The following is a 114,612-nucleotide window of genomic DNA, read 5'->3' as shown; positions in this document are numbered from 1 at the left end:
TCCATAAAGCCGGGGACGAGCAGCACGTCCAGCACCGCGTTGGCGGCAGCACAGGCCAGCGGGTTGCCGCCAAAGGTGGTACCGTGCGTGCCTGCGGTCATGGCTTTGGCCACAGTCTCGGTCGCCAGAATGGCCCCGATGGGAAAACCCCCGCCAAGCCCCTTGGCCGTGCTCATGACATCGGGCGTAATGCCGGCCCATTGGTGGGCAAACAGGCGGCCTGTACGGCCAACACCACTTTGCACCTCATCAAGGGCAAGCAGTACGCCTGTCTGGTCGCACAGGGCGCGCAGGGCACGCAGATATTCCACGCTGGCGCGCTTGATGCCGCTTTCCCCCTGAATGGGCTCCAGCATAACCGCTGCGGTGCGCGGGGTAATGGCGGCCTTTACGGCTTCAAGGTCATTAAAGGGTACATGCACAAAGTCAGTGACCGGCGTGCCAAACCCTTCCAGATATTTCGGGTTGCCGGTGGCGGAGAGCATGGCCAGTGTCCGGCCATGGAATGCACCATCCATGCAGATGATCTGGGTCCGCTCGGGGTGGCCTGCCAGCATCTGGGCGCGGCGGGCCATCTTGACCATGCCTTCGTTGGCTTCCGCGCCGGAATTGCAGAAGAACACGCTATCGGCAAACGTGTTGGCCACAAGCCGTTCGGCCAGTTTTTCCGCCTGCGGAATGCGGAACAGGTTGGACACATGCATGACCCGCCCGGCCTGCTGGCTTATGGTTTCTACCAGATGCGGGTGGGCGTGACCAATGGAGCAGGTGGCAATGCCCGCCGCAAAGTCCAGGAATCGTCGCCCGTCCGATGCGTACAGCCAGGAGCCTTCGCCCCGCTCAAAGGCGAGGTCGGCACGCTTATAGGTCGGCATCAGGGGAGGAATCATGGAATCTGGTCTTTACGTTGGTGGTTATCAAACCTGAATGAGGGAATCTGGAACAGCGCAAAACAAAAAACGCCCGCTACCGTACAAGGGTGGAGCGGGCGGCCCGTTGCGCATGGCACCATAATGCCGTGTTCATGTTGCGGGTGTCAAACTTCTGTATTGAATACTTTGCATGTCAAATATGCAGCATGGCAATTTAAGCGCGAGCGCGTAGTGGCGCAAAGGTGCGACATGGGCATACTATCTTCCGTAATGGACAAGACCGTGCCTCCTTCCTTTACCTGCCCACCTCCGCAGCGTTCTACTCTGCGGGAGGCCGCTTTGGCGCATCTGGCCCGGTTTGGCACGACCCGGCAGGGGCTGGAGCAGGTTCTGCTGCGCCGCGTTGCCCGCTGGGCACAAAAAGCCCAGAGGGCAGGGGATTGTGCGGAGAGCGTGGCAGAGCACGCCGCCGGGCTGCACCCCGTTGTGAGTGCAGTGGTGGAGGATATGGTGCGCCTTGGCGCGGTGGATGATGCGGTGTTTGCCCGCTCACGCGTGCGCAGGCTTGTGCGCTCGGGGCGTTCGGCGCGTGCGGTGCAGGCGCATCTGGCTGCAAAAGGTGTGGCACCACAGGTGCGTGATGAAGCACTGGATATGGCTGTAGGTACCCTGAGTGCAGCCGAGCAGGAGCTCTGTGCCGCACTGGTGCTGGCGCGCAAGCGCAGGCTTGGCCCCTTTGCCACTGAACCCGCCACGGAAGATGAGGACGACGCCACAGGCATGGCCCGGCGGAACAGGGCGCTGGGTGTGCTCGCCCGGGCAGGTTTTGCGCGCGATGTGGCCCAGCGTGTGCTGGAAATGCAGCACGAGGAAGCGGAGGAGTGGATGGACCGCCTGAGGGCCGAGTCGTGAGGGCAGGTTGGTCATGCCTTGCCCTGCTGCCGCTATTGGCGGCCTGTGCGGGGGGCGGTAACTGGCATGGGTCCGTGCAGTGTGCGCCCTATGCGCGGGAACATTCGGACATCAACCTGCGTGGAGATGCCGCAACCTGGTGGTGGCAGGCGCGGGGGCAGTACGCACGGGCCTCCCGCCCCAGAGCGGGGGATGTGCTTGTGTTCCGCTCCACGCACAGGCTGCCTTCGGGCCATGTTTCGGTGGTCAGGGAGGTGCGGAGCAACCGTCTGGTGCTGGTGGATCACGCAAACTGGGAGCCGGGTGAGGTCACACGCCACGCCCCGGTACAGGACGTATCCCCCCGTAATGACTGGACGCGCGTGCGCGTGTGGTGGTCCCCCACACATGCCTATGGCAAGACGGTTTACCCAACCTACGGATTTATAGAACCGTATGCCCCCGGAAATAGCTGAACAGGGCGATTGCGCGGGGTTAAAAAGGAAAAACTTGCATCACGGCGTGTTCGCCCTCATGTACAAGGCCGATTACGGCAAGCAGACTGGCCGCACATGCGCGCCATCAGGTTAAGGAAGAGTGGAATGGGCAGCTTGAGCATCTGGCACTGGCTTATTGTTCTGGTGGTCGTGCTGGTGTTGTTTGGTGGTGGCGGCAAGATCAGCACCATCATGGGGGATATGGCCAAGGGCATAAAATCCTTCAAGAAACACATGGCTGATGACGAACCGATGGATGACGCCCCACCCCGTGCGGGCTCCGGCCATATTGCGCCTCCCCCTGCCGCTGCTGCCGAGCGCACCGCCGCCCCAGCAGACAAGACCACCCAGCACTAACCAACGCCGAGGAAGGCCAGCAGTATCATGACGGATAACGCCACCACGGATTTTGTCCGCGGCGCGCAGGATATTGTGCATGCGGGGCAGCGGCTGGATGCGCGCGGCTGGGTGCCCGCTACGGCAGGCAACATCAGTTGCAGGCTGCCCGACGGGCGCATCGCCATTACACGCTCTGGTTGCCACAAGGGTTTTTTAACCCAGAATGACGTAATTACCGTGGATCTGGCGGGCCAGCCCCACCAGCCGGATAACAAACCGAGTGCGGAAACACTTCTGCACTGCCAGGTTTACCGCCTGCTGCCCGACGTGGGGGCCGTGCTGCACGGTCATTCCGTTGCGTCCACCGTTCTGTCCATGATCGAGCCTTCCCCAGCCCTTGTTGTGGAAGGGTACGAGGTTCAGAAAGTGTTTGAGGGGCAGAACACGCATGACGCGGCAGTGCGCATACCGTTTTTTGCCAATGATCAGGATATTGCCCGTCTGGCGCGTGAGGTAGAACCGTTTTTTGCCGACATGCCCGCAGGCTACATTATCCGTGGCCATGGTGTGTACGTGTGGGGCAAGACCATGGCCGCAGCCCTTGCCCGGCTGGAAGGGCTGGAGTTCCTGCTTGCCTGTGTTCTGGAAAGAAGGAAGCTGGGGATATGAGCAGCCTGAGTGTGTTTGAGGACACCCGCCCCGGCGTGCCCCTGTTGCAGACCCACGATGCAGCAGAAATTGCAGCAGCCCTTGCTCCGTTTGGCATCCGCTTTGAACGGTGGGATGCCGTGCAGCCCCCGGCAAAGGATGCGGATGAAGCCACCGTGCTGGCCACCTACCGCCCCTGGCTGGACCGGCTGATGGGCGAAACCGGGGCAGGCTCGGCCGACGTGCTGCGCGTAAACGCCCAGACCCCCAACAAGGAAGCCCTGCGCAGCAAGTTCCTGTCCGAACATACGCATAGTGAGGACGAGGTACGGTTTTTTGTGCATGGGGGTGGTCACTTCATCATGCACATCAAGGACCGGGTGTATGACGTGGAATGCACGCAGGGAGACCTGATTTCCGTGCCGGAAGGGTATAAGCACTGGTTTGATGCAGGCCCGCAGCCCGATATGGTGACCCTGCGCATCTTTACCCATAAGGAAGGCTGGGTGGCCCAGTACACGGGGGCGGATATTGCCCGCCAGTTTCCCTCCTTTTCCAGCTAGCAAGAGTTCAGGATCATGATTCAGAATACGGGCTTGACCACGCCGCGCGTGGTGCTGCTGGATATTGAAGGCACCACCCTGCCGGTGGCTTTTGTGCACAAAGTTCTCTTCCCCTACGCGCGCAAACACCTGCCTGCGCTGCTTGCCCAGCACGATAACCCCGTGGTGGCGCAGGCACTGGCCCAGACGGCGGAACTGGCACCCGGTGTGCCAGCCGCAGAACAGCTTGAACGCTGGATGGATACGGACGCCAAGGTAGCCCCCCTTAAAAGCCTGCAGGGGCTATGCTGGGAACAGGGCTACCGCGAGGGCGAACTGGTGGCCGACCTCTACCCCGATGTTGTGCCGACCTTAAAGGCATGGAAAGCGGCAGGGCTGACGCTGGCCGTGTATTCCTCCGGCTCTCAGGCCGCGCAGAAGCTGATTTACGGCTACACGGAGCAGGGGGACGTAACGCCCCTGTTCAGTGCGTTCTTTGACCTGGAAATGGGGGGCAAAAGGGAAAGTGCCAGCTACAGCGCCATTGTGCGCAAGGCTGGCTGGGTTCCGGCGGATGTGCTGTTCCTGTCCGATGTGGTGGCCGAGCTGGAAGCCGCCGAGCAGGCCGGGTTGCAGGTCTGCCAGATTGCCCGCCCCGAGGATAAAACGGTACCCGGTGTCCGTCACCGTGTTGCGGCCTCCCTGCAGCAGGCCGCCAGCCTGTTTGGTCTGCCACAAGGAGCGTAATGGGTCGATGACAATCAGCCTGCACACCAACTGGCGGAACATTCCCGCAGAAGCCTATGGCTGCGCTGCGGCACTGGGCAATTTTGATGGTGTGCATCTTGGGCATGCCCATCTGCTCCGGTCCGTTTTTGCTGCCCGGCCGGACCTGCCGCCTGCCGTTGTCACCTTTGAGCCGCATCCGCGCGAACTCTTCCGGCCGCAGGACCCGCCATTCCGCCTGACCCTGAGCACCGAGCGGCTGGCCGCGCTGCGTGCACTGGGCGTGCGGCACGTGTTCCAGATCGGGTTTGACAAGACCTTTTCCGAACTGAGTGCTGAGCAGTTTGTGCAAGATGTGCTGCATAACGCCCTGCGCCTGCACCATGTTGGCTGCGGCCCGGACTTTGCCTTCGGGCACCGCCGGGGGGGCAATGTGGCGTTTCTGGCGGAACGGACCCATCAGCTCGGTATGGGCTTTACTGCTGTGCAGGCGCTGGCTGATCAGGGCGGGCCTCTGTCCTCCTCCCGTATCCGCCGTCTGTTGCAGGATGGCTATCCGGAGGAAGCAGCCAGAGAGCTTGGGCGGCTGTGGTGTATTCGCGGTGTTGTCCAGCACGGGGACAAGCGCGGCAGGTTGCTGGGCTTCCCCACCGCCAACATTCCGCTTGGCCGCCACCTTGAACCTGCGCGGGGTGTGTATGCGGTCACAATCCGCCTGCCAGATGGCAGGACGCACCATGGCGTGGCCAACATCGGCCGCCGCCCGACCATAAATGACGGGCAGGAAAGCAGGCTGGAAGCCCATCTGTTTGACTTTGAAGGCGACCTGTACGGGCAGGAACTCTCGGTTTCGCTCCATGCCCTGCTGCGTGAGGAAAAACGCTTTGACGGGCTGGATGCCCTTAAAAACCAGATTGCGCAGGATGCCGCGCAGGCCCGGCTGGTGCTGGACGTGCAACCCACCCCAAGTTAGGCCCACTGGCATGGTCGGGGGCCATGTTGGGCGTGCAGCCCGGTTTGGCGCTTGACCCTGCGCTTTTCCTTTTTGATAAGACAGTAACGCCCAAGGTGGCGTGGGGGCCAAAAGCCCGCACGGCATGAACCCGAACCGAAGTGACCTCAGCCTCCCATGACCTCATCGAGCAGCGAACCCGACAAGACAACCCTGGCCGACCAGTATCGCAATACGGTGTTTCTGCCACGGACCTCTTTTCCCATGCGTGGCAACCTGCCCCAGCAGGAGCCCAAATGGCTTGAAAAATGGCGCGAAAGCGGGCTGGATGAACGGCTGAAGCAGCAGGCGGAAGGCCGCCCGGTCTTTACCCTGCATGATGGTCCGCCCTACGCCAACGGGCACCTGCACATTGGTCATGCGCTCAACAAGATCAACAAGGATGTTATCAACCGCGCCCACCGCATGGCGGGTTACGCGGTGCGTTACGTGCCGGGCTGGGACTGCCACGGCCTGCCGATCGAGTGGAAGGTTGAGGAAGGGTACCGCAAGGCCAAGCGGGACAAGGATTCCGTGCCTGTGCTGGAGTTCCGTGCCGAATGCCGCAACTATGCAGGCAACTGGCTGAATATCCAGATGGAGGAGTTCCAGCGTCTGGGTGTGCAGGCCGAATGGCGCAACCGTTACGCCACCATGGATTTTTCCTCCGAGGCGGCCATTGTGGAGGAAATCGGGCGTTTTCTGCTGAACGGCAAGCTGTACCGTGGCCTGCGCCCGGTCATGTGGAGCCCGGTGGAAAAAACTGCGCTGGCTGAAGCCGAAATCGAATATCACGACCACACGTCCACCACCATTCTGGTCGCGTTCCCCGTGGTCAAGGACCCAACACCCACCCATGCGCTGGCTGACGTGTCCGTGGTTATCTGGACCACAACGCCGTGGACCATTCCGGGCAACCGCGCTCTGGCTTACGGGCCGGAGATTACATACGTGGTCCTGCGTGTGGACGAAACGGGCGAGGGTGCTCTGCTTGAGCCCGGTGCCCGCGTGCTGGTGGCCGAAGCTCTTGTAGAGTCCTTCTGCACCGAAGCGCATGTGACAGCGCACCACATTCTTTACACCCTGCCCGGCAGTGCGCTGGCGGGTGCGGTATGCGCCCATCCGCTGCGTGGTGCAGGGTATGATTTTGACGTGCCCATGCTGGCCGGTGAGTTTGTAACCACCGATGCCGGGACCGGCCTTGTCCATCAGGCCCCCGCACATGGTGAGGACGACTTCATGCTCTGCCGCGCCAATGGCGTGGATGTGCCTGAAACCGTGCAGGATGATGGCACATACGCACCATGGGTCCCCGGTTTTGCCGGTGTGCATGTGTTCAAGGCGGCAGATGTGGTCTGCTCCACGCTGGCAAGTGTGATGGAGCGGGCCAACGCGGCGGGCACGCCCCCCGCAGGGCTGGTCGGGCGCGGGCAGATCGTACATTCCTACCCCCATTCGTGGCGTTCACGCGCACCCATTATTTATCGGGCTACGCCGCAATGGTTCATCCGCATGGACGGGGAAAACGCGCTGCGTGAAAACGCACTCAAAGCGCTGGAAAACGTAACCTTTGTGCCTGCACAGGCCCGCAACCGCCTGACCTCCATGATCCGTACCCGCCCGGATTGGTGCATCAGCCGCCAGCGCGCATGGGGCGTGCCCATTGCCGTGTTCGTGGAAAAACGCACAGGCGAGGTGCTGCGCGACCCAGCCGTTATGCAGCGCGTGGTGGATGCCTTCCGCTCCGATGGGGCAGATGCCTGGTACACCTCCGAGCCTGCCCGTTTTCTGGGTGAAGGCCGCAACCCCGATGATTACGAACAGGTGTTCGACATCGTGGATGTCTGGTTTGAAAGTGGCTCGACCCACGCCTTTGTGCTGGGGCGTCCGGGGCTGAGCTTTCCCGCAGACCTGTATCTGGAAGGGTCGGACCAGCATCGTGGCTGGTTCCAGTCCTCCCTGCTCGAAAGTGTGGGCACGCGCGGTGTCTCGCCCTACAAGGCGCTGGTGACCAACGGTTTTGTTCTGGACGAGCAGGGCCGCAAGATGTCCAAGTCCCTCGGCAACGTGATTGCCCCGCAGGACGTGAACGACAGCATGGGCGCTGACGTGCTGCGCCTGTGGGTCATGAACTCCGACACCAATGACGACCTGCGCATTGGCAAGGAAATCCTTAAGCAGCAGGGCGAGCTGTACCGCCGCCTGCGCAACACGCTGCGCTGGCTGCTGGGTGGGCTGGACGGGTTTACGGATGCAGAAGTGCTGCCCTATGCCGAACTGCCAGAGCTGGAACGCTGGGTTCTGCATCGCCTGAGCGAACTGGGCGGGCTGGTGGCCCGTGCGGTGGAAACGCATGAATGGGTTGGTGTTTACCCCGCCCTGCATGGTTTTTGCACAACGGACCTGTCGGCCTTCTACTTCGATATCCGCAAGGACGCGCTGTACTGCGATGCACCGTCCTCCTCCACGCGCCGTGCGGTGCGTACGGTGCTGGATGTGCTGCACCGCTGCCTGAGCACGTGGCTGGCCCCCGTGCTGGTCTTTACGGCGGAAGAAGCATGGGCCGCCCGCTTTGGTGATCAGGCCAGTGTGCACGAGCAGGCCTTTCCCGACCTGCCGGTAGAATGGACCGACACGGCACTGGAGGAACGCTGGGCGCGTATTCGCTCCGTGCGCCGGATTATTACAACCGAGATCGAAGGGGCACGCCGTGCGGGCACCATTGGTTCTTCGTTGCAGGCACAGGTTGAACTGACTTTTTCGGAAGAAGAAGCCAGCATTTTTGCCGGTGTTAACTGGAGCGAGCTGGCCATTGTCTCCCACGTGGAAGTGTTGATCGACCCCACATCTTCCTCCGTTTATGTGGAGGGGGATGAAGGGGGAACCCTGCATGGTGCGCCTGTGGTCCGGGTCGCGGAGGGCGAAAAATGCGCCCGCTGCTGGAAGGTCCTGCCAGAAACCGGGTCGAATCCGGCGTATCCTGGTGTGTGCCCACGCTGTGCGGATGTTGTGGCCCAGAGCGGCTTTGTCAGCACATCCGCGCAGGAGGGTGCATGAAAAAGCCGTTCATGCTTCGGCCCGCAGGAATTGGCCTGCTTGTGCTGATGCTGGTTCTTTCTGCGGACCAGCTGAGCAAGTTCTGGATTTTATATGGGCTGGACCTGCCAGCCCGTGGTTCTGTCAGGGTATTGCCGTTCCTTAACTTTACCATGGTCTGGAACCACGCCGTAACATTTGGCATGTTTGGCGGGCTGGGTGGGGCCGGGCGGATTGTGTTTTCCGTTGTGGCGATGGTAGTAGCGTGTTGTCTGCTGGTGTGGATGGCCAGAACCCCCAGCAAGATGACAGCAGCCTGTGTGGGTGCGGTAACCGGGGGCGCCATAGGCAACGTGATTGACCGTGTGCGTTACGGGGCCGTGGTGGATTTTTTGCATGCCCATGCATTCGGTTGGTCTTGGTATGTGTTCAATGTGGCTGACTCCGCTATAGTGTGCGCAGTATGCGTATTGCTGTTGCAGAATTTTCTGTCTGACGGACAGCAGACATCTTAGGCATTAGGCAGCCCGCGCCAGAGCGCGCGGTTTTCAGGATGAGTGGAAGGCAGATGATAGTGCGCCGTGTTTCGACCCTGATTTCTCCGGTGCTGCTGGTAGGCGGCTGCATGATGCTGAGCGGCTGCTCCGGGCATGAGGCCGCTCAGGCCTTTGGTCTGGAACGCAGCATGCCAGATGAATATACGGTGACAACCCGCTCACCGCTGTCCATGCCCCCTTCGGAGGAGCTGGTTAAGCCCAGCAAAGGGGATGAACGCACACAGGATGAGAGCGAACGCCTTCAGGCGCTCGAAACCCTCTCCCCCGACGTGGCTCTGCGCGGCACCAACGGGGACACCAGCGAAGGCCAGACCATTCTGGTCAACGAAGCCTCTGCCGCCGCAGACGAACCCGATCAGGGCGAGCTGGGTGCCGCAGGCACAGGCTTTGTGGAACAGCTGATGTTCTGGAAAGGTGGCAAGGCTGGAGGTGTGGTGAATGCGGATGAAGAAAACCGCAGGCTCAAAACCAACGCAGCCCTTGGCCTGCCCCCCACCAAGGGCGTTACGCCCACCCAGCACCCCAAAAAGAAGTAAGGCACGGGTCTGACCATGTCAGACCAGCCAGAACAGGCTGCCATGCTGGGGACTATGCCTGATCGCCCGCATGTGCGGCGGTTGCCCGAAGTTATTGTCAACCGCATTGCTGCGGGCGAAGTTATTGAACGCCCCGCGGCTGCCGTAAAAGAACTGATAGAAAATGCCATAGACGCCGGAGCCCGGCGGCTGGACATCTCGCTCGATGGGGGCGGGGTGGAGCGCATGATTGTGACGGATGACGGGGTTGGCATGTCCCCCGATGATCTGTCTCTTGCAGTCGAGCGGCACTGTACCTCCAAACTGGGGGACGAAACGCTGGTACACATCAACACCCTTGGTTTTCGGGGGGAGGCACTGCCGTCCATCGGGGCTGCGGCGCGGTTGAGCATTACCTCCCGCCCAAGGGGGGAAAGTGGCGCGTGGCGTATTCGGGTCGAGGGGGGTAAAACCTACCCGCCAGAACCTGTTGCCGGGGCTTTTGGCACCAGCGTTGTGGTTGAAGACCTGTTTTTTGCCACGCCCGCACGCCGCAAATTCCTGAAAAGTGCCCGCGTGGAAGGCCGCCATGTGGAAAGCGTGGTGCGCCGTCTGGCTCTGGCCGTGCCCCAGACCGCCTTCCGCTTTGTGCTTGATGGGCGTGAAGTGCTGGACCTGCCCGCTCAGGATATGGCCGCCCGTGCAGCCGCCCTGCTGGATGCCAGCGAGGCCGATGGTTTTTTGACCATAGACGGCGCGCGTGAGGGCATGACCCTGAGCGGCTTTATCTGCCCGCCATCGGTGCATCGGTCCACGGCCAACGGGCAGTTCATGCTGGTTAATGGTCGGCCTGTGGTGGACCCGGTGCTTAAAACCGCCGTGCGCGTGGCTTACCGCCGGGTGATAGAGCCCGGTCGCCACCCGGTTGTGGCTCTTATGCTCACTGTTCCGCCTGAACAGGTGGATGTAAACGTACACCCCGCCAAAACCGAACTGCGCTTTGCGGATGAAGCCGCCGTGCGCTCACTGGTTATTGGCACGCTCCAGCGCGCGCTGGAGCACGGGGCAGGGGTTGCGGGTGTGCGCCCGGTTCTGTCCGCGGCACCACGGGCAAGCCGGATATGGTATCCGCCAGAGCAGGGGCAGGCGGCCGTGCAGCCTGCTCCCGCTTACCCCGCCGCAGCGCAGGGCTCTGGCATGGCCGAGCCACGCCTGATGTTTGGGGATGCTCCATCGGCCCGCACCCTGCCCACGGCCTTTGCGACAAACCAGACCGAACCATGGCCACAGGCCGCACAGGCTGGTCCTTCGGCAGAAATAGCGGGTGGGGCGGGTGGACTCGCTCCGCTGGATCACCCCTTGGGGGCTGCTGTCGCGCAGGTGCTGGATACGTATATTCTGGCTGTTGCGGCGGATGGCTCTCTGGTGCTGGTTGACCAGCATGCCGCCCATGAACGGCTGACGCATGAGCGCCTGCGCGAGCAGTATCTGAGCGGGCATGTGCAGGCCCAGCGCCTGCTTGTGCCAGATGTGGTGGAACTGCCCCGCGTACAGCAGGATCTGCTGCTGGCCCGCCAGCCCATGCTGGAAAGACTCGGGGTGGAAATAGAAGAGTTTGGTGGTGGCTCCATTCTGGTGCGTGCATTGCCAGCCATGCTGGGCAAAAGTGATGCTGTCAGCCTGCTGCGTGATCTGGCCGATGAACTGGAAGCCGATGACACAGGTGCCCCTGATGAAATGGCATCCCTTGATGGCAAGCTGGATGCGGTCATTGCGCGCATGGCCTGCCACGGCAGTATCCGGGCAGGCAGGCGGCTTGCACCGGAGGAAATGAACGCCCTGCTACGGCAGATGGAAGCCACACCCCGCGCAGGAACGTGCTCGCACGGGCGGCCAACATGGCTCAAGCTCAGCCGCAATGATCTCGAAAAATTGTTTGGTCGCCGTTAGCCATCCCCTGTTCGGGAATGGCTGATCGGCGGAACGTGAACAGCCCCACGCTGGCCTCATGCGCTAAAAAGGCGCAGTCTTAAAAAAGTGTCATTAAACCCGGATGGTGTTAAGCCGTGCAGCCAATCCTGCTTTCGCTGATAACCTATCTTCCCCTTGCAGGCGCGGTTGCGGCCTTTCTTTGCCCCGGTCAGGGACCGGAGCGGGACCGCACGGCGCGCTGGCTGGGGTTGTGGACTACGCTCCTCACGTTTGGGCTGAGCGTGCTGATGTGGGTCGGTTTTGACCCCAGCCAGCCCGGCCTGCAATTTGAAACCCGGCTACGCTGGCTGAGCGACTATGGTATTTCCTACCATACCGGGGTGGATGGGATCAGTCTGGTCTTTATCCTGCTCACCGCTTTTCTCACGCCACTGGCGCTTGGGGCAGGCTGGCGGAGCGTGCAAACGCAGGGGCGGGACTTTGTTGCCGCCATGCTGCTGTTGGAAACAGCCCTGTTTGGCCTGTTCTCCGCGCAGGATCTGGTGCTGTTTTATGTTTTTTACGAAGCAACGCTTATTCCCGGCTGCCTGATGATTGGCATTTGGGGCGGGGCCAAGCGGGTCTGGGCATCGCTTCAGTTCTTCCTGTTTACCTTTGGCGGTTCGCTGTTCATGCTGGTCGGGCTGATCACCATGTGGCTGCACGCCGGGACTACGGATATTCCGGCCCTTATGCATGCTGGTTTTTCGCACTCCCTTCAGGGTTGGCTGCTGCTGGCTTTTCTGCTGGCTTTTGGCGTCAAACTCCCTCTGTTTCCGCTCCATGCCTGGCTGCCTGATGCCTATACGGAAGCCCCTACACCGGCATCGGCCATGCTCTCTGGCGTGCTGTCCAAAACAGGGGCTTACGGGCTGCTACGCTTTGGCGTGCTGATGTTCCCCGATGCCGTGCGCCAGTTTGCACCCTATGTGCTTGCCCTTGGTGTGGTGGCCATTCTGTACGCAGCGTTTGTGGCCTTCGCCCAGACGGACATGAAGCGGCTTATCGCCTATTCCTCGTTCTCCCATATGGGCATGATCGCGGTTGGCCTGTTTACCCTGACGGCAGAGGGGATAGATGGCGCCATCTTCCAGATGCTCTCGCACGGTGTGGTTATTGCAGCCCTGTTCTTTTGCGTGGCAGCAGTGGCATGGCGGGCGGAAACGCAGGAGATTGACGCTCTGGGTGGTGTTGCCCGGCAAATGCCTGTGCTGGCCCTGCTGGCCATGCTGTTTACCATGGCCAATGTGGGCCTGCCCGGCACCGGGGCCTTTGTGGGCGAATTGCTGGTGCTTATGGGGGCTGTTCACGTTTCCATCTGGGTGGCGCTGCTGGCTGGTGGCACCATGATCATGGGGGCGGTTTACATGCTCTCGCTGTATCGTCGGGTTCTGTTTGGTAGCGTGCGTGGCACGGTTGGCTTGTTGCGTGACCTAACGGTGGGGGAACTCGCCGTGCTGGTGCCGCTGGCGGTGGTCACGTTGTGGATGGGGGTCCACCCGGGCACATTCACCCGGATTTTTGATCCGATGATCATGCAGGCCGTGCACGCAAACGCAGTTAACGTTGCGTCCTCCACTCTCCATGACCCGGTTTTGCATCTGGCCAGTCGGTAACGGCAGGCCACAGGACGGATTATTCCGGCAGGGTTGGGCCGTCTGGCACTGTGGTATTGCTCCCCTGGGGCATCAGCACAGTGCCGAGGGACGCCAGAACCACACAGAAAATACCGCACAAACGTAGCAGGGATGGAATCTCATGCAGCAATATGGCTCCGGCCAGCGCTGCGGAAACAGGTTCCAGGCTACACAGCACCCCAAACTCGCGGGCCGAGAGCTTTTGCATTGCACTCATTTCCAGAGTGTAGGGCAGGGCGGAGGAGCAAAGGGCAACCACAACGCTCAGCCCCAGCAAAAGCGGTGCATGCACCCCCACCCATAATGCGGGAACGGTGCAGGGCACAAAAACCGCAGCCCCCCCACATAGCATACCAAGCGAGCACGCCTGACCAGAGGGCAGTTTGCCAGCAATGTTGCGGGCAAAAATAATATAAAGCGCCCAGCACACAGCAGCGAGCAGGGCAAACAGAATACCAATAAGGTCTGGCCGAACGGCTGATTCGGGGCGAAGCAGCAAAACAAGCCCCAGCACGGTCAGGCTGGTCCACACCACATCGCTCCAGCGGCGGGTATGGATGAAGGACAGCACAAGGGGGCCGGTAAACTCCAGCGCTACAGTTGTGCCCAAAGGCAGGCGGCCAAGGGAAAGGTAGAAAAAATAGTTCATGGCTGCGAGTGACAGCCCATAAGGCAGCACCAGCAGAAGCACCCTGCGTGACAGGTTATGCCAGCTGCGGAAGAACAGCATCAGCATAATGGCGGCAAAAAAAGTGCGCAGCCCCACCATGCCCGCCGCCCCAAAAGTGGGGAACAGCATTTTGGCATAGGAGGAGCCAAATTGCAGGAAGAGCATGCCCCCTACAACCTGCAGCAGGGCAGACAGGCGCTCCTTAACGGAAAAAATGGGCCTACTCATGGGCTGTCCGCTCAGATGTCCAGCAACTCATCAACCGAGCGGGCATGTTCCTGAATAAAAGCAAAGCGGAGTTCGGGTTTGCGGCCCATCAGGCTTTCCACCCGCTCACGCGTGGAAAGCCGGTCTTCCGGTGGGGCCACCACGCGGAGCAGGGTGCGGCTGCGTGGGTCCATTGTGGTTTCCTTCAGGTCCGCCGGAGGCATTTCCCCCAGCCCTTTAAAGCGGGAGACATCAATCTTGCCCCGCTTTTTGGTCAGGATCGCCATTTTGCGTTCCCGGTCCGCATCATCCATGGCGTACACGCTGTGTGCGCCCTGTGTAAGCCGGTAGAGCGGGGGCTGCGCCAGATACAGGTGCCCGTTGCGGATAAGCTCGGGGAGTTCGCGGTAGAAGAACGTCATGAGCAGGGAGGCAATATGGGCGCCATCCACGTCTGCATCGGTCATGATAATGACGCGGCCATAGCGTAGCTTGGTCAGGTCAAAGCGCTCACCCGACCCGCAACCTAGTGCTTCTATCAGATCCCGTAGTTCCTGATTGGCGCGCAGTTTTTCGGTTGTCGCGCTTGCCACGTTCAGGATTTTGCCGCGCAGGGGGAGCACGGCCTGTGTTTCACGGTTGCGGGCCTGCTTGGCGGACCCGCCTGCCGAATCCCCTTCCACCAGAAAAATTTCGGTGTCGGGTGCGTGTTCCTTGGTGCAGTCGGTCAGCTTGCCGGGCAGCCGCAGGCGGCGGGTCGCACTTTTGCGCGGCGTATCTTTGAGTTCACGGCGGCGCAGGCGCTCTTCTGCGCGGTCAATGGCAAAGCTGAGCAGCGAATCCGCCTGCGGGGGGTTCTGGGCCAGCCAGTGGTCAAACCGGTCGCGCAGGGCGGTTTCCAGCAGTTTGCTGGCTTCGGCCGTGGTCAGCTTTTCCTTGGTCTGGCCCTGGAACTGAGGGTCCCGAATAAAGGCGGACAGGCGGGCGGCAATCATGCCCAGTATGTCTTCGGCTGTAATGCTGGCCGCTTTTTTAATGGAACGCTGGTCCCCCCATGCGCGCAGCCCCTTGAGCAGCGCGTTGCGGAACCCGGTCTCATGCGTGCCACCTTGTGGAGTCGGGATGGTGTTGCAGTAGGAGATCAGGGATGCCGGACCACTTTCCAGAAAGGCAACGGCCCATTCTACCTTGCCATTATCTGTTCCATCCGCCTGCGGGGGCAGGGGTGCTTCCCCCGACCAGAAAGGGGTGAGCAGGGGGGCATCGGGGCCAAGCTCATCAGCCAGACTGTCGGCCAGACCACCGGGGAAGTGCAGAACAGCTTCTGCCGGGGTTTCATCCCCCGTCTTGAGCAAAGAGGGGTCGCACGACCAGCGGATGGTGACGCCACGGAACAGGAATGCCTTGGAACGGCAGAGCTTGTACAGGCGGGAGGGCACAAAAACATGCGTGCCAAAAATTTCCGGGTCCGGCTGGAAGGTAATCTGGGTGCCGCGCCGGTTGGGGGCTGCCCCCGCTTTTTGCAATGCGCTTACGGGTTTGCCCTGTTCGTAGGATTGCTGCCACAAGGTGCGGTCACGCGCGATTTCTACATCCATGCGGGCGGAAAGGGCATTGACCACGGACGAGCCAACACCATGCAACCCGCCAGAGGTGGCATATGCCTTGCCCGAGAACTTACCCCCCGCGTGCAGCGTGGTCAGAATCACTTCCAGCGCCGAGCGGTCGGGAAAGCGGGGGTGTGGGTCAACGGGAATACCCCGGCCATTATCCCGCACGGACAGCCAGTTATTGGGGGCCAGATGCACGTCAATGGTGTTGGCGTGGCCTGCCACGGCCTCATCCATCGAGTTATCAAGAATTTCTGCGGCCAGATGGTGCAGGGCACCTTCGTCTGTTCCGCCAATATACATGCCGGGCCTGCGGCGTACGGGTTCCAGCCCCTCAAGCACCTCAATGGCGCTGGCGTCATACGCCTGATTGTCCGGCGCTTTGGGGCGGGCGGAGGCGCTGGCGGATTTGCGGGGCGGTGTGGGGGCGGAAAACAGATCGCTCATGCGGGAAGTCTGTCCCGCTTTGGCGTTGATTCGTCAAGCACCAGAGGCAGCCCGGGGACCAAAACCCCGGTATGCCACCTGTGGTTGACAAACATTATGCGGCTTTGTGGGTAGCCCGGCGGCGCACAGGGGCGCGTGTGGTGGTGGGCGCTGCGCATGTTTCAAACGACGCAGGCTGCGTAACATCCTTGGCGTCGGAATAATTGGAGAGGTCTTCTCCGGTGTCCAGGGCATTCACTTCATCAAACATGGCCATGCGCTGCTGGCAGAAGATGGTGCCTGACTGCAACCCGCGCTCGGACTGCACGTTGGCCAGCTGGGTAATATAATCGTCATGCTCGCGCTGTGCGGTGCGGCCGTAGGTGGAGCGGAAGTAGCCGTTAAGCTTGTCTTCCTCGTTCAGCAGAACGGTGCGGAACTTGGCAACAAACGCGTTGTAGCGGTCCTGCGCGCTGCACGAGAGGGCGGTTACCATCAGCTCGCTTTTGAGGCCCTGCACGTTAAAGGCTTCATGTGCTGGGGAATGGCCGCACGGACTGGCGGCAAAAGTAACGGAACCATGCAGAACGCCCGCGGCAAGAACACCCGCGGCAAAAAGACGGGAAAGGAACATACGGTAGGACCTCCGACAGATGCTGCACAACGCAATAGCCTATTCAGGCAGGAAAGAAACGGCCTAATTTGTCATACCGTCATTTCCCGCCATGGGGGCACATGGCAGGATTATGCATACATGGCCGTGTGCTGCCCTGCTGCGTTAGTGCTGTGTTGTGGCAAAACAATGTTTTTACTGCACCTGCCTGTAAACAGAGAGGCAGGGGTGCCAAAAGGTGCGGGTCGTGCCTCTTCCTTCCTGCGGCGGGATGATTTAAAGGCAAGAACGACTCATGCGGCGTTATGGCCTGTTGTGCTGGTGAGCCCAGCAGGCAAAGGCTTATCCCTTTAACCAGAATGGAACGCACTGGGTTTATGGTTGATTTAACAAGAATGAAGCGGAGCTGTGGAGTGCGCTTACGAGGAATTGCCGGGCTGACGCTAACTGCTGGCATGCTTGCCGGCTGCGCGACAACCGTGGGCCCTGTCCATGTCGGATCTCCCAATCCGTTTGGGTATCTCAAAAAATCTGCCGTGTGCAGCACGACCCCCATCAAGAAAGAGGCCGACGGCCAGCTTTCCACCACTATGACGGTCCGCTCCGATGACGGGCTGTGTGAGGTGCTGGTCTCCCAGCCTGATGGCAAGCCCTACCTGTCCTTTGGGGCTTCTCCTGCTCCCGAGCATGGCAAGGCGTTCCTGTACACGCTGGATAACGACACACACGTAACCTACACGCCCACACAGGGTTACGCGGGGCAGGACCGGTTTACGGTTATCCTTATCCCCGGTCCGGGCCAGCAGCGTACCCGCCTGACGGTTACCGCACAGGTTGATGCAACGGGTGTGTATATCCCCCACCCTGCAGTGACCGCGCCTGTGCCTGCTGCTGCGGAAAAGAAGGTGGTGACAAAGCGGGCTGCGCGCCCAGCCAAAGCAGCTACCAAGAACTGAGCAGATCCTCCGGATCAGCAAAAAAGCGGTGTCGCGTAAGCAGCACCGCTTTTTTTATGCCCGGACCAACCTTGTCGCCAAAGGTCAGATGGAAAAGGTAATGGGCTCGCTTTGCGGGCGTTTGAGACCGGCATCCTCGGCCTGACGCACCAGTTCATCCAGCGTGGTCTGGCGCATCTGTTCTGTCAGCTTGGTGTCAAACCCGCTCCAACAGGGTTCAATAACCTTGTGGAAGAGAGGGCCTTGCGGGCCATCGCTGCCTTCGGGGTCATCGTTCAGAACTGCTTCAATAATATTGATCAGGGTTACATCCCGCCGGGGACGGCCCAGCCGGTAGCCCCCACGCGGGCCGCGGATGCTCTCCAGTAGCCCTGAGCGTGAGAGTGCCTGAAGCAGCGGTTCAATCCCCCGGCGGGCCAGGCCGGAGCGCTCGGCAATATCGGCAGCACTTACCGCATTGGAGCGGCCTGCGTGGAAAGCAACGTCCAGCATGATGAGAACAGCGGTCATTGCTCTGTCACGACGAAGAATCATCGCAAGGTCCTTCCTGCTTGGCTTACGGTCTGGCGTATGATGTGCCAGCTTTGCTGTGTTGAGTGCTTATAGCAGGGGAATGGCTGTTTATCTACGTTGTAAATTCGTATTATAAGACAGTTGAACATTTAAACAGTTCAGGTAGGGACCAAATGCCATCAACAACGCACGATAACGAGGGTTACGGCTTTGCAGCGCCTCGTGGGAGAGTTTACGACTCGGTTTTGAATGTGGTGGGTGGAACCCCTCTGGTTGCCGTGCCGCGCATCATGCAGGAAGACAAGCTGACAAGCCGTGTCCTGCTCAAGCTGGAATTTTTTAATCCGCTCGGCTCGGTCAAGGATAGAATCGGCACAGCCATGGTGCTTGATGCCGAGCGCAGGGGTAAAATTACACCCGGCCGCACCCTGCTGGTGGAGCCCACATCGGGCAATACGGGCATCTCCCTGGCGTTTGTGGCCGCTGCACGGGGTTACAGGCTGATCGTGACCATGCCGGAAGGTGCTTCTATCGAGCGGCGGCGCATGGTGCGGCTGATGGATGCCCAGGTGGAACTGACCCCCGCCCGCCTTGGTATGGCAGGAGCCATTGCCCGCGCGAACGAAATTCTGGCCGAAACGCCCGACGCGTGGATGCCCGACCAGTTTGACAACCCCGCAAACCCCGCCGTGCATGCCGCCACCACAGCAGAGGAAATCTGGGAAGATACGGCAGGTAAGGTCGATATTGTTGTTGCCGGTGTTGGTACGGGTGGAACCGCAACCGGGATTGCGGAATCGCTCAAGCCCCGGCGCAAGGGCATACAGGTTTTTGGTGTGGAACCGGCGGAAAGTGCCATCCTGAACGGGGATGAACCCGGCCCCCACGGTATTCAGGGCATTGGCCCGGGTTTTTGCCCGGCAACACTGCACCTTAAATCGCTTGATGGGGTGCTGACTGTCTCTGAGCGTGAGGCCATTGCGGCTGCCAGACGCTGCGCGCGGATTGATGGTATTCCCGTTGGTATTTCCTCCGGTGCTGCGCTGCACGCGGCTTTGCAACTGGCCCATAAAAAGGAAAACGCAGGCAAGACCATTGTTGCCATAGCCCCCTCTTTTGCCGAGCGTTACCTCTCCACCTCCCTGTTCTCGGGGCTGTAAGCTCTTTCCGGCTTTGGCTATGTTGTTCTGGGTATAAAAAAAGCCCGCCTCATATTGGGGCGGGCTTTTTTAAGGCAGGGGAAAAACCTGTCTGTTAGCGGAAGATAATTTCCACCCGGCGATTCTGGGCTTCCTTGGTATTGGGGGCCGTCTGCACCAGTGGGTGCGTGTCCCCATAACCATGAATATCAATGGTGGAGCCTGCAATGCCATCCCGCATAAGCTCGGCCTTAACAACCGTTGCGCGGCGGATGGAGAGCTTCATGTTGTATTCTTCGCCCGCCTTCTGGCCCGGATGGGCAGAGGAGTTATCCGTATAGCCCGACACGGTAATACGGGTTAGGGCAACATGGGTAGCGGCCTGCGCGGCTTCGTTCACAATGGAACGTGCCCTGTCGGTCAGGTCGGCTTTGTCCCAGTCAAAGAAGATCAGATAGCTGCGTGCGGCCTGCGGAGCCGGGGCCGGGGTGTTGGCCACTGGCGGGGGAGGCGGGGGTGCGGGATTAAACTCGTACCGCAGGCCCAGCATCATGGAATGGTTGAAGTCCGTTGCCGTCTTGTGGGTGCCGTTAAAGGTGGTGCTTCCGCCAATAACTGCTTGTGTACCCCCAATATCCCCCGTGGAGGTCACGCCATGGGACTGCGGGCCAAACATGGTCCAGAACCGGTATTCCGCCGTGGCAGACAGGCCGACAACCCAGGGAACGGGGAAGGATAGGCCAAAAATGCCCTGATAGGTGGCGTTGCCGTAAGTGCCACCCATACGCTGCATGGTGGTGCCGCCCGAAGCATTATGCCCCACGAGCGATGCCGTGGTGGAGGTCCAGCCATAACCAACGCCAGCCCCGAAATAGGGGAACAGCCACGGTTTGCCTATATCAAGGTCAAACAGGGCATTAACCATAACGCCATAGGTCTGGCGGCGGCCATCCCCTTTTGTGGTCACGTTGCTGTTCACAAGGCGGTTATAGTCCATGCTGCGGTAGTTGCCTTCGACCTCAACACGAAAACCGTTGCCAAGCCCCCAGCCCACAGAGCCGATTCCAACCGCGCCAGCTTTCCAGCGGTCGCGACCGTCGGGGAAGTTGGGTGTGCTTCTAACGCGCTGATCCTGATTGAGGGTCCCGCCCCCTTCACCGGCAATATACAGGCCTTGAACAGGCTGCGCATGCGCTGAAACGGCGGACAGCAGGAGGCCAGCCGCAAGCGGCGCAGAAAGCAGCGTTTGCGCAAGCAGTATACGGCGCGGCTTCATGGTCTTCTCCCTGCTGTGGCAAAGGTTGTGCGATACATCACGTATGGCGTTGGATGGTACGAGGGCACACATGCCTGCCTTCTTTGCTGTAAAGTTGTGTATGACGCAACAGGCAGAAGCCAGAGTTTTCCCAAACTTGTGGATTTTATGCGTCATAAATACCGCAGGCGTGTGGGTTAAGCCACAATACCTACCTTTCTTGTCAGATCAGTATTGCTTCAAACGGAGGGCTGAAGTCCACGGTTTCAACCTCCAGCACCCACAGGTCCGGGTCGTATTTGAGCTGCCGGTCAACATAGGCCTGAATTTGTTCGGCGTTTACGGGTGTTGTGCCTGTGCCACGCATCCACGCGGCCTCTCCCTCGGGTGTGCGGGTCTGGGTGAGTACCACACCGTCTCCGTTACGGCCGAGTAATATTACCAGAATACCACCAGCATCCGGGTCGCCCCTGCGGAGCAGCATGGCCGAGCGGCCATCCAGCCCGGCCTGACGGATGAGTGCGCGGGCTACAAGGTCCGTGCGCAGGCGGGGGGGAGGGGTCATGTCATCCTTCATGGTGCAGCGGACATCTGGGGTACGGCGGCCACATCATCAGGAATGGCGGTAATGGCGGTTTTGTACCATGCGGGGTGGTTAATAAGGTCACGCGCAACGCTGATGTCGCGGTCATTGCCCAGTGCGGCAGGGCATGCCTTGCGAATAGCCAGAATACTGGGAACACTCAACGGGTAACGCGCCGCGCGGGAAGCCGTTATGGCCGCCTGATTGGCCAGTTTGCCACTGGCCAGCGTGTGGAGCGCGTGGTTTGTATCCGCCTCCCCCAGACTGGTGCAGATCTGGGGCATAACGCCCAGCCCCTGCAACGGCCAGTGCAGGGGGGCGATGACCCGGCTCCACGTGACAAACAGTTCGCCTTCATCGGGGAGCTGCGCCACGGTCTGCACCAGCCCCTTACCCAGAGTGGCGCTACCGATCACCACGGCGCGCCGGTGGTCAGCCAGCGCTGCGGCCAGAATTTCCGCAGCACTGGCGGTGCGTCCGTCCACCAGAACGGCAATGGGCAGGCCGTTGGTCATGTCCCCACCCTGCACGGCCCAGATATGGTTGGATTGTGGGTCCCGCCCACTGGTTACGGCGGCCACACCGTGGTCAAGCAGCAAGGCTGCGGCGGTTACGGCCTGTTGCAGCACACCGCCCCGGTTGCCGCGCAGGTCAATAATCAGGCCGCGCAGGTTCTTGTCCTGTGTGGCCTGGTCCAGATACTGACTCATCTCCTCCGCCGTATCGGAGGAAAAAGCGGTTACACGGAGCACCACAATAGGGCCGCTGGCAAAAGCAAACACGGTTTCTGGCGGCACTTTGGAGCGGCGCAGCGTAACCGTATGTGCGCGCCGCCGCCCGGGGGAGAGCAGGCGCAGCACAAGGGCACTGTCTTCTGGTCCACGAATCCAGTCCGTAACGGTGGCAATGGACTGCCCGGCGGTTAGCTGGCCGTTAACAGCTATGATCCGGTCCCCCGTATCAATCTCGGAGGTCCATGCCGGGCCGTTTGCGTTAATGGCGGACACAACAATATGCCGCCCGCTCTGGGCCAGAGTAATGCCTGCATCGGCCTCCCCACCGGTGCGGGCCTCACGGTCCGTACTGGCGGAAGATGGCCCTATGTAGCGGGAGTATGGGTCCAGATGGTTGAACAGTTCATCAAAAAAAGCCTGCAACAGATCATCCCGCTCGGCTGAACGCACAGCGGCGGAATGGGTACGGGCGGCTTCCAGAAAATCAGTGGCCAGTCTGGCCCAGTCATCCACGCTGTCCGCCGGTGGTGCCGGGCGGGAGAGCAGGGGTTGCGGGCCTGCAAGGAGCTGGATGTTTGTCCCGCGGGAATCGAAAGTGAGCGTAGGGTCCAGCGCTGTCAGGCAGCCCAGCCCCCACAGGGTAAAATCCCGGCTGCTATGGGGCTCAAGTGTACGGGGGCCTAAAAACTCCAGTGCCGTGGCAATGACCGAATGCACAAGCTGCATGTCCACCACAGGGGGGGGCGGGGGCGCGGGTACATCGGGCTGGGCTGGTGGAGCAGGTGCCGGGCTGGTGGGTGCAGGTCCGGCGGGGGCCTCAGCTGCCGGGGCAGCGCTGGGGGCTGGGGCCGCGGGCTGGGGCGTTGCTGGCGGTGGGCTGGGCACAGGCCCGCCGCTGCTGCTTTGGGCATGCAGGGTGGCGGGCTGGCACAGGAGCAGAATGGCCAGCACAACGCCAGGCACAAGCAACTGGTGCTGCACTATGGCCCGGACATAACCGCGGAAGGGAAGTTCAGCGCGCATGGGTATGGGACGCCAGTACGGACACGCCTCGCGCCGGGCAGGTTGCCAGCAGAACTGCCACAGGCAGTGCCCCGTTCTGGATAAGGGGCGTGTAGCGGGCGGCAATGCCACCGTACGGCGAGTCGTCATTCATCCTTGCGCAATCCGGAAAAGCAGACCACGGCAGCAAAGACGGAGTTCCTGTTTTCGTCAATCGCACGCAAAGGCCATGCCGTGTTGTTGTGGTGGCATGGATGTTCACGTTTTGCCCTATGTCGGGAACCAGAAAGGCCGCCGCCAGCCGATTTTGGCAGTCCTGAACGCTTTTTCCGGCCCGGCGCTCGGTAAAATTAAGGTGCGACACCAATGCATGATCCTGCTCCCATGGTGGCGCGCAGGCCACAGATGGAGTGCCCTCCTGCCGGGGATTTTGCTCCATGCACCAAGCACTTATGGCTCTGTGTACCAGCAGGTCGGCATAGCGGCGGATGGGGCTGGTAAAATGGGTGTATAATGGCAGGCCCAGCCCGTTATGGCGGCCAGCTACGGCACTGTAGCGTGCTGCCGGGCGTGGCTGTGTGGCCGTAGGGGCGGGATGCACCCGAAACGGAACCGCAAGCCGGTTTGTATGCGCAATCCGGGCGGCGAGCGTGTTTGCCGCGATCATGAAGCTGGCAACCAGATCATGGGTTGCAAGGCGCTCGCGCGGTAAAAAGGCAGCAGGCTGCCCGTCGGGGTGGAAGGTAACGACCCAGGCATCTTCATCCAAACGCATGGCATTGCGTTTGGTTGCATCGTTATTGAGCGCACTACTCGCGGCCATAAGGGTTTGCAGCAATGTTGCCGGCAGGGTGTGTATGGGGTGGGCCGGGGGCAGGGTTTTGCCGTCCAGCGCGCTTTGTGCATCGTGGTAGCTCAGCTGGGCTGCGCTGCGCATGATCCCGCGCCTGATTGTTCCATCCTGCATATGGCCGTCATGGGTGATGAGAATATCGGCAAACAGGCAGAGCCGGTCCTGCCCAGGCAGGAGCGAACACGCATTGGCCGACAGGTCCAGCGGCAGCATGGGTATGGTCTGGTCGGGCAGGTAAATGGAGGTGCCCCGTAAGCGGGCCTCCTCATCCAGCGCCGAACCGGCTGGCACGTAGTGGCTGACATCGGCAATGGCGATGACAAGATGAAAACCCGTGTCTGTCGGCTCTGCCCATATGGCATCGTCATAATCCTGTGCGGTTTCATCATCCAGCGTAATCAGCGGGAGAGCGCGCAGGTCGTGCCGGTCGGCGGGGGCGGGCTGGTTGTGCAGGGCTGTGGCCTGTGCGGCTCCGCGCGCGGCCTCCTGCTCCGCTGCTGCGGAAAAACGGGTGGGAATGGCGTGTGTCAGCAGGCTGAGCGCGCTGGCCATGCCTGCGGTATCTGCCCGGCCGTAAGGGGTGGGGGTATCCGCCGCCAGTGTGCCATCTGGCATGGAGCGCAAGGTCGCCAGAACAACTTCCCCCGGTTCGGGCAGGGCATGCTGTTCTGGTGTGGCCAGCGCGAACGTGCCTGCAATCTGCGGGTTACAGGCCCATAACCGTTCCACTGGCGCGCCATCCTCCCCAAGTGCGCGGGAAAAGGCGAGGCTCTCCCCCGTTCGGGCCAGTACACGTTCGGCGCGGGCCTCCCTGCGGCGGGCACCGCAGGCGGGGCGCAAGCGGGCCAGAACCAGATCACCGGGTAAGGGGAGGTGCAGGTCGGGGGCGCGGGTGTTGAGAACAACAGGCGTTGCCGCGGGGTCATCGGCCAGTATGCCGCAGGGGGTACCGTCGGGGCGGATATGGGTTATGCGCGCCCGTGCGGTTTCTGGCAGCCCGATGGAGGCTTTTAGGCGTCCTGCGGGCAGGTCAAGCAGGCTGCCACCCAGCGCCATGGTGTGCAGTATGGCCTTCAGGCGTGCCTTGTCGCGGATCGGGCGGTCAAACGCGCGCAAAATGTCGCTCAGCCCAACGGGGGTAACCCCGCCAAGCAGGAAGGCCCGAAGTGCTGCGCTGGAAGGAAGGGCAGCAACTTCAGACCTGCCAGACATGGGTTATTCAGCCTTTTTTTTGCGCGTTGTCGTGGTGGCCTTGCGGGCCTTGGGTTTGGCCGGTGCGGCTTCGCCTTCTGGTGTGGCGGCGGCTTTGGCCTTTGTGGTTTTGGTCGTACTCTTGGTGGCCGTTTTGGTGCCAGTTTTAGCCGGCGTTTTTGTGGTGGCCTTTGCAGTTGTGGTTTTTGCGGCCGCTTTTTTCTTGGCTGGGGCTTTTTTGGCTCCGGCCTTGGCCTTGAGCGGCTTGCCCTTGTCTGCCAGCAGGGCCACGGCTTCGTCCAGAGTGACCTCGTCCATATCCGTGCCGCGTGGCAGGGTGGCAACCACCTGCCCGTGCTGGGCATATGGCCCAAACCGGCCCTTGCGCACCATAACCGGTTCGCCATCCTTGGGGTGGTTGCCCAGATTGCGGATGGAAGCCAGCTTTTTGGCCAGCGCATCAACTGCCCGGTTCAGCCCCACGGTCAGGACATCATCATCCTTGTCGAGCGAGCCATAAACCGCACCCATTTTGACGTATGGCCCAAACCGGCCCAGACCGGCTTCTATCGGCTCGCCCGTTTCAGGGTGCAGGCCCACAAGGCGGGGGAGGGAGAGCAGGCCAACAGCCTGATCCAGCGTTATGCTGGCGCCATCCATTCCTTTGGGCAGGGATGCGCGGCGGGGCTTGGCTTTTTTGTCCGCCGGGTCGGGTTCGCCCTGCTGCACATACAGGCCCCACGGGCCTTGCCGCACTGTAATATCCTCGCCGGTTTGCGGGTGCTGGCCCAGCAGGCGCATACCGTCCTTGAGCGTGCTGCTGCCATCGCCATCTTCAGCGCTCTCGGCTGTCAGCCGGCGGGTAAACTGGCATTCGGGGTAGTTGGAGCAGCCAATAAACGCCCCATAACGCCCCAGCTTAAGGCCAAGCCGCCCCGTACCACATGCAGCGCAATGCCTCGGGTCCGAGCCATCTGCACGGGGGGGGAAGAAGAAAGGGCCAAGGTCCTTGTCCAGTGCGTTCAGCACATCGGTAATGGTCAGTTCCTTGGTGTCGCCCACAGCTTTGGAAAAGTCATGCCAGAAGGAGGCCAGAACTTCCTTCCACTGGGCTTGACCGTCCGAAATATCATCCAGCAGTTCTTCCAGACTGGCCGTAAAGCCCGTGTCCACATACCGCTCGAAAAAGGAAACAAGGAACGCAGTTACCAGCCGCCCACGGGCTTCGGGCACAAAGCGCCGGTTTTCCAGCTGAACGTAACTGCGGTCCTGGAGCACGGTCAGGATGGATGCATAGGTAGAGGGCCGACCAATGCCCAGCTCTTCCATTTTCTTGACCAGAGATGCCTCGGAATAGCGCGGGGGCGGCTGGGTAAAGTGCTGCTCTGCCTCTACGTCCTCACGCTTGAGGGGGTCTTTCTCATGCATGGGCGGGAGCATGCGGGACTCATCATCCGCCGCAGCTTTTTCGGTATCATCACGGCCTTCGCGGTAGAGTTTGAGAAAACCGTCAAAGGTAATGATCGAGCCATTGGCGCGCAGTACGGTCTGGGCGGAGGGGCCGGCAATATCTACCGCTACCTGATCCAGCGTTGCCGATTCCATCTGGCTGGCTACGGCGCGCTTCCACACCAGTTCGTACAGGCGGCGCTGATCGTTGTTGAGGTAGCGCGCCATGGATTCGGGGGTGCGGGAAATATCCGTGGGGCGAATGGCCTCATGCGCTTCCTGCGCATTCTTGGCCTTGGATGTGTAATGGCGTGGCTGGGCGGGCACGTAGTCTGCGCCAATCTTGCTGCCAATATGCCCGCGAATGGCGTGGATGGCTTCCTGCGCCATGGTTACGCCGTCGGTTCGCATATAGGTGATCAGGCCGACGGTTTCCCCCCCCAGTTCCATGCCTTCATAGAGCTGCTGGGCGGTGCGCATGGTGGTCTGGGCACTCATGCCCAGCTTGCGCGATGCCTCCTGCTGCAAGGTGGAGGTGGTAAAGGGGGGCTGCGGGTTGCGCCGGACCTTGCGCCGCTCAATGGAGCGGACACTCAGTTCCTCAGCTTCCACCGCGCGTTTGGCGGCTTCGGCCTGCTCGGCATTGCCAAGGTCAAACTGGTCGAGCTTTTTGCCGTTCAGGTGTGTCAGGCGCGCGGTAAAGGGTGCGTTGCCCGGCGTGAGCAGGGACGCGGTTACACTCCAGTATTCCCGCGGCTTAAACACCTCGATCTCGGCCTCACGCTCGCAGATCAGGCGCAGGGCAACGGATTGTACCCGGCCAGCACTGCGCGAGCCGGGCAGCTTGCGCCACAGAACGGGGGAGAGGGTAAAGCCTACCAGATAATCCAGCGCGCGGCGGGCCAGATAAGCCTCGATCAGTGGCAGATCAAGCTCGCGGGGGTGAGCCATGGCGTGCTTGATGGCGCTTTTGGTAATTTCGTTAAACGTGACACGCTGCACGTCCACGCCTTTGAGCGCGTTGCGCTCCTCCAGCATGGCGCGCACATGCCAAGAAATGGCTTCCCCTTCCCGGTCCGGGTCAGTGGCGAGGTAGAGGTGCTTGGCACCCTTGAGCGCCTTGATAATGGCAGCAACCTGCTTTGTGCCGCGTTCATCGGCCTGCCACTTCATGGCAAAGCCGTCATCGGGCAGGACGGACCCATCTTTGGGGGGGAGGTCGCGCACATGTCCAAACGATGCAAGCACCGTGTAGCCATCGCCCAGATATTTGTTGATCGTTTTAGCCTTGGCTGGGCTCTCGACCACAACAACGTCAGTCATACTCTCTCCGACCTGCCCGGAAGCAGCACTTACCTACTCGTTTCTGCCTGCCCGTTAGTTAGCCCAACGCGACCATCCTGATAGGTGGTCACCTGACCTGACAGCTCAAGCTGGGTGAGCGCGGCCAGAACGACAGAAGCCGAGAACTGGCAGCGCCTTATAAGATCGTCAACAGCTATGGGTGTAAAGGACAGAAGATCAAGCAGCTGTCTGGCAGGGGTGGGCGCTGCATGCTGCTGTGCTGGCAAGGTCGGTGCTGTATGCGCAAGGCTTTGTTTTTGTGGTGAATTTTTAAAATCCTTCCCCTCCGTGCCTGTGGTGGCGGAGGGGGGAAGAGATGCAAACAGGTCAAGCGTGGATTTTGTGCGGCTCAGGGCCAAAGGCGGGTTTTGGGGTGGAGTTACGGCAATATGGGGCAGAATATCGGACACACGCTCAACCAGAATGGCCCCCTTGCGCAGCAGATCATTGCTGCCCCTGCACCTTGGGTCCAGCGGGGAGCCGGGCACGGCAAAGACCTCTCGCCCGTAATCGGCGGCCATGCGTGCCGTAATCAGCGTGCCAGAATGGGGGGCTGCCTCCACCACCACACAGCCAAGGGCCAGCCCTGCAATAAGCCTGTTCCGGCGCGGAAAATGGCGGCCTTGCGGGGCGGTGCCAAGGGGCGCCTCGGTCACAACTGCGCCCATTTGGGCAATGCGTGCCTGCAAATCGGTGTTCTGGGGCGGGTAAGGGCAGTCCAGCCCACCTGCTATGGCGGCAACGGTCAGGCCCTGTTTGTAAAGCGCGCCATGATGGGCGGCACTGTCTATCCCCCGTGCCAGACCGGAAATAACGCTCAGGCCGGAGTCGGCTATTTCCGTGGCCAGGCTTTCGGCCAGCCGTAACCCCTGGGCCGAGGCATTGCGTGCTCCGACAATGCCAACGCCCGGCTGGCTCAGGCAGGCGGGGTCGCCCAGAATGCTCAGTACGGGTGGGGCATCGGGAATATGCCGCAAAAGGGGTGGGTAGTGCGGGTCCAGCAGGGTCAGGAACTGCCCGCCGAGGGCCAGCGTGTTCTCAATTTCGCGCTCAATGCTGTCCCGCGGGGGAATGCTGGGGCGTGTGCGCCCTCTGGCGGGCAGACCCGGCAGGGCATCCAATGCCGTCTCTGGCGTGCCATACTGCGCGACCAGCCGCTGCCATGTGCGCGGACCAACTTGCTCGGTCCGCGCAAGGCGCAGGGCTGCATACAGGCTGCTCATGCGAAAGGGTGGAGCAACCGGCACAAAGGCCGGTCAGTCCTTTTTCTGACCAATGCGGGACTCGGTCCCCCGCAGGATACGGACAATGTTTTCATGATGGCGGGCAATGACCAGCAGGCTGATCAGCAGCGTTGCCATGGGTTTTGGGCTAGCCTGAAAGGAAAACCCATACAGGGCCAGAATAACAACGGGCATGACCACAAAGGCAGCCAACGCCCCGGCGGAGGAAATGCGGGAGAGCTTGGCAACCCCCAGCCACACGGCACACCCGACCAGCCCGGTAATGGGGGAGAGGGCAAGCAGTGCCCCCAGCCCCGTGGCCACGCCCTTGCCCCCCCGAAAGCCCAGAAAAACGGGGAAACAGTGCCCCACCACCGCCGCAAGGGCCGCAAGAGATGCGGTATGGTCGGAATAATCGGGTGAGGTCATGACCCATGCGATCAGAACCGCCAGAAACCCCTTGCCTGCATCCAGCCCCAGCGTTGCGGCGGCAAGGTCCTTGCGGCCGGTGCGCAGCACGTTGGTCGCGCCAATATTGCCCGAGCCGATGCTGCGTAAATCCCCCGCACCGCCAAGGTTGGTCAGGATCAGCCCGAACGGAACACTCCCCAGCGCGTAACCCATGAACGCCATGGCCGCCATAAGCCACAGCACGTAGGAGGGAAGCTGCCCGCTCATGCCGCGTCTGCCTCATAAACGCGCTGGCCAGCCTTCCATGTGCCCAGTACGCGGCCTTCCAGCGGGCGGCGGTCAAATGGAGTGTTCTGCGCACGACCGGGGAGCTTGCCTGCTGTTACCAGCCAGCTCTGCTCTGGGGCAAACAGGCACAGGTCGGCCATGGCCCCTACGGCCAGTGTTCCGGCTTCCACGCCCAGCAGGCTGGCGGGGCGGTAGGTCAGCAGGCCAAGGGCCTGTGGCAGACCCAGCGTGCCATCATGCACACGCGCAAGGGTTACGCCCAGCAGCGTCACCATGCCCGTGCCTCCGGTTGCGGCCTGCGCAAAGGGCAGGCGCTTGTCATCCGCATCCCGCGGGTGGTGGTCGGAGGCAATGGCGTCAATCGTGCCATCGGCCAGCCCGGCACATACGGCCAGCCGGTCTTCCTCGCTCCGCAGGGGGGGGGAGAACTTGGCGTAGGTTCTGAAATCGCCAATCGCGTTTTCGTTCAGGTCAAAATAGGGGGGGGCTGTATCGCATGTCACGTTCAGCCCGCGCACCTTGGCCTGACGGATCAGGTCCAGCCCTTCTCCCGTGGAGACATGGCCAAAATGCAGGCGTCCCCCGGTCAGTTCCGCCAGACGGATGTCCCGCGCGATCATGATCGATTCGGCCGCTGTGGGAATGCCCGCAAGCCCAAGGCGGGTGGCCAGTGCGCCAGATGTGGCACACCCTGACCCGGCAAGGGATGGGTCTTCGGGGTGCTGCACCACCATGGCGTTAAACCCGCTGGCATAGGCCAGAGCAAGCCGCATAAGGCGGGAAGGGTCTATGGCGCGGTTACCATCGGTAAAGGCCACGGCTCCGGCTTCGTGCAGCAGGCCGATTTCGGCCAGTTCCTTGCCTTCGCACCCTTTGGTCAGGGCCCCATAGGGCAGAATGGTTACAGCCCCGGTTTCCTCCCCCCGGGCGCGGAGCATCCGGACCAGAGCAGGGTTATCTATGGCGGGTTTGCAGGTGGGGAGTACTGCAATGGTGGTAATCCCCCCGGCAGAGGCAGCACGGGTGGCGGAGGCTATGGTCTCACGGTATTCGTAACCGGGTTCACCAATTTCCACGCGCATGTCCACAAGACCGGGGCAGAGCACGGCACCTTGCCCATCCACATGGGCGGCACCTTCCGGCCTGCCTTCTGCACCGGGTTTGTCTATGCCGGCTATCTGCCCGTCGCGCACAAGCAGGCGACCGGGCTGGTCCAGCCCGGAGGCCGGGTCGATCAGGCGGACATTTTCAAAAACAACGGTGGTCATGGCGTTTGCCTGCTGCGTGTAAGGCGGTCCAGAACGGCCATGCGTACGGCCACACCCATTTCCACCTGTTCCTGAATAACGCTCTGGTCGGAATCGGCAACGGAGCTGTCAATTTCCACGCCCCGGTTCATGGGGCCGGGGTGCATGACCAGTGCGTTTTTGTGCGCCAGATCCAGCCGCCTGCGGTCCAGACCAAAAAAGCGGAAGTATTCGCGCGCGCTGGGAATAAGCCCGGAGGACATGCGCTCGCGCTGCAGGCGCAGCATCATCACCACATCCACATCGCGCAGGCCGTCTTCCATGCTGTGGTGGATGTCCACCCCAAGCTGTCCAAGGTTGCCCGGTACCAGTGTGGGCGGGCCTACAAGGCGCACGGAACTGCCCATTGTGGTGAGCAGATGAATATTGGAGCGCGCCACGCGGGAATGGGCGACATCCCCACAGATGGCGACTTTAAGCCCCCCCAGAGTGCCATGGTGGCGGCGGATGGTCAGCGCATCCAGCAAAGCCTGCGTGGGGTGCTCGTGCATGCCATCGCCCGCATTCACGACCGAGGCTTCCACCTTGCGGGCCAGCAGGGCGGGCGCACCGGACTGGGAGTGGCGGACCACCAGCAGGTCCGTGCGCATGGCATTAAGGGTGGCTGCGGTGTCCAGCAGGGTTTCCCCCTTGTTCACCGAGGACTGGGCGACGGACATGTTGATCACGTCCGCCCCCAGCCGCTTGCCTGCCAGTTCGAAGGAGGTACGCGTGCGCGTACTGTCTTCAAAAAACAGGTTGATCAAGGTGCGCCCGCGCAGCACATCGCGCGGGACCTTGCGGGAGCGGTTGAGCAGGGCATAGCTCTCGGCCAGATCCAGCAGCGGCTCGATCTGGTCTGGCGTCATGCCCTCCAGCCCGAGCAGATGCCGGGTGTGGCGGCCGGGAAAGCTAGCCATGCAGAACGGCTCCTATTCTGGCCAGTGTTTCATCCCGGCCGAGTGCCTGCAACGTGGCATCAATCCCGGGGGAGGAGTTGGAGCCGGTTACGGCCGCGCGCAGTGGCTGGGCAACCTGACCAAGCTTGTGGCCACCACGCTCGGCAAAGGCGCGCAGGGCGGCATCTATGTTTTCGGGGCTGAAGGGTTCCACCACGGCCAGATCCCGCGCCAGTTCACCCAGCAGGGCGCGGCCTTCGGGGGTGAGCAGCTTTTCGGCCTTGGCGTTCATGGGCAGGGGCACATGGCGGCCAAGGAAGGCGGCGTTCTCGGTCAGTTCAACCAGTGTGCGTGCGCGTTCCTTAAGGCCGGGCATAAGGGACAGCACACGGGCACGGGTGGTTTCGTCCACATTAACGCCTTCAACTTTTTTCAGGCGTTCCATAACGTCATCCGTCAGGCGCACGTCATCCGCCTGCCGCAGCCATACGGCGTTGATGTGGTCGAGCTTGGCGTAATCCATGCGCGAGGGCGCACGGCCCACACCATCAATGTCGAACAGCTTGATCTGTTCTTCGCGCGAGAGGATTTCCGCATCCCCATGCCCCCAGCCCAGACGGAGCAGGTAGTTGCAAAGGGCTTCGGGCAGGTAGCCCATGTCGCGGAATTCCACCACGGACTGCGCGCCATGGCGTTTGGAAAGCTTGGCGCCATCGGGGCCATGAATAAGCGGCAGGTGGCCAAAGCGCGGCAGGTCCCAGCCCATGGCGCGGTAGATCATGGCTTGGCGGAAGGTGTTGGTCAGGTGGTCATCACCACGGATCACGTGGGTAATGGCCATGTCGTGGTCATCCACCACCACGGCGTGCTGGTAGGTGGGGGTGCCATCGGAACGCAGGATGATCATGTCATCCAGTTCCACATTGGCCACGCGGACTTCGCCCTGCACCAGATCATCAATAACCGCATCCCCTTCACGCGGGGCCTTGATGCGGATGGCGTAGGGGGCACCTGCGGGCGCGTCTGCCGGGTCGCGGTCGCGCCACAGGCCGTTATAGCGCGGGGGCAGGCCATTTTTTGTGGCGTCTTCGCGCATCTGCCTGAGTTCTTCTGGCGTGCAGTAGCACTTGTAGGCCAGACCTTTTTCAAGCAGTTCCAGTGCAACCTCGCGGTGGCGTGCCTCCCGCGAGGACTGGAAGACGGGTTCCTCATCCGGCGTAATGCCCATCCAGTCCAGACCCGCAAAAATAACATCTACGGCCTGTTGGGTGGAGCGTTCGCGGTCGGTATCTTCAATACGCAGGAGGAATTGACCGCCATGGTGACGGGCAAAGAGGAAGTTGAACAGGGCTGCGCGGGCGTTGCCAATATGCAGCAGGCCTGTCGGACTCGGAGCAAAGCGTGTGCGGATGGTCGTCATGGGGCGCTTCTTTATCACGCGCAGGCGCAGGGAGCCATATGCTGAACCCGATGTCTGTCATGGTGTTGCTGGATGCGGAGTTCAGGCGGTTGGTGCTGTGGGTTCCGGTCCTGCTGGCGCTGGGGGCGCTCGCCTATTTTTTATGGCCGTATGAGCCGGGGCTGCTCGGTGGTGTGGGCGTTCCCGCAGGGGTAGTGGGCCTGTGCCTTGGGGCCTGTTTTTACTGGCGGCAGAGTCTTGTGGCGCGGCTGGCTGGTGGGGCTGGCATGGCGTTGGCCGTGGGGTTTGGTGCAGCATGGTGCGCGGCACACCGCCAACCGCCCATGCCTGAACTGCCCCGCCGGGGTACCGAAATTTCCGGCATTGTGCGCGATGTTGCCTTTTTTCCCGCGTCCACAGGGCAGGGGGAGCCGGTACGGCGCGTGACCCTTGCGCAGGTGGTTCTGCATGATTTTGTAGATGATGGCATGGCCCCCCTGCGCCGCACTCTGGCTATACGGCTGGTGCAACACGATTCGGCCCTGCTCGCGCCGGGGGATGGCGTGCGGGTGCGGACTATGCTGCAGCCCCCGCCTTTTCCCGCCCTGCCCGGTGGGCGGGACAGGCAGTTCGAGGCATGGTTTTCCGGGCAGGCAGGAAGTGGTTATGCACTGGAGCCCGTGCAGGTGGAGCCGGGGGTACAGGGCAGGGTATCGGGCTTCTGGCAGGGGGTGGCTACCGTGCGCGGTCGGGTTAACGCGCGTGTGCGGGCTGTTCTGCCCGGCCCTTCCGGGGCTGTTGTTGCCACTTTGCTGGATGGCAGGGCAGAGGCCGTTCCGCAGGATGTGCGGGAAGATTTTGCCGCCTCCGGGCTTGCGCATCTGCTGGCGGTAGCGGGCTTGCACCTTGGCCTTGTTATGGGGGCGGCCATGCTGGTTTGCCGCATGGCGCTGGCCGCGTGGGAATATGCCGCCCTGCGGTGGCCCTGCAAGGCGCTTTCCGCTTTTGTGGCATGGGGTGTGGGCGGGGGGTATGTACTGCTTACAGGCGCGCACCTGCCCGCCGTGCGGAGCTGGCTTATGGCCAGTGTTGTGGTGCTGGGGCTTATGGTGGGGCGCAGGGCCGTGTCCATGCGGGGGCTGGCGCTGGCGGCAACCCTTATGCTGCTGGTGGCACCGCAGGTTGTGCTGGATGTGGCTTTTCAAATGTCCATGGCCGCGGTTATGGCGCTTGTGGCGGGGTATGAGCTCCTGCAACCCCGCCTGACCCGCCGCCTGTCCGGGCTTACGGGAGCCAGACACGGGCTGGCCCGGCATGGTGTTATGCTGGTGCTGACCAGCCTTTTGGCTGGCACGGCCACCTTGCCGGTGGTGATGGCCCATTTTGGGGTGGTGCAGCCGTTTTTTGTGCTGGCCAACCTGCTGGCCGTGCCGCTTATGGGCGTTTGGATTATGCCGCTGGGGCTGGCGGCGCTGGTGGCCATGCCCCTGCATGCAGAGGCCCCTTTTTTATACCTGATGGATGCCGGTGTGCGTGTTGTGCTGTGGCTGGCGCGGAGTGTGGCAGCTTGGCCGGGTGCGCGCATGGAGGTGCCCGCCATGCCCGGCTGGGGGCTTGCCGGTGTGCTTCTGGGCCTGTGCTGGCTGTGTTTGTGGCGGGGGCGGCTGCGGTGGTGGGGCATGCCTGTTGTACTGTGTGCCACCCTGAGCCCATGGCTAGTGAGCCGGCCAGACCTCCTGATCAGCCCGGATGGGCAGTTAATGGGGGTGCGCGACCACGCGGCCATACTGGTTATGGGCCATGCGCGGGATGAGCGGGCCATAAAGGCTGCCTGGGCGCAGGCACTGGCCATGCCTGTAACCGGTTTTTCCACCACGGCAGAGCAGGCGGCCGAAACACCCGATGGCAGCCTGATCTGCGGGGAGGGCGATGCCGGGGGCACCTGCACCCTGCTCCGCAATAAGCACGAAGTGGTGCTGCGTGTGCATGATCCCTCGGACGGGCGCAGCCTGCTCCCCCCAGACCTGTGCGCGCAGGCTGATCTGGTGGTGAGCGTGGCCCCCTTAAGGGAATCATGCCCCGATGTTGCAGTCCGGCTGGATCGTTTTTCTGCCTGGCGCGTGGGAGCACAGGCGGTTTTTCTGGCTTCGGGCGTGCGGGTGGTCAGTGACCGGCAAACACGGGGGGAGCGGCTGTGGGTGCTTAAGCCCGGCGGCCACGGTATGCCCACCCTGCCTCTGGCTCAGGCGGAATAAGGTGTGTGCTGGCGTGGCACCCACGCCTGTTTATGGGGCGTTAGTCAGCTTTCCGTGCTGTCAAACGCTTCCATCACCCGGCTGGAATAGACAAGGGCGGCCCCTGCGTTCAGCGCCACGGCCACGCCAAGGGCTTCGGCTATTTCCTCCTTGCTGGCGCCTACCTTGCGGGCGGCAGCGGAGTGTACGGCAATACAGCCATCACACCGTGTGGTTACGGCTACGGCCAGCGCAATCAGCTCGCGCGTTTTGGCGTCCAGATGCTTCAGTTCAGGCAGAGGTGTTTCCAGCGTTTGCAACCCTTTGAGTGTGTTTGGGGTTAGCTGTGCCAGTGCCTTGACGTTTTTTTGCATATTGGCGCGATAAGCATTCCAGTCGGTCATGACATGGACTCCGATATGGGTATGTTGGACCTTCCAACAGCACCAGAGCCCTTCGGCCTTGTCACGACACGGTTAGGAGAGGTGTTGATACTTGCGGAAAGAGCCTTCAAGCCGTTATCGGGCAGACTTATGACAGACATGAACACGAGCGGGGCCTCCGCTGCGACCGCACAGGGGCCTCTGGCAGTTTACCGGCAGCGCATTGCGACCGGGGACATCAAGAGCGATCCGGATCAGGCCCGTGTGGTCGAACGTCTGGACCAGTTGTGGCGCGAACTTGCCACCATGCCCGCGCGCGCGCCGCAGGCGGCCAGCCCCGCCAGCAAAGGCAGGGGCTTTCTGGCAGGACTTGCCAAAAAGCTGATGAGCCAGCCCGCACAGCCCACGCAGGACCGCCCGCGCGGGCTTTATATTGTGGGGCGGGTCGGCCGGGGCAAAACCATGGTCATGGATCTGTTTTTTGGCTGTGCGCCTGTCCGGCTCAAGGAGCGCATCCATTTTCTGCGCTTCATGCAGGACGTGCACCAGAAGCTGCATGCCCTCAAGGCCGCCAACCCCGGTATGGCCGACCCCATTCCCCCGCTGGCCAAAGCCATTGCAGCCCGTGTGCAGCTTTTGTGCTTTGACGAGTTTCAGGTGAACGACATTGCCGATGCCATGATTCTGGGCCGCCTGTTTGAGGCCCTGTTTGCCGATGGCGTGGTGATTGTGGCCACCTCCAACACCGAGCCTTCCCAGCTGTTCCAGAACAGACCGGGGGCGGATGCCTTTAAGCCGTTCATTGCCATTATCCGGCGTGAGCTGGATACGATCGAGCTGGATTCGCCACGGGATTACCGGCGCGGGCGCGAGCAGGACCGGCAGACATGGCTGGTCCCGGCCGATGCGCAGGCCCACGCCACGCTGGACCGTATTTTTGCCCATCAGGCCGGTGGTGCCAGCCCCCAGCCGGTCACGCTGGAGTTTATTGGCCGCAGTTTTGAGGTGGAGCAGGCGGCAGGGCCGGTGTGCCGGTTCGATTTCAACTCTTTGTGTGGAAAACCGCTGGGGCCGAACGATTATCTGGCACTGGCAAGGCGTTTTCCCGTTGTCGTGATCGACAACATTCCCTGCATGGGACAGGACGAGGCCAACCTGGCGCGGCGCTTCATTACCCTCATAGATGCCTTGTACGACAACGGAAACCTGCTGTTTGCCTCGGCTGCGGCCGCACCTGACAAACTGTTTACCGAGGGCGAGGGATCGGACGCATTTGCCCGTACAGCCTCCCGTCTGGCGGAAATGGGCAGTGAAAGCTGGCTTGAGCATGGTGCACAGGCAGCACAGGCGGCGCATAGCCTCGCTAGAGCGTGACAGGCGGTGCCCTTGTTCCGCTCCCATGGCCGGTCTAGCTCTTGAGACAGAAAGAGCCGGGGGCTGTGTGCTTCTGGCAAGGGATATCAAGGGCACTCTGCCGTATGGGTGGGGTGAAGGAAAAGATGGTCCGGCTTACGTTGGAGTGTGACACAACATCTGGTCTGCGGCGCGTGATCACCCCGCGACAGGGAGGAATGTGAGATGGCGGTATCGGATATGCTGGCAACCGCTCTGAACGGTGCCAATATCGCGTACCTTGCGGATTTGTATGCCCAGTGGGCAAAGGATCCAAAAAGTGTAGATCCCTCCTTCGATATTCTCTTCAGCTCGCTGGGGGATGACGAGGCAGCCGTGCTGCATGATGCGCTTGGCGCATCCTGGGCACCGCGCCCGTCCATTATTACGGGGGAAGAGCCGCCACCGCCTGCCAAGGGTGGCCCGGCTGGCGGTCTGGCCGCGCAGGATAGTCTGGCTATTGCCCGGCTGGTCCGCGCCTACCGCGAATTTGGTCATCTGGAAGCAACGCTTGACCCGCTCGGGCTCAAGGTTCCCACCCAGCGTGAGGAACTGAACCCCCAGACCTACGGCTTTGGCCCCAAGGATCTGGAGCGTGAGGTTTTTATTGGCTCCCTGCTGGAGCCTCTGCTCAAGGGGCGCAACACAGCCAAGGTCAAGGACGTTATTGCGGCCCTGCGCACGGTATACTGTGGCAATATTGGTGCGGAATACCTGTATGCCCGGAATACCGAACAGCGCGAATGGTTCCGCAACCGGCTGGAAAGCGATAACTGGCAGCAGAATGTCAGCGTGGCCGAACGCAAGAGCATTCTTAAAAATCTGGCTGAAGCAGAAGGGTTCGAAGCCTTCTGTCAGAAGCGCTACGTGGGTGCGAAGCGCTTTGGGCTGGAAGGGGGGGAAATCTCCATTCCCGCACTGCACGCCATTGTGGACCAGTCCGCAGTGCAAGGTGTTGGCTCGGTCACTATCGGCATGGCCCATCGTGGCCGCCTGAACACGCTGGTCAATGTGGTGCGCAAGCCTTACGTGGCCATTTTTAACGAATTTGCCGGTGGCTCCTTCAAGCCCGACAATGTGGAAGGCTCGGGGGACGTCAAGTACCATCTGGGGTCTTCGGCGGATGTGGAAGTGAGCGGGCGCTCGGTGCATATTTCGCTCCTGCCCAACCCTTCGCATCTTGAGGCCGTGGATTCCGTTGTGCTGGGCAAGGTGCGCGCAACGCAGGATGATGCGGGCGATACGCAAAACCGCACTGGCAGCATGGGCATTATCATTCATGGTGATGCGGCATTTGCCGGGCAGGGTATTGTTTACGAAACCTTTGCCATGTCCCAGCTCCCCGGCTACCGCACGGGTGGAACCATCCATATGGTGGTCAACAACCAGATCGGCTTTACCACCAACCCCGAATGCGGGCATTCCGGTGTGTATGGCACTGACCTTGCCAAATCCATTGAGGCACCTGTCCTGCATGTGAATGGGGATGATGCCGAGGCCGTTATCTACGCCTCACGCCTTGCCGCGGATTACCGCCTCAGATTTGCCAGCGACATTGTGCTCGACATTGTCTGCTACCGCCGCCATGGCCACAACGAAACGGATGAGCCGGTCTTTACCCAGCCCGTCATGTACAAGGCCATTGCCAGCCACGAAACGCCGCACACCCTGTATGCCCGCCGTGTTGTGGAAGCAGGGGTCATGACCGAGGCCGAAACGCAAGCTCAGTGGGATGCGTTCCAGGATCGGCTGGAAGCGGATTACAAGGCTGCCGAATCCTACAAGGTTAACAAGGCAGACTGGCTGGAAGGCGGCTGGAAGGGGCTAACCGCACCGGGGCAGAAGCCCGAGCAGGCATGGCCCGATACGGGTGTGGCACTGGATGCGCTGCAAAAAATTGGGGCTGCCATTACCAAGGTGCCCGAAGGGTTCAACCTCAATTCCAAAATTGCGCGCCAGCTCAAGGCCAAGGCGGCCATGTTCAGCTCGGGCGAAGGGTTCGACTGGGCAACGGGTGAGGCCATGGGCTTTGGCTCTCTCCTGCTGGAAGGCCACCGTGTGCGCCTGTCTGGTGAGGACTGCCAGCGCGGGACCTTCAGCCAGCGCCATGCAACATGGACCGATCAGGTCAACCAGACCCCCTGCACACCGCTGAACCATATTCAGGCGGATCAGGCCAAAATCGAAATCTGGAACTCGCTACTGTCCGAATACGGTGTGCTGGGTTTTGAATACGGTTACTCCGTGCGCAACCCGCAGACGCTGGTGCTGTGGGAAGCCCAGTTCGGGGACTTCGCCAACTGTGCGCAGGTCATTATTGACCAGTTTATCGCATCGGGTGAGACCAAGTGGCTGCGCATGTCCGGTCTGGTGCTGCTTCTGCCCCACGGGTACGAAGGGCAGGGGCCAGAACACTCCTCCGCACGTCTGGAGCGTTATCTCCAGCTTTGCGCGGAAGATAACATGTTTGTCTGCAACATCACCACGCCTGCAAACTACTTCCACGCGCTGCGCCGCCAGCTCAAGCTGGATTACCGCAAGCCGCTGGTGCTGATGGAGCCCAAATCCCTCCTGCGGCACAAGCTCGCGGTTTCCGCTCTGGCCGATTTCGGACCGGGGACGCGCTTCAGTCCCGTTCTGCCCGAGGTGGATGCTCTGGGGCCGGATGCCAAGGTCCGCCGTGTGGTGGTCTGCTCGGGCAAGGTTTATTACGACCTGCTTGCCGCCCGGCGCGAAAAGGACATCAAGGATGTCGCCATCGTGCGTGTGGAGCAACTCTACCCCTTCCCAGAAGCAGCACTCGCAGCCGAGCTCAAGCGTTATCCTGAGGCAGATATTGTCTGGTGTCAGGAAGAAACGGAAAATGGTGGCGCGTGGCACTTTGTGGACCGGCGGATTGAAAAAGCTCTGGTGCGTGCAGGCCACAAGGCGGGGCGCCCGCAGTATGTGGGGCGTGCTGCCGCAGCCAGCCCGGCAACGGGTCTTGCGCGTATCCATGCCGCCGAGCAGGCGGACCTTGTGGACCGCGCACTTGGGCTGAAGGCGGCTCGCTGAGCAGGGTCTGGAATTTTAGAAAAATTGTCCGCCTTACGCGGAAGAAAAACCCTGTGTGGCAAAACCATTACCCCACACAGGGGCTTTCTTGAGAAGAATGGGGAACAGGATGTCAGTCGAGATCAAGGTGCCAACACTGGGCGAGAGCGTGACCACGGCAACCATTGCCAAATGGCTGAAGCAGCCGGGTGAGGCGGTCAAGGAAGACGAACCAGTCGTTGAACTTGAAACTGATAAGGTCAGTGTGGAAGTTGCCGCCCCGCAGGCTGGTGTGCTTGGCCCGCAGGCCGTCAAGGAAGGGGACGAGGTTGAAGTGGGTGCCCTGCTGGCAACCGTTGAACCCGGCAAGGCAGGGGCAGCCCCCGCAGCGCCCAAGGCTGTAGCCGCGGAAAAGAAGGTGGAAGCCCCTGCAACTCCCGCCCCCGCAGCACAGCCTGCGGCCGGGGCAGTTGATTCTGCAGCTGCTCTGCCTGCTGCACGCAAGATCATGGCCGAAAATGGCCTGAGTGCCGGGCAGGTTGGTCAGGGCACGGGTCTTGGCGGGCGGATTACCAAAGGCGATGTTCTGGGCTTTTTGTCCCAGCCGCAGGGGGCAGCCCCCGCCGCCGCACCCAAAGCCGCCCGCAAGGACGACCCGCGTGAAGAACGCGTAAAAATGACGCGCCTGCGCCGCACCATTGCCCGCCGCCTGAAGGAAGCGCAGAACACGGCGGCCATGCTGACCACGTTTAACGAAATCGACATGTCCGGTGCCATGGCGCTGCGTGCCGAATTCCAGGACAGCTTTGTTAAAAAGCATGGTGTGAAGCTGGGTTATATGTCCATCTTCTCCCGTGCTGTTATAGCGGCACTCAAGGAATTCCCGGCCATTAACGCCGAAATCGATGGTGAGGACGTAATTTACCGCGACTTCATCAACCTTGGTATTGCCGTGGGTGGCCCCAACGGTCTGGTGGTGCCGGTTATCCGCGATGCCGATAAAATGGGTTTTGCCCAGATTGAAAAAACCATTTCCGGGTTTGGCAAGGCCGCGCGGGAAGGCACACTCAAGCTGGACGAACTCTCCGGTGGTACCTTCTCCATCACCAATGGCGGCATTTACGGTTCGCTGCTGTCCACCCCGATCCTGAACTCCCCGCAGTCCGGTATTCTGGGCATGCATTCCATTCAGGAACGCCCGGTTGCCGTAAACGGTCAGGTGGTCATCCGCCCCATGATGTATGTGGCCCTGTCCTACGATCATCGCATTGTGGATGGTAAGGAGGCGGTCAGCTTCCTTGTCCGGCTCAAGCAGAATGTGGAAGACCCCCGCCGCCTGTTGATTGACGTCTGATCTGACACTGGCACAGGCCGGAGGCTGCTTGGGTGCTGCTCTCCGGCCTTTCCTTTTTTGCAGACCCTAACGTGAGCGAGACAATACCCATGCCGACCGAAATTAAAGTACCAACCCTTGGAGAAAGTGTGACCACCGCCACGGTAGGGAAGTGGCTGAAGCAGCCGGGCGAAGCGGTCAAGGAAGACGAACCGGTTGTGGAGCTGGAAACGGATAAGGTGAGCGTGGAAGTGCCTGCCCCCGCCGCCGGTCGGCTGGAAAACCACGCGGTCAAGGAAGGGGACGAGGTTGAAGTTGGTGCCGTGCTGGCTCTGCTGGAAGCCGGAGCCGCAGGCAAAGCCGCTGCCCCGGCGGCACAGGCTGCTCCCGCTCAGGCGGCATCTGCCCCCAAGGCAGAAGCACAGGCCGCTCCCCTGGCCGAGACAGATTATGACGTTGTGGTTATTGGTGCGGGCCCGGGTGGGTATGTTTGCGCCATTCGTGCAGCGCAGCTTGGCTTTAAGGTTGCCTGCGTGGAAAAACGCGCAACTCTTGGTGGCACCTGCCTTAATGTCGGCTGCATTCCTTCCAAGGCGCTACTTCAGTCTTCAGAAAACTATCATGCAGCAGGGCATGATTTTGCTGCCCATGGCGTGCTGATTGATAGCGTAAAGCTTGATCTGGCCAAAATGCAGGCCCGCAAGGCCGACATTGTTGGTGCCAACGTGAAAGGGGTTGAATTCCTTTTCAAGAAAAACGGCATCACCTGGCTTAAAGGCCACGGCAAGGTTGAAGGCACAGGCCGCCTGAGTGTGGACGGCAAGCCGGTAACCGCCAAGCACATCATTATTGCCAGCGGGAGCGACAGCGCAAACCTGCCGGGTATTGAGGTGGACGAAAAAGTTATTGTCACTTCCACAGGTGCGCTTGAACTGTCTGAAGTGCCCAAGCGTCTGGTGGTTATTGGTGGCGGCGTTATCGGGCTGGAACTGGGTAGCGTATGGCATCGCCTTGGTGCGGAAGTTACCGTGGTTGAGTTTCTGGACCGTCTGGTGCCCGGCACCGATAATGAAGTGGCGGCACAGTTCCAGAAACTGCTGACCAAGCAGGGCTTCAAAATGAAGCTGGGCCACAAGGTGACCAAGGCCGAAAAAACCAAAAAAGGCGTTGTGCTCAGTATCGAACCATCGGCTGGTGGCGCGGTGGAAACGCTGGAAGCCGATGTGGTTCTGGTTGCGGTTGGCCGTACGGCAGCCAGCAAGAACATGGGGCTGGAAGAAGCCGGTATTGCGCTGGACAAGCGCGGCCGTGTGGAAGTGGATGCCCATTACGCAACCAACGTGCCCGGTATTTACGCTATTGGGGACGTTATTGCGGGCCCCATGCTGGCCCACAAGGCGGAAGAGGAAGGTGTGGCGCTGGCCGAACTGCTGGCCGGGCAGGCCGGGCACGTTAATTACGATGCTATTCCCGGCGTGATTTACACATGGCCCGAAGTTGCCTCCGTGGGCTTTACGGAAGAGCAGCTCAAGGACAAGGGTGTTGCTTACAAGACCGGCAAGTTCCCCTTCCTTGCCAATGGCCGCGCACGCGCACTGGGCATGACCGATGGCTTTGTGAAGGTGCTGGCCGACAAGCAGACAGACCGCGTACTGGGTGTGCACATTATTGGCCCCGCAGCAGGTGAGCTGATTGCCGAAGCCACCATGGCGATCGAGTTTGGTGCCTCGGCGGAAGATATTGGCCGCGTCTGCCACGCGCACCCAACCCTGAGCGAAGCCGTAAAGGAAGCTGCTCTGGGCGCTGACAACCGCGCGATCAATATCTAAGAAAATTTTCTTCTTGTTAGGACTAATGCCATACTCTCTTCCGTAGTTGCATACGGAGGAGAGTATGTATGTGTGTGGCAGGGAAGCTGGCAGTCTGCTTGGCCGTGGCTGGTGGTTTTCTGGCCGGGGTAAATATGGTGTATGCCCAAGGTGCGGCATGGCAGAACACAGGCCATGCCGGTGCTGGCACACAGGCTGCTACACCCCCTGCGGGTGTGGATGACCGCGCACTTGACCCCGCCTTTGCCGGAGTGTCTGGCGGCACACATCCTTCTCCTTCCTTTACAGACGACTCTCCCCCCATTCTTGGGGAGGATGCCGCCCGGCAGGAAGCATGGGCGCTGACACTGGCGTTCAGGCGCGAGGTGCCTGTCGCTGTTTCTGTTTCCTCAGCTTATAAAGCGGCATGGGTGGCTTTGGCCCGCCAGCAACTGGAGCAGGCAGGCTATGTGCTGGATCGCCCGCAGGTGCTTGTGGTGGTGGACCGCAACCCCAAAGTGCAGCGCCTTTGCCTGATTCTGGCCATTCCCGGTAGCGCGGACTGGCAGGTTATTGGCAGTACCAAAGTTTCCACCGGCACAACCGGGCGGCAGTATTATTATATTACTCCCACCGGCGTTTTCCCCAATTCGGCAACCCGGCTTGGCTACCGGGCCTTGGGTACCAAGAACGAAAACGGCATTATGGGGAACGGCACCACGGGGATGCGCGTCTGGGATTTTGGTTGGCAATGGGCTGAAAAAGGCTGGCTACCAAGCCGGGACAAAGTGCAGATCCGGCTGGAAATGCACGCAACAGATCCTGTTTATCTGGAGCAGCGGCTGGGCCATACGGCGTCCGAGGGGTGCATCCGTATTCCGTCATCACTCAATGTGTTCATTGACCGCCACGGGCTGTTGGATACGGAGTATGAACAACGCGCCACCGTGGACCGCAGGTTTGCAGCCCTCTTACGCAAGGACAGGGTTGCTTCCCCCATAGCCGGACTGCTGGTTGTGGTGGTGGATACAGCAGGGCTGGCCATGCCCCCGGCCGCTGCGGCTTTTAAAAACGAGGCTGCCCCACACAGGCCCATTGTGCATGGATAAGATTGGTCTTTATGCCTAGCTCTAGCTGCCGCTGAAGTGAGTTCCAGTGTGCGCAATGCCGCAAAAGCATAAAGCGCAAGCTGGGGGCTTGCGCTTTGCTGTGTGCTCCGGTTCAGCCTGTGTAAGCTTTGGCTTACAGGCCCGCAGGCAGCGTGCCGCCATTCTGCGCCAGTTTCTGGCGAACTTCCTTGATCAGCCAGATATTCATGCTCGCGCTGTCTTCCGTGCTGCCGGTGTAGCCCAGTTCTGCCGCCAGCTTTTTGCGGGCATCCAGCGAGCTATCCAGCCCCAGCAGTTTAAGCAGGTCCACAATGGACTCTTTCCAGTTCAGGTTCTGCCCGTTCTGGGTGGCAAGGCTTGTCAGCACGGCATCAACATTAACGGGGGAGCCTGCCGGGGGCACCGTGCCAGGTGCTGCTGCTGCGGCGGCACTGGGCTGCGTGCCGGCATTGGCGGGGGATGTGGTGTCTGGCGTTGCAGCTTTGGCGTGATGAAAAATGGCAGATAAAATGGAACCAAAAATGCTCATGGGGGTAACCCTTTCATAAGATACAATGCGATCGTGTGAGGTAAGATAACCTGACAAATCTGGCAGGAAAGAGACAGTTTTGTGCAAGCGCATGGGTGTGGAGGCTAACGGTGGCATGTTCTGGCGTGCAGGCACGGCAAAAAGCCGCAGCCCTACGGCAGGCAAAGACCATGCCGGTGCTAACGCCCGGAGCCGGGGCCGGTTCGGGTTAAAAACCGCGACCAGTCAGGAATTTTTTGTAGGGGAGAAGGGGCAGGCCACGGCACGTGCGGTGCTGGCAGGGCCAAAGCCCGAAGAAGGGTAGGGGGTATTCCGTAAGGAATGCTCCCCCACCCTTCGTTCAAGATATTTTAGTAACGGTATTCTTCGTGCTTGAAGGGACCGTTAACCGGAACGTCAATGTACTTGGCCTGTGTTTCGCTCAGCTTGCTCAGCTGCGCGCCAACTTTGGCCAGATGCAGGGCTGCAACTTTTTCGTCCAGCTTTTTGGGCAGGGTGTAAACGGCAACATCATACTTGCCTTCAGGTGCCGTCCACAGTTCGATCTGGGCCAGCGTCTGGTTGGTGAAGGAAGCAGACATCACAAAGGACGGGTGGCCGGTTGCGTTGCCCAGATTGACCAGACGGCCTTCGGACAGAACAATCAGGCGCTTGCCATCGGGGAACACCACTTCGTCAACCTGCGGTTTGATGTTTTCCCATGTGAAGTTGCGCAGCCCGCCGATCTGGATTTCGGAGTCAAAGTGGCCGATGTTGCACACGATTGCGCGGTTTTTCATGGCGCGCATGTGGTCAACGGTAATGACGTCCACGTTGCCGGTTGCTGTTACAAAAATGTCCCCACGCGGTGCAGCGGCTTCCATGGTGACCACTTCGTAGCCTTCCATGGCGGCCTGCAGGGCGCAGATCGGGTCCACTTCCGTTACCAGCACGCGGCAGCCAGCATTACGCAGGGAGGCAGCGGAGCCTTTGCCCACGTCACCATAACCGGCAACAACGGCAACCTTGCCTGCCATCATGACGTCGGTACCACGGCGGATGGCGTCCACCAGGCTTTCACGGCAGCCATACAGGTTATCAAATTTGGATTTGGTAACGCTGTCGTTCACGTTGATGGCGGGAACCTTCAGCGTGCCTTTTTTCTGCATTTCCCACAGACGGTGCACACCCGTTGTGGTTTCTTCCGACAGGCCCTTAACCTTGGCCAGCAGTTCGGGGTACTGCTCGTGCATCATCACGGTCAGGTCACCGCCGTCATCGAGGATCATGTTCGGGGTCCAGCCATCGGGGCCCTGAATGGTCTGCTCGATACACCAGTTGAATTCGTCTTCTGTCAGGCCTTTCCATGCGAACACCGGAATGCCAGCAGCGGCAATGGCTGCGGCAGCGTGGTCCTGCGTGGAGAAAATGTTGCAAGAAGACCAGCGCACGGTTGCACCCAGAGCGACCAGCGTTTCAATCAGAACCGCGGTCTGGATGGTCATGTGCAGGCAGCCGGCAATACGCGCGCCCTTAAGGGGCTGGCTTGCGCCGTATTCTTCGCGCAGTGCCATCAGACCCGGCATTTCGCCTTCAGCAATGGAAATTTCCTTGCGACCCCAATCGGCCAGCGAGAGGTCCTTTACCTTATAGTCGCTCATATTATCCTGTCTTTCTATGCAAAGTGCTGCTTTGCTATACAGCCATAGACGGCCATAGGCCAGCCGGAACAGGTATGGCAGGTCTGGTTTTATGTGGTTTTGCTTGCCACAACCGCGGTTTTCTGGTGTCCAGCACTTGTTAATCAAAGACTAAATTATGCGGGTTGTAACGGGTTTGTTCTAATGGCTGTTGTGCGTTCCGTCGTGTTTAATATTGTGGCTTTTGTGCTGACCGGGGTCATGGGGGTTGGCGCATTGCCAATCCGCTGGTTTATGCCCGGGCATGCGCTGGCCTATGCCAAGTTGTGGTCGCGGCTGGTCCTGTGGCTGTTCCGTACCATCTGCGGGGTGCAGGTGCGTGTGAGCGGGCTGGAACATCTGCCACAATCCGGCCCGGCCCTTATTGCCTCGCAGCATCAGTCTGCGTTCGATACGCTGGTATGGATGCTGCTTCTGCCACGGCCATGCTATGTCATGAAAGGTGAACTCACCCGTATTCCCCTGCTTGGCCCCATGCTGGTCCTTACGGGCATGATGCCGGTCGAGCGCGCAGCGGGGGCGCGTGCCCTGCGGCTGCTGTTGCAGGGCACGGACAAGGCGGTGGCCGATAACCGGCAGATTATTATTTTCCCTGAAGGAACGCGCACCATGCCGGGCGAGCACGTGGCGCTCAAGCCCGGTATTGCCGCCATGTCCAGCCATACTGGGTTGCCGGTTATTCCTGTTGCCACCAATTCGGGCCTGTTCTGGGGACGTAATGCGTTTGTTAAACGCTCGGGTGTGCTGCATGTGTGCATTGGCCCAAGCATTGACCCGACCAGAAGAGCGGTCCTGCTGGAAGAGATTGAAAAAAGCTGGCGCGCGCTTGAACCAGGCTGTGGCCTGTAGCTTCAGGTACAGCTTGGCGGCAGGGGATAAACCACCCGTCATTGTGGATAACTTTGTGGAGTATGATCCATGTCATAAAAGGGTCATACCAGTATTGCCGCCTGATTTACTGCATGCCCTTAAGTAAATCAGGCAAAGGTATTTTGTGTGCGTTAGGGGCCGTATGGCTTTTTGTTAAAAAAATCCATTGTCTGCAAAGGGCTTTTTAAGTCTTATGTATTCAGTGCATTTGCTGTGGAATTGGGTGGAGGCATAGGCTAGGTTGCCGCAGGGCAAGGCGCTGCCGGGAAGGAAGTCAGGCTGTGGATAATTTTACGCGGCAGGCGGAAGACAGCCATTTGAGGTGGGGATGACACGCTTTGTAAAAACGGCCCTTGTAACGCTGGCCGCTGGTGTTGTGCTGCTTGGTGGCGGAGCAGGCGCGTTCCGCTGGAAGAGCCAGCAGTATCTGGACCAGCTTGTTACGCACCCTGCCGGGCTGTGCCAGATAACCTATCAGGGCAGGCAGCACACGGGGGGGCTGTTCCGGGCCGGTCTGGCATTGCAGGGCGTGCGCGTAGCCTGCACCCCCACCACGCATGGCGGGCCAGCCAGAGGGGCGGTGGAATACGCGGTCAGCCGTGTCTGGCTGGAGGTGGTGCCGTGGCACCCCTTGCAGGTGCATATGCGCTTGGACGGACCGCAGTCCTTTGCCGTGCCGTATGAACATGATGGTGTGGAGGATACACGCGCATTTGTGCTTGAAGGCAGCCCGGTAGATGTATTCTGGCCCGTGCGCTCCCGGCCTGCCGGCCGTGCTGCGTTTACCGCTCCGTTTGTGCATGTGCGTGCATCGGGTGTGAGCATGACCAACGTGCAGGGCGAATGGCTGTGGAACACACAGGCTACGTTTCAGGCCAGCGTGCTAGGCCTTTCCCTGTCGGTGGAGCAGATGACTGTCCCTGCCTGGCCGCAATATTTGCAAAACGTCAAAGCCGCTTTTTCCATGCCCGGCCCGTATGAGCGCCTGCGCGTGCTGGAACAGGAGGAGGAGAGCGGGCAGGCCATCTGGCCCGAACTGCTCGTGCAAAAAGCCTCGGCTGACTGGAATGGCCTCAAGCTGGGTGTGACCGGCCATGTGCGGGGTGGGCATGCCACAGCCATGACCGGTGATTTCTGGCTGACAGTCAGGGACTGGAAGCCTTTTGTGGAGCGCCTGCAACCTGAAAAAATCTTCCCCCCTGAGCAGGCAGCGGTTTTTAAAACCACATTGGAAGATATGATTGCCCGGGGGGACCGGTCAGGCGGCAAGCTCGTTCTCTCGCTCTCCGCACGCAATGGCTACGTGTATATGGGGGCTGTGCCGCTGGGGCAGATTTTACCAGTTGTAAGGCTGATGCAACCCCAACAGGGCACGCAGGCTACGCAGTAGTGCCGTGGGTGGTCAGAACGTGTCTTTACGTTTGCGCAGGCTGGCCAACGTTTGCGCATCGGGTGCGCGTAGGAACGGGTTTGTCGCGCGCTCAAGCCCAAGGGTAGAGGGCACGGTGGGCAATCCCTTGTCACGCAGGGCGCGTACTTCCTGCGTGCGTGCTGCTAGGGCGGGGTTTTCGGGGTCTACGCTCAGGGCAAAAAGAGCGTTGGAGAGCGTATATTCATGCCCGCAGCAGATGAGGGTCTGCTCTGGTAGGGCGCGTAACCTGCCCAGACTTGTAAACATCTGCTGTGCTGTGCCTTCAAACAGGCGGCCACAGCCAAGGCTGAACAGCGTATCGCCACAGAATAGGGCCGGGGGCTGGTCAAAGTAATAGGCAATATGGCCCAGCGTATGGCCCGGCATGGCAAGAACCTGCCCGGCGCTCTGGCCTATTTCCAGCCTGTCATTGTCATGCAGGGGCAGGTCCAGTGCCGGCATGCGGTGCTGTTCGGCTGCGGGGCCAGCCACTTTGGCATGGTAACGGGCGCGCAGGGCATCAGTGCCGCCAATATGGTCGTGGTGGTGGTGGGTGAGTAAAATAAAATCCAGCCTGTTCCCATCCTCAGCCAGTGCGCGTTCTATGGGGGCGGCCTCGCCGGGGTCCACAATGGCAGTTGTGCCAGTTGCTTCATCCCGCAGGAGCCAGGCGTAATTATCGTTCAGGACCGGAATGGCGCGAATGGTAAGGGGCATGGGGCCTCCTGCTGCTGGCTGGGTCATGGCTTTGGCGGGCCAATATATGATAGGCATGAACCATGCAAAATGCCATGCCGCGCGAAGAATGCTTTTACGGGACTCCACCGGGCAGAGTGTGTGTCAGCCTGCTGGGCGAGCGCATGCGGTGGTTCTGGCCGGAGCTTAAAAACCAGTCTGTTCTGGGGTTGGGCGGGGCAGTCCCTTACCTGCACGCACTGGGCGATGCATCCACCCTGCGCATTGGGGCCAGTTTTGGGGGCGTGCAGGGCGATATGGTTTTGCAGCCCGGTCCATGCTGCGTGGTGGACCCTGCGAGCCTTCCATTTGAAGCGCAGAGGTTTGACCGCATTGTGCTTGTGCATGCTCTGCAAGGGCGTGAAAACCCGCTGACCGTGCTGCGCTCCGCAGCGCGCGCGCTCAAGGATGATGGACGCCTGCTTATGGTGGTGCCCAGTCGGCTGGGTGGGCGGGCAAGGCTGCGGCGTACTCCGTTTGCGCGGGATGCCTCCTTTACGCGGCCCAAGCTGCGGCAGTTGCTGGCAGCAGCCATGCTGCGGGCCGAACAGTGGGATGAGGCCGTGTTCCTGCCCGCAAGTCAGGCCTGCCGCACGCTCCGGCGTGGTCGGCGGATGGATATTGCAGGCAAGGTGCTCTGCCCCGGTGGCGGAAGCCTTATTCTGGTAGAAGCCGTGCCGGAAATGTATTCTGCTCTTTCTTTGCCCGTGCAGCACAAAAAGGGGTGGCTTGCGCGTATGCGCATGCCCTCGGCTGGCATGGCCGGAGCGCCCAGAGCGGGAAAAACACCCTAGCCCGCACTGGGCACGGTTGAACGCATTGTATTCAGCCTGCACTCATGGTGTTATCCGCCGGTTTTCGTGTTCATAGGTTTTGGGGCTGGGTTCCATTCTTCTCTCTAGTGTTCTTTGTGGTCTGCTTCTGGTGCTGGTGGCACTGGGTGCTGTTGCTGCGCTGCCGGATAAAATCCTGCGTGGCATGGCATTCTGGCGGACAGAAATACTGGCGGTACTCTGGGCCATTGCCGGTGTAACAGCCCTGACCGGTGCCGCCTTCCGTGTGGAAGGGGAGTTGGGGTGGTTCCCCGTATTTGGGGCGGATGGGCCATCTTTGCCCATGCTGGCCATTCTGGCCTGTGTGGGGGCGCTGGTTGGCCGGGGGCGTGCTGGCGTGGCCTGTGTGCTGGCCTGTCTGGGGGTTCTGGCCCTTTCACCTCTGGTGTTTGGCCTGTTTACGGGTACGGCCCTTGTGCTGCTGGCTGGGCATGGCAAGCGCGGGCTGTGCCTGCCTTTTGCCGTGCTGCCTGCCTGTATTCCCGCCGATAGCAGCCTGTCTGTGCCGCTGCTGGGGGTTATGGTTCTGCTTGTTGGGTGGGCCATTGCCGTGCAGCGGGGGCCGTTGGGAGTGCTGCCTGCCTGTATTGGCCTGTTTTTGCTTGGGCGTTTGCTGGCCGAAGTGGGGGAGTTGCCCCTGCTGTCGCAAGGGGTGCTGCTGGCGTGTGGGGGTGTGGTTGCGTGTGCAGGGCTTGCGCAGGCCATGCGCAACCAGCAGGCCACGGCCCTTGTGGCAGGGCTGGCGGCCTGCTGGTACGGCATGCTCGTGCTGGCCCTTGTGCTGGCGCTTTCCTCCCCTCTGGGTGGGGCGGATACGTTTCGTACAACCGTAGTGCTGGGCATGGGGGCCCCTGTTGTGGCGCTGCTGGGCATGCTCTGGGTAGCCCAGCGGAGTGACGCAGGTGAGGGCGGTATATTGCACACCCGTGCGGCGCGGTGCCTGCTGGGTGTGGTGCTGGCCCAGTGCTCGGTTCTGCCACCCTGTGGTGGGTTTGCGGTCCTGTGGGCGGCTCTGGCGGGGGGCAGTTACTCGGTCGAGGCCACGCAGCCGGTCATGGCGCTCCTGGCGGTTATGCTGGTGGTGTTTTTTGTCGCCCTTGGAGTGATGTTGAGTGCCGCTCTGGTGCGTGCGGGCCTGCTGCTTCTGTCTGCCCCACAGGGGAAGGCGGATGCCCCCGCTGCCATGGTTCTGCCTTTGTGGGTATGCGCGGTACTGAGCAGTGTTCTGGCCTTTGTGCCGGGAACCTGGCTGTTTGTGGCAGACCATCTGGTGGTGGGGCCGCCCCTGCTACCCGTAACATGGCAGGACATGACAACAGTGCATTTTGCAGGGCACGCTGCCCGCCTGACGCCACTGCTGGTTTTGCTGGGGCTGGCGCTTGTGCTGCTTGCCACGGCTCTGTTGGTCCGGGTGTTTGGTTTTATGCCATTTGCCCCGGCTCTGCGGCAGGTTACAGCATGGCGGCAGGGTGCTCCGGTGTATGAGATTCCTCCGGACCGGAATGGCCCCGCATCTGTGGCAGAGGGGGGCTTTGGTGGGGGGCTGTTGCCTTTGTGGCCAGCATGGCGCGGGTTTTTTACCACGCCTGCGGCCGTTACGGCCCTGCGCGTACCGGGGGCAAGGGGTATTCTGCCACGCCGGGGAAAAGTTTTCTGGCGTTATGCACGGCGTTGCCTGTTTGTGGCCATAAGCTGGTGCGAAGCGCAGGGTATGGTTCTGATCCTGCTTCTTATGGGGGCAGGGCTGCTGGCCGGGCTGTTTGTGGGCAAATGACACATTCCATTCCCTGGGGCTGGGTCCTCCTCTTTTTGCCGCTTCTGGGCCTGCAAACACTGGCAATGGTGTTTGCAGCACCCTGGTTGAGCGGGCTTGTCGGGCGGGTGGCGGGGCGCCTGTCGGGTGTTTCGGCTTTTCCGGTCATGGGGCGGTGGCAGGATATAGGGCACCAGTTCCGCCGGCCTCGCTTGCAGCAGGAGGGCGCACAGCTGGCCAGTATTGCCTGTGCGGCGGCATTGGTGCTGGCCGTTCTGGGCTGTGCGCTGGTTCCTGCATTTACACTGGCGGTTCCCGGTTTTCCTGCACCGGGCCTGCTGTTGATCTGCTGCGTGCTGGTTATGGCGCTGGTGTGCCTGAACATTCCCTGTGTGCTGGGCGGTGGCTTGGGGGCTGTGCAGGGGGCTCGCGGCATGCTGGGGGCATTTTTGTTGCTGCCCGCGCTGGTGCCGGTTTTTCTGCTCTGTGGTGCGCGTGATTTTTCAGATTTTCTGGCCACGGTACACGGGCTTTCCCCCCTAACCGATGGCGCGCCTTTTGTGCTGGCCGGTGTGGCCCTGTTTTTAGTGCCCGCATTGGCGTGGCCTGTGCAGGATGGCCAGCTTGCCCTGCTGGCCGGGTCGGAGCGGGCTATGTGGCTCTGGGCGGCAGACTGTGTGCAAATAACATGGGTTGTGCTGGCGCTGGATACGGCATGGCCGGGCAGCCTTGCCTTGCCTGATGATGCGGGCATGGAACAGTGGCTGAGCCAGTGCATGCTCGGTTTTGGCCTGTGGGGTGCCAAGCTGCTGTTGGCTGCGGTGTTGCTTGCACTGGTCCGGCTGGTTGTGCTGCCCCCGCTACGGCGCGCGCGGGTAAGGCTGGTCAGTATCTTTTTGCTTGGAGTGCTGGCCTTACAGGTCACTTGGTCTGTTCACCCTTTTCTGGCCGAACGGGAGGATACCAGCGTGTCTGCCGTCTTGCAGGATAATTCGCAGGCTTCCGCCGCAGGTATGGAGGATACGCCATGACCCTTGTTGCCATTCTTGTGCCTATGGTGGCCTTGTGTGTTGTGGCGCGGGGTGTTGGTTTTCTGCTGCCCGCTGGGGTGGTGACTGCACTGGCCATGCTGGTGGATGGGCTTGCTCCGGTGCAGGAGGTAGGGGCCATGCTGGCGTTGCTGTTTGCAGCCCTGCCGCCGTTTTTTTTAACCCGCTACCAGCACGATGCCACGCACGAACGCACAGGGGCCGCCGTGCCGTTTTTTGCGCTGGCTCTTATGGTTTTGCTGCTGCTGGCCTGTAACCACGCGGGGAGCACGGTTTTTCCCGCAGGGCTGTGCACCATGGTAGCCGGGCTGGTGGCCGTTGTGTGCCGCCAGAGCATGGTCTGGCAGTGGGCGGGGCTTTTAACCTGTATTGAAGGTGTTCTGCTGTCTGCCGTATTGGGCCACCAGCCGGTGGTGCTGGGTGTGGCTGCTCTGGCCGGGGCGGTGGTGCTGCTCCTTGGGGGCATGTGCATCCACCGCATTATGCCGCGTGTTGTGCCTGTGCGTGCTGCTGGCCAGCGGGGCAGGCGCACGGAGCAGCCGGGCGGAGGGGCAGGCGCATGAGTGCTGGCATGGAAGCCACGGTTTTTCTGGCCGCACTGGCATTTGTGTGGCCCTTTATTGGTGCGCTGGTTGTGGCCGCGCTGCCGGCTCCCCATAGCCGTGAAGTCGCGATATGGATGGCCGCCATCGGTTGCGGGCTTGCGGTTGTCGTGTTCATGTTCCCTTCGGTCGGGAATGGCGCCAGCGGGTGGGATGATGATCCGGTGCAAAGGGCCGGGCGGGTCATGCTCGCCTTCGGCCTGCTGCTGCTGGTGCTGGAAAACGGCATCCAGCCCGACCGCCTGTTGCGTAGCCTGCCGCATGTCTGCACGGCTCTGGCGGGGCTTGCATGTGTTGCGCCTCAACCGGCTGTAGGGCTGGGTATTCTGGAACTGGCTCTGGCGTGGGGCGTGTTTGTTTTTACGCGCCCGGCCGGGCAGGCCAAAACCGGGTGGGGGTTAATCCGCACCGGGTCGGTGGGAACGGTCCTTGTGCTGTCGGGTCTGTTATTGCCGCAGGGGAGCACGGTTTCGGGCCTGATGATGGCATGTGGCCTTGTTATTTTAACCGGACTTGCCCCGTTTGGTCAGTTCTGGCGCGATGAGAACGATAGCTTCCTGTTTCTCCCGTTTGCGGGGGCATCCATCCTGCTGGCCATGCGGCTGCGCGGGCATGGTGGTGCTGCGTTTGAAATGGCTCTGGTGGCGGCGGGCCTTATTTCGGTCTGGTTAACGGCTGCTGCGGGCCGCGCGGGGGACAGGCAGAGGCTGTTCCGCACATTTCCGTCCGCGCTGGCACTTATGGCCGTTGGCGTGGAGGCGGATGTTGCGGCTTTGCTGTTCCTGTGTGGCTGGTGTCTGGCCGGGGGTAACCGTAGTGGGCGGGGCTGGGCGATTAATGTTCTGGCCTGTTTTCCCCCCGGTGCACCGTTTGTGGGGTGCCTGCTCCTGTTGTCTGTCATGACCGACTGGGCATGGCCCGTTGCGGTGCTGACCGTGTGCGGCATTCTGGCCGCCGTGCTGCGCGCCGTGCCGGACCGGGAGGCCGCCCGCCTGTTCTGGCCAGATGACATGGCCGGGCGCGTGGCATGTTCGGTGCTGACCGTTATGGGCTTTCTGGTGCCATTGGCCATGATGCTGGGGGCGTTCTGATGGATGTTGCCGCACTGATTTACGCAGGTGAACAGACCTCCACCCCATGGCGCTTCCGGCTGGATGAACTGGCCTGGCGCGATATGGTGGATATGCTTAAAGGGGATGATCTGCCCTTTGTCGGCCTGTGGTGTGATGGGGCGGATGTGCATGCCCTGTTCTTGCCCGATGGGCACCCACTCGCTGCAACGCTGGCGCTGGAAGGGGGGCGTTATCCTGCCCTTTCCCCCGCACGGGTTGCTGCCAGCCTGTATGAACGGGCGATCTATGACCTGTTCGGGGCAGAGGCCATGTGGGCGGTGGATGTGCGCCCTCTGCTAGACCATGATGTGTGGTCTGCCGCTCCACCGCTTTGCGCCGCACCCGGTCGGGGCGGGCAGCGCAAGGGACTTGTGGCGTTCCAGCCATCCGATGCCATGGCGGCCGCCAAGGGGCGGGTGGAAGAACGTGGGCCTGCAACGGGCGATCTGGCCCCACCGTTTTATACGCGGCTTGTCCTGTCCGGCACATTGGTCGCCAATGCGGAAACACAGACAGGCTATGCCCACCGGGGCATTGCCGCCCGCTCACGGCATGCGCGGGTAGAGGATGTCTGCCGGTTGAGCAGCCGCGTTGCGGCAGGCAGCTCCGTGGCGCATCAGGTTGCGTTCTGTCAGGCGGTAGAAAATGCCTGCAATGCGCAGGTCGGGGCCGAAGTGGCACTCCTGCGCGTAGCCTTGCTGGAAATGGAGCGCCTGTTCCAGCACCTGTACATTCTGGCCGGTATGGCGCGGCTGGCGGGTGCGCAGCTTGTGGCATCGCACTGTATGGCGTTGCGGGAAAAACTGGTGGCCGAGGCTGCCCCCATAACCGGGTCACGGTTGCTGATGGATGTTTGCATCCCCGGTGGCCTGTCCGTGCGGGACGCAACGCAGATGGGGGATCTGTGCGGCAGAGTGTACGAACTGGGGCAGAAGGCTTACCCGCTACTGGTGCTTTTATGGCGTGAATACCCCGGTCTTTCTGCCCTGCTGGGTCGTGTGGGGCGTATTCAGGCTGATGATCTGGAACGGGTCGGGCTGGATGGCCCCGTAGCCCGGGCCGCAGGCTGGGACTGTGATGGCAGACGCATTATGCCGGCATATGACGGGCTGTGGCGTTACACATCGGGCAGGCAGAACGGCACGGCGGAAGACCGCGCCCTGCTGTTGCTGGATGAGATGGAGGAAAGCCTGCGCATGCTGGACCTGGCCTCGGCCCGGATCGGGCTGAATGCAGGTGGTACGGTTCCCCTGTCCATGCAGGATGGGGAGGGCACGGGGCTGGTGGAAGGGCCATGGGGGGGCGTGCTGTACTGGGTGCGTCTGGCGCATGGCCGTGTGGCGGAAGCTTTTTGCCGCAAGCCTGAAACCTCGGCCCTGCTGGTGTTCGAGCAGGCTCTGCCCAACCATGCGGCGGAGGATGCCGCGTTGCTGGCCTGCTCACTCGGTATGAACGCAGCAGCACTCGATGGTTAAGGGAGCAGGCATGAACGGGTACAAGGCGGGGCGGTCATGGGGCTGATCCGCGCGGTCATGAATACGGTGTTCTGGAAAGAGCGGCAAAAGCGCAAACCATTAGGTCCGCGCTGGCCCTTGCTGCTTTTTCATGTGGATACGGGTGGCTGTGGTGGCTGTGGCATGGAGCTACAGGCCATGACCTGCCTGCCGTATGACATGCAGGGGGCGGGGTTCGGGTTTGTAAACTCCCCCCGCTCGGCCGATGTGCTTCTGGTTACCGGGGCTTTAACCCGCACCATGGCTCCTGTGTTGCAGGCAGCGTGGGAGGCCATGCCAAACCCCAAAGGCATTATCAGCATTGGCAACTGCGCACTGGATGGCGGCGTATTTAGCGAAAATTATGCCGTTATGGGGGGGCTGGAGCGGCGCGTATCGGTCGATCTGGCCATTACGGGGTGCCCACCCAGCCCGCAGGAAATCCTGAACGGGTTGTGCTCCCTGCTTGGGAGTGCCGCGCAGGGCGGTAAAAAAGAAACGCCCTCAGGGGGATGAGGGCGTTTCGGTATCGTCTTTATGCAGGTCTTCTGCCGCTTTTTTCAGTTTGAGAAAACTGCGGCGGCTTAAGGGGAGCAGAACCATATAGATTACGCCTGCCGCAGCCAGTGCGGCCCACGGGTCTGCCACCAGCACCACTGCGTAAATGCCGGTCCCCAGCATAAGGGGCAGCACAAACTGGGCCGGAACCTTGAAGTTTTTAAAGGACCAGACCGGAAGGGTGGAAACCAGCAGCAGGGCCGTGCTGGTCAAGGTAAAGTCCGGCAGCCATGGCAGGCGGGTCAGGTTGTAAAGCCAGTCTATGCCCAGCTTTTGTGCTTCCAGCCCCAAAAAGAGCGGGAAAAGCGCAAGCCCGGCTCCGGCGGGTGCGGGTACGCCGGTAAAGAAGTTGCTGGCATATTTGGGTTTCAGCTCTTCCCCATCCAGATTGGCGTTAAAGCGCGCCAGCCTGAGCGCCATGCAGACCGTAAAGAGCAGGCAGGGCAGAAAAGCGTAGCGGTTACTGTCCTTGATCGCCCAGAAATACAGCAGGAACGAGGGAGCGACCCCAAAGCACAGAAAGTCGGAAAGGCTGTCAAACTCCGCGCCAAAGCGTGTGGCCCCGCGAAGCATGCGGGCAATGCGCCCGTCCAGCCCATCAATAAAGGCGGAAATGAGCAATGCTGCCGCAGCCGCCTGAAAACGTCCTTCAATGGCAAAACGCATGCCCATCAGGCCCGCGCAAAGCCCCAGCATTGTCAGAATGTTGGGAATCAGGCGGTTAAAGGAAGGGCCGCGGCTTTTGTTGCGCACACGCCGCTTGCGGTGGCGCGGGCGCGGCGCATCCGTTTGCTCGGTCAGAACCACTGCAGGAGGTGTTGGTGTGGGGAGTGTCACGGGCTTGTCAGAGACGCGCCATGACGGTCTCACCGCCAACCATGGTCTGACCAACAGCTACCAGCGGTTCAACACCGGGCGGCAGATACAGGTCGGTGCGTGATCCAAAGCGGATCAGGCCGAAGCGTTCGCCCGCTTCCACTTTTGTACCTTCATTGACGGAACAGACAATCCGGCGTGCAACCAGCCCTGCAATCTGCACCACGGCCAGCATGCGGCCATCTGGCAGGGTCAGGCTGAGCGCATTGCGTTCATTCTGCTCGGATGCCTTGTCCAGACTTGCGTTCAGGAACAGGCCCGGGTGGTAGGCAATACGGGTAACTGTCCCTGCTGCGGGCATACGGTTTACATGCACATCCAGAACGGACAGGAAGGTGGCAATCCGCCATACCGGGGTTTCGCCCATACCCAGTTCTTTGGGGGGGGCAATTTTTTCAATGGACACAATATGCCCATCCGCAGGTGCCACCGCCACGTCATTACGGGCAGGTGTTACACGCTCCGGGTCCCGGAAAAAGTAGAGGCAGAAGCCAAAAAAGCCGGTGCTGGCATGGCCAAGCAGGCGCAGCTTGGGGCAGCGCAGCTTGCGGCCAAGCAGGTAGGACACAGCGGACACCGCACCCGATGCCAGCAAAAACGGGCGGGCTTCGGGGTGGGGGCGTGCAACAACAAGTTTAAGGGATGCAAGTAAAGACATAACGCAATCCTTACGCCAAAGGCGCACCAAAGGGAAGCAGCGGGACAGGGGAGTAAGGTCTGCTCCGCTGCTTCGTTTTCAGGGCGTCTGTGTCAGACGGTTTCTTTCAGCACATCGCGTACGGCGGCAAAGGCCGCATCCGCTGCTGCGCCATCCGGGCCACCGGCCTGCGCCATGTCCGGGCGGCCACCGCCACCTTTGCCACCCATGGCCACGCTGGCTGCCTTGACCAGAGTCACGGCGCTGACCTTTTCGGTCAGGGCCGGGGCTACGGCCGCCACAACACTGCCTTTGCCTTCAGCGCAGGAAATCAGGACCACCACATCGGCTTCGCCCTGCTTGAGAATGGTTTCTGCCAGCCCTTTCAGTTCACGTGCGGGGGTTTCCCCCACATTACGTGTGGCCAGGCGGGCAGCCCCCACTTTTTCCACGCCAGCAGCGGCAACGCTGCCTGTTGCCATCTGGCGTTGCAGGTTGGCAATCTGGCGTTCCATGGCCTTGCGTTCTTCCAGCAGGGTAGCCAGCCGTTCGGGGGCATCGGCCACGCTCACCTTCATCATGCTGGCAAGCTGGAGCAGCCTCTGCTCGTTGGTAGCCGTCAGGGATTCGGCAGCCTTGCCTGCTACGGCTTCGATACGCCGCACACCGGCGGAAACACCGTTTTCGGCCACAATACGGAACTGCCCAATATCCCCCGTGCGGCTGACATGCGTGCCACCACACAGTTCCATGGACCACGCTCCCTTGCCATCTTCAGACGGGCCCATGGCCACAACGCGCACCTCATCGCCGTATTTTTCGCCAAACAGGGCGGTTGCCCCTTCGGCAATGGCTTCTTCGGGGGTCATGGAGCGGGTGGTCACGGCCGCATTCTGGCGAATACGGTGGTTCACTTCGGCCTCAATATCCGCCAGTTCTTCCGCCGTAATCGGGCGGGGCTGGCTAACGTCAAAGCGCAGGCGGTCGGGGGTGTTCAGGCTGCCTTTTTGTGCCACATGCGCACCAAGGCGGCGGCGCAGGGCTTCGTGCAACAGGTGGGTGGCCGAATGGTGGGCACGTATGGCCGAACGACGGTCATGGTCCACGGTGGCGGTTACAGCCACGCCGGGCTTGAGCGTTCCTTCGGTAACCGTGCCGTAATGCACGATCAGGTCACCTGCTTTTTTCTGTGTATCGCGGATGGCGATCTTCAGCCCTTTGGCGGTCAAAAAGCCTGTATCGCCCGCCTGACCACCACTTTCCCCATAAAATGGGGTCTGGTTGAGCAGCACGGCAACTTCCTGCCCGATCGTGGCTTCCGGCAGGAACGCGTTGCCGGCAACAAGAGCCAGAACCTCGCCATCAGCCTGCTCGGTGGAGTAGCCTAGGAATTCGGAAGCACCAAACTTGTCGCGGGCTTCAAACCAGATGGTTTCAACCGCTGTATCGCCAGAACCGGTCCAGGCCGCGCGGGCACGCTGGCGCTGGATGGTCATGGCGTCATCAAAGCCTTTTACATCCACATCGTGGCCGCTACCGCGCAGGGCGTCCTGCGTCAGATCCAGCGGGAAGCCGAATGTGTCATACAGGCGGAAGGCCACATCACCGGGGAGCGGTGCGCCAGAGGCCAGCTTGCTTTTTTCGTCGTCCAGCAGGTGCAGGCCGCGGTCGAGCATGGCTTTAAAGCGTTCTTCCTCCCCGCGCATGGTTTCGCGGATCAGGGCTTCCCCATGCACCAGTTCGGGGTAGGCCGAACCCATCTGCTGGATCAGGGCTGGCAGCAGCTTGTAAAAAATCGGGTCTGTGGTGCCCATCATGTGCAAATGGCGCATGGCGCGGCGCATGATCCGGCGCAGCACATAACCGCGGCCATCCTTGGAGGGCAGAACACCATCGGCAATCAGGAACGCGGTGGAGCGCAGGTGATCGGCCACAACGCGGTGGCTGGCCTTGAAGGGGCCGTCCACGGCCTGATGCGTCAGTTCCGATGATGCGTTGATGAGCGATACAAACGTGTCCGTATCGTAGTTGTCACGCTTGCCCTGCATGATGGCGGCAAAGCGTTCCAGCCCCAGACCCGTATCAATGGAAGGGCGGGGCAGGGGGGAACGTGTGCCCGGCGGGTCTTCGAAATACTGCATGAACACGAGGTTCCAGATTTCAACAAACCGATCGCCATCTTCATCGGGGGAGCCGGGGGGGCCACCGGGAACATCGGGGCCGTGATCATAAAAAATCTCGGAGCAGGGGCCGCAGGGGCCGGTATCACCCATCCGCCAGAAGTTGTCGGAAGTGGGGATGCGGATAATGCGGCTGTCATCCAGCCCTGCAATGGAGCGCCACAGACCGGCGGCTTCTTCATCCTCAGCAAAGACGGTTACAAGCAGCTTGTCCGGGGAGATGCCAAAACCCTTGGTAATCAGGTTCCATGCCAGCTCTATGGCCTGCGGTTTGAAATAATCCCCGAAGGAAAAATTCCCCATCATTTCAAAGAACGTATGGTGCCGGGCCGTGTAGCCAACGTTATCCAGATCGTTGTGCTTGCCACCTGCGCGCACAACTTTCTGTGCGGTTGTTGCGCGGGAATAGGGGCGTGTTTCCTGCCCCGTAAACACGTTTTTGAACTGGACCATCCCCGCGTTGGTAAACAGCAGGGTTGGGTCGTTGCTCGGCACGAGGGACGAGGAGGGGACGATCTGGTGGCCCTTGCTGGCAAAATAGTCCAGAAAAGCGGTGCGGATTTCATTTGTTGTCAGCATGGCGTGAGGCAGCAAAGTCCTGAAACTGGTTGAGCGCATAAGACCCTCCCGCAGAGCGACGGACGATGCTTACGGCCGGGTGATACGCGCAGTATTCTCTTAAACCTGTGGGTAAATGTAGCGCACCCTGTGCTTCTCTGAAAGAGGGCAGGATTATGGCTCTGCGTTGTGTGTGGGGTCGGTGGGGGGGAGCTGCACTGTCATTTCTGCAAGCTCCAGTGCCGAAGCAGGTGGTTTTTCACGAAAAACCAGTTTTTGCGTCAGGTTGAAGTTGGCAAACAACCCAGCAAAACAGCCGCAGGCCAGAGCCAGAATGGGGTAATGGACGCAAAGCGGAAAAAGGTAGAACAGCGTATAGACCGTTCCGCGGTTAAGAAAAAAACCCAGACTGTTGGCGGAAAGGAATCGCAGCCATTGCAGCACCGGGTGCTCGTGGTGCCCAACACCGCGGAATGTCCATAAACTGTTCAGAATCCAGTTGAGCGTTGCGGCAATAAAATAAGCCGCCAGCGTTGCGGCAGTTAACCCGATAACGGGGCGCAGAGCGTAAACGGAGCCTGTGTCCCACACAAAACCCAGACAGCCGACAACGCAAAATTTGAAAAAGCGCAAAAGGCGTGGGGAGAGCCTGAACGGAAGAACTGAACGCATCCCCTGCAAAAGTCAGAAAAAAATGCGCAGGGCAAGATATAAAAACGGAGCCGCCCGGGCCTCGCTGTATCCTGTTCAGGAATCTTCCGAGGGGTCGTGGCTGACTTGGGTATGAACTGCTCCTGTTATGCGGTGCGCTTGCTCTGCTTATGTCTGGTGTATTGGGGCGTGAACAGGAAGGGTGTGATGTATATGCAACAGGCCGCGGTGGTGCATGGCTGCGTGCTCGAGCTCGAAGAGTAGGCTACCGTCTGTACAGCACTATGTTTGAAAATACTTGACAGGTAAGGCTATCGAGGCGGGCGCATTAGTGTAACTGACTGAAAGAATGTGTTTTTTTTAAATGGGTGATCGGGGGTATGAACTGTCTGATCGGCTTTTTCAAGAACACGCATGCAGGGTATTCAATCATGCGGCTGAACTGTTCTTGGCAATAAGCAGTAATGCAAAAAGGCGCTGAGGATAAGGTTCCGTAAAAAAAGACAAATATGCAGGGCCGCTCTCCAGTGAGCAGACATAAAAAAAGAGGCACCCGAAGGTGCCTCTCTTTTTGTTCCGAGGTAACCCGGAGCAGACCGATTAGTGGAGGATGATTTCCACGCGGCGGTTCTGCGGTTCGCGGGTGTTCGGGCCGGTCGGCACCAGCGGATGGGCTTCGCCATAACCGTGGATGTCGATAGCAGCAGCCGGAACGCCGTCATGAACCAGCTCAGCCTTCACGCTTTCAGCACGATGCAGGGACAGGCCCAGATTGTACTTTTCGCCGCGCGGGCCGGGGTGAGCTGCGGAGTTATCGGTGTAACCGTTAACTTCGATGCGGGTGGTCTGAACGTGGGTGGAAGCCTGAGCCGCTTCAGCCACGATCTGACGAGCGCGTGCGCTCAGGACAGACTTATCCCAGTCGAAGAACACGAGGTAGGAGCGTGCCGGCAGCGGAGCCGGAGCAGCAACGATCGGAGCAGCCGGCGGCGGGGGCGGCGGAGCCGTGTCGAACGCATAGCGCAGGCCAACCATGAACAGGTGGTTGAAGCGATGGTCAACGCTGGTGCGGTCCGTGCCGGAGCGAACGTCGTCGAACTGGCCGTTACGGAAGGAGCCGGGCTGACCGATCATACGGTACTGCGCGGTCACCTGGAAGCCAGGGATACCCGTGTCGAATGCTGCACCGACGATGGCCTGGTAAGCAAAGCCACCCTTCGTGCCGCGGTAACCAGGAGCGGAACCAAAGCTCTGGTGTTCCTGCGTCCACAGGTAGCCAGCACCGGCACCGATGAACGGAGTAACCGGCACGTTGTTGATGCCGAACTTCGTCAGGTCGAAGTCATACAGAGCGTTGATGAAGCCACCGTAGGAAGAATCCTTACCGTGGTTGCGCGAGCCATTGCCCGTGTTGCCGCTCAGGTTGGAACGCAGGTAGGTGCCTTCCACTTCAGCGCGCAGGCCGTTACCGAAGCCCCAGCCGACGGAGCCGTAACCGGTCCAGCCGCTTTTGTGGCCAACCTTGTTGGAGCCGGGTTCAGAACCAGCTTTGGTTTTGAACGTCTGGGTCTGGGTCAGGTCGTAGCCGCCGCCAAGGTCGACATACGGGCCGGTGATGGTGGTGGCGGATGCGGCCGCCGGAGCCGCTGCCATCAGGGTTGTTGCGAGTAACGCCGTGCGGAGACGCATTTTTTGCCCTCAATATTTCATCTAGGTGAGCCTGTTCTACCAATTACTGGCGTAACTGACCACCCGATGCACCAAAAATTCGTATAAAGCGGTCACCACCCATTCGGGAAAGCGACGTTTCATACTCTTGTCGACTAAAAGACACAGCAGTGCTTTCGTTGCAACAGCTCATTTTGCAGCATGAACATGAACTGGCTGCATGCTGCGTGGTTGTTGCTTCGTTTACTGTGTCCAATAGCTCTGCCGTTGCAGATTTAAGCCATGCTCTCGCGCCAGAATAAGGCGGAATTGAGGCTGGTGGCAAAAATGCAACGCCCCAAAAATAAAGTGCATGGCTGTCTGTTTCTCACCCCTGCGCGCCATCGCAGACCAGAACTTCCCTGACTGCATCTGCAGGAACGTCCTGTGTTGTAAAGGCACGACCGATTCCGTGAGCAAGAACGAACGAGAGACGCCCGTCCTGCATCTTCTTGTCCCGTTGCATGTGGGCCATCAGGTCATCCACGGCAAAGGTCTGGGGCAGGTCCCGGATATGCGCGGGCATGTTCAGGCTTTCCAGGTGCTGTGTCACGCGGAGTTGATCCTGCTCCGGGCAAAGTCCGAGCCTGACTGAAAGCGCAAAGGCCAGATTCAGCCCGATGGATACAGCCTCGCCATGCAACAGGCGGCCATCGTAACCAAGCTCGGCTTCCAGCGCGTGGCCAAAGGTATGGCCGAGGTTGAGCAGCGCGCGCCCGTTGCTTTTCTGCTCCTCACGCTCATCTGCCGCCACAACGCGGGCCTTGAAGGCGCAGGCCTGCCGCACGGCTTCGGCCAGCGCTTCAGGCTCTTGGTCCAGCACGGCCGCGCCGTGTTTCTCGCACCAGTTAAACAGAGCCGGGTCACCGATCAGGCCGGATTTGACGATTTCGGCATACCCCGCAACCAGCTCGCGCCGGGGGAGGGTGCTGAGCGTGGTTACATCTGCCAACACACACAAAGGCTGATGGAACGCGCCCAGCAGGTTTTTGCCCCAGCGTGTGTTGATGCCTGTTTTACCACCTACAGAAGAATCGACCTGCGAAAGCAGGGTGGTCGGGATTTGCACAAAAGGCAGTCCGCGCAGGGTGGTGGCTGCCACAAACCCGGCCAGATCCCCCACGACTCCTCCACCAAGGGCGATAATTGTTGTGCGCCGCTCCACGCCATGTTCCAGAATCGCGTCTGTCAGGTGCTGGTAAACGGTCAGGCATTTGCTCTGCTCGCCCGGCGTTACGCGCAGGCTGCGGGTGCGTACGCCCGTTTCGCGTAGCGAATCCTCCAGCTTCTGCAGGTAAAGCGGCGCTACGGTGCTGTCGGTAATGATGATGGCGTTTTTCTGTGGAAGTACCGGGGCCAGCAGCCCGCCTGCCCGGCTGATCAGGTCCGTGCCGATCACCACATCATAGGACGTTCTGGCCAGCGACACAGGCAGCCGCAACGGGCGGCGGGACAGGGCAAGCGCTTCCATAACGCGGGTTGTGGTGTGTTCCACGTTGTTGTCTCCACAATCGACAATAATCTCGGCCTCGGCATAGACCGGGTGGCGGATGGTCATCAGCCGGTCCAGCACATCTTTGGGGGATGCGGTGTTGAGCAGCGGCCTGTGTGTGCGCCCCGCCACACGGCGGAGCAGCACGGGTAGCGGGCAGCGCAGCCAGACCGAAACCGCCTGCCTGCGCACCAGAGCGCGGGTCTGGGAATCCATGAACGCGCCGCCCCCGGTCGCCAGCACCATGGGGGGGCCTTCAAGCAGGCGGCGAATCACCCGGCGCTCACCATCGCGGAACGCGCTTTCGCCATAAAGCTGGAACACATCGGCAATGGAGCAGCCAGCAGCGCGCTCGATCTCAACATCGGCGTCAACAAAAGGCAGGCCGAGTCTGGCAGCAAGGTGGCGGCCCACCGTTGTTTTGCCAGCACCCATAAGGCCGACCAGCACAATGCTGCGTCCGGAGGTCATGCCCGTGCTGCTGGGGTTGCGGACAATCCGCTCCAGATCAAGCGGGATAGGCGGCGGGTCTGTGGTTGGGGAGGGGGGAGAGATACGTGATGACATAAAGCCTAGCTTAACATAGAGCAGAAAGAACACACCTATATCTGTTGTAAGGGGAGCCTGCCCGAATGAGCCGTATGGTTCTGATCGTTTTTGCCGTTGTTGTTCTTGGCGCGCTGGGGGGCTTTGCCGCCCTTGGGGTTGCCGGTCGGCCGCCCGTGCCGCAGCCCGTCCACCATGACCTGCCTTTTGCGGCCGATGCGGTGGCAACAACCCCTTCCGTTGCCGTGCCCCCGGCTCCTGCTGTGCCAGTTGTAACGCCTGTTGTGCCAGCACCCCCTGCTCAGGTCAGCATTTCTCCCACAGTGCAGGCTCCCGCTCACCCGTGAGCAACGCGGAAGGCTGTGTAGAGCTTTTTCTGGAAATGCAGGCGGCCGAGCGTGCGGCCGCCCCCAATACCCTGCTGGCGTATCAGGCTGATCTTGCATCCTGTGCGCAGAGTTTGCTGGCCGTGGGGCAGACCCTGCGCACGGCAAGTGCTGACGGCCTGCGGGGCTGGCTGGCGGACCTGTCCGCACAGGCGCAGTCGCGGCGTACCGTGGCGCGCCGCCTGTCATGCATAAAGCAGTTCTATCTGTTTTTACTGCGTGAGGGCCTACGGGCGGATAACCCGGCCGAGCACCTCGATTCCCCCCGTGCGGAGCAGGCTCTGCCGCGCTTTTTGTCCGAATCGGAAGTGCTGGCCCTGCTTGATGCCTGCGTGGAGCCAGAAGGAGCCTCCCCCGCCAAAAAGCGTCGCGCTTTGGTGGCACGGGCGGCGCTGGAGTTGCTGTACGCATCGGGGTTGCGGATTTCGGAGCTGCTGGTGTTGCCCCGGCAGGCTCTGGCGGGGGGGCAGCGCATGCTCAGCGTGCGCGGCAAAGGCGGGCGGGAGCGGCTTGTCCCGCTTTCCGATAGTGCGCGGCAGGCGGCCAGTGCGCTTGTGCAGGCCGATGCAGGGTTGAACAGCCCCTATCTTTTTCCCGGACGGAACCCCGCGCGGGCCATGACCCGGCAGGCTTTTGACCGGATATTGCATGATGTGGGGTTAAAGGCCGGGCTGGAGCCTGCGCGCCTTTCCCCCCATGTGTTGCGCCACTCCTTTGCGACCCACCTGCTTGCGCATGGGGCGGACCTGCGTGCGCTGCAAATGCTGCTGGGGCATGCGGATATTGCCACAACCCAGATTTATACCCATGTGCAGACCGAGCGGTTGCGGCAGGTTGTGGCCGAACATCACCCGCTCTCAGCCTCTCAAAACACCGGTTTGGACGATTGAGAGCGTAAAAAGCACACCCAGAACACATTTGGATGCACGAAGTGACTTGGCTTTAAGCGCCATTGTGCTATCGGCTTTGCTCATGCGTCAGTTCCTGGATTTCGAAAAGCCCGTCGCCGAACTTGAGAACAAGATCGACGAACTGCGGCAGATGACCGACCCCGAAGGGGTCAATATAGAAGAAGAGACGGCCCGCCTTTCTGATAAGGCGGAAAAGCACCTGCGCACGATCTACGCCAAGCTCACACCTTGGCAGAAAGTGCAGGTGGCCCGTCATGCCCAGCGTCCGCACACGCAGGACTATATTGGTCGGCTCGTAACGGATTTTACGCCGTTGGCAGGCGACCGGCTGTTTGGGGATGACAAGGCCATTATCGGTGGCATTGGCCGTTTTGATGGCATGCCCGTAATGGTGATCGGGACCGAGCGTGGCTCGGACCTGGAAACCCGGCTCCAGCACAACTTTGGCATGGCCCGGCCCGAAGGCTACCGCAAGGCCCAACGGCTGATGAAGATGGCTGGCCAGTTCAAGCTGCCGATTCTCACCTTTATTGATACCGCAGGTGCATGGCCGGGTATTGATGCGGAACAGCGTGGGCAGGCTGAAGCCATTGCCCGCTCCATTGCCACCTGTTTTGACGCTCCTGTTCCCCTGATCGCCACGGTTATTGGCGAAGGTGGGTCAGGTGGTGCGGTGGCGCTGGGGGCTGGGGATCGGGTTCTTATGCTCGAACACGCCATTTACTCCGTTATCTCGCCCGAGGCCTGCGCCTCCATCCTGTGGCGTGACCCCAAGCAGGCCAGCACGGCGGCGGAAACGTTGCGTCTGACTGCTCAGGACCTCAAGCGCCTTGGCCTGATCGACCAGATCATTCCCGAACCCGTGGGGGGCGCCCAGCGTGACCCGGCCGCCGCCATGGATGCCGTCCGTGGTGTGCTGGGTGCGATGCTGAAAGACCTGCTGCCGCTGGCGCCGGAAAAGCTGAAGGAACTGCGCCGCGAAAAGTTTCTGGCTATGGGGCGTGAAGCCCTGCACTGAGCCGCACCACGCCTGACCGCACCACTCCGGCGCGGTCAGCAGGATGCGGGCACCAGGCGGATCAGACAGGCGGTTCACCTTCCACGGGTGAGCCGCCTTTTTCTTTGAGCAGGTCGTGGATGGCCTGTGCCGCATCGTTCACGCGCTGCATATCCTGGCCTTTGGCTACAAGAGCCACACCGTGGCCACCTTCACGGTGGAACGGGTAGGAGCCGATATCCAGATCGGTAAATCGTTCCTGTATCGCTTCCAGCCCATCGGCCAGCGCGCCTTCACCCAGCAGTGTGGTGTGCCATGTGCGTGAAAAAACTGGCGCACCTTTCTGCAAGGTCGGGGCCAGCTCTTCAAACATGGCGCGCATGATGCGGGGGACGCCAGCCAGCACATGCACATTGCCAATGCTAAAGCCCGGCGCAATGGAGACGGGGTTGGCAATGGGGGTTGCCCCTTTGGGCAGTTTGGCCATGCGCTGGCGGGCTGTATTGAAGTTTTCCGGCCCAAAGCGTTCTTGCAGCACGGCAAAGGTGGGGGCATGAATTTCCCACGGCACCCCAAAGGCTTCGGCTACGCAGGGGGATGTAATGTCATCATGTGTCGGGCCAATGCCGCCGGTTGTGAACACCTCGTCAAAGCGGGCGCGTAATTCCGTGACCGTGTTGATGATGGTGGCCCTGATGTCGGGGATCACGCGGATTTCGACCAGGGGAATCCCCAGTTCTCCCAGCCGGAGCGCCAGAAACTGGATGTTGTCGTCCCGTGTGCGGCCAGAAAGGATTTCGTTACCAATAAGAATGAGTGCAGAAGTGCGGCGCATGACTCGGGCTTGACCTTTTGTTCTGGGCTTCTTGACTGCCCGCAAGGATGGAGCGGAGTGTTTGCGGGGTCAATGGGCGTAAAAATTACACCACGAAGGGTGTCCTGCGCGTTTTTGCATTGACCGGGTGCCACGCAATTCATAGCTTCCCGCGCATGTCAGATAGCCAAACAGCATCCGCTTCCGATCTTCCGCGCGCGTGGCCTTTTGAAGAGGCGCGCAAACTGGCCGATCATGTTGCAACACGTAGCAGCACAGGCGCCGATGAGCGCCCGGCTCTGCTGGAAACCGGGTATGGCCCTTCCGGCCTGCCTCATATCGGTACCTTTGGTGAGGTCGCGCGCACGTCCTGGGTGCGGCAGGCCTATACGGCGCTTACGGGCCGCCCGTCGCGCCTGCTGGCTTTTTCGGACGACATGGACGCCCTGCGCAAGGTGCCCGATAACGTGCCCCAGCGTGAGATGTTGCAGAAGTACATAGGGCAGCCCCTCTCCCGCGTGCCGGACCCGTTTGGCACGCACGAGTCGTTTGCTGCGCACAATAACGCCCGACTCTGCGCGTTTCTGGACAGTTTCGGGTTCGAATACGAATTTGCCTCTTCCACCCAGTACTACACCTCCGGCCGGTTTGATGCGGCCTTGCTGCGGGTGCTGGAAGTACACGACCAGATTCTGGCTGTAATCCTGCCCACACTGGGGCCGGACCGCCGGGCAACCTATTCGCCCGTTCTGCCGCTGCACCCCCGTACGGGGGAGGTCATGCAGGTTAAAATGGACGCGATTGATGCCGCAGCAGGCACCGTGCGCTGGACCGACCCCGCAACAGGCGAGGTGTTTGAAACGCCGGTTACAGGTGGCCACGCCAAAATGCAGTGGAAGGCCGACTGGGCCATGCGCTGGTATGCGCTGGGCGTTGATTACGAAATGTCGGGCAAGGATTTGATCGACAGCGTGCGCCTGTCTGGCCGCATCTGCAAAATTCTGGGCGGCACACCGCCTGCGGGCCTGACCTACGAACTGTTTTTGGATGAGCAGGGGCAAAAAATCTCCAAATCCAAGGGCAATGGCCTGTCGGTGGAAGAGTGGCTGCGTTATGCCCCGCCGGAAAGCCTTGGCCAGTTCATGTTCAACCAGCCGCAGCGGGCCAAACGGCTGTATTTTGATGTGATCCCCAAAACGGCGGATGACTACCTGACCCACGCGGACAAGGCGCGCGCCCTTCAGGCAGAAAACCCGGCAGGGAATGACCTGCGGGCAAACCCTGCATGGTTCATTCACAAAGGCAGCGTGCCGGAAGATGCCGGAAGCCCGATACCGTTTGGCATGCTGCTCAACCTGGCCAGTGTTGCCAATGCGGATACGCCCGAAGTGCTGTGGGGCTTTATCCGCCGTTACGATAGTGCCGTGTCACCGCAGACGCATCCCATGCTGGCCGAGCTGGTCAAGCATGCCATTGCTTATTACGCGGACTTTGTCCGCCCTGCCAAAACCTTCCGTGCTCCAACGGATAAGGAACGCGCGGCACTTGTGGATCTGGCCGAAACCCTGCGGGGTTTTGAAGGGGAGGCGGCAGACGCATCCATCTTGCAGAATCTGGTGTTTGAAATTGGCAAGCGCCACGGGTTTGAACCGCTTAGGAGCTGGTTTGGCTGCCTGTACGAGGTGCTTCTGGGGCAAAAGGAAGGGCCACGCTTTGGCGGCTTTGTTGCACTGTACGGTGTGCCAGAAACCATTGCTCTTATAGACGCCGCCCTCTTGCGAGATACGCAGGTTTAAGCAGGGTCTGGCAGTAGATGACACAGATGCCCCAGCTCCCCGACCAGCAACCTGACCTCCACGGAGGGGAAAAGGGATGGAAAAAGCGGCTGAGGCATCTCCCCCATCTGGTCGGGCTGGTGCTGATGGTGGCGGCCATTCTTGTGGTGCAGCATGAGGTGCGGCACCTGAAAATGACCGACATCCGGCAGGCCATGGAGGCTATTCCCGCCTTCCAGCTATGGGCTGCTGTTGGCTGCACACTACTGTCCTACTTTATTCTGTCTTTTTACGACCGGCTGGCCGCCATTCAGGTCGGGTATGGGCAATTGCCTTTCCGCCGTGCGGCGTTTGCGGCTTTCTGCTCCTATGTGCTGTCGCATAACCTTGGTTTTTCGGCAGTTTCGGGGGCAGCGGTCCGGTACCGGCTGTACCGTAACTGGGGCGTTAACGCCTTTGCCATTACCCAGATTATTGCCTTTTGCTCTGCCACCTACCTGCTGGGGGCTGCGGTCCTTATTGGGGCGGTGCTTATTCTGGAGCCTTCGGTACTGCCCGGTATTGGCAACCGTGTACCGCAGGTGGTGCTGGCCTTTGTAGGCGGGCTGCTGTGGCTGATGGTGGCCGGGTATATCGGGCTGTCCTTCTGGCTGCGCGAATTCCGGTTCCGTAAATGGGTTGTTGCGTTGCCATCCCCCCGCATGGCTTTCATGCAGACTGTGGTGGCTACGGCAGAAGTTGCAGCAACCGCCAGCATTGCCTTTGTGCTGCTGCCCAAAGGGTGCGGGGTAGATTTTGGCTCTTTTCTGGCCATTTATATCGCATCTTACACGGCAGGGCTGGTGGCGAGTGTGCCCGGTGGGCTTGGGGTGTTTGACGGGGCCATGCTGCTGGCGCTCGGCCCATATATGCCTGCCCCCCAGATTTTGGGTGTGGTGCTGATTTTTCGCCTTTTTTACTACATTATTCCTCTCTTTCTGGCGGGCATCATGTTTGCCGGGCATGAGCTGTTCCTGCGGGGGGATGCCGCTCTCGCCAAAAAGAAAAACCGCAAACGTGGCAAGGATGCACAGGTTGTCCGGCGCAGGCCCAGTCAGGTTGTGCGTGAAAGCGAGGCGGCTTTTTCTGTTGCCGTGGCAACGGGCGCTGTCTCGCTGTGTGGCGTGCTGCTGCTCTGCCTTGTGCTGATGGAGCCTGTTCCCAAGTTTTCCATGCTGCCGGACACGTTTGCGGGCCTTGTGCATGTGGGGGGGAACTATCTGCTCTCCCTTATGGGGGTTGCGCTTATTGGCATGGCCATTGGTCTTTCCCAGCGGGTAACGTTGGCATGGCGGGGGGCGCTGGGCCTGTTGCTGGTGGCAACGGTCATGACCTTCCTGCGCGGGAACACAATTTTTGTGCCCGTTATGCTGGGGTTGTCCGCACTGTTCATTGCGCCGTTCCGGAACTGCTATTACCGTCGCGCCGAATTGCTGAGCGAACCGCTATCGCGTTCCAACCTTTTGTGTCTGTTGCTGTTTTTTGCCTGCATTATTGCTCTGGCCACGCGCAATGCCGGGGCGGGGAGCTGGTGGCAGCTTATTCTTGCCTCTCCCGCGCATGGGGCCGTACGCTGGACCGTGGCACTGGCCGTGCTGCTGGCTCTGGTCGTGCTGGCACGGTTGATGTGGCCTGCCCGTATTCCTATCCAGTCATGGACGCAGGATATGGCCGAGCATTACGGAACGCTCGAACACGCCCTGCCTGACATTGCAGACATGAAGCCCGAAGGCTTTGTAGAAGGGGAGGCAGGGGATGCGGTTATTCCCTTTATCCACCGTGGGAACCTGCTCGTCGGGCTGGGGGACCCCGCCGGCGGGGAGGATGACAGCATTTCGGCCATCTGGCGGTTGCGAGACCTGGCCTTGCAGCAGGGGCTGCGGCTTGCCTTCTGGCAGGTGGGGGGCAGCTTTATCCGGATTTATAACGACATCGGGCTGAATGTGTGGCCGCTTGAAGATGGCAGCAATACCAATCTGTGTTACCCGCCGGAGGATATTGCTCTGGTCTCGCGTTTTGTAAAAACCTATAAAGCCAACCGGGACGTAACCGACGTCCCTCTTTGAGCGGCCTGTTGGCCGGTGTGGTGTTTGTGTTGGAGTTCCGGGCAGGGTTATGGCGGCGCATCTTCCCGAGGTTCTGCTAAGCGGCAGTATGGTCAGGACAGGGATTTCCTCTTTTCTGCTGGCTTTTCCCGCCCTGTTTTCCATTGTTAATCCATTTGGCGCGGCGCTTATTTTTGCTCAGGCGTCCGATGGTCGCTCCCAGCGCGAGATTATGGCTCTTGCGCGGCTGGTTTCTTTTTATTCCTTCATGCTGATCATTGTTTCCCTGTGGTTTGGCAGCCTTGTTCTGGCGTTTTTTGGCGTAACCGTTAACGCCCTGCGTGTGGCCGGCGGTCTGGTTGTGGCCGTACGGGCATGGGCCCTGCTGCAAAGCCCGGAGAGTGTGGAAGCGCAGAAGGAAAAACAGGCCCTGCAGGGTGGTCGCACCGTTATGTCGCCCAACTGGGCAGATACGGCGTTTTTCCCGCTCGCTATGCCCTTTACCGTTGGACCGGGCACAATTGCCGTGGCTATTGCCCTGGGCTCGGGTTGTCCGTCGGGTCATTCCTTCTGGGCATATTCGGCGGGTACGACTGTTGCTGCTATCTGCGTGGTTCTGATCGTGTGGGCTGCGTATTCCAGCTCGGAAAAACTGGTATCCATGCTGGGTGTAACCGGCACGCGGATTGTCAGCCGGATGGCAGCACTCGTTCTGCTGTGCATTGGCGTGCAGATTCTGGCCGCAGGCGTGCAGGGTTTTGCAACAGATATGTGGCACAGCCTGCTCAAGGATGTCAGCCGCCCCGCTTAAGCAGGGGGACCTCCCTTACGCTCATATCCACGCCCCGTCTTCCGACTGAGGCATGAGGCTTCATTACGCAAAAAAGGGGGGCTGGTTTATTCAGGCACCAGTTCATTTACTGTGGCGTCAAACGCACCAAGTGCCGTTTTCAGCCGCTCAAGCTGTTGCTGTGCCTGTGTGGCAAAACCGTAAGGTGGCTTGATCACCAATAGCCCCGCCCCATTGAGGGCATCGGGGTTGTGGGGTGGGCGCATCAGCAGTTCCGCCACCAGCACGTTGCGGTGCCCCGCCTGCTCCACGCTGGTATGGAACTGGCGCACAGGTGTTCTGTGCTTGATGGGGTACCACACCGCAATCATGCCTGCGGCAAAGCGGGTGCGAATGGTCTGGAGTGCTTCGGCCAGACGGTCAAATTCCCCCGGTTCCTCAAATGGTGGGTCGATCAGCACAAGGCCGCGTTTTGCTGTTTTGGGGGGGAGGAGTGCACGCAGGCTCTCATACGCATCGCGCTCATGCACGCTTATGTTGGGCTGGCCTGCAAACAGGCGGTACAGTGCCCGTTTGTCCACCGGATGTTTTTCGCAGCAGATCAACTGGTCCTGTGGGCGTAGCATGAGCGATGCCAGCAGGGGGGAGCCGGGGTAAAAGCGTGGCCCGCCAGCCCTGCGTACCAGCTCCAGCCATGGAGCAAGCGGGCTGTCTGGCGCTTCTGCCCATAGTCTGCCGATACCACTTTGGCATTCGCCGGTTTTTTCGGCCTCGGGGCTTTCAAGGTCATACCGGCCAATACCGGCATGGGTGTCCAGCACCAGAAAAGGCGCTTCCTTGCGCAGAAAATGCTGGAGCAGGCTGACCAGCAACGTGTGCTTCATGCAGTCGGCAAAATTGCCTGCGTGGTAGATGTGGCGATAGTTCATGCGGAGGCCTGATCGGGTTCAAAACGCTGGGCCATGTCTTCCAGTGGCCAGCGCGGGCGTGGGCGCAGGGTTGTGTTGTTGGGTGCGGGCAGGCTGCGTTCAGCGCTTTCACGCCATGTTTCAAGGGCTGCCCAGCCGACCATAACGGCATTATCCGTGCAAAGCCGGAGCGGAGGTGCGGCAAAGCGCAGGCCGCGCTTGTGGGCTACGTCCTCCAGTCTGGCGCGCAGGGTGGTGTTGGCGGCAACGCCACCAGCGGCAACCAGAAGGCGGGCCTGTGGCATCATGTCCAGCGCATGGTTGATGCGGTCGGCCACAACATCGGCCACCGCCTGCTGGAAGGATGCCGCAAGGTCGGCGGCAAACTGGTGGGGCAGGGGAGCCTGTCCGTAAGGGGCCAGTTTTTGCGCAATTGCGGTTTTAAGCCCGGAGAATGAGAAGTCACACCCCGGCCGGTGCAGGAGCGGGCGGGGTAGGGCTATGGCATCCGGGTTACCCATCTGGGCCAGTTTTTCCAGTGCCGGGCCACCGGGCCAGCCAAGGCCGAGCATTTTTGCGACCTTGTCAAATGCTTCGCCTGCTGCATCGTCTATGGTGCCGCCGAGTTTGCGGTACTGGCCAACGCCTTCCACCGCAATGCACTGGCAATGCCCGCCAGAAACCAGCAGCAACAGGTAGGGGAAAGGCGCACCATCGGGCACAATACCGGGCAGACGGGCGGTCAGGGCATGGGCTTCCACATGGTTGACCGCAACAAAAGGAATATTCAGCGCCAGAGCCAGCCCTTTGGCAAAACTTGTGCCAACGATCAACCCGCCAATCAGCCCCGGCCCGGTGCTGGCGGCAATAAAGGCAAGGTCCGTGGTGGCCAGCTCTGCATCTGCCAATGTTGCTTCGACCAGGGCAGGCAGGAGGGCCAGATGCGCGCGGGCAGCTATTTCTGGCACCACCCCCCCAAAATCCGCATGCCCATCCTGCGAGACAACGCGCTGGGCAAGGCAGGTGCCATCGGGGGCCAGAATGGCGCAGGCGGTTTCATCACAGGAGGATTCAATGGCCAGAACAGGCCCGGCGGGCTGATGGGTGGCGGAAAGGTCACTCATGGACGCACCATAAAAAAAGCGGTATTCTTGCATGAATGCAACGGATGGGGAGGGGCGGAATGTTTTTCCGGTCGCGCAAGTTTTTCAGACCAGCCGGGCTTCATCGTATCTTGTCCTTTCTCCATTCCCGGTAATAGACACATCTTATGGATTCAGCCTACCCTTCCTCACCTGTCCTTTCTCCCGCCTTGCAGGAGATTGCCGCAGAAGCGGCTGCACGCCAGAAAAAGGCGGGCAGTCATTCGGGACGTCACTCCCTGCCTTTGCGCGTGGGCACGCGTGGGTCGCCTCTGGCGTTGGTCCAGACACGCGCCTTCCTGACCACGCTGACACGCTTCTGCCCCGTCTTGCGGGACATGAACGCTTTTCAGGAACACCAGATCAACACCACGGGTGATCAGGTGCAAAACCGCAGGCTTGCGGAAATTGGCGGTAAGGGCCTGTTTGCAAAGGAAATTCATGAGGCTCTGGCAGACCGGCGGATTGATTTTGCCGTGCATAGCCTCAAGGATCTGGAAACAACACTCCCCCCCGGTCTGGTGCTGGCCTGCACGCTCAAGCGCGAAGATGCACGGGACGCGCTGATCCTTGGCCCCCGGCTGGAACAGTCCGATCCGGATGATCCGTATTCGGCTTTGCCCGAAGGCGCTCTGGTCGGGTGTGCCTCTGTCCGCCGTCAGGCGCAGATGCTGCATGTACGCCCGGACCTTAAGTTCGGCCTGCTACGCGGCAACGTGCAGACTCGACTCGACAAGCTTGCCGCCCGGCAGTGTGATGCCACCTTGCTTGCGCTGGCTGGCCTGCGCCGGCTTGGCATGGCCGAGCGCGCCAGCATTGTGCTTTCTCCAACCGTTATGGTTCCAGCCGCCGGGCAGGGCATTGTTGGCGTGACGGTGCGTGAGGACGATGTTGAGCTGCGCGAACTGCTGTCCGCCATTGAGGATTACGAAGCCCGCGCCGTTGCCACGGCCGAGCGCGCCCTGCTGGCAGAGCTGGACGGGTCATGCCGTACGCCGATTGGGGGCTATGCCCAGCTTATTCCCGTTGTGGCAGGGGATACGCCCAAACTGCACCTGACCGGCCTTGTGGCGCGGGAGGACGGGTCCTTCCTGCTCAAGCGCAGCATAAGTGGTGCGCCCGAAGATGCCGCACGGCTGGGGCGTGAACTCGGGTGCAGCCTGCGCCGGGATAGCCCGGCCGATATTTTTGAGGAAAACGCGTAAAAACACACACAGGCCGCCTTCCATGCCTCCGCCGTCTTCGCATTCGCCGTCGTCGCGTGGTGTTCTCATCACCCGGCCAGAGCCGGGGTTGGGGGAGACGGCTTTGGCGGTGGCCCGCGCGGGGTGGGTACCTGTTCCTGCTCCGGCCTTGCATGTGTGTGCCTGTCCTGTGCGGCATTTGCCACGCCAGCCTGCTGCATTGCTGCTGACCAGTGGGCAGGCAGTTGCCGCTGCGGCGGAAAGTGTCAGCCCCACCATTCCTGTTTTTGCTGTGGGCGACCGCACTGCGCAAAAAGCGCGGGCGGCAGGGTTTGTTACTGTGTGCAGTGCCAAGGGTAATGCGCAGGCGCTCGTACGTCTGCTGGTTGGTATGTGCTCCCCGGAGCAGGGAACACTTCTGCTTTTTTCCGGTGCGGGGCAAGGGGTGGAACTGGCGCAAAGCCTGCGCAGCCACGGTTTTAGTGTTGTACGGCGGGTTGCGTACCGAGCCAGTGCGGTGGTGGATTTTCCCGCCTCTGCCGGTCAGGCATTGCAGGCCGGGCAGGTTGCAGCGGTTCTGTTTTTTTCGGCCCGGAGTGCCCGGAGCTGGCTGGCCAGTGTGCCCCGTAGCCACCTGTATGCACAGGTGCTGGCCCTGCGCGCCGTTGTGATTTCGCACGAGGTGGCGCAGGCGGTGCAGCTTGCGGGCTGGCAGGGGCCGGTTACGGTGGCCGCTACGCCCGATGCCCCGGCCATGCTGGCGGCGCTGGGTTGCCTGAACACATAAAAAAACCCGGCTACCATAATGGCAGCCGGGTTTTGCAAGGCGCTGTTACACCCAAAGCAGAGGCTTATGCGTGGCCTGCTGCTTCAGGGAATTCTGCGCGGCGGGCCTGCCACAGGGCCACAAAGTCGATCGGCTGCAGCACAATGGGGGGGAACCCACCATCACGCGTGACATCGCTGATGATGTTGCGCGCATAGGGGAAGATCAGGCGCGGGACTTCAACCAGCAGAATGGGTTCAACCAGTTCAGGCGGCGGGTTGGTCAGAGTGACAACGGCTGCATAAACCAGTTCGGTCAGGAACACCGTGCGCCCGGCGGGGCCGTTTTCCGTTTCCGGGGCTTCCTTGGCTTCGGCCTTGATGCTCAGGATGACTTCGTAAACCATCTGATCACTCTGCAGGCGGTTGGTCTGCACATCGATGTTTACGCTGATCTGGGGCTGAGCGCGCAGGGTTGCAAAGATTTCTGCCCCAACGGGCACTTCAAAGGAAAGATCGCGCGTGTACTGGAGGTTAATGGCCAGTGGCAGGGCGGGCGGAACGGACTGGGCAGTATCGGACATTGATGACAGCTTCCTGCTCTCAAACGTATTGGGTTCCCTTAAGGCGGTAGCATGACCTGCGGGGTTAGCCAACACTCCAATCCGGGTCTTTGCTGGGCGTATGCACCATGCCGGAGGGAGGGTATGGGCGTTTGTTTTTACGGGGAAAGATGCAGCCAGTCCCCGTTTTCCAGGCTTTGGTTGCTCAGTTCAAGCAGGAACCACCAGTGGGAAACAACCAATGTGTGCTCATGCGGGGCGTCCTTGCGCATCTGCTCACGGAACTGCTGCGCCCGCAGGCTGAGTGCACGGTCGGATTCTGGTAAGGGAGACCACCATTTTTCCGGCAGGTAGGCAAAATCAAGCTGCGGCCAGTCCTGCATGAGTGCGGAGGCGGGGGAGCCAACATCGCACGAATACATACCCCGCTCGCGCACAAGAGGCGTTATCTGTGGCGTAAGGCCCAGCGCGCGGGCAATGGGGGTGGCCGTTTGCAGGGTGCGGGTAAAGGGCGAAACCAGAATGCGCGTAATGTTTTTGTGCCGGAGTTCATCCACCAGAGCATAGGCGTGGTCCTGCCCATGGGCGGAAAGGGCAGGGTCGGGCACACAGGGGTCTCGCCCGCTCAGGTTATACAGGCGGTTGAACTCACTTTCGCAATGACGCAGGATGATCATGGTAGCCTGAGTGGTTTTTAAAACAGGAATGGTCTTTTACAAGGGCGGATGGACTGGTATTCATTGTAACCGCACTCTGTCATGACTATGTGATAATGAGAGCCCGAGGAAAAGTGCTCTTCCCGTAATAATATATAAACCTGCAAACGCTGTGTGCAGGCAGATTGGTGGACGTTTAACAGATGGATTTTTCTCTCGACCACTTTCCGGTCGATCTGGTTCTTCTGGCTTTGGTAGCCGCTTTTCTGGCTCTGCGGTTGCGGAGTGTTCTGGGTAAGCGTGTTGGCATCCAGCCCCCCACCATGCCTGTTCCCCCCCGTGCGGAGGCAGCGTCCCGTGTGGTGGAAAACAAGGTGGAGCCAACTGGCCCCGCTGTTGAATACGATGTGCCATCCCCCGGCACGCGGGTTGGGCAATTGCTGGTTGAGATTAACCAGCAGGATACAGCATTTACCCCCCAGCAGTTCCTGATGAGCGTGCAGACCGTGTTCGCACAGGTTGTGGAAGCCTACGCCCAGGGTAACCGGGATGTGCTGCAAACCTACCTGACACCCGCGGTCTATAACTCCTTCGATGCCGCCATTACCGCGCGTGAAGCCGCCGGGCAGAAGCAGCGGACAGACATTCAGGCCGTGCGCTCGCTCGCCATCGAGGACGTGCGGCTGACAAAGCTGGACGTAGGGCTTGGGGTAGCCATTGATGTGCGCATTGTTTCCGACCAGATCAGTCTGGTGGAAGATCAGGCTGGCCAGCCAGTTACCGGCACGGATGCCGTGACCGAGTTTTCCGATATGTGGACGCTCGAACGCCTGCTGGGCGTTGGTGGCAGTGGCTGGCGTCTTGCGGCGGCGCGTAGTGCGTGAGTGCGGACAAGCCGGCCACGGGTTCCACCACCCCGCCCGCACGGGCAAAACGCTATAAGGTTGGTCGTCAGGACATTGTTCTAGGCGACTGCCTGCGCGCATTACGGCGCATGCAGGCCGAAACCGTGGATGTGATTGTTACATCCCCCCCCTACAATATTGGCCTGTCCTACCGGAGCTACCCCGACCGGCGGGAAGAAAACGATTATCTGGACTGGATGGTGGAGGTTGCCTCACAGTTACAGCGGGTGCTTAAGCCGGACGGGTCTTTTTTTCTGAACATTTCAGGCTCATCTGCACAGCCGTGGCTGCCGTTTGAGCTGGCCGTGCGTCTGCGCGACCTGTTTGTGCTGCAAAACCATATTTCATGGGTCAAATCCATCTCCGTGGGGGAGGATAGCTTTGGCCATTTTAAACCCATGAACAGCCAGCGCTACCTGCACCGTGGGCATGAACATCTTTTTCACTTCACGCTCGAAGGGGATGTGCCGCTGGACCGGTTGAGCGCGGGTGTGCCTTACAAGGACAAAACCAACATTGCCCGCCGTGGCCACCAGCAGGACCGCCGCTGCCGGGGGGATGCGTGGTTTATCCCTTACGAGACCGTGCGCGGGCGGGCGGAAAAATTTGATCATCCCGGCACTTTCCCCATAGCCCTGCCCGAGCAGTGCATTCTGCTTCATGGCAAATCCAAAGGCCGGGTGCTTGACCCGTTTATGGGCACAGGCACCACCCTGCTGGCCGCCCAGCGCCTTGGGTGCAGTGGTGTAGGGATGGAAATAGATGCGGAGTACGTGGCCATAGCCCGGGCACGTCTTATGCACGATCTGGTGAACAGCCCGCTCGCCTGATCGGATTTATCTATTATTACGATAAAAATAATCGTTTTGACATTTTGATGTGCATCAAACACAACGGGCTCAAGAATGAATAAAACGTATAAGAGAAAGAAATAGAACCGGGGGATCGGGGTTTGAAACGTATATTAGTCTCTCTGGCAGGGGTCGGCTTGCTGGCATACGGTGGTACAGTTGCGTTTTTGCAGCATTACGACCATGTAACGGCAACAGAGCTTGTGCCGTCTTCATCAACACATAAAGACCCCGTTGCTTTGGCTGCGTTTAATGCGCTGAATGAAGCACGTTGCGATTACTGCCATGCAACAGGTCGGGACCTGCCTTTTTACTTCCGTCTGCCAGTGGCGAACACGATTATGGAACGGGATCGCGATCAGGGGTTGCGCCATTTCCGTATGGAACCTGTTCTGCATGCGTTTGAACACGGTACGCCGCCGTCGGAAGAAGAGCTGTCGCGCATTGAGGAAGTCATTGTGCAGAACCGCATGCCCCCGGCACAGTACCTGCTGCTGCACTGGCATGCGCATCTGTCCAATGCCGAGCGGCAGGACATTCTGGCATGGGTGCAGCAGACCCGGCGTAAATACTACGCCAATACGGGTGCAACCCAGGCACTGGCTGCCGAACCCGTACGCCCCGTGCCGGAAAGCGTGGAGGTGGACCCGGTAAAGGTTGCACTGGGCAAAAAGCTGTTTTTTGACAAAAAACTGTCAGGCGACAACACGCTCAACTGCGCAAGCTGCCACGGGCTGGACAAGGGCGGGGTGGATAATCTGGTAACCGCAACAGGTATTGGCGGCCAGAAAGGCCCGATTAACGTGCCAACCGTGTATGATGCGTATTTCAAGATCGCCCAGTTCTGGAATGCCCGTGCGCCAGACCTTGCCGCACAGGCCGCAGGCCCGGTTATGAACCCGCTGGAAATGGGATCGCATGACTGGTCGGAAGTTGCCCAGAAGCTGGCAGCAGACCCCGATTACGCCGGTATGTTCAAGGCCGCCTTTGGCCCGGATGTGCAGGTTGATCAGCAGACCATTACGCAGGCCATTGCCGAGTTTGAAAAAACCCTGATCACGCCAGACAGCCCGTTTGATGAATATCTCAAGGGCAAGGAAGACGCGATCAGCCCGCAGGCCAAACGTGGTTATGAGCGGTTCAAGGCCATTGGCTGCTCGGGTTGCCATAGCGGCATTGGTGTTGGCGGCGGTGGTTACGAAGTCATGGGGCTGGAGTCCGATTACTTCAAGGATCGCGGTGGCAAGCTGACTGATGCGGATGAAGGGATCTACGCCATCAGCCATAACAAGCTGGACCAGAACCGCTTTGTGGTGCCCACCTTGCGCAACATTACGCTGACCGCACCTTACTTCCACGATGGCAGCGTAAAAACACTGGATGAAGCCGTGCGCAAAATGGCCCGCTACCAGACGCCGGATAGCAACCCGTCTGACCAGGATGTGGCGGATATTGTGGCGTTCCTGCAAACCCTGACGGGCAAGTATGAAGGCCATGAACTGACCAACACCAAACAGTAAAACAGAAAGACACGGGGCGGGCATCTTTGAGGATGCCCGCTTTCTGTGCTTGAACAACGGCTCGTCCGCAGGTGATAAAGCCTGTGGGGCGGGCCGTTTGTGTTTGTGGCAGGGTATGCCGGGCCAGATCGGTTGGAATAAAGCGCGATAGGTGGACAGGGTGGTAAAAAGGCGGCGTCAGTTACAGGAGGCGGAAAAGCAACTCTGGGCGCTGGTGGTGCGTGATGTGGCCCCCCTGACCAGCGCCAGTCTTGTTCCCCCCATGGCCGATACGGCATTCGGCCGGGATGCGCCCCCTGTGCCGGAGGATGCTGCGGCTATTCCGCAAACGCATTATAAAAAAACCCCGCCCAGGGTCAGGCCCGCCGGGAGCCTGTTGTGGGAGGTACGCCCCACAGTCCACCCTGCTCCAGCGGTAGCCCCCATAACGGTACGGCCAGCGCCGCCCATTGCGGAAAAAATTGGCCAGCGCCAGCCCGGTGTGGATGACTATAGCTGGCGGCGTTTCCACCAGGGGAGCATGCGGGTGGAAAAACGCCTCGACCTGCACGGTATGGTCGCGCAGGAAGCGTTTGTGCGGCTTAGAGAGTTCATGGACGTTGCTGCCCACCGTGGCCTGCGCTGTGTGGAAATTATTACAGGGCTGGGCACAGGGCAGGAAGGCGGCATTTTACGGCGTGAACTGCCCCACTGGCTGGAGCGGCCGGAAATGCGGGCCAGCATACTGGGGCTGGCTTACCCCCATGAGGGGAATAAAGGTTCTGTCCGGATTTTACTGCGCAGGCGCAGGCGGTAAGGGCTGCGCAGGGGGGACTGGTGTGCTCCGCCAGCGTGGCAGGTTAAGTGCCAGCCAGCGGCGGAGTGCCATGCCCACGTTTACATCGGGAGTGGCCATGCCGTAGGAGGCAATGCATTTTGCGCCCGAAAGTACGGTTTGGCCGTTAGCCAGCGCAATCTGTTGCAGGTTCAGTTTGGCTGCGCATGTTTCCGCCGCATGCCGCCAGCGCGCCACTTTGGCGGGGGACGTTAACAGGGGCAGAACAAGGGCTGCCTTAAGGCTGGCGGCAGACGCAATGGCCTGCCATGCCTGTGGCAGAAAAGCCGGTGTGGATGTTCTGCGTTCTTGCAGCAATATGGTCGGGAAGGTGGGGGGTAACACCATATCCGCCGGTGTTGGCACGGGTGGCGCTACGGTGTTGAGAAAGAGCGGGACAAACCCTTTGGTGGCCAGTGTGTCCAGCCGCTCCTTCAGGGCTGCATCCATGGGGAGTTGAATGGCATCGACCAGTCCGCCGGTCAGGGCGGCCATGGCGGCATCCGGTGTGGCATAGCCACTGACTGGCAGGGGCCGCAGGGCCAGCAGGTCAAAGGCCAGAAGGGTCGGCAGTTCCGGCCCTGTGGGGGTGGAAACCGCAATGCGGGTGGTTTTGCTGCTCAGAATAACGCCAAGCGAGCGGTGCAGGCTGACATGCCCCACAACCACGCTAGGTTGGCATATTGTTAACACAGGTAGCCAGCGCTGATACGCGTAATGCACGCGGCTATCCCCGGTCATGGCGGCCATAAGTGCCGTGCCGGGTACAAGTAACGTGCTGGATGCGGTGCTCAATTGCTCCTGCGCATCAAACAGGTTTGCGCCTGTTACGCCGTCCCACCCGGTGGTGAAGGTGAGGTCAAAAGGCGGCTGCCCCAGCTCTTCCGCCATATCTGGAGCCAGCCGGGTGGCCCATGCGCCGCAGGGTGTTTCTGCACTGCCAGCCACAATCAGCTTTGTGGTCTGGTCAGACGTGGCGGTGGGGGCCGGGCCTACCAGTATGTCATCTGCCGCATGGGCCGTGGCCGCTGCGGCCATACTCCCCAGTGCCCCGCCCAGAAACAGGCGGCGGGACAGGGCAAGACCATGGTGTTGGCGCATCATTGAAGAAGCAGGGATGAGATTAGACAAACACCAATAGCCTTCATTGTGGGTATCGCGGTTCCATACTATGCGAAATTAAAGGCAGAAACACGGCCATTTTATTACGGCCATTTAACCTCTGGTGGCATGCTCATCAGAATGGCTTCCGTGTTGCCGCCGGTTTTAAGCCCGAACAGCGTGCCCCGGTCATGCAGCAGGTTGAATTCCACGTAACGGCCACGGCGCACAAGCTGGGCATCGCGCTGTTCGGGGGTCCAGGGTTCCATCATCCGGCCACGGATAATGCGCGGGTAGGCATCCAGAAAAGCAAGGCCGACATCTTTGGTAAAGGCAAAGTCCTCTTCCGCATTGCCGCTGTCCAGCCGGTCATAAAAAATACCGCCAAGGCCGCGTGGTTCGTTGCGGTGGGGAAGGTAGAAGTATTTGTCACACCATGCCTTGAAGCGTGGGTAATACTCCGGGTCGTGCGCATTGCATGCCTTGGCAAACGCATCATGGAAGGTGGCGGCATCGTCCTGCGCTTCGGCGCTGGCGGGGAACATGGGAGTAATATCGCCCCCACCCCCAAACCAGCCCTGCGTTGTAATGATCATGCGGGTGTTAAAGTGAGCGGCAGGGACCAGCGGGTTGCACATATGGGCAACAAGGCTGATGCCGGTTGCAAAAAAATGCGGGTTTTCGGTCGCGCCGGGAATGGTGGCCGCAAAATCGGGGGGGAATGTTCCCTCCACGGTGGAGACATTGACCCCCACTTTTTCAAAAACCCGGCCACGCATCAGGCTCATCACGCCGCCGCCGCCGGGGGTTCCGTCTTCATTCAGGCGGTTCCAGCTTTTGCGTTCAAAGCGGGAGGGCTGTTCGTGGCCGGGAAGTACCGGGCTGTTCTGTGCGGCGGCGTCTGCCTCAATGGTTTCAAAGGCTGTGCATATCTGGTTACGCAGAGTTTCAAACCATGCGCGTGCCGCGTCCTTGAGCTTGTCATGGGAGGGAACGGAGGCAGGCTTTGTCGGCGTCATGTGTAAAGCTCTTTCCATACTGGTCTGCTGCCCGGCAAGCAGAGAATCGGCTTAGGGCATTTTTTCAAGGGGTGCGCCTTAGGGCCGGTCATTGCAAGATCATCCGGTTCATCGTTAAACGGGAACCTGAGCCCGCCCGAATGTGGTGGGGCGTGGGGGAGAAGTGCAATGGCTGGCAAACCAGTCTGCCATAACGGACAGGGCGCGGAGCCTGCGACGCAGGACCAGTTGAGCGCGTGGGCCAAGGCGTATGGCCGCCTGCCGCTCCCGGCGGACCTGAACTGGCTGTGGACCATAGGGGCAGTCCTGTGCGCCATACTGGCCCTTATGCTGCTTACCGGGCTTACCCTTACGCTGGTTTATACGCCCGATGCGGGGCTGGCCTTTGGCTCGGTTGAAAGCATTGAGCGCCGCATGCCAGCAGGTTGGCTGCTACGCGCCATGCACATGACCGGCGCTTCTTTTTTTATGCTGGCCCTGTATGTGCACCTGTTGCGGGGGCTGTACTACCGCTCCTACCTGCCGCCACGCCGTGCTGTGTGGCTGAGCGGGTGCGCTCTGCTGGTCATGGTTATGGTTACGGCCTTTGCAGGGTACGTGCTGCCCTGGGGGCAGATGTCCTACTGGGGGGCGGATGTTGCGGGTAAGGCGGTGGGAGCACTCCCCCTTGCCGGTGGATGGCTGGAAGGTGTTTTTCTGGGTGGGGATTCCCCCGGCACACCCACGCTGCACCGCATGTTTGCCCTGCATTTTGGGCTGGCATTCCTGATTGTAGGGGTGGTGTTGGGGCATATTGCCCATGTGCATGCACGGGGGAGTTCCAGCCCATCTGCCCGCCCAACTGCGGCAACGGGGGTTTTGCCTTTTCACCCCTATTTTACGGTGCGGGATATGCTGGCCATTGTGCTGGTTGCGCTGGCCTTTGTCGGGGTGCTGTGTTTCTGGCCGGAGCTTATAGTCGAACCCGCCAATTACCGCCCGGCCAATCCGCTGCACACCCCGGCCGATATTGAGCCGGAATGGTATTTTCTGCCCTTTTACGGAATGATGCAGGCCGTGCCGTTCAAGCTGGGGGGGCTGCTGCTTTCTGGCGGAGCGGTGGCTGTTCTGTTTGCCGTCCCCTGGCTGGACCGTGCAACGGATGCCGCCCACAGCGCACCCGTGGTCGTGCGGATGGGGGCTATGGGTCTGCTTGTCTGCTCTGCCGTGGCAGTGGCCTGCGCAGGCCTGCACCACATGCAGGGAGTGTGGATGCTGGTGGCCCGGCTGGGTATGGTGGGGTACTACGCGTATTTTCTGCTCTATCTGCCCTTTGCCGGTCGTGTGTGGCGGAGGGGCAGGGCATGATGGTCCGGCGGTGTGTGGCTATTGGGGTTGGTCTGCTTTGGGCGTGTAGTGCATTGGCGCAACCTGCGCGCGGGCCTGCTCCAGCCGCGCGGCAGCAATGGTCTTTTACAGGTGCGCTGGGGCATTTTGACCTGGCCGCGGTCCAGCGTGGTTACGCAGTTTTTGCGGGCTCCTGTGCCTCCTGCCATAGCCTGTCGCAGCTTCATTTTTCCGATTTTGAAGGAATGGGCCTGCAAACTGCGGAGGTCGTCGCGCTGGCTGCAAGCTGGCAGGTGCCCGATGGACTGGATGCGGAAGGGCGGCTCAGGCACCGCGCTGCCCGCCCGGATGATGCCCTGCCATCCCCTTATGCGGGGCCAGAGGCGGCTATGGTGGCTAATCAGGGTGTGGTGCCGCCTGATCTTTCCCGCATTCTTCAGGTTTATCCCGGCGGGCCGGACAGGTTGTATGGCCTGCTGGTCGGGTACGGTCCGCAGCCTGTGCGCCAGATCGGGCGTGGTTTTTCCAACCCCTATGCCATTGGCCACTTTACGGCCATGCCTCCCCCGTTGCATGGCAACGAGGTCAAATACGCAGATGGCACAGTGCCCGATGTGCAGGCCGAAGCACGGGACGTAACAACCTTCCTTGCCTGGGTTTCTGCCCCCCATCTGGACCAGCGCCGCAGGTTGGGTGTGGGAGCGGGGCTGTATCTGTGCTTTCTTGCCGTGCTGTTTGCGATTTTAAACCGGAGAATCTGGTCTGATGTCAGAAAATGAAGTTGTAGAACCCGTTATCGGTCTGGTTGGCGGGTCTGGCCTGTATGATATTGATGGTCTGGAAGACAAGGAATGGCGCACGGTGGAAACCCCGTGGGGCATGCCTTCCGACCAGCTTTTATTCGGGCGGCTGGATGGCGTAAAATGCGTGTTTCTGCCCCGCCATGGCCGTGGCCACCCTATTCCGCCCTCACGCCTGAACTACAAGGCCAATATTGCAGCGCTTAAAATATCTGGCGTGACCGATATTGTCTCTCTCTCCGCCGTCGGCTCGCTCAAGGAAGAACTGCCGCCGGGCCGGTTTGTGATTATCGACCAGTTTATTGACCGCACGATTGCGCGCGACAAAAGCTTTTTTGATACAGGCTGTGTTGCCCACATTTCCATGGCAGATCCGCTGTGCAACCGCGTGGGCGATGTGCTCAAGGCCGAGGCCGACAGGCTGGGTATTGAGGCTACGCGCAAGGGGACGTATCTGGTTATGGAAGGTCCGCAGTTTTCCACCCGTGCGGAGAGTGAACTTTATCGCACATGGGGCTGCTCGGTTATTGGCATGACCAACATGCCAGAAGCCAGCTTGGCCCGTGAGGCGGAAATCTGCTACGCTACCGTAGCCATGGTGACCGATTATGACTGCTGGCACACCGAGCATGATAACGTGACGGTGGAAAGCGTTGTTAAAACCATGCAGGCCAATTCCGCCAAGGCCAAAGCGCTGGTCAAGGCGGTTATTCCCGCACTGGGTGGTAAAAAGCGTGGTCTGTGCAGTGCAGGTTGTGACCGTGCATTGGAATATGCGCTGATTACAGCTCCCGATGCGCGTGACCCCGAACTGATGGGCAAGCTCAAAAGCATTGCGGGCCGCGTGATCTAAAATACAAAGCACGTAACAGCCTGCGGCGTTGATGCAGGGTGTAAAAAACAGGCAGGCCGGTTGGCCTGCCTGTTTTGTTTGTCGCCTGTGTATTGCTGCGTGGCACCTGCCGCTGATTGGAATAAACCAACGGCAGGTGGTGCTGGGGTGTTGTCAGTTTTGTGCAGGTTGCGCCGCATACCCGAAGGTTGTGCGCAGGTCATCGCATGTTGCTTGTGATGCGACCCAGACCTCTGATGGCCAGAACATCTGCCCACCATAAAAATACTTGATTTTCAGATGGTTTTTTAAAGAAAGGCAGTAAATATATTTCTGTTTTAGAATTGCTTCCAAAGTGGGAACGGGCAGATTATCTGGCATAAAAACAGCCTCAACATGCTTTTCTGTAATAGGATTCCAGATTTTTGGATCCAGATAATCTGCTCTTATATTTGAGGGAGTGTTGCAAACTCCGAACCATGCCTGACAGATATTTTGTAAGGGGGATTTAATTGTTTTTCCTGCAAGGTAATCAATAATTGGCCATGTTGTGGTCCATACATCCCCTTTGATGTGATGTACCATTTGTACCAGTTCGATCTGATCCGTCTCATTCCGTGCTGGTTTCAGGTTGTGGCGCATGTTGCGCGCTTCCAGAATTGAGATGGAAAAAAGAACGCCAAGACTTACAGCAAGGCCGGATAGTAAAATATTCATGTGTAAGCTGCGCAGAGCTTCTCGCAGGAGTATCGCCAGAACAATGGCCGAGATCTCCATGTAGATAACAAAATCCGCAATCCAGCCACCAAATTTTCCGCCTGAAACAAAAGCAAGGCCAAATGCTGCGCCACATGTCAGGAGGAGGGGCGCAATGTCACGCAGTGTTCTGTTGTTGGGCAAATGTTTTTGAGAAAGCAGCAAGAACGGAGCGAGAAGGGAGATAACAACATCGCCGGTATATTGCGCAACAAGCAGAATGCTCTGGTTCAGGGAATAGGGGTCCGTGCGGGGAATGGTAAAAGCCCAGTGCCAGTATGCCGGTCCGTATGCCCACTGTAACAGGGCAACGGAAAGGATAATGGAGCTAAGAGCAACTGCGAATGAAATAAGATATTTACGTTCGTAAACCGCCATAACCAGCGGAATGCCAATTAAAAGTAATCCGGTTTGTTTGACGAGAAAACACACGCAGATTGAGAGCCCGACGAGAATAAACTTTAAAAATCCGCTATCTTTCAGGCTGCACGTGAAGAGTACAAAAATGATGCTCAGCATGAAAATGGCATCAGGCCGGGAGAGGTCGATCCAGGCATACATTGGGTACAATGCGAGGAAGAGCAAAGACCAGAGCAGACCTACCCAGTTAAGGCCGAGTATCCGGCGGATGGAAGCTTCAACCAGCACAGCCGATAGTAAAAATGGCGGCACAAAAGATAGAATGCGTAAGGTGGAAAGATTGGCAATCCAGGCTTCGGGGAAGGCGCGCAAATACAGGTAATAAAGTGGGTTATATATTGAGCTGGTCTGATAAAACGCGGCAGGGGAATGGGTGTATTGGTAAAGAGGATATTGCTCACGCAATAAACCGCTGAAGTAGAAAGTTGTTGTTTCTGAGTGTTCCAAAACCCCATTAAATGCCAGACGGCGAATAAACACAGGTAAAGCAAAAGCCAGTGCGTAAACAGCAATGCCAAGCAGGGTAGCCCAAACAGCCCATTGTATTGTTCTGGTTGGTACATGCGTTAATTGACGCTTTTTTATTTGTGTAAAAATAGGACCGATTCCTCATATGGGACTGTATGCAAGGCCGGTTTTTACAAAAGGAAGTCTTAATATTTTCAAAATATTGAAAGGACCAGTTACGGTTTAATCAGGCATTTTGTGATTTTCAGATATGTTTTTTTGTGTGCCCGGAATCAGTAAAATGCGCGGGACAGTCAGGCTGGATGATACGTGGCAGAACTGCCGGTTTCAGGCATGGCCTGATTACCTCAAAAGGTAGGGCAATCACCTTGATGTCCAAAGGCAGAGGAAGGTGCGGCTTGGAATACAGGCAAGGCTTTCAAGCCGCAAACACCATGCATAAAGACCGAGCATGCAGTTGTGAAAACACTGCAAGGCATATGAGGTTTTGAATTTATGGAAAACATGGTGGAGGGGGTTGGATTCGAACCAACGTAGGCGTACGCCAGCGGATTTACAGTCCGCCCCCTTTAGCCACTCGGGCACCCCTCCGACTTGTTGAGCACTGACCTAAAGCCTGTTCCCGGGGTTGTCAATGGGTTTAGGTAACTATTCTTTGCCTGTGGTGGGTTAGGGGGCTTTATGCGGCTTTATGGCCGGTTGGAATTGGCAAAAGATTTATAAGCATTGGGCTGGACATATGCAGAGGTTCGGGGAAAAGCTGCATCCGGTTCTGGGTATCCAAGTGTGACGGGGAGTAGAGGTCTTGAGCAAACACCAAACAGTGCGGCGGTACACGCCCCGTTCTCTGGCAGCGCTGGATACGCCCGTAGTGGCCCTGACTGCGTACACAACCCCCATGGCCCGGCTGCTGGACCCGCATTGCGACCTGCTTCTGGTAGGGGATTCGCTGGGCATGGTGGTGTACGGCATGGACTCCACACTGGCCGTAAGCGTGGAGATGATGATTGCCCACGGTCAGGCGGTGGTGCGTGGTAGCCAGAAGGCCTGCGTAGCCGTGGATATGCCTTTTGGCAGTTATCAGGAAAGCCCACAGCAGGCGTTCCGCGTTGCGGCGGATATTATGGCCAGAACCGGGGCTGGTTGCATCAAGCTTGAAGGGGGGCAGGAAATGGCCCCGACCATAGAGTTTCTGGTCCAGCGGGGGATTCCGGTTATCGGGCATATCGGGCTTAAACCGCAGGCCGTGCATGCACATGGGGGGTTTCGTACCGTTGGGCGCGGGAGCGAGGCCGAACAGGTTATGGCCGATGCGCTGGCGGTGGAAAAAGCCGGAGCCTTTGCCGTGGTGATCGAGAGCACAATGGAACCACTCTCGCGCGCCATAACCGAAGCTTTGGGGATTCTGACCATAGGCATAGGCGCATCGCCCCAGTGCGATGGGCAGATTCTGGTTGCGGAGGACATGCTGGGCCTGTTCCCCGACTTTACCCCACGTTTTGTGCGTAAATTTGCCAATCTGGGGCAGGAAGTGGACCGCGCTGTGGCTGATTACGCCCATGCCGTGCGTACGCGCACATTCCCCGGTCCGGCGGAATGTGTGGGCATGCCCAAGGCAGACTAGAGCCCATACGATTCGTTTTTGGGTAAGGGGTGTGCAGGCAAGCTTTGCACGTTCTGTGCAGGCCGCACGCGTTATGCCCGCACGCGGTAGCCCGCACAGGCGCGTAACCTGTGCGGGGTAGTATGACCAGTAACCGCCTTACTGGTAGCGTGAGAGCCACCATGCATAGGACGGCGGCAGAATGGTTTTTGCGTCCTTGGCGTGCAGAATACGCGCTGCCTCGTGCGGCCAGTGCGGGTTGGCCAGCAAAGGGCGGCCGATTGTGGCGACATCCACAATCTCGTTACGGATCAGGGCATCAGCCTGACGGCCTTCGCTGATGTACCATGATGTGGTGACAGGCAAACCCGCCTCCTGCCGCACTTTATGGGCTATGGGGGTCATAAACCCGGCCCCCCACGGAATGGTGGCTTCGGGGGTGGAAAAGCCTATGCTGACATCAATAAAGTCCAGCCCGTGCTCTTTCATCCTGCGTACGAGAGCAATGGATTCTTCCAGTGTCTGCGCATCGTTGCCATCAAATTCAATTACGCCAAAACGGGCAATCAGCGGGCGGTCTTCGGGCCAGACGGCACGCACGGCTGCCAGTGTTTCCAGCAGGAAGCGGCCCCGGTTTTCTGCCGAGCCACCATACTGGTCCGTGCGCTTGTTGGAATGCGTGGACCAGAAGCTCTGCGCCAGATAGCCATGGGCAAAATGCAGCATCAGCCATTCAAAACCCACGTCACGCGCACGTATTGCGGCTGCGACAAAGTCGTTTTTAACGCGTTCAATGTCCTCAAGGGTCATTTCATGCGGTGCGCGGGGCAGGTTGGCACCAAAAGCAACGGGGGAAGGGCCAATGGGCTGCCAGCCGCGCGGGTCGGTGGCGGTAATATGGTCATCCCCTTCCCATGGCACATTGGCGCTGGCCTTGCGCCCTGCATGGGCGATCTGGATACCCGGCGTAGCCCCGGTTTTGCGGATACTGGCAACAATGGGAGCATAGGCCTGTGCCTGCGCATCATTCCACAGGCCAAGGCAGTTGGGGGTAATCCGCCCTTCGGGAGAAACAGCGGTGGCTTCAAGCGTAACAAGCCCGGCTCCACCGCGGGCGAGCGAGGCATAATGCACACTGTGCCAGTCGTTGGGCATGCCGTCCTGCGCCTGATACTGGCACATGGGGCCAACAGCAATGCGGTTGCGTAATGTGCTGCCTTTGAGGGTATAAGGGTCGAAAAGCGTTGGCATGAACCGTGCTCCTGTTACAAAGGGGCATCATAGCCCCGTTAGTTCGACTATAATCGAACTAACAGGCAAAGCAAGGGAAGAGGTAGGTCAAACAGTTGTCATGAAGCAGTATGACCATCCATTGGCGCAGGATATGCAGTTGTCCTGCCTGCTTTACGCCCTGTCCGACCCGTTCCGGCTGACGGTGGTGCGCAAGCTTGCAGCCTGTCAGCCCCAGCCCTGCGCCCCGTTGCAGGATGGGCGGCCAAAATCCTCCGTCTCCCACCACTTTGCCGTCTTGCGCAAAGCCGGGCTTATCCGGACTGAAGTGGTGGGGGTTACCCACATGAACTCCCTGCGTGAGCAGGAGCTGGAAAGCCGTTTTCCTGGTCTGCTGGCGGCCATTCTGGCGGCTGCCAGCGTGGAGGACGTGCCCGTCTAGGGCACCAGCACGGCAGCGCCATCAAACCGGCCATGGCGCAAATCATCCAGTGCTTTGTTGGCGTCCTTGAGCGCGTAGGTCGTGGTGGTGGTGTGGATACCAATTTTGGGGGCGAGGGAAAGAAATTCCAGCCCGTCCTCACGCGTCAGGTTGGCAACAGAGACAATATCGCGCTCTTCCCATAACGTGTCGTAGGAAAAAGCGGGGATTTCACTCATATGAATCCCGGCGCACACGACACGCCCGCCTTTGCGCAGGGTTTTAAGGGCTGCGGGGACCAGAGCCCCATCAGGGGCAAAAATAATGGCTGCATCCAGTTGCTCGGGGGGGAGTGCATCCGACCCACCAGCCCATTTTACGCCGAGCGAGCGGGCAAACTCCTGCGTTTTGGTGTCATTGGGGCGGGTAAAGGCATAAACCTCGCGCTTTTGCCACACCAGAACCTGCGCAATAATATGGGCTGCTGCCCCAAAGCCATACAGCCCAACTTTCTGGGCATTGCCCGTTTTGCCAAGTGAGCGCCACCCGATCAGCCCTGCGCAGAGAAGGGGGGCGAGGGAGACGTCCGAGCCTTCCTCCCCCATGGGGAATGCAAAATGTGCATCGGCCACGGCCATTGTGGCGTAGCCGCCATCGCGCGTGTAACCGGTAAAAATGGGGTGGTCACACAGGTTTTCATGGTCTGTTGCGCAATAGGAGCAGTGCCCGCAGGTATGGCCCAGCCACGGAATACCTACGCGCTGGCCAACCGTAAGGGAGGTTACGCCACTGCCCAGCAGGTCAACCCGGCCAATAATTTCGTGCCCCGGGGTTACGGGCAGTTTGGGGTGGGTCAGGTCTCCATCCACCACATGCAGGTCGGTCCGGCACACACCGCAGGCCAGCACCTTGACCCGAATCTGGCCCGGGCCGGGGGTCGGGTCGGGTAGTTCCTCCCATTGCAGCGGGGTGCGCGGGCTGTGCAGACGCATGGCGAACATGAAGGCTCTCCCTATGGGGCAGCGGGCTTGCAACTGGCACCCTGTGCCCATCCGTTATGCCGCATTGTGGCGGTTCTTTTCCATTATGTGCAACGCGGCTTTTGGCACGGGTAGGCGGGGCCTGCGCATTGCGGGGTCCCTATAGGGGCATAACCAGCCGTTGGGCACCGGCGCGGGTAGCAGAGATTGGTGCAGGGTTCCGCCCCGCCTGCTCAGAACGGTTTGAGCAGGCGGTCCAGATACTCAAGTTCCTGTTGCGGGCGGGTTCGGTCTGAATCGCGGCGGCGGAGTTCCTGCTCAATCTCACGCGCGCGCTGGCGGGCTACCGTGTCGGGAATATGGGTGCTGTCGTCCGTATTCTGGTCCGCCCCTTCGCCTTCCTTACGGCCTAGGGGGTCTTTGCCTGTTGTGTTTTCATCGTCCCCACCTTCGCCCGCAGCATCGGAGGGCTGGCCATTCCCGTTCTCTCCCGTATTGCCTGAGCCGGATGACCCATCGCCACTCCCCCCAAAGGAGGGCAAAAAGCTGGGCGTTGTGTTCTGGCCATTGCCCTTCATGCTATCCTGCATCTGCTTGCGGCTCTGGCGCAGGGCTTCGAGTGCTTTTTCCTCAGCACTGGCGGCTGCGGCATCATCCCCATCAGCCAGCGCCTTGCGGGCCGTAGCCATGCTCTTGCGGGCCTGTTCAAATGCATCGGGGGTTTTGCCGGTTAGCTCCTTGAACTCATCTTTAAGCTCGCTCAATGCCTGTTCAAGTGCATGCTGGGTTGCACGTTCGGTGCGGCGTGCGCTGGCCTGTGCTTCAGCCTTGGCCGGGTCTGGCATGCCAGCCGGGGGCTGGGTATTGCCGGAGGAAGGCTGCTGGCCTGTGCTGCCTCCACCCATATTGGGTGGGGAGGAAAGCCCAAGTCTGCGCAGGAGTTCCGATGTCGGCAGGTTGGCGTATTCTGCGGCTTCTCCATCCCCATCATCCGCCAGATCGCTCTGTTGCTGGGAAAGGGCACGCACATGTTCATCCAGCCGGGACTGGGCATGGTCCAGCAGGCTGGATTCCTTGGTTGTCAGGTCATGCAGGGCGGCGGCCTGCTCACGCGCTTTCTGCTGGGCCTGGAGTTGCTGGGCCAGAGCGGCAAGGTCCTGCGGTGTGGCATTGCGCATGCGCTCGGTTGCGTTTTCCATTTCCTGCAGGCGTTGCATGGCATCGCCCGAGCGGCCATTGGCGGCATCGGCGCGCAACTGCTTCATCAGCCGATCGAACGCTTTATTCCCCGCTGCGGAAAAACCGGGCAGGTCAGGGATGGCTGTATGGTTGCGCAGGGCGTTATCGGCCAGAGCCTGCATTTTGCGGGCAATGGCGTCCTGTAGCGCCTTTAAGCTCTGTTCCAGCTCTTCCTGTGCCTGCTGGTTGTGGGGGCCATTGCGCTTCATGTCCGCCAGCTTCTGGGCAACATCGGCCTGTGCGGCCCGCACATCAATCGAGGCCTGAGCACTGGCATTATCGCCTGTGCGCCGGTCTTCTATGTCCAGCGCCAGATCCCATAGCAGGTTGGTGGCGCTGGTGCGGGCGGTCTGGGTGTCTATGTCGGCATTTTCCAGCAGGGCTACAATGCTGGTCAGGTTGAGGAACATGCCCGTATGCTCCCGTACAGGGCCGGGGGCCTCACCCAATGCTTCCAGGTCCTGCGCCGTATCTTCACGCTTTTCCTGTTCCAGCGCAAAACGCCTGCGCACGTCCAGAATAGCGCGGGCAATGGGGGAGTGGAAAATCCTGCTCCCGAGTTTGAACGTAGCAGGTTCGCTCTGCCCCTGATGCCCGCTGGTAGCGGTTGCCACAATCTGCCCGGTCACGTCCTGCCCGGCCCATGGGTCTTCCGACAGGTCAGGGACAAGCACATTTTTAACCGATTTGGGGTGGCCGGTTAAAGGCAGGGGAATACTCAGTTCCCGCTTGGGGTTGGCTCCTTTGGCAGGGTGGGCAGCGTGTAGCACGACCTGCATGTCTGACAGGCCATAGGCGTGGCTGGCCGTGTAGGGCAGGCGGGTATGCCAGTCCCCCTTGCCGGGGGCACCGGGGGATGGGCCCCAGGCAACCTGTGGGGCCAGGTCGGGCAGAATGGTCATGGACCAGCTGGCAAGGGTGCGTCCCCGGCCGGTTAGCCTGAGCAGGCCACTATGGGTCAGCGTGGCTTCCAGCTTCCAGCTATGTGGGTCCAGTTTCTGGCGTTTTGCGTCCTGTACCACCATGCCGTGTGTGCCTTGCAGCACGGGGTGGGAGGCCATGCCGTTAACAATAACGGTAAGCCGGGCACCTTCCTGCATCTGGGGGGCAGGGCGGTTCGGGCTTAAAAAAACCGGAGCGTCCGGGGCATAGGCGGGGGGAGTAATCCACGCATCTATGTGGGGGAGGGGCACGTCCGGGTCATCCCGGCCGGGAATAAAAGCGGCCAGAATACGCCCCGGAGCCGAGGACCCGGCAACTCCGCCGGCCACGCCAAGAGCCAGCACCAGCCCCGCCGCCGCAAGCTGGTGCGCGCGGCCTTTGGGCGCAAGGTCGGGCCAGCCAGCTCGCAACCGGCCAAGGGAGGCCAGAAGCCGCTGCCGATGGGCCTGCCACAGGAGCGTATTGCTGGCGTGGGGGAGTGGTGCCGGGGTATCTGTCAGGCTTGCTAGGGGGCGGTCGCGCAGGCCGGATGCCTGCTCGATCCGGCGGTCAATGTCCTCCGGCGTGGTGGGGCGCAGGCGGCCCAGATCGGTATGGAGCCGCCAGCCACACAGGCTCAGCCAGCCTGCTACACTAACAAGGCGCAGTCCATCAGGCAGGTGCTGGGGCAGGCGGAGCAGGCCCGCCAGTGTGTAAACCCCCAGCATGGCTACGGTCGGCTGGAGGGCAGGCCAGAGCTGCTCAATGTGCAAAACAAGGGCCGCATTACGGCGCACATGGGCCAGACGGGCCGCCAGCGTGCCGTCCTGCGCGGTTGATGCGGTCAGATCCTGCTTCAGACCGCGCATGCGTCAGGCTTTTCCGTTCGGGGGAGCTGGCATGGCTTCATCCTGCCACAGTTCTTCCAGTGTCTGCCGGCGGCGTATAACTGTCCATTGACCGTTTTCTACCAGAACCTGCGCGGCCAGAGGGCGGCTGTTGTAGGTGGAACTCATGACCGCACCATAAGCGCCCGTGTCCAGAATGGCTATACGGGATGCGCGGTCAAGAGGGGGCAGCAGACGGTCGCGCGCAAACGTGTCACCACTTTCGCAGACCGGGCCAACAACATGCGTGGGTGCGACAGGCTGGCTGAAGGCCTGTGGCGCAAGGGGTACAAGGCCATGCCATGCATCATACATGCTGGGGCGGACCATGTCGTTCATGGCGGCGTCAAGCACAAGGAACGGGCCGGGGAGCCCTTCCTCCTTGCGCAGGATAACGCTGCTCAGCAGCACACCTGCGGGGCCAATGGGCCAGCGCCCCGGCTCTATGCTCAGCCGCAGGCCAAGCCCGCCCAGTTCGGCCCGGATGGCGCCTGCCAGAGCTTCCGGCTGGCCCTCCACCTCGTTGCGGTAGCTGATGCCAAGCCCACCACCGCAGTCCACGGCTTCTACGCTCAGGCCACTGACACGCACGGTGCGCACCAGTTCGGCCACGCGGGCATAGGCTGCATGGTATGGCGCGGTGGAAAGGATCTGGCTGCCAATATGGGTTGCAAACCCAACGGGTTTGATGCCCGGCAGGGTAAAGGCGTGGGCATACAAAGCCGCAGCGTTATCAAACGGAATGCCAAACTTGTTGGCGGCCAGCCCGGTGGTGATCTTGGCGTGGGTTTTGGCATCCACATCGGGGTTGATGCGCAGCGTGATGGTGGCCTGTTTGCCAAGGCGCGTTGCAATGGCCGAGATAATGGCCAGCTCTTCCGCACTTTCCACGTTAATCTGGCCAATGCCCAGACCAATGGCATAGTCCAGCTCCGCATCGGTCTTGCCTACGCCGGAAAAAACTACTCGCTGCGCCGCAATGCCCGCTTTTTGTGTGCGTGCAAGTTCGCCCCCGCTGACAATATCCGCCCCATACCCTTCCTGCCCGATAAGGGACAGGACGGAGAGGTGATCATTCGCCTTGACCGCGTAATGGATGCTGACATCCAGCCCCGCATCCGCCATGGCCGTACGCATGCGGGCAAGGCGCTGGCGCAGTGTGCCAGCACCCAGCACCCAGCATGGGGTGCCAACCGCATCGGCTATGGCGTTCAGGGGGACGCCCTCAAACATCAGCCCACACAAGGGGTCTGTGCTCAGGTGCGGGTGGGTTGCCAGCAGTTCAGCCAGCGAGGGGTCTGCATCGGTATAGGCGGGTGAATCAGCCATGAAACGAACTGGGCCTTGGACAAAAAAGGGCGGAAGCATGGGTGAGCGCACTGCACGGTAGGCCAGAGCCCGTGTGGTGCCGCACGGGGGCTGGCCTGTTACGGCATGGGCTGCGCTCAGTCCGGTGGATAGACGAGGGGGTAGGTAATCTTGTTGCGCGGACCCGGAGCCTGATTAGGCCCCTTTTTGCCACAGGCGGCCAGTGGCAGGCACAGGGCGGTTGCCAAAAACAGGCCCATGAACAGGCGGGGGGTCATATGCTCAACCTTTTGTGGTGGTGGGGGTGCCTGCCAGTGCATCCAGCCAGCGGGTGGCCTGCGCCATAACGTTGGATGCAGCGGTTCCGCCAAGACTTGTGCGCGAGGCTATGGAGGCATCAACACTCAGGACAGAGTAAATATCCTGCGTAATGCCCGGTTCTTCGGCCTGCATTTCCGCCAGAGTGAGTTCTGCAAGGCCAATATTCTGGGCTTCTGCGCGGGCCACAAGACGGCCTGTTACGTGGTGGGCGGTGCGGAACGGCACCTTGAGCACCCGTACCAGCCAGTCTGCAATATCGGTTGCAGTGGAATAGCCCGAGCCAGCCAGAGCGCGCATCTGCCGGGTGTTGGCGGTCATGTCGCGCACCATGCCATCGCATGCGGCAAGGCACAGGGCGGCTGCATCGGTTGCGGCAAAAACCGGTTCCTTGTCTTCCTGCATGTCCTTGGCATAGGCCAGTGGCAGACCTTTCATGACCGTCAGCAGCCCGATCAGGCTGCCGTTAATGCGGCCTGTTTTGGCGCGAACCAGCTCGGCCGCATCCGGGTTGCGCTTTTGCGGCATGATGGAAGAGCCGGTTGTAAACGCGTCCGACAGCCGGATGAAGGAGAAGGGGGAGGAACACCAGATCACGATTTCCTCTGCCATGCGGGAGAGGTGCATGGCCAGAATGGACAGTGCAGACAGATATTCCAGTGCAAAATCCCGGTCCGAAACCGCATCGAGCGAATTGGCAGTCGGGCGGTCAAAATGCAGGAGTTCGGCCGTCATGGCCCGGTCAATGGGGAAGGACGTGCCTGCGAGGGCAGCCGAGCCCAGCGGGCATTCGTTCAGGCGGCGGCGTGTGTCGGCCAGACGCCCCCGGTCACGGGCCAGCATTTCCACGTAAGCCATAAGGTGGTGGCCAAAGGTGACCGGCTGTGCGGTTTGCAGGTGTGTAAAGCCGGGCATGGGGTCTGCCGCGTGTTCCTGTGCCCGCTGTGCCAGTGCGCGCATGAGCGAGGCCACCTGCTGGTCCAGCCCGTCTATGGCGTCACGCACCCACAGGCGGAAGTCGGTGGCTACCTGGTCATTGCGGGAGCGGGCGGTGTGCAGGCGCTTGCCAGCTTCCCCCACCCGTTCAGACAGGCGGGCTTCGATATTCATGTGAATATCTTCCAGCGCTTCGGAAAAGGCGAAGTCGCCCGCGGCAATTTCCGCGCCAATTTCGGTCAGTCCCTTGCGGATTGCCGTCTCGTCATCCTTGGAGATGATGCCCACATGCGCAAGCATGGCCGCATGGGCCAGAGAGCCTGCAATATCCTGCTTCCACAAGGCTTTATCAAAGCTGATGGAGGCGTTGATGGCCTGCATGATGTCCGAAGGTCCACCCGCAAATCGTCCGCCCCACTGCACATTGGCATTGGCTGTGGTGGCTGTCTGGGCCGGGGGCTGGTTCTTCAAAGACATGGTTGGCTGACCTGTTCGTTTACATGTAGCGTGGAGCCGCAGCCATAATACCGGAGCAGGCTGAATGCAAAGCCCATCCTACCGGCGCATGCCGCGCTGCGCAAACCGTCATCCTTGCGCCAGATCATGCCAGTGCTGCGGTGCGGGCAGGTTTTTTATGGGGCAGGCGGTGTTTACAGGGCTGGCTGCATGCTTATTTCTCTGCTTATAAAGTGTGTAAATTACAAAGGGTTCAGGAAAAGACCATGGCTCACGAACTGACAACTTTTGGAGTGATCGACCCGGGTGCAAACGTGCTGCTCGAGGTGATCAAGGCAGAAAACCCGATTGCAGCCGTGCGTCGGCTGGAAGAAAAGATGCGTGGGCCGGACTACGTGGCTGCCCGCAGCTACAGTGAAGGCGGTGAAGAATCGCTGGACGGCACAGACCCCGCCTATCTGGTCTATGATCTGGATGGCAGTGGTCTGGATGCGGAAGGTCTGGGTGGTGAGGATGCAGGTCGCGTCCGGGCCGAGGCCGATCTGGCCGCCGTTATTGTCTCCTCCGCCCAGTAAGGCGTTTTTTCGGGCCTTGGGGGAGGCGGATGTTATGCGTCTGCTCCCCCTCTGCCCGGCAAACTGGCACATGCCGGCATGACTGATGACAGAAATATTGGCTGAGAGTTTTAAGGTTTACGGGCAGGATGGCGGCGGGCCGTTTGTGCTGGTCAGTGACCATGCAGGACAGGCTGTTCCGCCCACGCTTGATGGTCTGGGCTTGAGCGCGGATGAGCGTGCCCGCCATATCGGGTGGGATATTGGTATAGACGGTGTTGGCCGCAAACTGGCCGATGCCCTGCCTGCGGTGCTGATCGAGCAGGTGTATTCCCGTCTGGTGATCGACTGCAACCGCGCGCCGGGTCACCCTACCTCCATTGTGACGCAGAGTGATGGCACGGCTGTTCCACGCAACCAGAGCCTGAGCATGCAGGACCGGGCATGGCGCGAACAGGCCATTCTGCACCCTTACCACCAGCGGATTACACAGGAGCTTGATGCCCGGCTGGCGCAAAAGCGCGCTGTGGTTGTGGTGGCTCTGCACAGCTTTACGCCGGTCATGCGCGAGGTAGCGCGGCCATGGCATGTGGGGCTGCTGCATAACCATGACTCCCGTCTGGCCCATATCATGATCGACCTGCTCCGGGCCGAAGGGCTGGTGGTGGGGGATAATGAACCCTACGCCCTGACCGATACATCGGACTACACAATCCCCCTGCATGGCGAGCAGCGCGCCCTGCCGCATATTGAAATTGAAATCCGTCAGGATCTGATTGCCCACCCCGCAGGTCAGGCGGAATGGGCCGCCCGGCTGGCCAGCCTGCTGCCGCAGGCCTGGCGGATTTTTTGCACAAGGTATGAACAGCGGCCATGACCACCTCCCCCACCACACCACCCCCGCAGATTATTACCGGCAAGGCCAGACTGGCCGGTGTTATGGGCTGGCCGGTTGAGCATTCTCGCTCGCCCGCGCTGCATAACTACTGGCTGCGGCGTTATGGGGTTGATGGTGCCTATGTGCCCTTGCCCACGGCTCCGGAGGATTTTGTGGCGGCGGTACTCGGGTTGCAGGCTGCGGGCTTCAAAGGGGTTAATGTTACCATTCCGCACAAGGAGGCGGCCTATAAGCTGGCCGATGTGCTGGATGTCTCGGCCCGGCGGGCAGGTGCGGTCAACACGCTTGTCTTCCGTGAGGATGGGAAAATCCTTGGCCTTTCCACCGATGGCAGCGGGTTTGTTGCCAGTCTGGAGGCCAGCAGCCTGCCCCCCCGCCCGCAGACCCGCGCCCTGCTGCTTGGGGCCGGCGGGGCTGCGCGGTCCGTGGCTGCGGCTTTGCAGGACAGGGGGCTCAAGGTTGCCATAACCAACCGCACGGACGAGCGCGCAGTAACGCTGGCCGCGGCATTGCCCGGTACGGATGTGGTGGCTTGGTCCGAGTGGGAGCAGCAGTTGGGGGAGTTCGCCCTGCTGGTCAACACCACCTCGCTGGGTATGGCCGGAGGGCCGGACCCGTTGTTCTGCCCTTCTCTGGCGCAGGCGGCGGAGGATCTGGTGGTGGCGGACATTGTCTATGCCCCACTGGTTACGCCCCTGCTCGCGGCGGCAACCCGGCAGGGTTTGCGCACGGTGGGGGGGCTGGGCATGCTGCTCCATCAGGCACGGTTTGGTTTTAAGGAATGGTTTGGCGTGGACCCGCAAGTGGACGATGCAACGCAGGACCATGTTCTGAACAGCCTTTGAGCGTGATCTGCTCCTTTTGACCAAGGCAGGGTTTACGCATGAAAATACTGGGCCTGACCGGAGGCATGGGTATGGGCAAAAGCACGGTTGCCAGCATGCTGCCCCGTGCCGGAGTGGCGGTGTTTGATGCAGATGCCACTGTTCATGCCCTGCAGGCTCCCGGCGGGGCTGCCTTGCCCCGCATTGCGCAACTGGTGCCGCAGGCTGTAACGGCCGGGCGGCTGGACCGGGCGGTGCTCCGGCAGGCCGTGCTGGCCCACCCGGTATTGCTGAAAAAACTGGAAGCCATTATGCACCCTCTGGTGCGCCGTGCCCGCACCGAGTTTTTGCGCCGCTCCCGCCTGCAGGGGGCAGCCTGCGTGGTGCTGGATATTCCACTGTTGTTTGAAACCGGGGCAGACCGGCTCTGTCGCCGGGTGGCGGTGGTGTCTGCTCCCCCATGGGTGCAGCGCAGGCGTGTGGCTCATCGCCGCAACATGCCGCCCCCGCAGGCCCGGAGGCTTATTGCCTGCCAGATGCGGGATGCCCGCAGGGTACAAAAGGCGGATACCGTTATCCGCACAGGGCTGTCCATGAAGGAAACAGAGCGGCAGGTCCGCCGCTTTATCAGGAGTTTGAGGGCATGAAGCGATCCATCCTGTTTGATACGGAAACAACAGGACTGGACCCCGCAACCGGGGACCGGGTGATTGAAATTGCAGCCCTGGAACTGGTGGGGGACCTGCCCACGGGCAATAGTTACCACACCCTGCTGGACCCCGAGCGTGATGTGCCTGAAGAGGCCAGCCGTGTTCACGGCTTTACCCGCGCGGACCTGGAGGGAAAGCCAAAGTTTGCCGAGGTCGTGGACGATTTTCTGGCCTTTGTGGGGGATGATGCCCTTATTGCGCATAATGCCCGCTTTGACTTTGGCTTTTTAAACGCAGAACTCAAGCGCGCAGGCCGCAAACCGCTGGATATGGGCCGTATGGTGGACACGCTGGATATGGCACGCGAGCGTTTTCCCGGCATGCCCAACAGTCTGGACGCATTGTGCCGCCGCTTTGGCGTGGACCTGTCTGCCCGTACAACCCACAATGCGCTGCTGGACTGCAAGCTGCTGGCCGAAGTGTATGTGGAGCTTATGGGCGGTCGCCAGCATGGTCTGGGGCTGGTGGCTGATGGCGAGCAGGCACCCACCGTGGTGTATGACGGCCCGGCAGAACGCAAGGTGGTAAAAGTCTGCCCCACAGCTGCCGAACTGGCTGCACACACTGCCTTTGTGGAAAAACTTAAAGACCCGGTCTGGAACACATAAACCGTCCAGCCATGCCTGCAATAAAGCTATGCAGCGGCAGAACCCTATGCCATGTTTTGGTGGTCCCGAACACAAGGAGCATTTTTGATGCGCTCAGCATCCCGTCGTTTTCTTGCGGCGCTGGCACTGTCCGGCGCATGGGCCTTGCCCGCAGGAGCAGAGACCGTTCTCGGCCCTGCCATGGCGGAGGTTACCTTCAAAACCCGCTCGGCTGATCTGGGTGTGGGCTACACTTGGGGCAATGGTGTGCTGACTTATGGCGGGCATGATTACCCGTTTGAGGTCAGTGGGGCTTCGGCCGCTGCAATCGGTTTTTCCTCCGGCAACAGCGTGGGCAAGGTTTATAACCTGCAACGGCTGGAAGATTTTGCAGGAACATACTGGTCGCTCTCGGGAGAGACAACGGTCGGCAAGGGTGTTGCCGGGCACCTGATGGAAAATGACTCAGGCGTGCGTATCCGGCTGGATGAAATCCGCACAGGTGGGCGGCTTGCTGCCTCTCCCTCCCGCCTGACCATCCGCTTTTTGCCTGCGGCCAAAAAGACCGGAACAGACAGCCCCACCAAAAAAGACTGAGTAGGGGCTGTTGCTTTTAGGCCGCTGGATTATTTGGTTGCGTTAGCAGGCTTACGGTTCTGCCTATAACCACACGTTCTTCATAACGTGCCAGAGCCAGTTTGCGCCCTGCTTCCCCCATACTCTGGCGTAGGGCGGGCTGGCTTGCCAACTGGCGCAGAGCCTGTGCCAGCGGGGCAACGCAGCGCGGGGGTACCAGAATGCCCGTCTGCCCATCCACCACCTGCTCACGCGGGCCGGGAACATGGGTGGCCACAACGGGCAGGCCGGTCAGCATGGCTTCAATAACGGACATGGGCAGCCCTTCGCTGTAGCTGGGAAGGGTAAAAATATCCGCAGCGGCCAGAAGTGCCGGAATATCCGCGCGGTAGCCGAGCCGCTTTAACCTTGGCCCTAATTCCCGACTGCTTTGCTCCAGTGCTTCATCCAGCGTTGGACCGTGGTCACTCGCCAGCCGTTCCCCCACAATCCACAGATGCGCATCCGGTACGTCACGCATGGCGGCCAGAAGTTCGGGGTACCCTTTGGCGTGAACAAGGCGGGAGACAATAATGATCACAACAGCCTGTGGCGGGGTGCCCAAGGCTGCACGAACCTGCTGGCGTGCCTGCGCATCGGGGTGAAAAACGCGGCTATCCCGCCCATTGCCGATGACCTGCGGATGCGGGTGGATGCGCAGGCGCAAGGCATCTGCTGCCTGCTCCTGCGATACGGTCAGGTAAATATCGGTTATGGCGCCACACCCCCGTTCCAGCACTTTTGCCAGCAGGCGTTTGGGGCGGGAGCCGGGCTGGTTGAACAGAAAACCGTGGCAGGTATATGCAATGCACGGAACGCCACACAATCTGGCAGCAACCCGGGCCAGAAGGCCGCTAATGGGCATGTGGGCATGCACTATATCCGGTTTTTCACGCTGTATCAGCCGGATAAGCGCCCATAAGGCGCGCAGTTGCGCAAAAGGGGAAAAAGAACGGGCCAGAGGTGGGGTTTCAATACGAAAACCCTCCGCCCGTGGCCCGTCAAGCAAGGCGCCATCGGCGCAGACACCTACAACATCATGCCCTTCCGCACGCAATGCGCGCATCAGCGGGAGCAGGAACTGGACAAGCGAAAAATCAACATTCGTGACTTCAAGTATTTTCACGGTCGGGATTATTCGCTGATCAGTGTCAGTGCCCAATGGATCGGCTTGGGCGGGGGCTGCCCTATCATGGAATGGAGAAGTGCCGGGTGGCCGGTGGTGGCGGGTTTGGGTTCCGGCGCGGTGGCGGGGGCTGGTTCTACTGGCTCTGCGGCGGGTAGGGGGTCTGCAAGGGGGGAGGTCTCTTCAGCCGTAATGCTGAGTGCATCAGCAGCAGATGCCGCAATGGCTGGCTGTTCCTGCGCTGTTTCCGGCAAAGCAGCCTGCTGCGCGGGAGTGGTCTCTTCCTCCGCAGGTGCTGCGTCTGGTTCGGGTGTAGGCGTGGCTGCGCTCTCATCCAAAGGTGGTGCGGGCGGGGTCAGGACAAGCTGGAGCGTTTTTATCCTGCGGCCCTGACCCAGATACACACTTTCTTCCACCCGGACCTGTCCATCGGACTGGAAGAGCCAGCTTTCTTCCTCGCTGTGCAGCAGGTGGCCGTTTTCGGTCGGTTCCACCATAATATCAGGGTGCAGGTGGAAGCGCACACAAGGCATGCGGGCTAGTGTTGCCCCTTCCAGCTTTTCCTCCCCCCGCAGAGTGCGGCCGTCCTTGCCCAGATAAAGCTGGCGGTGGTACAGGCCCCCGCCCTGGCTTTCGTACCCGTTATGGGTCATGTCCAGCCAGTGTGCGCCGTCCTGCGTTGCATGGGTGCGGCTGACCTGTGGTGGCCTGCTGGTGGTGCCGTTGGTTTCAAAGGTCATGGGGGCCATGCCCGCCAGTTCCAGAACGGAATGGGCCGCCGGGTAGCGCAGGGCCTCTGCCCACCCTTTTTGCCTACTAGCCCCGCAATTGACGATCAGCCGTTGCTTGCCGGATGAAAATTCAAACGAAAGCATGCCCGCATGGGCTGTGTGGTCAAATCCGGTTGGGGCGGGGGCTGCGGCATCCGCTATGACCAGTGCGCGGCCGCTGCTCAGGCGGGCAAATCCGCTTTCGGGCAATCCGGCGGCGACAACGCGGGAGCGGGATACGCGGTTCAGCACAAGTTCCACCAGCTGCGGGTCGCGTTCCGTACTGCCGTTAAACAGGGCCAGCCCGCCATCGGCATGGCGCAGGGCACGCAGGGCGGGAGCGGTCCGGTTGGCAGCATCTACGAGCGTTGTTGGCAGCGGCAGGCGCGCAACCTGAAGAATGTAAAGCATCTCCGCCAGTTCCTTTACCGTCAGGAACAGGTCTTCAGGGCTGCGGGTAATATGTCCGCCATCGGGCAGGATCTGGCTGGTTATGACCTCGTCAATCAGACGCAGGTAGCGGGTCAGGAACTCCGGATAATCGGGAATGGATACCGCAACCGCGAGCAGCCCCTTGAGCGCGCAAAGCGCCTGCCAGCCATAAGCGGCATCGGGCATGAGTGCGATAATCGAGCGGGCCTCCATCATAAGGGAGGCCATCAGGTTCTGGCGAAAAACATCATCAGCGGAGGCGGCAAAAAACTCGTAACAGCCCAGCCATGCGCTCAACCGCGCACCAGTTATGGAAGGGTCCATAACCGCGCGTTCGGCAGCAGGCAGGCGCACCCAGTGTGCAACAAGCGTGCGCGCTTTGATCCGCGCGGATTCAGCGCCCAGTTCGCGCAGGTCCTGTAACCAGCTAAAACCCTGTAACCATCGGCGGTAAGGGGCTGGCCACGCCGGGTCGTCCCATATGCCGGACTGGAGCGAGCGGGGCACGCCATCAAACTCGGTCCGGTTGCGGACCAGTTTTTCCCCTACCGTGGCATTGCCCGGCCACAGGTCCCGCAGCACTACGGCGGGGGCCGCGGGAACGCGTGCAAAACCGCCAAGCGGGTTGCGCATGGCATAGGCAAGGCGGGGGGCACGGGTCCAGCGGCGTAGGGGCATTAGATGAGTGTAACTCCAGGGCTGGGGTATTAAAGGCGCTACTCTAATGGAACTTTATGACAGCATTTGGTGCATTCGTACTATAATCACCATGCGATAGATCAAGCCTTGCGGAGGGAGGCAATGGCCGCGGCATAATCCGGCTTGCCGTAAACGGCGCTCCCGGCGATCAGCACATCCGCGCCAGCCTGTACGGCCAGCGGGGCTGTTGCGGCATCTATTCCCCCATCAACCGCCAGACGAATATCGCGCCCGCTGCGTGTGATCATCTCCCGCAGGGCTGCAATTTTAGGCAACTGGCTGGGCAGGAACTTCTGCCCCCCAAAGCCGGGGTTAACGGTCATGACCAGAATAACGTCCACAAGGTCCATGACCTCGGCAATGGCGGCGGCTGGTGTGGCAGGGCACAGCACAATGCCGGGCTTTGCCCCAAGCTGGCGAATAAGCTGGAGCGAGCGGTGTGTGTGCGGCCCCGCTTCTATGTGTATTAGAATCTGGTCGGCCCCGGCCTGGGCAAAGGCTTCCAGGTAGGGGTCAACGGGTGCGATCATCAGATGAACGTCAAAGGGCAGGGCGCTATGCTGCCGCAATGCCTTGATAACGGCTGGCCCAAACGAAATATTGGGCACAAAATGGCCGTCCATCACATCCAGATGGATCCAGTCCGCCCCGGCATGTGCCACGGCTTCTACTTCTTCTCCCAGCCGTGCAAAATCCGCAGCCAGAATACTAGGGGCGATCAGGGGGAATGGTGCAGCACTCATTCCTTGCTTATCCGCAATAGCAGCCGCCTGCGCAACTACAGAAAAACGGTTTGTGCGCTTTTACATGGCAACTGCATGAATAAGGGGCAGGTGCTCAGGCTGCCCGGGTAAAGCGGGCGGCAAAAAAGCCGTCCATTCCGCCTTCATCCAGCCACATGCCCGGATGGGTGCGCAGCCAGCCTTCCGGCGTTAAGGCCTGCGGCAGGAACGAGAGTTCCTCCGGTGTAAAGGGCATGGGCACAAGCCCCATGGCCTGTGCTGCGCGGGCGCGGTCTGGCCCTTCCTCCTGCTGCAAGGAGCATACAGCGTAAACAAGTCTGCCGCCGGGTTTGAGCATATCCCTTGCCGCTGCCAGAAGCTTGTCCTGCGTGGCGGTCAGGGTGGTCAGGTCGCGCGGGCGTTTGACCCACAGCACATCGGGGTGGCGGCGGGCCGTGCCCGTGGCCGAACAGGGGGCATCCAGCAGAATGGCGTCCAGCGGGGCATCGGGCTGCCATGTGGCGGCATCGGCCTGCAACGTGCGAACATCCAAGCCAAGGCGCGCCATGTTTTCCTTCAGGCGCACCAAGCGGGCGGGGTTGTTTTCCACGGCTGTTACTGTTGCGCCGGTTACGGCCAACTGGGCGGTTTTGCCCCCCGGAGCTGCGCACAGGTCGGCCACCTGCTCGTGGGGTTGTACGTTCAGTAGGCGGGCAGGCAGGGTTGCGGCTGCGTCCTGCACCCAGAACGCCCCTTCCTCATACCCCGGTAGTTCGGCAACCCTTGTGCCCGCAGGCAGGCGGATGGACCCGTTGGGGAGGGTTATGCCCCCTTCTGGGGCCTGTGCGCCGGGGCGCAGGGTAATGTCCAGCGGGGCTTCGTGGCTGATGCCCTGAGCAATGGCGCGAGGCACACCTTTGCCAAGTCCGGTCCAGGAGGTCCACAACCATGATGGAATATCCAGCCGGGGCTGGTCCAGCCCATCCAGCACGCTGGCACCACTTGTGGCCACGCGGCGCAGCACGGCGTTGGCCAGCCCTGCAAACGGCGCCAGCTTGCGCCTGCGCAGCAGGGATACGGTGGTGCCAACCGCTGCATGGGGTGGTGTTTCTAGGAACAGCAGCTGTGCGCAACCCATCATCAGGGCAACACGCACCGGCTCGGGCGGTTCTTTTTTTAAAAAAGGCTCCAGCACCGTGCGTAATGTGCCCATGTGCCGCAGGGTTGCTGCAGCCAGACGGTGGGCGGCAGCCCGGTCACGCGCTTCTGCCTGATGTGCGGTTGCCGAGCGGGAGAGGCTGTTCTCCAGCATGCGGCGGTGTTCTACAACGCCGCACAGAATATCAAATGCCACATCCCGCGTGGGGTCGGGCTGTGGGGCGGCGGGGCGGAACCGGCCGCGCGGTTTGGAAGAGGAAGAGCGCGCTGGTGTGGTCATGGGGGCAAAAAACCGTTCGGTAAGCAGGGGAGGTGGTGGCTTACGCCACCACAAGCGCGGCGCCGTTGGGCGCTGTTGCCGGGTTTTGCGTTAAAAAATGCCGTAAGGCCAGAGGATAAAGCCCGTGCTCCTGTTGCAGAACGCGTGCAGCCAGCAGGTCTGGCGTATCACCCGGCAAAACGGGAACAGCAGCCTGACCCAGAATAGGCCCTTCATCCATTCCCTCGGTGACCAGATGCACCGTGCAGCCATGCAGGCGTACACCGGCAGCCAGAGCGCGCTCATGCGTGTGCAGGCCGGGGAAGGAGGGCAGAAGGCTGGGGTGAATGTTGAGCATCCGCCCGGCCCAGGCCGTGGTCAGGTAAGGGGTGAGCAGGCGCATATACCCTGCAAGGCAGACAGCCTGCGCACCAGAGTCTTCCAGTGCGGCATGAATGGCGCGTTCGTGTGCGGCGCGATCCTTGCCAAAGCTGCGGTGGTCTATGGCCAGTGTGGGCAGGCCCGCGGCACGTGCCATGTCCAGCCCCGGGGCATCGGGGTTGTTGCTCAGGACAAGGCAGATACGTGCGGGAAAATCCGGGTCCTGCGCTGCGGTGATCAGGGCCGTGGCATTGCTGCCCCGGCCACTGAGCAGAATGGCAACAGGTGTTTTTGCCGTGCTCATGCTGCCCGGAAATCCGGGGTTGCCTGCATTTTAAGGTCAGGCTTGGCATCGGGGCTCTGTGCAGCAGCAATGGAGCCGATGCGGAAGGCTTCTTCCCCCGCTTCGGCCAGCATGGCCAGCACCTTGTCCGGCTCGGGGGTGATCAGGATCATGCCAATGCCGCAGTTGAATACGCGCAGCATTTCCGCACTGTCCACATTGCCGGTGCGGGCCAGCCATTTGAAGACCGCGGGCATGGGCCATGCCTGATCAATAACCGCATCCAGCCCGTCGGGCAGCACGCGCGGCAGGTTGCCCGGCAGGCCGCCACCGGTAATGTGGGCGGCCCCATGCAGCAGGCCTGCTTTATGCAGGGCCAGCACGGGGCGCACGTACAGGCGCGTGGGTTCCAGAAAAGCCTCGCCCAGCGTGCGGCCCGGTGCAAAGGCTGCGGGGTCGGTCCATGTCAGGTGGGCGTCGGCCACAATGCGGCGCACGAGCGAAAAGCCGTTGGAATGCACACCGGAGGAGGGCAGGGCGATCAGTGTATCACCTGCGGCAATGCCTGCGGGCAGCAGGGCGCTGCGTTCGGCAGCCCCAACGGAAAAACCGGCCAGATCGTAGTGGCCATCGGCGTACATGCCGGGCATTTCTGCTGTTTCACCACCGACAAGGGCGCAGCCGGAGTGTTCGCACCCTTTGGCAATGCCGCGCACAACCTTGGCAGCGGAGGCAACGGACAGGCGACCGGTGGCGAAGTAATCGAGAAAAAACAGCGGCTCCGCGCCCTGAACAATAAGGTCGTTTACGCACATGGCCACAAGGTCGATCCCCACGGTTTCGTGCAGGTCGTTATCTATGGCTACGGTCAGCTTGGTGCCAACGCCATCGGTGCAGGAAACCAGAACAGGGTCGGTAAAGCCTGCGGCTTTCAGGTCGAACAGAGCGCCAAAGCCGCCAAGCCCACCCATGGTGCCCGGCCGGTCCGTGGCTTTGGCAGCAGGGCGAATGGCGTCAACAAGGGCTTCGCCTGCTTCAATGTCCACGCCGGAATCACGGTAGGTGAGGCCGGAGGAAGGGGTGCTAGGAGAAGACGTCATGGGTGCGCTCTTGGTTCGAATGAGAGTAAGGTCGATGCCGGGAACCAAGGTCACTCAGGATTCCCGCGAACAGTCTTTACGGCAGGAGAGGCGGCGCGCAAAGCGGCATGACGCGGTTTGATGAAACAAAAGCATCTTCCCGCCCCCCAAAAGAGGGCAGGAAGCGGCGCATAAACGAAGGTGACGGGGTGACGCAGATAGCCTTGCCATTTGTGTACCGCCCCCGATTCGGGCGGTCGGATTTTGTTGCGGCCCCCTCCAACGCGGCCGCGCGCGCCTGGGTGCTGGATGCGGAAGCCCCCTACCGCTGGCCCGAAGGCCGCATGGCTTTGTGGGGTGAAGGGGGGACGGGCAAGACGCACCTGCTCTCCATCTGGGCAGGGCGGTATGGTGCGCCTGTTATGGCGGGGGAGCGGTTGAACGAGCGCGATGTGGCGGCCCTGTTCAGCCAGGGCGGGTTCAAGGCCGTGGCACTGGATAACGCGGACCGCGTGCCCAGCGAGCATGATCTGCTGCACCTGATCAATCTGGTGCGTGAGCACCGCGTGTTCCTTCTTATGGCGGGGCGTCTGCCGCCTGCGCGCTGGCCCGCCGTGCTGCCTGATCTGGCAAGCCGCCTGCGGGCGACCTCCTCCGTGCCGCTGGGGCAGGCGGAGGAGGACCTGCTGCATCGCCTGTTGTTGCGTTTGCTTGCAGAACGGCAGATTGTTGTTGCACCACAGGTTACGGAGTGGCTGTTACGCCGCCTGCCGCGCCGGGCCAGTGCTGTGCGTGACTGCGTTAGCGCGCTGGATCAGGCGGCCATGGCATCGGGCGGAAAAGTCACACGCGTTCTGGCGGCCAGTGTGCTGGAAGGACTTTTTGCGCGCGATGGTGAACCGTGAAAGGAATATTTCAGTTTTATGACATGATGGCGATTTGACGCCCCCGAACATTCCGGGGCCATCGTGTTTGGGATATGTTGACGGTGTATCCGGTTTGGTGCGGCCCTCGGATCGGTCGGATTGCCGGGGCAGATAATGCAGGAGAGGGAGCGCAGGCTAGTGGCGGCACAGGATAAAAAGAATACAACCCCCGTCAGTCGTACACGTGCGCCCGCCAAGCGGGCACCTTCACGCACACGGACTGCGGCCAGCACCCGTGCCAAAAAGGTGGCTGAACCCAAAGTTACCCTGCAAACGCCCTCGCGCTTTATCAACCGCGAACTCTCATGGCTCGATTTCAACCAGCGCGTGGTGGAGGAGGCGGACAACGCCCGGAACCCGCTGCTGGAACGGCTGCGCTTTTTGTCCATCAGCGCCAGTAATCTGGACGAATTCTATTCCGTGCGTGTGGCAGGGCTTGTTGGCCAGATCCGTGAAGGGTTGACCACCATCTCCCCCGATGGCCGCACGCCTGCCCAGCAGCTGGATGCAGTGCGCGAGCGCTGTGCCCGCCTTTTGCGCGAACAGCAGCGGATATGGGTAGAGCTGCGCGGCCTGCTGGCCAAATCCCACGTCACACTATGCGAAACGCAGGATCTGAACGATGCGGACAGGGAGTGGCTGCAAACCTGCTTCATGGATCGCATTTTCCCTGTACTGACACCGCTTGCGGTCGATCCGGCCCATCCGCTCCCCTTTATTCCCAACATGGGGCTGGCTCTGGGGTTGCGCCTTTTGTACGAGGGCACGGGCCTGTTCGCCATGAACGCCCTTATCCTGCTCCCTGCACAGGTTGAGCGCTTTATTCGCCTGCCTGCCACGGGTGAGGCCGTTGCGGGCGAGCCTGCCCGCGTGCGTTTTATTCGTCTGGAAGACCTGATCTCCCTGTTCATTGACCGGCTGTTTGCCGGGCTGGTTGTGGGCGAGAGCGGTGTGCTGCGTGTTGTGCGCGATACGGATGTGGAGTTTGAGGACGAGGCGGAAGACCTTGTTCGCTCCTACGAAAGCGCACTCAAGCGCCGCCGCCGTGGGGTGGTTATCCATCTGGACATGGAAAAGCGCGTCCCCGCCGAGCTGGCCGAAGCCATTGCCTCTGACCTGGACCTGCCATCGGACGAAATTGCCGTCCATTCAGGCATGATCGGGGTGGCGGACCTCAAGCAGATGATCGTGGATGACCGGCCGGACCTGCTCTTCCCGCCCTACACGCCGCGCTTCCCTGAGCGGATACTCGATTTTAACGGGGACTGCTTTGCTGCCATCCGGGCCAAGGACCTGCTGGTTCATCACCCGTTTGAGAGTTTTGATGTGGTGGTGCAGTTCCTGCGTCAGGCTGCGCTGGACCCCAATGTTATTGCCATCAAGCAGACGCTGTACCGCACATCGCGCGATTCCCCCATCGTCAAGGCGCTGATCGAGGCAGCAGAGGCAGGCAAGTCGGTCACGGCTATGGTGGAACTGCGAGCGCGCTTTGATGAGGAAGCCAATATCCGCCTCGCCCGTGCGCTGGAAGCCGCCGGTGTGCAGGTGGTGTTTGGCTTTGCCGACCTTAAAACCCATGCCAAGCTTAGCCTCGTGGTGCGCAGGGAGGGAGCGCAGGTGCGTTCCTACGCCCATTTTGGCACGGGGAATTACCACCCCATTACGGCGCGTATTTATACCGATCTGTCGTTCTTTACCTGCAACCCGGCGCTTGCGCGGGATTCGGCGCGGCTGTTCAACTACGTGACCGGCTACGCCATGCCGGCACAGATGGAGGAAATCGCCTTTTCCCCCATTACCATCCGCAGCACGCTCAAGGACCTGATCGAGGAGGAAATCGCGCATGTCAAAGCGGGGCGTCCGGGTACGATCTGGCTGAAAATGAATGCGCTGGTCGATGCGGACCTGATTGATTGCCTGTACCGTGCATCCTGCGCCGGGGTTAAGATTGTGGGGGTTATTCGCGGTATATGCTGCCTGCGCCCCGGCGTTGCCGGACTTTCAGAAAATATCCGGATCAAATCCGTTGTTGGCCGTTTTCTGGAACACTCGCGCATTTTTGCCTTTGGCAACGGCCACCGTCTGCCATCGCGCCATGCCAAGGTTTACATTTCCTCCGCCGACTGGATGACCCGTAACATGGACTGGCGGGTGGAAAGCATGGTGCCCATTACCAACCCCACCGTGCACGCGCAGGTGCTGGACCAGATTATGGTATCCAATATCCGCGATACCCTGCAGTCGTGGATACTGGAACAGAATGGAGTATGGCGCCGGCTTGGCGCTGGCTCCAAACCGTTCTCCGCCCATGAATGGTTCATGACCCATCCCTCCCTTTCCGGGCGGGGGTCCGCAGCCCATGAAAGCCTGAGCAGAGCCCCGGCCTCCCTCTCCCAGACCAAAGACCTGATGCTGGATGACTGAAAACGGGGTTTCTTTTTCCCATATGTCGCGTATGTCTGTGCACTTTCATACTGCCGGGCAGCATAATGGCCTGCCCGGGAATGGCTGGTAATGGAGACGGACATGCAGCGTCGTTCAGCGGTGGTTGATCTTGGGTCCAACTCGGTTCGTCTGGTTGTGTTCGAGGGGGTTTCGCGCAACCCGCTGCCCATTTTTAACGAAAAGGCCGTGCTGCGGCTTGGTCGTGGGCTTACCACCACAGGT

At 60.6% G+C, this 114,612-nt stretch carries 101 protein-coding genes and 1 tRNA gene (2 of these 102 only partly in view); 56 read left to right on the top strand and 46 right to left on the bottom strand.

Annotated elements, in window-relative coordinates; all coding sequences use genetic code 11:
- On the bottom strand, window positions 1-890 hold the 5' portion of the coding sequence (locus GOB83_RS02380; RefSeq protein ID WP_165925113.1) for an aspartate aminotransferase family protein. It extends 325 nt beyond the left edge of the window; only the first 890 of its 1,215 coding nucleotides appear in the window; the start codon lies at window positions 888-890; the stop codon falls past the left edge of the window.
- A 231-nt stretch (window positions 891-1,121) separates the two neighbouring features.
- Here GOB83_RS02380 and GOB83_RS02375 point away from each other — a divergent pair, with 231 nt between their 5' ends.
- The 12 genes from GOB83_RS02375 (at window position 1,122) to GOB83_RS02320 (ending at window position 13,201) form a co-directional block, all read left to right on the top strand.
- Window positions 1,122-1,784, top strand: coding sequence for a regulatory protein RecX (locus GOB83_RS02375; RefSeq protein WP_373321608.1), 663 nt, complete (start codon window positions 1,122-1,124; stop codon window positions 1,782-1,784).
- Window positions 1,781-2,239, top strand: a complete 459-nt coding sequence (locus tag GOB83_RS02370; RefSeq protein WP_165925112.1) for a CHAP domain-containing protein — start codon at window positions 1,781-1,783, stop codon at window positions 2,237-2,239. The genes GOB83_RS02375 and GOB83_RS02370 overlap by 4 nt, the downstream gene beginning before the upstream one ends.
- Window positions 2,240-2,365: 126 nt before the next feature.
- On the top strand, window positions 2,366-2,617 hold the full coding sequence (locus tag GOB83_RS02365) for a twin-arginine translocase TatA/TatE family subunit (protein ID WP_086645262.1): 252 nt from the start codon (window positions 2,366-2,368) through the stop codon (window positions 2,615-2,617).
- Window positions 2,618-2,644: 27 nt separating this feature from the next.
- Entirely contained in the window at window positions 2,645-3,268 is a 624-nt protein-coding gene (locus GOB83_RS02360; protein WP_165925111.1) for a methylthioribulose 1-phosphate dehydratase, read from the top strand.
- A complete protein-coding gene (locus GOB83_RS02355; RefSeq protein WP_086645264.1) occupies window positions 3,265-3,810 on the top strand; it encodes a 1,2-dihydroxy-3-keto-5-methylthiopentene dioxygenase in 546 nt (181 codons plus the stop codon). Before GOB83_RS02360 ends, GOB83_RS02355 begins: the two co-directional genes overlap by 4 nt.
- 15 nt (window positions 3,811-3,825) lie before the next feature.
- Window positions 3,826-4,536 (top strand): acireductone synthase, encoded by a 711-nt coding sequence (gene mtnC, locus GOB83_RS02350; protein WP_165925110.1) that lies wholly within the window; start codon window positions 3,826-3,828, stop codon window positions 4,534-4,536.
- 7 nt (window positions 4,537-4,543) lie between these two features.
- Window positions 4,544-5,488 (top strand): bifunctional riboflavin kinase/FAD synthetase, encoded by a 945-nt coding sequence (locus GOB83_RS02345; protein ID WP_095349055.1) that lies wholly within the window; start codon window positions 4,544-4,546, stop codon window positions 5,486-5,488.
- A gap of 156 nt (window positions 5,489-5,644) precedes the next feature.
- Window positions 5,645-8,563: an isoleucine--tRNA ligase gene (ileS, locus tag GOB83_RS02340; RefSeq protein WP_165925109.1), complete on the top strand. Its 2,919-nt coding sequence runs from the start codon at window positions 5,645-5,647 to the stop codon at window positions 8,561-8,563.
- Entirely contained in the window at window positions 8,560-9,057 is a 498-nt protein-coding gene (gene lspA, locus GOB83_RS02335; RefSeq protein WP_086645268.1) for a signal peptidase II, read from the top strand. Before ileS ends, lspA begins: the two co-directional genes overlap by 4 nt.
- 56 nt (window positions 9,058-9,113) lie before the next feature.
- Complete coding sequence (locus GOB83_RS02330) at window positions 9,114-9,635, top strand: DUF3035 domain-containing protein (protein ID WP_086645385.1); 522 nt, start codon at window positions 9,114-9,116, stop codon at window positions 9,633-9,635.
- Window positions 9,636-9,650: 15 nt separating this feature from the next.
- Window positions 9,651-11,564, top strand: a complete 1,914-nt coding sequence (gene mutL / locus GOB83_RS02325) for a DNA mismatch repair endonuclease MutL (RefSeq protein ID WP_242005684.1) — start codon at window positions 9,651-9,653, stop codon at window positions 11,562-11,564.
- A gap of 116 nt (window positions 11,565-11,680) precedes the next feature.
- Window positions 11,681-13,201, top strand: coding sequence for a complex I subunit 4 family protein (locus GOB83_RS02320; protein ID WP_095349053.1), 1,521 nt, complete (start codon window positions 11,681-11,683; stop codon window positions 13,199-13,201).
- A gap of 19 nt (window positions 13,202-13,220) precedes the next feature.
- Here the strand turns inward: GOB83_RS02320 and GOB83_RS02315 are convergent, their stop codons facing one another.
- From GOB83_RS02315 to GOB83_RS02305, 3 genes are all read right to left on the bottom strand, one after another.
- A complete protein-coding gene (locus GOB83_RS02315) occupies window positions 13,221-14,120 on the bottom strand; it encodes an EamA family transporter (protein ID WP_165925108.1) in 900 nt (299 codons plus the stop codon).
- 11 nt (window positions 14,121-14,131) lie between these two features.
- Complete coding sequence (gene parE, locus GOB83_RS02310) at window positions 14,132-16,156, bottom strand: DNA topoisomerase IV subunit B (RefSeq protein ID WP_165925107.1); 2,025 nt, start codon at window positions 16,154-16,156, stop codon at window positions 14,132-14,134.
- A 94-nt stretch (window positions 16,157-16,250) separates the two neighbouring features.
- Window positions 16,251-16,769 carry a hypothetical protein gene (locus tag GOB83_RS02305; protein ID WP_086645272.1) on the bottom strand — a complete coding sequence of 173 codons (519 nt, stop codon included), beginning with the start codon at window positions 16,767-16,769 and terminating at the stop codon, window positions 16,251-16,253.
- Between the two features lie 392 nt (window positions 16,770-17,161).
- Here GOB83_RS02305 and GOB83_RS02300 point away from each other — a divergent pair, with 392 nt between their 5' ends.
- Window positions 17,162-17,704, top strand: a complete 543-nt coding sequence (locus GOB83_RS02300) for an Ig-like domain-containing protein (protein ID WP_095349050.1) — start codon at window positions 17,162-17,164, stop codon at window positions 17,702-17,704.
- An 84-nt stretch (window positions 17,705-17,788) separates the two neighbouring features.
- Here GOB83_RS02300 and GOB83_RS02295 read toward each other — a convergent pair whose 3' ends face one another.
- The gene (locus GOB83_RS02295) at window positions 17,789-18,238 is read right to left on the bottom strand and encodes an RrF2 family transcriptional regulator (protein ID WP_086645274.1); all 450 of its coding nucleotides are present in this window, start codon (window positions 18,236-18,238) and stop codon (window positions 17,789-17,791) included.
- A gap of 152 nt (window positions 18,239-18,390) precedes the next feature.
- Between GOB83_RS02295 and cysK the strand changes: the two genes are divergently transcribed.
- Entirely contained in the window at window positions 18,391-19,377 is a 987-nt protein-coding gene (gene cysK / locus GOB83_RS02290; RefSeq protein ID WP_086645275.1) for a cysteine synthase A, read from the top strand.
- 94 nt (window positions 19,378-19,471) lie between these two features.
- On the opposite strand, the gene GOB83_RS02285 is transcribed toward cysK, so the two are convergent.
- The 10 genes from GOB83_RS02285 to gltX form a co-directional block, all read right to left on the bottom strand.
- Window positions 19,472-20,704 (bottom strand): OmpA family protein, encoded by a 1,233-nt coding sequence (locus GOB83_RS02285; protein ID WP_179290097.1) that lies wholly within the window; start codon window positions 20,702-20,704, stop codon window positions 19,472-19,474.
- A 130-nt stretch (window positions 20,705-20,834) separates the two neighbouring features.
- Window positions 20,835-21,176 (bottom strand): DUF1491 family protein, encoded by a 342-nt coding sequence (locus GOB83_RS02280; protein WP_086645387.1) that lies wholly within the window; start codon window positions 21,174-21,176, stop codon window positions 20,835-20,837.
- A gap of 8 nt (window positions 21,177-21,184) precedes the next feature.
- Window positions 21,185-22,951 carry a S41 family peptidase gene (locus GOB83_RS02275; RefSeq protein ID WP_165925106.1) on the bottom strand — a complete coding sequence of 589 codons (1,767 nt, stop codon included), beginning with the start codon at window positions 22,949-22,951 and terminating at the stop codon, window positions 21,185-21,187.
- A complete protein-coding gene (locus GOB83_RS02270; RefSeq protein ID WP_165925105.1) occupies window positions 22,941-24,995 on the bottom strand; it encodes an RNB domain-containing ribonuclease in 2,055 nt (684 codons plus the stop codon). The genes GOB83_RS02275 and GOB83_RS02270 overlap by 11 nt, the downstream gene beginning before the upstream one ends.
- 3 nt (window positions 24,996-24,998) lie before the next feature.
- Entirely contained in the window at window positions 24,999-27,746 is a 2,748-nt protein-coding gene (topA, locus tag GOB83_RS02265) for a type I DNA topoisomerase (protein ID WP_165925104.1), read from the bottom strand.
- Between the two features lie 29 nt (window positions 27,747-27,775).
- Window positions 27,776-28,990 (bottom strand): DNA-processing protein DprA, encoded by a 1,215-nt coding sequence (gene dprA / locus GOB83_RS02260; protein ID WP_165925204.1) that lies wholly within the window; start codon window positions 28,988-28,990, stop codon window positions 27,776-27,778.
- A 33-nt stretch (window positions 28,991-29,023) separates the two neighbouring features.
- Entirely contained in the window at window positions 29,024-29,668 is a 645-nt protein-coding gene (gene plsY / locus GOB83_RS02255; protein ID WP_165925103.1) for a glycerol-3-phosphate 1-O-acyltransferase PlsY, read from the bottom strand.
- Window positions 29,665-30,957, bottom strand: coding sequence for a dihydroorotase (locus tag GOB83_RS02250; protein ID WP_165925102.1), 1,293 nt, complete (start codon window positions 30,955-30,957; stop codon window positions 29,665-29,667). Before GOB83_RS02250 ends, plsY begins: the two co-directional genes overlap by 4 nt.
- The gene (locus GOB83_RS02245; protein ID WP_025827260.1) at window positions 30,954-31,895 is read right to left on the bottom strand and encodes an aspartate carbamoyltransferase catalytic subunit; all 942 of its coding nucleotides are present in this window, start codon (window positions 31,893-31,895) and stop codon (window positions 30,954-30,956) included. Before GOB83_RS02245 ends, GOB83_RS02250 begins: the two co-directional genes overlap by 4 nt.
- Entirely contained in the window at window positions 31,888-33,294 is a 1,407-nt protein-coding gene (gltX, locus tag GOB83_RS02240) for a glutamate--tRNA ligase (protein ID WP_086645283.1), read from the bottom strand. Before gltX ends, GOB83_RS02245 begins: the two co-directional genes overlap by 8 nt.
- A gap of 38 nt (window positions 33,295-33,332) precedes the next feature.
- Here gltX and GOB83_RS02235 point away from each other — a divergent pair, with 38 nt between their 5' ends.
- Window positions 33,333-35,528, top strand: a complete 2,196-nt coding sequence (locus tag GOB83_RS02235; protein ID WP_165925101.1) for a ComEC/Rec2 family competence protein — start codon at window positions 33,333-33,335, stop codon at window positions 35,526-35,528.
- A 44-nt stretch (window positions 35,529-35,572) separates the two neighbouring features.
- Here the strand turns inward: GOB83_RS02235 and GOB83_RS02230 are convergent, their stop codons facing one another.
- Window positions 35,573-35,911 (bottom strand): carboxymuconolactone decarboxylase family protein, encoded by a 339-nt coding sequence (locus GOB83_RS02230; protein WP_086645285.1) that lies wholly within the window; start codon window positions 35,909-35,911, stop codon window positions 35,573-35,575.
- Between the two features lie 15 nt (window positions 35,912-35,926).
- On the opposite strand from GOB83_RS02230, the gene zapE reads away from it, so the two are divergent.
- The 5 genes from zapE to GOB83_RS02205 all read left to right on the top strand — a co-directional run bounded on the left by zapE (window position 35,927) and on the right by GOB83_RS02205 (window position 44,565).
- Window positions 35,927-37,264, top strand: coding sequence for a cell division protein ZapE (zapE, locus tag GOB83_RS02225; RefSeq protein ID WP_086645388.1), 1,338 nt, complete (start codon window positions 35,927-35,929; stop codon window positions 37,262-37,264).
- 204 nt (window positions 37,265-37,468) lie between these two features.
- Window positions 37,469-40,336: a 2-oxoglutarate dehydrogenase E1 component gene (locus tag GOB83_RS02220; RefSeq protein ID WP_095349041.1), complete on the top strand. Its 2,868-nt coding sequence runs from the start codon at window positions 37,469-37,471 to the stop codon at window positions 40,334-40,336.
- Between the two features lie 109 nt (window positions 40,337-40,445).
- Complete coding sequence (odhB, locus tag GOB83_RS02215; protein ID WP_165925099.1) at window positions 40,446-41,669, top strand: 2-oxoglutarate dehydrogenase complex dihydrolipoyllysine-residue succinyltransferase; 1,224 nt, start codon at window positions 40,446-40,448, stop codon at window positions 41,667-41,669.
- Window positions 41,670-41,758: 89 nt separating this feature from the next.
- The gene (gene lpdA / locus GOB83_RS02210; RefSeq protein ID WP_165925203.1) at window positions 41,759-43,477 is read left to right on the top strand and encodes a dihydrolipoyl dehydrogenase; all 1,719 of its coding nucleotides are present in this window, start codon (window positions 41,759-41,761) and stop codon (window positions 43,475-43,477) included.
- Between the two features lie 68 nt (window positions 43,478-43,545).
- The gene (locus tag GOB83_RS02205) at window positions 43,546-44,565 is read left to right on the top strand and encodes a L,D-transpeptidase (RefSeq protein ID WP_242005683.1); all 1,020 of its coding nucleotides are present in this window, start codon (window positions 43,546-43,548) and stop codon (window positions 44,563-44,565) included.
- Window positions 44,566-44,698: 133 nt separating this feature from the next.
- On the opposite strand, the gene GOB83_RS02200 is transcribed toward GOB83_RS02205, so the two are convergent.
- Window positions 44,699-45,094 carry a DUF3597 domain-containing protein gene (locus tag GOB83_RS02200; protein ID WP_165925098.1) on the bottom strand — a complete coding sequence of 132 codons (396 nt, stop codon included), beginning with the start codon at window positions 45,092-45,094 and terminating at the stop codon, window positions 44,699-44,701.
- 79 nt (window positions 45,095-45,173) lie between these two features.
- On the opposite strand from GOB83_RS02200, the gene GOB83_RS02195 reads away from it, so the two are divergent.
- Window positions 45,174-45,398: a hypothetical protein gene (locus GOB83_RS02195; protein WP_165925097.1), complete on the top strand. Its 225-nt coding sequence runs from the start codon at window positions 45,174-45,176 to the stop codon at window positions 45,396-45,398.
- Between the two features lie 46 nt (window positions 45,399-45,444).
- On the opposite strand, the gene ahcY is transcribed toward GOB83_RS02195, so the two are convergent.
- Window positions 45,445-46,734, bottom strand: coding sequence for an adenosylhomocysteinase (gene ahcY / locus GOB83_RS02190; RefSeq protein ID WP_086645390.1), 1,290 nt, complete (start codon window positions 46,732-46,734; stop codon window positions 45,445-45,447).
- A gap of 183 nt (window positions 46,735-46,917) precedes the next feature.
- Between ahcY and GOB83_RS02185 the strand changes: the two genes are divergently transcribed.
- Both GOB83_RS02185 and GOB83_RS02180 read left to right on the top strand, forming a co-directional pair.
- A complete protein-coding gene (locus tag GOB83_RS02185; protein WP_165925096.1) occupies window positions 46,918-47,622 on the top strand; it encodes a lysophospholipid acyltransferase family protein in 705 nt (234 codons plus the stop codon).
- 349 nt (window positions 47,623-47,971) lie between these two features.
- Window positions 47,972-49,033, top strand: a complete 1,062-nt coding sequence (locus GOB83_RS02180; RefSeq protein WP_165925095.1) for a DUF2125 domain-containing protein — start codon at window positions 47,972-47,974, stop codon at window positions 49,031-49,033.
- 12 nt (window positions 49,034-49,045) lie between these two features.
- Here GOB83_RS02180 and gloB read toward each other — a convergent pair whose 3' ends face one another.
- Window positions 49,046-49,771, bottom strand: coding sequence for a hydroxyacylglutathione hydrolase (gloB, locus tag GOB83_RS02175; RefSeq protein ID WP_165925094.1), 726 nt, complete (start codon window positions 49,769-49,771; stop codon window positions 49,046-49,048).
- A gap of 62 nt (window positions 49,772-49,833) precedes the next feature.
- Between gloB and GOB83_RS02170 the strand changes: the two genes are divergently transcribed.
- The 7 genes from GOB83_RS02170 (at window position 49,834) to GOB83_RS02140 (ending at window position 57,147) form a co-directional block, all read left to right on the top strand.
- Window positions 49,834-50,583 carry a methyltransferase domain-containing protein gene (locus tag GOB83_RS02170; protein WP_095349036.1) on the top strand — a complete coding sequence of 250 codons (750 nt, stop codon included), beginning with the start codon at window positions 49,834-49,836 and terminating at the stop codon, window positions 50,581-50,583.
- A 79-nt stretch (window positions 50,584-50,662) separates the two neighbouring features.
- On the top strand, window positions 50,663-52,396 hold the full coding sequence (locus tag GOB83_RS02165; protein WP_242005682.1) for a hypothetical protein: 1,734 nt from the start codon (window positions 50,663-50,665) through the stop codon (window positions 52,394-52,396).
- Entirely contained in the window at window positions 52,393-53,406 is a 1,014-nt protein-coding gene (locus GOB83_RS02160) for a hypothetical protein (protein WP_165925093.1), read from the top strand. The genes GOB83_RS02165 and GOB83_RS02160 overlap by 4 nt, the downstream gene beginning before the upstream one ends.
- The gene (locus GOB83_RS02155) at window positions 53,403-53,987 is read left to right on the top strand and encodes a hypothetical protein (protein WP_165925092.1); all 585 of its coding nucleotides are present in this window, start codon (window positions 53,403-53,405) and stop codon (window positions 53,985-53,987) included. The genes GOB83_RS02160 and GOB83_RS02155 overlap by 4 nt, the downstream gene beginning before the upstream one ends.
- On the top strand, window positions 53,984-55,117 hold the full coding sequence (locus GOB83_RS02150) for a hypothetical protein (RefSeq protein ID WP_165925091.1): 1,134 nt from the start codon (window positions 53,984-53,986) through the stop codon (window positions 55,115-55,117). Before GOB83_RS02155 ends, GOB83_RS02150 begins: the two co-directional genes overlap by 4 nt.
- Entirely contained in the window at window positions 55,054-56,613 is a 1,560-nt protein-coding gene (locus GOB83_RS02145) for an NADH-quinone oxidoreductase subunit D-related protein (RefSeq protein WP_242005681.1), read from the top strand. The genes GOB83_RS02150 and GOB83_RS02145 overlap by 64 nt, the downstream gene beginning before the upstream one ends.
- Window positions 56,614-56,649: 36 nt before the next feature.
- Window positions 56,650-57,147 carry an NADH-quinone oxidoreductase subunit B family protein gene (locus GOB83_RS02140; RefSeq protein ID WP_095349032.1) on the top strand — a complete coding sequence of 166 codons (498 nt, stop codon included), beginning with the start codon at window positions 56,650-56,652 and terminating at the stop codon, window positions 57,145-57,147.
- On the opposite strand, the gene GOB83_RS02135 is transcribed toward GOB83_RS02140, so the two are convergent.
- From GOB83_RS02135 to aroB, 6 genes are all read right to left on the bottom strand, one after another.
- Window positions 57,136-58,026, bottom strand: a complete 891-nt coding sequence (locus GOB83_RS02135; protein ID WP_095349031.1) for a CDP-alcohol phosphatidyltransferase family protein — start codon at window positions 58,024-58,026, stop codon at window positions 57,136-57,138. The two genes, GOB83_RS02140 and GOB83_RS02135, sit on opposite strands and share 12 nt — an antisense overlap.
- Before the next feature lie 7 nt (window positions 58,027-58,033).
- Window positions 58,034-58,723 carry a phosphatidylserine decarboxylase gene (locus GOB83_RS02130; RefSeq protein WP_086645298.1) on the bottom strand — a complete coding sequence of 230 codons (690 nt, stop codon included), beginning with the start codon at window positions 58,721-58,723 and terminating at the stop codon, window positions 58,034-58,036.
- 92 nt (window positions 58,724-58,815) lie between these two features.
- Window positions 58,816-61,461 carry an alanine--tRNA ligase gene (gene alaS, locus GOB83_RS02125; protein ID WP_165925201.1) on the bottom strand — a complete coding sequence of 882 codons (2,646 nt, stop codon included), beginning with the start codon at window positions 61,459-61,461 and terminating at the stop codon, window positions 58,816-58,818.
- Window positions 61,462-61,614: 153 nt separating this feature from the next.
- The gene (locus tag GOB83_RS02120) at window positions 61,615-62,112 is read right to left on the bottom strand and encodes a GtrA family protein (RefSeq protein WP_086645300.1); all 498 of its coding nucleotides are present in this window, start codon (window positions 62,110-62,112) and stop codon (window positions 61,615-61,617) included.
- A gap of 579 nt (window positions 62,113-62,691) precedes the next feature.
- Window positions 62,692-63,780 (bottom strand): OmpA family protein, encoded by a 1,089-nt coding sequence (locus tag GOB83_RS02115; RefSeq protein WP_165925090.1) that lies wholly within the window; start codon window positions 63,778-63,780, stop codon window positions 62,692-62,694.
- A 346-nt stretch (window positions 63,781-64,126) separates the two neighbouring features.
- Complete coding sequence (gene aroB / locus GOB83_RS02110) at window positions 64,127-65,857, bottom strand: 3-dehydroquinate synthase (RefSeq protein ID WP_165925089.1); 1,731 nt, start codon at window positions 65,855-65,857, stop codon at window positions 64,127-64,129.
- Window positions 65,858-65,922: 65 nt separating this feature from the next.
- Between aroB and GOB83_RS02105 the strand changes: the two genes are divergently transcribed.
- The 3 genes from GOB83_RS02105 (at window position 65,923) to GOB83_RS02095 (ending at window position 68,151) form a co-directional block, all read left to right on the top strand.
- The gene (locus GOB83_RS02105) at window positions 65,923-66,183 is read left to right on the top strand and encodes a hypothetical protein (protein ID WP_165925088.1); all 261 of its coding nucleotides are present in this window, start codon (window positions 65,923-65,925) and stop codon (window positions 66,181-66,183) included.
- A complete protein-coding gene (locus tag GOB83_RS02100) occupies window positions 66,180-67,112 on the top strand; it encodes a tyrosine recombinase (protein WP_264802412.1) in 933 nt (310 codons plus the stop codon). The genes GOB83_RS02105 and GOB83_RS02100 overlap by 4 nt, the downstream gene beginning before the upstream one ends.
- Window positions 67,113-67,194: 82 nt before the next feature.
- A complete protein-coding gene (locus GOB83_RS02095) occupies window positions 67,195-68,151 on the top strand; it encodes an acetyl-CoA carboxylase carboxyltransferase subunit alpha (RefSeq protein ID WP_086645304.1) in 957 nt (318 codons plus the stop codon).
- Window positions 68,152-68,212: 61 nt separating this feature from the next.
- Here the strand turns inward: GOB83_RS02095 and GOB83_RS02090 are convergent, their stop codons facing one another.
- On the bottom strand, window positions 68,213-68,965 hold the full coding sequence (locus GOB83_RS02090; protein ID WP_086645305.1) for a competence/damage-inducible protein A: 753 nt from the start codon (window positions 68,963-68,965) through the stop codon (window positions 68,213-68,215).
- 155 nt (window positions 68,966-69,120) lie between these two features.
- Between GOB83_RS02090 and GOB83_RS02085 the strand changes: the two genes are divergently transcribed.
- The 3 genes from GOB83_RS02085 to GOB83_RS02075 are packed head-to-tail and all read left to right on the top strand — an operon-like array spanning window position 69,121 to window position 73,614.
- On the top strand, window positions 69,121-70,740 hold the full coding sequence (locus GOB83_RS02085; protein ID WP_165925087.1) for a lysine--tRNA ligase: 1,620 nt from the start codon (window positions 69,121-69,123) through the stop codon (window positions 70,738-70,740).
- 17 nt (window positions 70,741-70,757) lie between these two features.
- Window positions 70,758-72,824, top strand: a complete 2,067-nt coding sequence (locus GOB83_RS02080) for a lysylphosphatidylglycerol synthase domain-containing protein (RefSeq protein ID WP_165925086.1) — start codon at window positions 70,758-70,760, stop codon at window positions 72,822-72,824.
- Between the two features lie 49 nt (window positions 72,825-72,873).
- Window positions 72,874-73,614, top strand: coding sequence for a MarC family protein (locus GOB83_RS02075; protein ID WP_095349025.1), 741 nt, complete (start codon window positions 72,874-72,876; stop codon window positions 73,612-73,614).
- Between the two features lie 86 nt (window positions 73,615-73,700).
- On the opposite strand, the gene GOB83_RS02070 is transcribed toward GOB83_RS02075, so the two are convergent.
- Both GOB83_RS02070 and tsaD read right to left on the bottom strand, forming a co-directional pair.
- On the bottom strand, window positions 73,701-74,522 hold the full coding sequence (locus GOB83_RS02070) for a 23S rRNA (adenine(2030)-N(6))-methyltransferase RlmJ (RefSeq protein WP_165925085.1): 822 nt from the start codon (window positions 74,520-74,522) through the stop codon (window positions 73,701-73,703).
- The gene (gene tsaD, locus GOB83_RS02065) at window positions 74,519-75,625 is read right to left on the bottom strand and encodes a tRNA (adenosine(37)-N6)-threonylcarbamoyltransferase complex transferase subunit TsaD (RefSeq protein WP_165925084.1); all 1,107 of its coding nucleotides are present in this window, start codon (window positions 75,623-75,625) and stop codon (window positions 74,519-74,521) included. The genes GOB83_RS02070 and tsaD overlap by 4 nt, the downstream gene beginning before the upstream one ends.
- A gap of 146 nt (window positions 75,626-75,771) precedes the next feature.
- Between tsaD and hemC the strand changes: the two genes are divergently transcribed.
- A complete protein-coding gene (gene hemC, locus GOB83_RS02060) occupies window positions 75,772-76,848 on the top strand; it encodes a hydroxymethylbilane synthase (RefSeq protein WP_086645310.1) in 1,077 nt (358 codons plus the stop codon).
- Between the two features lie 22 nt (window positions 76,849-76,870).
- Complete coding sequence (locus tag GOB83_RS02055) at window positions 76,871-77,614, top strand: uroporphyrinogen-III synthase (RefSeq protein WP_165925083.1); 744 nt, start codon at window positions 76,871-76,873, stop codon at window positions 77,612-77,614.
- Between the two features lie 64 nt (window positions 77,615-77,678).
- Here GOB83_RS02055 and secB read toward each other — a convergent pair whose 3' ends face one another.
- Window positions 77,679-78,176, bottom strand: coding sequence for a protein-export chaperone SecB (gene secB / locus GOB83_RS02050; RefSeq protein WP_086645312.1), 498 nt, complete (start codon window positions 78,174-78,176; stop codon window positions 77,679-77,681).
- A 137-nt stretch (window positions 78,177-78,313) separates the two neighbouring features.
- Window positions 78,314-78,832 (bottom strand): histidine phosphatase family protein, encoded by a 519-nt coding sequence (locus tag GOB83_RS02045; protein WP_165925082.1) that lies wholly within the window; start codon window positions 78,830-78,832, stop codon window positions 78,314-78,316.
- Between the two features lie 182 nt (window positions 78,833-79,014).
- Between GOB83_RS02045 and GOB83_RS02040 the strand changes: the two genes are divergently transcribed.
- From GOB83_RS02040 to GOB83_RS02025, 4 genes are all read left to right on the top strand, one after another.
- Complete coding sequence (locus GOB83_RS02040; RefSeq protein WP_165925081.1) at window positions 79,015-79,695, top strand: Tim44/TimA family putative adaptor protein; 681 nt, start codon at window positions 79,015-79,017, stop codon at window positions 79,693-79,695.
- On the top strand, window positions 79,692-80,546 hold the full coding sequence (locus tag GOB83_RS02035; RefSeq protein WP_264802414.1) for a DNA-methyltransferase: 855 nt from the start codon (window positions 79,692-79,694) through the stop codon (window positions 80,544-80,546). Before GOB83_RS02040 ends, GOB83_RS02035 begins: the two co-directional genes overlap by 4 nt.
- 122 nt (window positions 80,547-80,668) lie before the next feature.
- The gene (locus GOB83_RS02030) at window positions 80,669-82,087 is read left to right on the top strand and encodes a cytochrome-c peroxidase (RefSeq protein WP_165925080.1); all 1,419 of its coding nucleotides are present in this window, start codon (window positions 80,669-80,671) and stop codon (window positions 82,085-82,087) included.
- A gap of 160 nt (window positions 82,088-82,247) precedes the next feature.
- The gene (locus tag GOB83_RS02025) at window positions 82,248-82,883 is read left to right on the top strand and encodes a Smr/MutS family protein (protein WP_165925079.1); all 636 of its coding nucleotides are present in this window, start codon (window positions 82,248-82,250) and stop codon (window positions 82,881-82,883) included.
- Here GOB83_RS02025 and GOB83_RS02020 read toward each other — a convergent pair.
- On the bottom strand, window positions 82,860-84,005 hold the full coding sequence (locus tag GOB83_RS02020; protein ID WP_165925078.1) for a hypothetical protein: 1,146 nt from the start codon (window positions 84,003-84,005) through the stop codon (window positions 82,860-82,862). The genes GOB83_RS02025 and GOB83_RS02020 overlap by 24 nt on opposite strands.
- A 101-nt stretch (window positions 84,006-84,106) precedes the next feature.
- Window positions 84,107-85,021 carry an oxygen-dependent coproporphyrinogen oxidase gene (gene hemF / locus GOB83_RS02015; RefSeq protein WP_095349017.1) on the bottom strand — a complete coding sequence of 305 codons (915 nt, stop codon included), beginning with the start codon at window positions 85,019-85,021 and terminating at the stop codon, window positions 84,107-84,109.
- A gap of 168 nt (window positions 85,022-85,189) precedes the next feature.
- Between hemF and GOB83_RS02010 the strand changes: the two genes are divergently transcribed.
- Genes GOB83_RS02010 through GOB83_RS02000 form a run of 3 tightly spaced genes read left to right on the top strand, consistent with a single transcriptional unit; the run spans window position 85,190 to window position 88,000 of the window.
- Entirely contained in the window at window positions 85,190-86,368 is a 1,179-nt protein-coding gene (locus GOB83_RS02010; RefSeq protein WP_165925077.1) for a cytochrome b, read from the top strand.
- The gene (locus GOB83_RS02005; protein ID WP_165925076.1) at window positions 86,365-87,126 is read left to right on the top strand and encodes a cytochrome c1; all 762 of its coding nucleotides are present in this window, start codon (window positions 86,365-86,367) and stop codon (window positions 87,124-87,126) included. The genes GOB83_RS02010 and GOB83_RS02005 overlap by 4 nt, the downstream gene beginning before the upstream one ends.
- Window positions 87,113-88,000: an S-methyl-5'-thioadenosine phosphorylase gene (locus GOB83_RS02000; RefSeq protein WP_165925075.1), complete on the top strand. Its 888-nt coding sequence runs from the start codon at window positions 87,113-87,115 to the stop codon at window positions 87,998-88,000. Before GOB83_RS02005 ends, GOB83_RS02000 begins: the two co-directional genes overlap by 14 nt.
- A 153-nt stretch (window positions 88,001-88,153) precedes the next feature.
- Here the strand turns inward: GOB83_RS02000 and GOB83_RS01995 are convergent, their stop codons facing one another.
- Window positions 88,154-89,635 (bottom strand): hypothetical protein, encoded by a 1,482-nt coding sequence (locus GOB83_RS01995; RefSeq protein ID WP_165925074.1) that lies wholly within the window; start codon window positions 89,633-89,635, stop codon window positions 88,154-88,156.
- A gap of 493 nt (window positions 89,636-90,128) precedes the next feature.
- A tRNA-Tyr gene (locus tag GOB83_RS01990) sits at window positions 90,129-90,214 on the bottom strand.
- 214 nt (window positions 90,215-90,428) lie between these two features.
- Between GOB83_RS01990 and panB the strand changes: the two genes are divergently transcribed.
- Entirely contained in the window at window positions 90,429-91,247 is an 819-nt protein-coding gene (panB, locus tag GOB83_RS01985; protein WP_179290095.1) for a 3-methyl-2-oxobutanoate hydroxymethyltransferase, read from the top strand.
- A gap of 138 nt (window positions 91,248-91,385) precedes the next feature.
- Here the strand turns inward: panB and GOB83_RS01980 are convergent, their stop codons facing one another.
- Window positions 91,386-92,477 (bottom strand): NADH:flavin oxidoreductase/NADH oxidase, encoded by a 1,092-nt coding sequence (locus GOB83_RS01980; protein WP_165925073.1) that lies wholly within the window; start codon window positions 92,475-92,477, stop codon window positions 91,386-91,388.
- 100 nt (window positions 92,478-92,577) lie between these two features.
- Here GOB83_RS01980 and GOB83_RS01975 point away from each other — a divergent pair, with 100 nt between their 5' ends.
- Entirely contained in the window at window positions 92,578-92,898 is a 321-nt protein-coding gene (locus GOB83_RS01975; protein WP_165925072.1) for an ArsR/SmtB family transcription factor, read from the top strand.
- Here GOB83_RS01975 and GOB83_RS01970 read toward each other — a convergent pair.
- The 5 genes from GOB83_RS01970 to argH form a co-directional block, all read right to left on the bottom strand.
- A complete protein-coding gene (locus GOB83_RS01970; protein ID WP_165925071.1) occupies window positions 92,895-93,878 on the bottom strand; it encodes a zinc-dependent alcohol dehydrogenase family protein in 984 nt (327 codons plus the stop codon). The genes GOB83_RS01975 and GOB83_RS01970 overlap by 4 nt on opposite strands.
- A 212-nt stretch (window positions 93,879-94,090) precedes the next feature.
- Entirely contained in the window at window positions 94,091-96,886 is a 2,796-nt protein-coding gene (locus GOB83_RS01965) for a DUF4175 domain-containing protein (protein WP_165925070.1), read from the bottom strand.
- Window positions 96,887-96,889: 3 nt separating this feature from the next.
- Entirely contained in the window at window positions 96,890-98,233 is a 1,344-nt protein-coding gene (gene lysA / locus GOB83_RS01960) for a diaminopimelate decarboxylase (RefSeq protein ID WP_165925069.1), read from the bottom strand.
- Between the two features lie 116 nt (window positions 98,234-98,349).
- Window positions 98,350-98,490, bottom strand: a complete 141-nt coding sequence (locus tag GOB83_RS01955; RefSeq protein WP_165925068.1) for a hypothetical protein — start codon at window positions 98,488-98,490, stop codon at window positions 98,350-98,352.
- 4 nt (window positions 98,491-98,494) lie between these two features.
- Complete coding sequence (gene argH / locus GOB83_RS01950; RefSeq protein WP_165925067.1) at window positions 98,495-99,943, bottom strand: argininosuccinate lyase; 1,449 nt, start codon at window positions 99,941-99,943, stop codon at window positions 98,495-98,497.
- Window positions 99,944-100,188: 245 nt separating this feature from the next.
- Between argH and GOB83_RS01945 the strand changes: the two genes are divergently transcribed.
- The 6 genes from GOB83_RS01945 (at window position 100,189) to GOB83_RS01920 (ending at window position 104,092) form a co-directional block, all read left to right on the top strand.
- Window positions 100,189-100,497: a hypothetical protein gene (locus GOB83_RS01945; RefSeq protein WP_095349006.1), complete on the top strand. Its 309-nt coding sequence runs from the start codon at window positions 100,189-100,191 to the stop codon at window positions 100,495-100,497.
- Window positions 100,498-100,582: 85 nt separating this feature from the next.
- Window positions 100,583-101,353, top strand: coding sequence for an N-formylglutamate amidohydrolase (locus tag GOB83_RS01940; protein ID WP_165925066.1), 771 nt, complete (start codon window positions 100,583-100,585; stop codon window positions 101,351-101,353).
- A complete protein-coding gene (locus GOB83_RS01935; protein ID WP_165925065.1) occupies window positions 101,350-102,219 on the top strand; it encodes a shikimate dehydrogenase in 870 nt (289 codons plus the stop codon). The genes GOB83_RS01940 and GOB83_RS01935 overlap by 4 nt, the downstream gene beginning before the upstream one ends.
- A 38-nt stretch (window positions 102,220-102,257) precedes the next feature.
- A complete protein-coding gene (gene coaE / locus GOB83_RS01930) occupies window positions 102,258-102,845 on the top strand; it encodes a dephospho-CoA kinase (protein WP_165925064.1) in 588 nt (195 codons plus the stop codon).
- On the top strand, window positions 102,842-103,516 hold the full coding sequence (gene dnaQ, locus GOB83_RS01925; RefSeq protein WP_095349002.1) for a DNA polymerase III subunit epsilon: 675 nt from the start codon (window positions 102,842-102,844) through the stop codon (window positions 103,514-103,516). The genes coaE and dnaQ overlap by 4 nt, the downstream gene beginning before the upstream one ends.
- An 87-nt stretch (window positions 103,517-103,603) precedes the next feature.
- Window positions 103,604-104,092, top strand: a complete 489-nt coding sequence (locus GOB83_RS01920; protein ID WP_086645334.1) for a hypothetical protein — start codon at window positions 103,604-103,606, stop codon at window positions 104,090-104,092.
- 16 nt (window positions 104,093-104,108) lie between these two features.
- Here the strand turns inward: GOB83_RS01920 and GOB83_RS01915 are convergent, their stop codons facing one another.
- The 6 genes from GOB83_RS01915 to purM form a co-directional block, all read right to left on the bottom strand.
- Complete coding sequence (locus GOB83_RS01915) at window positions 104,109-105,236, bottom strand: glycosyltransferase family 4 protein (RefSeq protein WP_165925063.1); 1,128 nt, start codon at window positions 105,234-105,236, stop codon at window positions 104,109-104,111.
- 8 nt (window positions 105,237-105,244) lie between these two features.
- Complete coding sequence (locus GOB83_RS01910; protein WP_165925062.1) at window positions 105,245-107,116, bottom strand: heparinase II/III family protein; 1,872 nt, start codon at window positions 107,114-107,116, stop codon at window positions 105,245-105,247.
- Window positions 107,117-107,217: 101 nt separating this feature from the next.
- Window positions 107,218-107,880, bottom strand: a complete 663-nt coding sequence (rpe, locus tag GOB83_RS01905; protein WP_165925061.1) for a ribulose-phosphate 3-epimerase — start codon at window positions 107,878-107,880, stop codon at window positions 107,218-107,220.
- A gap of 94 nt (window positions 107,881-107,974) precedes the next feature.
- Entirely contained in the window at window positions 107,975-109,297 is a 1,323-nt protein-coding gene (locus GOB83_RS01900) for an RsmB/NOP family class I SAM-dependent RNA methyltransferase (RefSeq protein WP_165925060.1), read from the bottom strand.
- Window positions 109,298-109,337: 40 nt separating this feature from the next.
- The gene (gene purN / locus GOB83_RS01895) at window positions 109,338-109,961 is read right to left on the bottom strand and encodes a phosphoribosylglycinamide formyltransferase (RefSeq protein ID WP_095348997.1); all 624 of its coding nucleotides are present in this window, start codon (window positions 109,959-109,961) and stop codon (window positions 109,338-109,340) included.
- A complete protein-coding gene (purM, locus tag GOB83_RS01890) occupies window positions 109,958-111,040 on the bottom strand; it encodes a phosphoribosylformylglycinamidine cyclo-ligase (protein ID WP_086645340.1) in 1,083 nt (360 codons plus the stop codon). Before purM ends, purN begins: the two co-directional genes overlap by 4 nt.
- Before the next feature lie 107 nt (window positions 111,041-111,147).
- Here purM and GOB83_RS01885 point away from each other — a divergent pair, with 107 nt between their 5' ends.
- From GOB83_RS01885 to GOB83_RS01875, 3 genes are all read left to right on the top strand, one after another.
- Window positions 111,148-111,924, top strand: coding sequence for a P-loop NTPase family protein (locus tag GOB83_RS01885; RefSeq protein ID WP_165925059.1), 777 nt, complete (start codon window positions 111,148-111,150; stop codon window positions 111,922-111,924).
- A gap of 159 nt (window positions 111,925-112,083) precedes the next feature.
- The gene (locus GOB83_RS01880; RefSeq protein ID WP_253527613.1) at window positions 112,084-114,369 is read left to right on the top strand and encodes an RNA degradosome polyphosphate kinase; all 2,286 of its coding nucleotides are present in this window, start codon (window positions 112,084-112,086) and stop codon (window positions 114,367-114,369) included.
- A 90-nt stretch (window positions 114,370-114,459) separates the two neighbouring features.
- Window positions 114,460-114,612, top strand: partial view of a Ppx/GppA family phosphatase gene (locus GOB83_RS01875; RefSeq protein WP_165925057.1) — the 5' portion only. It continues 1,338 nt past the right edge of the window; 153 of the gene's 1,491 nt are visible here — the first part of the coding sequence; the start codon lies at window positions 114,460-114,462; the stop codon falls past the right edge of the window.

The organism is Acetobacter fabarum, assembly GCF_011516925.1.
GTDB classification, from domain to species: Bacteria; Pseudomonadota; Alphaproteobacteria; order Acetobacterales; family Acetobacteraceae; genus Acetobacter; species Acetobacter fabarum.
The sequence above is the reverse complement of the archived record's forward strand: the minus strand, read 5'-3'. Positions and strand labels throughout refer to the sequence as shown.

Coding starts and splice junctions, on each gene's coding strand:
- GOB83_RS02080 (WP_165925086.1), top strand. CDS start 70,758: ATGACACAGATGCCCCAGCTCCCCGACCAGCAACCTGACCTCCACGGA.
- GOB83_RS02280 (WP_086645387.1), bottom strand. CDS start 21,176: ATGACCCCTCCCCCCCGCCTGCGCACGGACCTTGTAGCCCGCGCACTC.
- GOB83_RS02185 (WP_165925096.1), top strand. CDS start 46,918: ATGGCTGTTGTGCGTTCCGTCGTGTTTAATATTGTGGCTTTTGTGCTG.
- GOB83_RS02085 (WP_165925087.1), top strand. CDS start 69,121: ATGTCAGATAGCCAAACAGCATCCGCTTCCGATCTTCCGCGCGCGTGG.
- GOB83_RS02220 (WP_095349041.1), top strand. CDS start 37,469: ATGGCGGTATCGGATATGCTGGCAACCGCTCTGAACGGTGCCAATATC.
- GOB83_RS02090 (WP_086645305.1), bottom strand. CDS start 68,965: ATGCGCCGCACTTCTGCACTCATTCTTATTGGTAACGAAATCCTTTCT.
- GOB83_RS01975 (WP_165925072.1), top strand. CDS start 92,578: ATGAAGCAGTATGACCATCCATTGGCGCAGGATATGCAGTTGTCCTGC.
- GOB83_RS02075 (WP_095349025.1), top strand. CDS start 72,874: ATGGCGGCGCATCTTCCCGAGGTTCTGCTAAGCGGCAGTATGGTCAGG.
- GOB83_RS02160 (WP_165925093.1), top strand. CDS start 52,393: ATGACACATTCCATTCCCTGGGGCTGGGTCCTCCTCTTTTTGCCGCTT.
- GOB83_RS02020 (WP_165925078.1), bottom strand. CDS start 84,005: ATGATGCGCCAACACCATGGTCTTGCCCTGTCCCGCCGCCTGTTTCTG.
- hemF (WP_095349017.1), bottom strand. CDS start 85,021: ATGACGCCGACAAAGCCTGCCTCCGTTCCCTCCCATGACAAGCTCAAG.
- GOB83_RS02245 (WP_025827260.1), bottom strand. CDS start 31,895: ATGGCTAGCTTTCCCGGCCGCCACACCCGGCATCTGCTCGGGCTGGAG.
- alaS (WP_165925201.1), bottom strand. CDS start 61,461: ATGCTGACAACAAATGAAATCCGCACCGCTTTTCTGGACTATTTTGCC.
- GOB83_RS02205 (WP_242005683.1), top strand. CDS start 43,546: ATGTGTGTGGCAGGGAAGCTGGCAGTCTGCTTGGCCGTGGCTGGTGGT.
- odhB (WP_165925099.1), top strand. CDS start 40,446: ATGTCAGTCGAGATCAAGGTGCCAACACTGGGCGAGAGCGTGACCACG.
- GOB83_RS02345 (WP_095349055.1), top strand. CDS start 4,544: ATGACAATCAGCCTGCACACCAACTGGCGGAACATTCCCGCAGAAGCC.
- tsaD (WP_165925084.1), bottom strand. CDS start 75,625: ATGAGTGACCTTTCCGCCACCCATCAGCCCGCCGGGCCTGTTCTGGCC.
- GOB83_RS02145 (WP_242005681.1), top strand. CDS start 55,054: ATGTTCGGTGCTGACCGTTATGGGCTTTCTGGTGCCATTGGCCATGAT.
- ileS (WP_165925109.1), top strand. CDS start 5,645: ATGACCTCATCGAGCAGCGAACCCGACAAGACAACCCTGGCCGACCAG.
- GOB83_RS02140 (WP_095349032.1), top strand. CDS start 56,650: ATGGGGCTGATCCGCGCGGTCATGAATACGGTGTTCTGGAAAGAGCGG.
- GOB83_RS02315 (WP_165925108.1), bottom strand. CDS start 14,120: ATGAGTAGGCCCATTTTTTCCGTTAAGGAGCGCCTGTCTGCCCTGCTG.
- GOB83_RS02200 (WP_165925098.1), bottom strand. CDS start 45,094: ATGAGCATTTTTGGTTCCATTTTATCTGCCATTTTTCATCACGCCAAA.
- secB (WP_086645312.1), bottom strand. CDS start 78,176: ATGTCCGATACTGCCCAGTCCGTTCCGCCCGCCCTGCCACTGGCCATT.
- GOB83_RS02285 (WP_179290097.1), bottom strand. CDS start 20,704: ATGTGTGCCCTCGTACCATCCAACGCCATACGTGATGTATCGCACAAC.
- ahcY (WP_086645390.1), bottom strand. CDS start 46,734: ATGAGCGACTATAAGGTAAAGGACCTCTCGCTGGCCGATTGGGGTCGC.
- GOB83_RS02295 (WP_086645274.1), bottom strand. CDS start 18,238: ATGATTCTTCGTCGTGACAGAGCAATGACCGCTGTTCTCATCATGCTG.
- GOB83_RS02000 (WP_165925075.1), top strand. CDS start 87,113: ATGTCAGAAAATGAAGTTGTAGAACCCGTTATCGGTCTGGTTGGCGGG.
- GOB83_RS02115 (WP_165925090.1), bottom strand. CDS start 63,780: ATGCGTCTCCGCACGGCGTTACTCGCAACAACCCTGATGGCAGCGGCT.
- cysK (WP_086645275.1), top strand. CDS start 18,391: ATGCCATCAACAACGCACGATAACGAGGGTTACGGCTTTGCAGCGCCT.
- GOB83_RS01935 (WP_165925065.1), top strand. CDS start 101,350: ATGACCACCTCCCCCACCACACCACCCCCGCAGATTATTACCGGCAAG.
- GOB83_RS01940 (WP_165925066.1), top strand. CDS start 100,583: ATGACAGAAATATTGGCTGAGAGTTTTAAGGTTTACGGGCAGGATGGC.
- purN (WP_095348997.1), bottom strand. CDS start 109,961: ATGAGCACGGCAAAAACACCTGTTGCCATTCTGCTCAGTGGCCGGGGC.
- GOB83_RS02275 (WP_165925106.1), bottom strand. CDS start 22,951: ATGCGCGCTGAACTTCCCTTCCGCGGTTATGTCCGGGCCATAGTGCAG.
- plsY (WP_165925103.1), bottom strand. CDS start 29,668: ATGAGCGGGCAGCTTCCCTCCTACGTGCTGTGGCTTATGGCGGCCATG.
- GOB83_RS02360 (WP_165925111.1), top strand. CDS start 2,645: ATGACGGATAACGCCACCACGGATTTTGTCCGCGGCGCGCAGGATATT.
- GOB83_RS01900 (WP_165925060.1), bottom strand. CDS start 109,297: ATGACCACACCAGCGCGCTCTTCCTCTTCCAAACCGCGCGGCCGGTTC.
- GOB83_RS02055 (WP_165925083.1), top strand. CDS start 76,871: ATGCCTCCGCCGTCTTCGCATTCGCCGTCGTCGCGTGGTGTTCTCATC.
- GOB83_RS02375 (WP_373321608.1), top strand. CDS start 1,122: ATGGGCATACTATCTTCCGTAATGGACAAGACCGTGCCTCCTTCCTTT.
- GOB83_RS02040 (WP_165925081.1), top strand. CDS start 79,015: ATGGATTTTTCTCTCGACCACTTTCCGGTCGATCTGGTTCTTCTGGCT.
- GOB83_RS01980 (WP_165925073.1), bottom strand. CDS start 92,477: ATGCCAACGCTTTTCGACCCTTATACCCTCAAAGGCAGCACATTACGC.
- GOB83_RS02235 (WP_165925101.1), top strand. CDS start 33,333: ATGCTGAACCCGATGTCTGTCATGGTGTTGCTGGATGCGGAGTTCAGG.
- GOB83_RS01910 (WP_165925062.1), bottom strand. CDS start 107,116: ATGCCCCTACGCCGCTGGACCCGTGCCCCCCGCCTTGCCTATGCCATG.
- gloB (WP_165925094.1), bottom strand. CDS start 49,771: ATGCCCCTTACCATTCGCGCCATTCCGGTCCTGAACGATAATTACGCC.
- GOB83_RS02270 (WP_165925105.1), bottom strand. CDS start 24,995: ATGTCTGGCAGGTCTGAAGTTGCTGCCCTTCCTTCCAGCGCAGCACTT.
- parE (WP_165925107.1), bottom strand. CDS start 16,156: ATGAGCGATCTGTTTTCCGCCCCCACACCGCCCCGCAAATCCGCCAGC.
- GOB83_RS02070 (WP_165925085.1), bottom strand. CDS start 74,522: ATGAACTATCGCCACATCTACCACGCAGGCAATTTTGCCGACTGCATG.
- GOB83_RS01945 (WP_095349006.1), top strand. CDS start 100,189: ATGGCTCACGAACTGACAACTTTTGGAGTGATCGACCCGGGTGCAAAC.
- GOB83_RS02045 (WP_165925082.1), bottom strand. CDS start 78,832: ATGATCATCCTGCGTCATTGCGAAAGTGAGTTCAACCGCCTGTATAAC.
- GOB83_RS01965 (WP_165925070.1), bottom strand. CDS start 96,886: ATGCGCGGTCTGAAGCAGGATCTGACCGCATCAACCGCGCAGGACGGC.
- topA (WP_165925104.1), bottom strand. CDS start 27,746: ATGACTGACGTTGTTGTGGTCGAGAGCCCAGCCAAGGCTAAAACGATC.
- purM (WP_086645340.1), bottom strand. CDS start 111,040: ATGACGTCTTCTCCTAGCACCCCTTCCTCCGGCCTCACCTACCGTGAT.
- dnaQ (WP_095349002.1), top strand. CDS start 102,842: ATGAAGCGATCCATCCTGTTTGATACGGAAACAACAGGACTGGACCCC.
- GOB83_RS02005 (WP_165925076.1), top strand. CDS start 86,365: ATGATGGTCCGGCGGTGTGTGGCTATTGGGGTTGGTCTGCTTTGGGCG.
- GOB83_RS02155 (WP_165925092.1), top strand. CDS start 53,403: ATGACCCTTGTTGCCATTCTTGTGCCTATGGTGGCCTTGTGTGTTGTG.
- GOB83_RS02010 (WP_165925077.1), top strand. CDS start 85,190: ATGGCTGGCAAACCAGTCTGCCATAACGGACAGGGCGCGGAGCCTGCG.
- GOB83_RS02230 (WP_086645285.1), bottom strand. CDS start 35,911: ATGACCGACTGGAATGCTTATCGCGCCAATATGCAAAAAAACGTCAAG.
- mtnC (WP_165925110.1), top strand. CDS start 3,826: ATGATTCAGAATACGGGCTTGACCACGCCGCGCGTGGTGCTGCTGGAT.
- GOB83_RS02105 (WP_165925088.1), top strand. CDS start 65,923: ATGAGCCGTATGGTTCTGATCGTTTTTGCCGTTGTTGTTCTTGGCGCG.
- GOB83_RS02095 (WP_086645304.1), top strand. CDS start 67,195: ATGCGTCAGTTCCTGGATTTCGAAAAGCCCGTCGCCGAACTTGAGAAC.
- GOB83_RS01885 (WP_165925059.1), top strand. CDS start 111,148: ATGACGCGGTTTGATGAAACAAAAGCATCTTCCCGCCCCCCAAAAGAG.
- GOB83_RS02355 (WP_086645264.1), top strand. CDS start 3,265: ATGAGCAGCCTGAGTGTGTTTGAGGACACCCGCCCCGGCGTGCCCCTG.
- GOB83_RS02130 (WP_086645298.1), bottom strand. CDS start 58,723: ATGTCTTTACTTGCATCCCTTAAACTTGTTGTTGCACGCCCCCACCCC.
- GOB83_RS02250 (WP_165925102.1), bottom strand. CDS start 30,957: ATGACCACCGTTGTTTTTGAAAATGTCCGCCTGATCGACCCGGCCTCC.
- GOB83_RS02305 (WP_086645272.1), bottom strand. CDS start 16,769: ATGTTCCTTTCCCGTCTTTTTGCCGCGGGTGTTCTTGCCGCGGGCGTT.
- dprA (WP_165925204.1), bottom strand. CDS start 28,990: ATGAGCAGCCTGTATGCAGCCCTGCGCCTTGCGCGGACCGAGCAAGTT.
- GOB83_RS02180 (WP_165925095.1), top strand. CDS start 47,972: ATGACACGCTTTGTAAAAACGGCCCTTGTAACGCTGGCCGCTGGTGTT.
- rpe (WP_165925061.1), bottom strand. CDS start 107,880: ATGAGTGCTGCACCATTCCCCCTGATCGCCCCTAGTATTCTGGCTGCG.
- argH (WP_165925067.1), bottom strand. CDS start 99,943: ATGTCTTTGAAGAACCAGCCCCCGGCCCAGACAGCCACCACAGCCAAT.
- aroB (WP_165925089.1), bottom strand. CDS start 65,857: ATGTCATCACGTATCTCTCCCCCCTCCCCAACCACAGACCCGCCGCCT.
- lpdA (WP_165925203.1), top strand. CDS start 41,759: ATGCCGACCGAAATTAAAGTACCAACCCTTGGAGAAAGTGTGACCACC.
- GOB83_RS01970 (WP_165925071.1), bottom strand. CDS start 93,878: ATGTTCGCCATGCGTCTGCACAGCCCGCGCACCCCGCTGCAATGGGAG.
- coaE (WP_165925064.1), top strand. CDS start 102,258: ATGAAAATACTGGGCCTGACCGGAGGCATGGGTATGGGCAAAAGCACG.
- gltX (WP_086645283.1), bottom strand. CDS start 33,294: ATGACGACCATCCGCACACGCTTTGCTCCGAGTCCGACAGGCCTGCTG.
- hemC (WP_086645310.1), top strand. CDS start 75,772: ATGGATTCAGCCTACCCTTCCTCACCTGTCCTTTCTCCCGCCTTGCAG.
- GOB83_RS02120 (WP_086645300.1), bottom strand. CDS start 62,112: ATGCGTTCAGTTCTTCCGTTCAGGCTCTCCCCACGCCTTTTGCGCTTT.
- lysA (WP_165925069.1), bottom strand. CDS start 98,233: ATGGCTGATTCACCCGCCTATACCGATGCAGACCCCTCGCTGGCTGAA.
- GOB83_RS01955 (WP_165925068.1), bottom strand. CDS start 98,490: ATGACCCCCCGCCTGTTCATGGGCCTGTTTTTGGCAACCGCCCTGTGC.
- GOB83_RS02365 (WP_086645262.1), top strand. CDS start 2,366: ATGGGCAGCTTGAGCATCTGGCACTGGCTTATTGTTCTGGTGGTCGTG.
- GOB83_RS02150 (WP_165925091.1), top strand. CDS start 53,984: ATGAGTGCTGGCATGGAAGCCACGGTTTTTCTGGCCGCACTGGCATTT.
- mutL (WP_242005684.1), top strand. CDS start 9,651: ATGTCAGACCAGCCAGAACAGGCTGCCATGCTGGGGACTATGCCTGAT.
- zapE (WP_086645388.1), top strand. CDS start 35,927: ATGGGTATGTTGGACCTTCCAACAGCACCAGAGCCCTTCGGCCTTGTC.
- lspA (WP_086645268.1), top strand. CDS start 8,560: ATGAAAAAGCCGTTCATGCTTCGGCCCGCAGGAATTGGCCTGCTTGTG.
- GOB83_RS01920 (WP_086645334.1), top strand. CDS start 103,604: ATGCGCTCAGCATCCCGTCGTTTTCTTGCGGCGCTGGCACTGTCCGGC.
- GOB83_RS02170 (WP_095349036.1), top strand. CDS start 49,834: ATGCAAAATGCCATGCCGCGCGAAGAATGCTTTTACGGGACTCCACCG.